Consider the following 115,343-nt stretch of genomic DNA (forward strand, 5'->3'; position numbering starts at 1 on the left):
GAGGGGGAGGGAGGATAATTTGGACAAATTTTCCCCACTTTCCCCCCGTCCCCGTGATTGGTCCGAAGAATAGCAAGCAAAACCATCCTCCAGTCCCGTACATATAATAATGTCCGTCGGAAGCCAACAAAAAACATAAGAATCTCCTAAGGCTATATCCAAAGGATTCCGAAAAACAGTCTTCTATCCGCTTTTACATGAGGACAGGAGAATCCAATTACTATAATATACCATCCAAATCTCACCTTGCAGGCTCTATTATTCGGATACGGCAGGGAAAGCAGAAATCCGCAAACGGGCAGCTCCCATCGGTATCAAGGTTATATTTTCAATCTGCGGGGATTTCGGTGCATCTGTTTCAGGCAACACAGCACACAATCCATACTTATCGATCTTCCACGAAGGAATCCGGCGGCCCTGTGCTTTCACTTCCAAGGGGACATTACCGGGAGTAAACGGGAAATTCACATTTTCTTTCGTATCCACCGTAAAAGCAATGGTTTCTTCGAACGGATAGTGAGTGGTTTCTTTCAAAACGATCTCTTTACCATTCCCCACTTTAGCTTTAACCTGACAAGCTCCGTAAAGAGCGGCCACCAGACCGTTATCCGGAGTAGCCATCACCAAATGTTCGGTATAATAAGGCCATCCCTGTGCGTGATTATGCTGGCAACACCGGCTACTAAAAGGATTCATCGCCAGGAAAGGCCCTCCGTTATCAATCCCGGGATTATGATTTTGAGCATCACTCAACACCTGATTGGGGGAAGTTATATAACGCAAAGCCCTGAAATCAGGCATCACCGCTGCGGGATAAGAATTGAAGGCCACGTTCTCACACTGTTCTGCCCACATCGGATCGCCAGTGATACGCATCATCAATTCGTCGGAAGCCATTTCTTCGACAAACCCACAGGTTTCAGTACCTTGCCGGGGATCGATACATCCCATCCGGGCATTTTCATCAGCCCCGAACATACCACCCGGCACTTGCCCGAAGCAACGGCGAATCAAAGCATGTACATTATAGCTGGCAGCCAAATGGGCCGAATCACCCGACAGCATATAATAAGTGGCCGGTTCACGGAAACACTGTGCTACATTCACATTATGCCAGTTGGGTAAACGACTGTCTATTGTCCAATCGGCCGTACAACGGTGAATCTTCTCCGCCAGTTCCAATAAAAATGAATCACCGGTAATATTATACAACCAATATACACTCCAAAGGTTATCACCTCCCCGGCTATTTTCCCAATAATCCCTCAGGAATTTACTGTCATCGACCGTCAACTGCCATTTGAAATAATTGGTCATCAAATCGATCACCCGCTGATCGCCGGAATATTCATAATAAGACTGCATACACCACAACATAATCATGTTAGCCCACAATTCCCGGCGGCCATCCCGTTCGTTTACCGGTCCGAAATACCCGTCCGGCTGTACACTTTTGAAAACCCCTTCCAGCCAAACTTTCGTCTCGGCAATCATTTTAGGATCGTTCAGGATATAGGCCAGATTACCGTACCCCTTCAACCAATAGGGCACCTCTTCCCAACCGTGTTGTCCGCCAGCAGTCAGCCAAGCATTATCGTTTTTTTCCAGCCAGGCACTGATTTCTCCCAAATGTCCGGTCAGCCCGTCTCTCTGCAATTCCAGGTATTTTCTCAGCCATCCTTCGGGTTGAATACTCCCTACAGGTAATTTAATAAACTGTAAAGGCTTCAAAGGGGCCCGGCTAGCGGTATAATTCACATTGGCCACCTTAGTCGAAGGACGTTCTACTACAGCAATATGCTCTTCGTCAGCCGAACAAAAACCGGTGAATAAAATACCTGTTGCCAATAAAGCACCTGCACAAACCGACAACGATTTTGTGAATAAAGTCATCATTTTAGATTAAAAATTTCTATAGCGTAAAAATAGTTCCAAAATGAGACAAAAGGTAAAAGAATCTAACCATTAAATGTCAATATCAGGTAAAAATCAGGTCCGGAATCAGGCTTCAAACGTTTGGTTTGATCTGAAAATACCATTTTATGACATAATTTTATTAGTATCCTATCCGGATTATTTCTTATTTTGTAACAAAATTACACACTAAATACTTTATATATGAAAAAAAGATTACTCATCGTATGCTGTGCATTGTGCTCTCTGATGGCTTGTAACAGCAAGACCGATACGGGCACGACCTTATCCGGATTAAAGAAAGCAGATTTCGACACGACGGTTTCCGGAAAAAAAGTCGCTTTATACGAACTGAAAAACAAAAATGGTGTAGAGGTAGCGATCACGAACTACGGAGGTCGTATCGTTTCTATTTGGGTACCCGACCGGAACGGCAAGTTCGGTGACATCATGCTGGCCCACAGTTCTATCGCCGATTATATCGCCGACCAAGGTGGTAATTTCGGAGCTCTGATCAGACGCTATGGTAACCGGATCAATCAGGGACGTTTTATCCTGGACGGCCAGGAATACCAATTGCCTCAAAATAATTACGGTCACTGCTTACACGGAGGCGACACCGGATTTCATCACCGGATTTGGGATGCAACCCAACCCAATGCCCAGACATTAGTCCTGAGCTGTGTTTCTCCCGACGGAGAAGCCGGTTTTCCGGGAACGCTGAAAACAACGGTTACTTACAGCTTGTCCGACGACAATGCTCTTCAGATCAACTATGAAGCAGAAACCGACAAACCGACGATCGTCAATCTGACCAATCATGCTTATTTCAACCTATCAGGAGATGGCAAAACCACCATTCTGGATCATCAGTTGACGCTGAATGCCGATTATTATACTCCGGTGGACAGTACGTTTATGACTACCGGCGAAATCGCACCGGTCGAAGGTACTCCGATGGATTTCCGGACAGCAACCGCAATCGGTGCCAGAATCGATAATTACGATTTCGAACAATTGAAAAACGGTCACGGCTACGACCACAACTACGTTTTGAACACCCAAGGCGACATCAGCCAAGTTGCAGCTAAAGTGTACGACCCCAAAAGCGGACGTACTCTGGAAGTATATACCAACGAACCGGGTATTCAATTTTATGCCGGCAATTTCCTCGACGGGACTGTAAAAGGTAAACACGGTATTTACTATCCCTTACGTTCTGCTCTTTGCCTGGAAACACAACACTATCCCGATTCCCCCAACAAAGCCGACTGGCCTTCGGTTGTCGTACGTCCGGGAGAAAAATATCATAGCACCTGTATTTATAAATTCGGTGCAGAATAACCGATAGCTCCTGTTAGTATGACAAGGAGATACCCAAGCAATTTATAAAGTTAAAACGGTGACAACAGTAAAAACGGTAACAAAGGTTGCAAACTGGACTGTCACCGTTTTCTTTTTGATTATTATGACTTCAATATTTATGAAAATAAGCTTCATCTTCATACTTTTCCTCTTCTGTTCTCTCCATAGTTATGGAACAACACCTAAAATTAAAGTTTACTGTAATCCGGTTCTGGCTAAGTCGACTCCGGATCCTACTGTGATTCAAGCTCCCGACGGAATGTTTTATTTATACGCCACCGAGGATATTCACAATATACCGATTTATAAATCTCCCGATCTGGTTAACTGGACTTTTGTCGGAACTGCTTTCACCGATGCGACACGTCCGACTTTCGAACCCAAAGCCGGTTTGTGGGCGCCGGATATCAATCACATCGATGGGAAATACGTGCTATACTATGCGATGTCCCGCTGGGGAGGAGAACATACTTGCGGTATCGGATGCGCCGTTGCCGACTCGCCGGCAGGACCATTTACGGACCAGGGAAAACTCTTCAGGAGTAATGAAATCGGAGTTCAAAACTCTATCGATCCCTTTTATATCGAAGAAAACGGAGAAAAATACCTGTTTTGGGGAAGTTTCCGGGGTATTTATTATATCGAATTAAGCGAAGATGGACTTCATATCCGTCCCGGTGCAAAACCGACGCAGATAGCAGGAACGGCCTACGAAGCCGTATATGTCCATAAAAAAGGCAAGTATTACTATCTGTTCGCTTCCATCGGTTCATGTTGTCAGGGAGAAAAAAGTACCTACACCACGGTCGTCGGCAGGTCGGAAAGCCTGTTCGGCCCTTACATGGACAAAAACGGCAATTCCATGCTCGACAACCACCACGAGGTGGTCATTCATCCCAATGCTAGTTTTGCCGGTACGGGGCACAATGCCGAAATCATGACCGATAAAAAAGGAGACGACTGGATTTTATATCATGCTTATATCCGGGATAAGGCCAAACAAGGGCGGGTAGTGATGCTCGACCGGATACACTGGAAAAAGGGTTGGCCTTACGTGGAAGGAAATATGCCGTCGAATGAAGCCCAGGCTCCCAAATTCTAAATGTATCCTTGTAAAGCTTTTGTACTAATCTAATCACTCTACAGCCATGAAAATTTTATTTTTCATTCTATTCCTGCTTTACACCATGAGTTTGTGGGGACAACACCAAGCTCCCCTATTCCGGGATCCGATTACCGATGGAGCTGCCGACCCGGTACTTATCTGGAACCGGACTGAAAAAAACTGGTGGATGCTTTACACGCAACGCCGGGCAAATTCCGAAACCGCAGACGTCGCCTATTGTTATGGGAATCAGATCGGTATAGCCTCTTCCGACGACCATGGTCAAAGTTGGGTTTACCGGGGCACTCTCGACCTGGATATCGAACCGGGACACAACACATTCTGGGCACCGGATGTCGTGTATCACAACGGTAAATACCATATGTTCGTATCTTATATTCAAGGCGTACGCAATCATTGGAGCGGGAATGCCTGTATCGCCCACTACACTAGTAAAAATTTATGGGACTGGAAATATGCAGGAAAACCACAGATCAACTCCAATATCATCGATCCTACCTTATACCGGACTCCCGACGGTACTTGGAAAATGTGGTACAAAGACCAGAACCGCGGCTCTGTGACAATGATGGCCGAAAGTAAAAATCTAAAAAAATGGATTACCCACGATCAGCCGGCAATTGGAGGGAATGCCCATGAAGGCCCCAAAGTATTCCGTTTCGGCAATTATTACTGGATGATCACCGATGAATGGCAAGGTTTGCGGGTATACCGTTCCACCGACTTAAATACCTGGGAAAAACAAGGATTGCTCCTGGATAAACCAGGCAAGCGTTTCCAGGATACTCCTCAGGGAGCACATGCCGACGTCGTTGTGGCCGGAGATAAAGCTTATATATTCTACTTCACACACCCGGGACGTAAATCACATACCGAAACCCGAAATGATGAATCAGGCAACCTACCGTATCAATACCGGAGAAGTTGTATTCAAGTAGCTCCCTTGACCATCCAGGACGGCCTTCTAATCTGTGACCGCAATAGCGATTTCGACTTCTATCTACCTAACGAAGAAGACTGATGAAAAATCGATCACGGGGACGGGGCAATTGTGCGAAATTTTCGCACAATTGCCCCGTCCCCGTGATCGATTATACATTAAATCTAAAATTCATCATATCTCCATCCTGCACCACATAATCTTTCCCTTCTACCGACATTTTGCCGGCTTCTTTGCATTTCGTTTCGGAACCGTATGCAATGAAATCATCGTATTTGATCACTTCGGCCCGGATAAACCCTTTTTCGAAATCGGTATGGATAATACCGGCCGTCTGAGGTGCTTTCATACCTTTACGGAAAGTCCATGCCCTCACTTCTTTCGGGCCAGCAGTAAAATAGGTCTGAAGATTCAATAAATGATAAGCCGTACGAATCAGCTTGTTGACTCCGGCTTCCTTTAGTCCCAAATCTTCCAGAAACAATTGTTTCTCTTCGTAGGTCTCCAGTTCTGCAATATCAGCCTCAATGCCTGCCCCGATAATCAATACTTCGGCTTTTTCATTTTTCACCGCTTCACGAACAGCATCTACATATTTATTTCCCTTCACAACCGAGGCTTCGTCGACATTGCAAACATACAATACGGGTTTATTGGTCAATAATTGCAGGTCTTTGGCCGCTTCCTGTTGTAAATCGTCCAATACGACGGTACGGGCAGACAATCCTTTCTCCAAGGCAGCTTTATACAGATGAAGTACTTCAACCAAGCGTTTAGCGACCGGATCCCCACCTGTCATAGCTCTTTTCTCCTCTTTCTGTAAGCGATTATCTACTGTTTCCAAATCTTTCAACTGCAATTCAGTATCGATAATTTCCTTATCCCTCACCGGATCTACACTACCGTCCACATGTACGATATTATCGTCATCGAAACAACGTAACACATGAATAATAGCATCCGTCTCACGGATGTTAGAGAGAAACTTATTACCCAATCCTTCGCCCTTACTGGCTCCTTTCACCAGGCCGGCAATATCGACAATTTCAACCACAGCAGGAACCACATTCTGCGGATTCACCAACTCGACCAGTTTATTCAACCGTTCATCGGGAACAGTGATCACCCCGACATTGGGCTCTATCGTACAAAAAGGGAAATTGGCGGATTGCGCCTTCGCATTACTCAAACAATTAAACAAGGTAGACTTTCCAACATTCGGCAGTCCGACAATACCACATTGTAAACCCATAATATATTTTATTTTTATAATTACCTATGATTCCTTCCCTTCCGGGCGTGCAAAGATAATCAATTTTGAAAGATAATTCAATATTAAAATGTGAGGCTTTATTTGTATCTTCGTCCGGATAAACAGTATGCCGCAAGCTTCATGTCAGATATCGATATCCATATAAAAGAATTGGAGTTCCTGAAAAATATTATCCTAAAACACGGGACAAGAACAGAAATCAAGAAAAATAGTTTTTTTATCCAAAGGGGACATTTTTGCCATGAGATAGCCTATATCGTCCGGGGAAGTTTCAAATTTCTCCGCCATGACGCTAAAGGTGCAGAACACATTATGGCTTTTGCTTTCGAGAAAGAAATTATATCCTCCTACCTGCCTTCCCGAAAGGGTTGTGACGCTTTATTGGATGTAAAAGCTTTAGAAGATTCTGTCGTTATCCAGGCCCCTCTGGAAACCTTACGTTCTTTTCTTCAAATATCGGTCGACGGTGAAATTTATGTACGTGCATTCGTCGAATCGTTGGCCTTCGACTTTCTCAAAAAAATAATTTCCCTGCATTGTGATACCCCCGAGGAACGTTATCTCCAATTACAAAAAAGAGTTCCCGATATTTTGAACAGGGTTAATCTCAAAGAAATTGCTTCTTACCTCAGAATCACTCCCGAGACATTAAGCCGGATCAGAACCCGTATTCTCAACGAATCCAGAAAAAATCTTGATTAAAATCAAGATTTTTTCTCTTTCTCCAAGACAAGTTCGTCATTTCACCTATAGAATTTTATTTTTGCTATCTCCTTAAAAACAAACAACTATAAAATAAAATGTGATATGAAAAATTTTACTTTAATCGCTTGTCTGACTTTAGGCCTGATATCCTGTTCCAATACAGGTTACGAGAAAAAAATACCAGGTTCCTGGTGTGAACCCATCCCCGGCAGAGCCCAGGATGTACAAGGAATAAAATTTCAGAAAGACGGGAAAGCCAGTTCGATCAATATGGCCACTCTTCAATACAAAAGCTGGAAGATAAACGGAAAAACACTCATTCTGGAAGGAGAAAGTACCGGCAACCGTCAAACCTTACATTTTTCAGACACCCTGAATATCATACAGCTCGACAAAGACCAGTTGATTTTAAAGAAAGGAGTCGGTTACCAAATTCATTACAAAAGGTACAACTAAGAATGAAGCGCACCTGTTCACTTAACGAACAGTGATGTGAAAGCACCCTTGTTTGAATTCGTAACGGACATAACATTTCTTTTGCTTGCGCAAATCTTGCAAAACCTCTGCCAACACAGACTTTAATTTATCGGTTTCTTCTTTTTCGGCTCCTTTGTAACGGGCATATGCAACATCGAAAGTAGTTCCATAAACATGAGCTGAGTTGGCACTGGCATTCACATTTTTCTTCCGCAACTTTTTCACATTCCCGGTTGTTCTCAACACACTGGTCACGATGATCTTACGGGAAGAGAGGCCTTTACTGGAAAGGGAATCCTGAAAATTCCGGCCAATCGTCTTCAATAATTTCTCTGCCCGGGGAACCAAATAAGGGATAGAATGGGTCAATTCATCTACCTGATAATAACGACAGGAGCCGATTTTATCCAACTTTCCCATTTGCTCTTCCAACAATTCGTCAGAAGTAACCGGTTGTATCCCCCATTGTCGGGCAGCCTTCAGATGCTTATCGTTCAAATCGTTAAATGTACGTTGATAATTCCGGAAATATCGGAATTCTCCTTGTTTTTTCTTTCCACCACAACCACACGTTAAAAATATCAGCAAACCGATGAAAATATACTTCAATATCTGCATATCTGTTGTCCTTTTCAGTGGCAAAGATAACTAATCTGAGAAGTTTTAGCTAATTTTTGAATAGCTGCCAGATCGAATTTTCCTTTTACTTGCAGAAATACAACTTCCTGTTCTTCATCGACAACCGATACAAAAACCTGATGGACTTTATTTTTAACCGTTTGCATATAGAGTTTCACCTCCGATCCATCTTCTTGTACACTGATCAATTCCTCGAGTTTGCTAGCCCGGACAAATGCCCGGATATCTTTACATAGCATTTTACTTTCTTCTCCGCTACAACTCAATATGCGGAAAGAAGAACATTGCCGAATCAATGCATTTATATCGTTCGCTTCTTTCCCGATAAACCAGGAAGCCAAAAGACAACCCAAGCCATCCATTCCGAACGATCCGACATTTTCCGAATCCTGATATTTTTTGCACAATTGTTCGAACTCTTTGTTATTCTGAGCCCAAGAGGGGATTACCCAACCTCCGATTAAAATCAATACGAACAAACTTTTTTTCATCATCCCAAAGTTTAAAATTCGACACACTCTATTTCTTTACTTTTCCGAGGTACTCCATACCTTCCACATTTACTGCTTTAGCCAAACGGGAGATTTTTTTCAAATCGATCACCCCACAAAAGCTCATCAACATAAACTCTTCCTTTCCTCCTACCAATATCACCAATTCGACAATCTCCTTATTCTTTTCCCGGACATACATCCACACCTGTTCTCCTTCTTCCAGAATGCTCATCAATTCCTCATATTCAGGCTTTCGCTTCTGAAGCATCGTCCGTACTTCCTGAAAATACCGGTCTGTTTCCTGTTCTGTTGTCAGCATTTTCATACCGGTCAAATTTCGGATAATACTTTCCGTTTCAGCATCCGTGATCTCTGAAATCATTTGAAACATCCTGGAGCTGATATTGACCTGTGTAAAGACTTTATTTTCTTTCGTCTTGGCCAAAAAATCGCTCACCAGATCCTGGGCCTGGACACTACAGGTTCCTATCAAAAATAATCCAATGCATATCCACTTTTTCATTACCTATTTATTTTATATATCGGTTTATCCATTTCATTTCGTCCATATTCTCTTCCAACAGTTGTTGTCCTCTGTTCATCTTCGAAGATACAAAATTCAAAGCCTGCCGGACTTCGGCCAGTGCCTGTTCGGGAGTCTGACAAGTATCCTTTTGCGGATTCCCTATATCGATCAATACCTGGCTTACCCCTATCAATAACAACAACACCGCAGCCACCCGAAGCCCTTTTCTCCATCCGGCAGGACGTTTATTGTAGATGGAAGCCAAAATTTTCCGGTCGAAATCATTTCCTAACCCGATTTGTCTTTCCCCTTCCTGAAAGATGAACAGCTCCCTATATTCGGCCAATTCTTCCGGCATTTGCCGGCAATGCTTATAAAAATAACGCAGTTCTTCTTCTTCGGGTAAGGTGGTTTCACACTTCCAGTACTTATCCAACAACCCTATGATCCGATCATAATCCATAATTCTCCATGTTTAAAATCCATGTTTTAATTTTTTTCCTGGCCCGGAATAAATTCACTTTCACCTGTTCTTCCGTCACCTGTAAAGTTTTCGCAATATCCCGATAACTCAGTCCTTCCATATCTCTCAATTGGACGACATCCCGCTGTAAACCGGGTAATCCGTCAATCATCCGATATAACAACTTCATCTTTTCGGTACGGATTATATTTTCCAACGGTTGTTCCTGCACTTCCTGTTCATATGCCCCTTCCAACTCCTTGCTCCGATTGTCTTTCAAGACCAATCGGTTTAAAGCCAGATTCCGGGCCATAGTGTAACAATAAGCTGCCAGATTTTCAACCTTTCCTTTTTCATCCCTCCACACCTTCAGCATTACATCCTGAACAATATCTTCGGCCTCTTCTTTGCTTCGCAGAATACACCAAGCCACCCGAAACAACCGATCCTTTAAAGGAAGTACCAGAGATATAAATTCATTTTTATCCATCATTCAAACTCACTTACAATACTAAGACAGTTGAAAAGATCAAAAGTTACATAAAAGACCGAATTTTCGGAAAATAAAAAAGGTACCCCGTTTCCGGGGTACCTGATCGATCAGTCAAAGAGTCAATTAATTATTTCCTCTTTTCTTATATTCTTCCAAACCTTGTTTCAAAAATTCAACGAAAGCATCTTTATCCAGGTTATGTCCTCTTGGAGCAGCCAGTATATGCGGTCTCAGATCATTATCGTTGCCGCCGCGGCTATCCAACAAAATGTAGTTGGGCTGTGCATTGGAATCGAATTTCTTGATCTGGAAGTCAGCATTTTTCTTGCCTAATGTTTTCTTTTTCTTTCCGTCATAATCGGATACATACCATTCACTTTCAGGTAAAGTAGTCTTGTCGTCTACATACAAAGCCACTACGACATAATCGTTTTTCAACATATCCAATACACGCGGATCGGACCATACCGATTGTTCCATTTCGCGGCAATTTACACAACCGTGTCCTGTGAAGTCGATAAAGAGCGGCTTGTTTTGAGCCTGAGCACATTTTAAAGCCTGATCATAATCGAAATAGCCATCCAAACCATGAGCTAAGTGCAAGAAATCGGAATATTTCGGAGCTTCACAAGCGTCAGACTTCTTAGCTGTTCCGGTAGCAACACCACTGACAGAAATCTGCTTTACATTATCCCGTACAATCCGGTTGATATCGAAGTCGATGGTTTCCTGAGGCGGGAAATAACCGGCCAAAGCTTTTAAAGGAGCACCGAACATACCCGGAATCAGATATACCACAAAAGTGAACGTAGCGATGATAAACGCCAGACGGGGAACACCGATGTATTTCAGTTCGCTGTCATGTGCAAATTTGATTTTACCCATCAGGTACAATCCCTGCAAAGTAAAGATCGTTACCCAAATAGCGATATATATTTCACGGTCGAGTAATCCCCAGTGGTAAGTCTGGTCGGCAACCATCAGGAATTTGAATCCTAAAGCAACTTCTATAAAACCGAGTACCACTTTTACAGAGTTCAACCAACCTCCTGATTTCGGCAGGTTGCTTAGTTTTGAAGGGAAGAAAGCAAAGAAACCGAAAGGTAAGGCTACAGCGATAGAAAATCCCAACATACCGATAATCGGACGCAGTACAGATCCTCTGGCAGCCTCAACCAGTACAGTCCCGACAATCGGAGCTGTACAAGAGAAAGATACCAATACCAAAGTGAAAGCCATGAAGAAAGCTCCGACATATCCGCCTTTATCTGCCTGTGCATCCGATTTATTTACAATCCAGGAAGGTAATACAATCTCGAAAGCACCGAAGAAAGAAGCTGCGAAAATCATAAAGATCACAAAGAAAAATACATTAGGCACCCAATTGGTACTTAACCAGTTGATAAAATCAGGACCTAATAACATAGAAATAATCAATCCCAGAGCGGTATAGATAGCGATAATCGACAAAGAGAAGAAGATCGCTTTTGCTTTCGCCTTTGCTTTGTTCGTATCTCCGTGCATAAAGAAAGATACAGTCATCGGAATCATCGGGAAAACGCAAGGCATCACCACAGCAGCCAAACCGGCTACGAAAGCCCCCCAGAAAAATATCCACAAAGACTCGTCTTTAGTCGAATCACTGGAAGAATCGGTTGCAGCAGCAGCTTTTACTTCAGTTTTAGCAGCAGGCTGATCACCGATCTTGATATCGAACGATTCGTCGAATCTCACACATTGTCCTTCGCGGCATACCTGAAATTCGATTTCACCTTTTACAGCAGCAATAGCCGGATCGGTTACTTTAATTTTTTGAGTAATGACATATTCAAGTTCGAACGACCAAACGTCCACACCGAATACATCGTCATGTTCTTTTTTGGGTTCGTTCTCTGTTGCTTTTCCAACCAATTCGATCCCTTTTCCGGCTTCTTCAAAAGTAACAGTTGTAGCCATAGGACCACCTTCGGGCGTATACATCGAATAAATATGCCATCCCGGTTCTAAAGCGGCCTTAAAAACAAGTTCGTATTCATTATTTCCCAGACTCTTCTGAGAATATGACCATTGAGCCGGATTTTCTACCTGTGCCGAAACAGTAAAAATACCCAGCATGAACGTCAACAAAAAAGCAAACAATCCTTTTTTCATAAACTATTAAGTGTATTATTAATTAATTTTCATTCTTGCCTCTACACCGTCTGATGCAAAATCTCCATACAAAAATATTATTAATTTTTTTTCACACTAGACGCAAATACAAGTTTAACATATAATTAATGGGTATGCAAACGTTTTTCAAGTTTCTTTAAGAAGGCCACGGACAATCTCTGTCCGCTGTATTTTCATAAGTTGACAGCCATAGCATATACACCCGGAATCCCTCTTCTCAGCAATATAAAATCCTCCCCCGATCAATCCTCCTTCCCAACCGGACGATCGATCTTTCCACTTTTCACCTTTACTTTTTTCTAATTCTCCAACTCCCGGTTATAGCGGTTATAGAAATGGTATTCGTAGATATAATAGGAAGGGACATCAACTATTTTCAGTGAAATATGATAACGGAAAGCCCATTTCCGCCGCATGGACAGTAATCCTTTTTTCAGGTAGGCACCGACAAAAGGGTGCACTTTTAAGATAATACGTTTGTTTTTCTTCTCATATACAAAAAATTCCAATTCATCTTCAATCTTATCGATCACCAGAATAGCGGCTTCCGCTTTACCGGTACCGTGACATACCGGACACAGTTCGGTCGTATCCACAGTCATAGCGGGGCGTACCCGTTGGCGGGTAATTTGCATCAACCCGAATTTACTCAATGGCAGGATCGTATGCTTTGCCCGGTCGATTTCCATACATTCCTTCATTTTATCGAACAATTTCTGGCGATTTTCCGCCTTTTGCATATCGATAAAATCAATGACGATAATCCCTCCCATATCCCTCAACTGCAATTGCCGAGCCACTTCTTCGGCTGCTGCCAGATTGACTTCAAGGGCATTCGTTTCCTGATCGTCCCCCAGTTTGGTCCGGTTACCGCTATTCACATCGATCACATGGAAAGCCTCCGTATGTTCGATAATCAGATAGGCTCCGTTTTTAAAGGAAACCGTCTTTCCCAAAGAAGATTTGATTTGCTTATCCACACCAAAATGGTCTAAAATCGGTATCTCAGGAGAAACATATTTGACAATATCCTGCTTTTCCGGAGCAATAGTAGTCAGAAAATGCCGGATTTCTTTACTCAGCGTGATATCGTTGACATATACATTTTCGAAAGAGGGATTCAGGATATCCCGGAGTATGGCACTGGTACGATCGATCTCTCCTAAAATCAATTTCGGAGGTTCTATCTCCCGGATGTGTTTAAAAGCCATTTCGAAACGTTCGACCAATTCTTTGAGCTCACTATCGAAAACAGCTACTTTCTTTCCTTCGGCGACAGTCCGGACGATCACGCCATAATTCTTCGGTTTGATACTTTCGATCAAACGTTTCAGTCTTTTCCGTTCTTCCGGAGATTTTATTTTTTGGGAAACCGACACTTTATCGGCAAAAGGCATCAATACCAGATTCCGTCCTGCAATACTCAGTTCGGAAGTCAAGCGGGGTCCTTTGGTAGAAATCGGTTCTTTGGCCACCTGAACGGCCACCCATTGTCCGACTGTCAGAATATCGGCAATTTTCCCATTTTTGGGAATTTCCGGTTCCAGTTTCAACTTCGATACCGGCATTCCTTTTCTAGCTATACATTGTTTGATATAGCTATCCAGCGAATGAAACTGGGGACTCAAATCCAGATAATGTAAAAAAGCATCCTTTTCATACCCTACATTCACGAAAGCAGCATTCAATCCCGGCATGATTTTCTTCACTTTTCCGAGATAAATATCCCCGACAGCAAATTGCATACTGGTCTTTTCCTTTGTCAATTCGATCAGTTTCTTTTCTCTCAACAGGGCAATGACAATTTCATCTGCTTTGACGTCAATAACTAACTCACTACTCACAACTTTTATCTATTTAAGATACCGTATTACATTATCTTTTAACCAAATAAACCTAAAGACGTGTGCCTTTAGGTTTATATCTTTACTCACAAACGCGAAGAATTTTACTTCTTCTTATGACGATTCTTTCTCAGTCTTTTTTTCCGTTTGTGGGTAGCCATCTTATGTCTTTTTCTTTTCTTACCGCTTGGCATAAATTCCTCCTTTCTTATTTTTTAACATTACCCTTTACGTCGTTAACAAAACTCTTGGATGGTTTGAATGAAGGAATAAAATGTTCCGGAATTTTGATAGTTACGTTTTTAGAAATATTACGGGCTGTTTTTTCAGCTCTCTTCTTCACAACGAAACTACCGAAACCTCTTAAATACACGTTTTTACCCTCAACAACGGAATTTTTAATTGACTCCATAAAAGCCTCCACAGTTGCTTGCACAGCTACTTTCTCAATCCCGGTCGTTCTCGAAATTTCGTTAACAATATCCGCTTTTGTCATTTTCTTTAAATATTTAATATTCAATAATTTATTTCTTCTCGTTCAAATTTCAGTCTGCAAATATAAAGCTTTTCTATTAAGAATAAAAAAAACGGGATGATTTTTGTCATTTTTTTCTGAATCAGATTTTTTTCCTTAATTTCGCTTTTCTGAAAAAAATCATGCAGACGATGTATCCCATGTCCGTTTTTTTTCGTAACTTGTGTAAAATTTCAGTTAAGAAATTTACACGTGTATATGGGTTTCGAACAATGATTCACTCATTATCTGCTTCAATTATTTAAATAATTTAATTAGGACGCATTATGGTAAATAAGGTAATTTTAATTGGAAATGTAGGTGCTGATCCGGAAGTCAGATACCTGGAAGGCGGAGTAGCGGTTGCCAATCTCCGTCTGGCAACTACGGAAAGATATAAAAACAAAAACGGCGAAAACATCGATCAGACCGAGTGGCATAACATCGTATTATGGAGAGGATTGGCTGAAATCGTCGAAAAGTATGTCAAAAAAGGAATGCGTCTTTATATCGAAGGACGGATTCGTACCCGTTCCTGGGACGACCAGAATGGAGTAAAAAGATATACGACCGAAATTTATGCCGATAATATGCAAATGTTATCTTCCAGACAAGACGGTGAGGCCACAGGAAATGCTCCCAGATCTTATACGCCGTCGGTTTCAAGTAGCACTTCAACGACCGCTACTCCTCCGATGAATACACCGGACGATAACGACGATCTGCCATTTTAAGGCTGAAAGGCGATAAGCTATAGGCTATAAGCGAAAAGCGAAAGGTGAAAAGCTATAAAAATAAAGTTTTTCAATTATCTTTGTCCCAGTATAGCCTGGAGTTTTAATCTTAAAGCTCTGGCTTTTCAAACTCATAGCAATCAGCTTTTAGCTTATAGCTTATAGCCTTTAGCTTAATTTGTTTAACTAATTCATTTCATTTTGGAAACAGACGCTTATGACGCGGCACAAAGTATATTCCGCGGAACTTTCGATCTTGCAGACATTGTTTTTCTGATTATTCTTCTATTCCTTCTGTTATGTTCAGCATTAGCTTCTGCCTCAGAAGTAGCCTATTTCTCTCTATCTCCCGGAGAATTAGAAAAATTGAAAGAAAAAGGTTACGATAAAGTAGCCAATCTTCACCAAAAGCCGAATCTATTACTATCGACCATTCTGATTACTAATAATTTCGTAAATGTAGGTATAGTCATTCTATCGACTTATCTGGTTAATTCTTTATTCGATTTTTCGGGTAATCCTGTGTTGGGATTTATCATTCAGGTGATAGGGGTCACTTTCATCATCCTTTTATTCGGTGAGATTATACCCAAATTATACGCTAATCGCTCACAGGTAAAAATGGCCATTTTTATGGCAGGTCCTTTGACTTTCCTCACTTATCTTTTCCGTCCTTTATCGACCTTATTGATCCGGTCAACTTCCCTTATCAGCAAACGAATGGCCAAAAAAGACGGCTTATCCATGGATCAGTTATCCAAAGCCCTGGAATTGACCGAAGATGCAGAAATCAACGACGAAAAAGATATTTTAGAGGGAATCGTACGGTTCAGCAATATCGCTGCCATCGATATCATCCGTCCCCGCATCAACATTATAGCCCTGGATATCGAAGATAGTTTCGAAGTAGTCAAAAATGTGGTAATCGAACACGGGTATTCCCGCTTGCCGGTATATCGTGAAAATCTGGACACCATCGAAGGTATTTTGTACGTCAAAGACTTGCTTGCCCATCTGAAAGAGCCTCAGAATTTCGCATGGCAATCGTTGATCCGTCCGGCCTATTTCGTACCGGAGACCAAAAAAATCAATGATTTGCTGGAAGAATTCCAGGTAAAAAAGGTCCATATGGCCATCATCGTCGACGAATACGGAGGAACTTCCGGGATCGTAACCATGGAAGATATTCTGGAAGAAATTGTCGGAGAAATCAACGATGAATATGATGAAAAAGAAGAAACCTATACGAAATTATCCAACAACACCTATATTTTCGAAGCCTGTACTCTATTAAATGATTTTATTAAAATCGTAGATGCAGATCCGGATAGTTTCAAAGATATCGAAGGAGAAGCCGATACCCTGGCCGGTTTGATTCTGGAAATCAAGGGAGAATTGCCCGGAAAGAACGACGTAATCACTTATCAAAGCCATAAATTCACAATTTTGGAAGTCGATAACCGCCGGATAAAAAAAATCAAATACGAAAGAAATTGATACAGGTTTACTGAAAAATAAATACCTCATGTGATGCTAAAAACAGCTTTTATTCTATTCTTACTCCTGGCGTCGGGTTGCAAGGACCAATATACTCCCAAGCCTTACGGATATTTCAGGATCGACTTTCCTGAAAAACAGTGGGTCGCTTCTCCCGACACTCTACCCTATTGTTTCGAGCAATCGGCACAGGCCATCTTGGAAGCCGATCCCGATAAGCAGGCAGAACCAGGGTGGATGAATCTTTCTTATCCGCAATACAACGCCAAACTCCATCTCTCCTATAAAGAGATCAACAACGATACCGCCCTGAATCATTATCTCGAAGACTGTCATCATCTGGCCTATACGCATACGATAAAGGCCGAATCGATCAACGAAAAATATTTCAAGAATCGGGAAATTTTCGGACTCATTTATTATATCGAAGGAAATACCGCTTCTTCCACTCAATTTTTCATCACCGATTCCACCCGTCATTTTCTGCGCGGAGCTTTATATTTCAACCAGCACCCCGATAAAGATTCTTTGGCTCCGGTCATCGATTATTTACGGGAAGACATCGTCACTCTGATGGAAACACTCCGCTTTAAAAACAAATGAAAAAACTTCTATTTCCCGGCCGTATAGGGAACCGGTACTTCCAGTATACGACACAACATCGGTAACAAAGCGGTCATTTGACACTCCTGAGGTAAGTCCTGAGGTACCCCAGCCCCATACAGATAAAGCGGAACCCGGTTTCTCTTGCTATAGCGCGCATAATTGTCTTCCCGTTCCTTTAGGGTTGGAATCCAGGTCGGTACCAGGGAATACAAAATATCTCCGCTCCGTTTCTGAGAAAAAGCATTCTGAAACAAGACTTCCTTACCTGCCGACGACGCATTATGAGTCAAGGAATAAGCAGTCAGTACATGTCCGACCCCCTCGAATTCGATCATAAAATCAGCGATCTTATCCTGCATCTCTTTCAAAGAAATTTTTTTCTGTTCGATCAACTGACGATCCAGGTAAATTTGTTCGGCATCATAATCCAAAATCCATTCCCCTTCTCCATATACCAGGTTCAAGAAAGACTTCAATAAGGCAACGGCTTTAAAAATACTGAAATATCCGGAGGTCAATCTCATCTTGGCCAATTCTTCCGGCAACAATTCACGGGCTTCGGAAAAAGTTAGAAAAACGGTATAATTTCCTTTTCCCACCCGGCTATCCAATTCATTCAAAAGCTTTTCGACATTCCGGTCCAATCGCATCACGACATCCTGAAATTCGCGGGAATATACGCCATAATCCCGGTTCATATAGTCCAGACAGGAAAAATTCAGTGCCAGTAAATCAGCATCGTTATCATGCCCGAGTTGCTCCGTCTTGAGTAATTCAAGCGCTAAATCCGTCACCAGGGTATTAGCATAAGGAGTAGCTTTTAAAATCCGATAGGTATCGAATTTCCGTTTCGCCTGTGCCAAATCGTAATAAAAATTATTTCCCAAACCGATCTTGTTCTTCAAACGCAGGGAGGTTGCATTACCATCCTCATCCCCCAAAGCCATCCACCCCCGGCGAATAAAAAAATCGCTTTCCATTTTGGCATTATAAGCCTGCAGCCACCCCGGCAACGAATCGGCATAATAATCGGAAGAGATCCATTTACCTGACTCTTCACTCAACCAAATAGCCATATTCGCACAGCTTCCTCCACTCAGAACCGCCTCTTCCCCATTGACAGCAACACTATATACTTTCGAAAAAACATTATTCATCTTCATAGCACATCCGAGTGTCAAGGCTTGTAAGCCTTCAGGACTAAGCCCTTTGACTCCATCTTCCCCCAACATCAGGCAGTTATCCGAGATCACATTATTCTGCCGCTTTCCTCTCAAACGATCGTACCAATCGTGAGCGATCACCCCATGTTCGGATGGCAATAAACCCGTATAAATCGTTGCCTGATCCACTCCGGTCTGCGAATACAGATACCGATAATCGGCCATCATCTCTCTACCTTGCCCACAAATTCTCTTCAAGCCTCCTTCTGCCAAATCGTTCTTATAAATAGTTACCCACTCCGGATAAAAATTACTGACTGTAATCCCTACGATCAATTTCGTCTTATTCTCAGCAGCCATCGATACCATTCCCTGCAGTATCAACAAAAATCCCAGTATCCCCTTTTTCATTTATTTTCAAATTAGATATCATAACCCTTGATCGTACAAAGGTATAAAAACAACCCTTAAAATAGTATGTCGTTCCATGAAATCCTATCAAAAACAGAATTGAAACAATTTTCTTATTATCAACTATATTTTAAAAGAAAAAAGATCGAATAAATAATAATTTACAACTTTAAATTGGCGCTATCCCATTTTGTTTATTATATTTACGGCATCAAACCGAATTTTGCAGAACAATGACAGAACAGAGATTTCAACTGGCAGAAAAATTACGAACCTATATTTCGAAATACGGAATTAATGATTTCAACGAAGAACACTTGCAAAAGGTGGGCCTGACCTTAGAAGAACTGAAAGAAAATTTCACCGACCGCAAAGACATTGTCAAAGCCATACTGGAGCATGAACGGAGATGTTTTGAAGAAATCTTCAATGAATACAATTTCGAAGGGTGGAACGCTATCGATATTATGTTGATCGTCAGTGATGAAATCAACAACCGTTTTTTCAATGTATCTCCTTCGTTCACCATTATGTTATCGAAAGCTTTCCCGGATATTTTCGAAGAACATATGCAAATGCGTTCGGATTTTATCTATGAGAAGATTAAAATCAATATCGAGAAAGGCATGGAACAAGGCATGTATAAGAAGGATATTTCAAGCGAGATGATCGCCCGGATGTATATCGCCAAACTAAACGATATTCATAATCCGGATATTTACCCTCCGGAAGGATTTACTTTTGCAACGATATTCAATAATTTGATAGACGGAGTCATCAAAAACATTACCAACGAAGAAGGAAGAAGATATTACAAACAACGCAAACAATTGTATAGTATTCTGAACTTCAGATAATCTCATTTTACTAATCAATACCTAAATGCAATGAAATACCAGATCGATGATATAGACAGAAAAATTCTATCCTATCTTGTAAAAAATGCCAGAGTACCTTTTTTGGAGATTGCCCGTGAATGCGGTATATCCGGCGCAGCTATTCACCAAAGAGTGAAAAAAATGGAAGATGCCGGCATCATCGAAGGTTCACGATTCATTGTAAAGCCACGCGCACTGGGATTCAAGATTTGTGCTTTCATCGGGGTCATTCTGGATAATGCTTCCCAATATAAAAAAGTTGTCAAAGAAATAGAAAAGATCCCCGAAGTAATCGAATGCCATTTCATCACCGGTCACTACTCCTTTTTCCTGAAAATCCGGTGTAACAGCCACCAGCATCTGATGGATATCCTGATCAATACTCTGCAAAATATTCCCGGTATTGCTAAAACCGAATCTTTCATCTCCCTGGATCAGCTCATCGAAAAACAGGTGGATATTTGTACGGAGGAACAATAAAGGCGAAAAGGCTTAAAAGCTAAAGGCTAAAAGCGAGAAGCGAGAAGCTGAAAAGATAAAAAAGCAAAGAAGCTAAAGGTTACCTTCTCGCCTTTAGCTTCTAGCTTTTAGCCTCTAGCTTTTAGCCTCTAGCTTTTAGCCTCTAGCTTTTTACTTTTTACCTTCAGCTTATCGTTTTCCTTATCGCAGTCGACATAAAGGGTCCCCCCTTCGGGAAGGTCGCCTTTGATGATCACTTCGGCTAATTCATCTTCCAGGTATTTCTGGATAGCCCGTTTCAACGGACGTGCTCCATATTGAGGATCATACCCTTTCTCGGTCAGGAATTCTTTTGCAGCATCCGAAACCTGGATGTGGTATCCCAATTCACCTACCCGCTTGAGCAGTCCTTTCAGTTCTATATCTATGATCTTATGGATATCTTCCTTACTCAAAGGATTGAAGACGATCACATCATCGATACGATTCAGAAATTCAGGAGAAAAGGCACTCTTCAACGCTTTCTGCACGACACTCTTGGCATAATCGTTGTCATTCGTCTTATCGGCAGCCATAAATCCGATACCACGTCCGAAATCTTTCAATTGCCGGCTTCCGATATTGGAAGTCATGATCACAATCGTATTTTTAAAATCGACGCGCCGCCCCAAACTATCGGTCAACTGGCCGTCATCCAGCAACTGCAGGAGGATGTTGAATACATCGGGATGTGCTTTTTCAATCTCATCCAATAATACTACCGAATAAGGTTTACGTCTCACTTTCTCCGTCAGCTGTCCGCCTTCTTCGTATCCTACGTATCCGGGAGGTGCCCCGACTAACCGGGAAACAGCAAATTTCTCCATATATTCACTCATATCGATCCGGATCAGCGAATCAGGCGTATCGAACAGATATTGTGCCAATACTTTGGCCAATTGAGTTTTTCCGACACCGGTAGGCCCCAGGAAAATGAACGATCCGATCGGTCGGTTGGGGTCTTTCAATCCGGCCCGGTTCCGGTGTATCGCTTTAACGATCTTTTCAATCGCTTCCTGTTGTCCGACGACACTATCCGCCAATTCTTCACGCATCTGCAACAATTTCATACCCTCGGTCTTAGCGATCCGTTTTACGGGTACTCCGGTCATCATTGCCACTACTTCGGCCACACTCTCTTCATCGACCACCACCCGGTTTTCTTTCAATTCTTTCTGCCAGTTGTCTTTTTCCTGCTCGAGCTGGGCCAGCAATTGGCGTTCTTTATCCCGAAAAGCAGCTGCAACCTCGAAATTCTGTTGTTTGACCGCTTCTTTCTTCTTATTCTTGATTTCTTCCACCGATCTTTCCAACTCTTCGATAACCTGAGGCACATGGATATTGGCGATATGTACCCGTGAACCGGCCTCATCCATCGCATCGATCGCTTTGTCAGGCAACGCCCGGTCGGAAATATAACGCGTCGTCAGCTTGACACAGGCCTTGATCGCCTCATCGGTATAACGGACGTTGTGATGATCCTCGTAGCGGGATTTGATATTGTTCAGGATTTCGACCGTTTCATCGAAAGAAGTCGGTTCGACCAATACTTTCTGGAAGCGTCTTTCCAAAGCACCGTCTTTCTCGATATTCTGCCGGTATTCGTCGAGGGTCGTCGCCCCGATACACTGAATCTCCCCTCTCGACAGCGCAGGTTTCAGCATATTTGCCGCATCCAGGCTACCTCCCGACCCTCCGGCTCCTACAATGGTATGAATCTCGTCGATAAAAAGGATAATATTTTTGTTTTTAGCCAATTCGTTCAGAATGGCTTTCATCCGCTCTTCAAATTGTCCCCGGTATTTCGTACCTGCAACAATAGACGCGATATCCAAAGCTACTACCCGCTTATCGAACAATACCCGTGACACTTTTTTCCGGATGATACGGATCGCCAACCCTTCGGCAATAGCCGATTTACCGACCCCCGGTTCTCCGATCAACACCGGATTATTTTTCTTCCTCCGGCTCAGAATTTGGGCCAATCGTTCGATTTCCCGGTCTCTCCCTACGATCGGATCGAGGGTACCTTCTTCGGCAGCTTTCGTGATATCTATACCGAAATTATCCAATACCGGGGTATCCGATTTAGCAGGCCCGTTCTGACGATAGGGATTGTACATCGATTCTTCGTCACCTGCATCCTCGTCTTCATCGGATTCCTCTCCATAGTCGGATTGCATACGGGTTTTCTCCTTCAGCAGTTGTTCTTTAAACTTCTCGTAATCTACTCCCATAGAATTAAACAATTTTGTGACAAACCCTGCCTGATTTCTCAACATGGCCAACATCAGATGTTCCGACTCTACTTCCTCATCCCCCAGCTTCCAGGCCTCCTCGATGACCCGTTTAACAATACTGTTGGCAGCCAGGGTAAGATCCAGCTCATCGGGCATCTCTTCACTCTTATCCCTTTGCTTATTCAGTTTCTGTTCGATTTTTGCTTTCACCTCATAAAAATCCACTCCCAAAGCGATCAGAACATCGATAGCCCTGGCCTGATCCATCCGCAACATCCCCAGAAACAAATGTTCGGGTGAAACCTTCGTATTCCCCAAACGCTTTGCCTCTTCACAAGCTAAGTCTATTATTTCTTTCAATTTTTTGTTATCGTTTTTTGTCATATCCTCGTTTATTACTTCGTTGATGCAGCAGGGTATTCCCTATTATTTCAGTAATTCGTAAAATTCTTCTTCAGAAATAATCCGGGTACCCAATTTTTCTGCCTTTTTCAATTTACTACCGGCATTTTCGCCAGCCAACAAATAGGCGGTCTTGGCTGAAACAGAATCGCTGACCTTTCCCCCTGCATTCAAAATCAACTCTTTGAAGTATTCGCGGGGCCGGGTCAGTGTACCGGTAATCACAAATGTTTGCCCTGTCAGGCTATCGTTTCCTGTTTCCGTTTCTCCTATTTCTGCTTCTACGCCATAATCGATCAGACGTTTCACCAATTGTCTGTTTTCTTCTTTACCAAAATAGCGCAAAATACTATTAGCCATCTGTTCACCGATATCTTCTACTTCGGTCAATTGCTCAAAATCGGCTTCCATCAGCCTGGTCAGTTCCCGGAAACTTTTAGCCAGATTACGGGAGGCAGTCTCTCCGATATACCGGATTCCCAAAGCATTCAATAAAGCGGGAAAACCGGCCGTTTTCGATTTTTCGATACCGGCGATTAAATTATCTACCGATTTCTCCTGCATCCGATAAACGGATAAAGTATTCAATTTCCGTACCAATTTTTCATTAGAACGGAAAAAACGGACAATGCTATCGGCTTCATCTGCATCGATCCCCTCAACAGCCCGGATTTCAGCAGCAGAAGCCACAGATAATTCATAAATATAATCGAAGCGGGCTGCCAATAAGTCAGCTTTATGCCAATTTATCCCCGGAATATTCAATGCATAGACGACATAATCCAAAGGAATATTTTCAACGGCACCTGCTTCTTTCAAGCGTTCTACGGTCTGATTAAAAGGAGTACGAAAGTAATCCAATATCCGGTTTACCGTCGTTTCATCGCCTATCACCGCTGAAAGCTCTTGTTTCGAAGCAGCGGCATAAGCTTCCAGGCTACCGAAATGACCAGCCAACGTCTCTGCATTTCGGGAAGAAATATTCTTTATTCCGATTTCAAATCCATAAATCACTTTTGCTAAAGGGATACTGGTCATTTCGAAACTCTCGGGGTAAACAATTTTTTCGAGTCCGATCAATTCCTCTCGCTTTGCCGGTAATCCATAAATATCGGCCACATCCCGGATCAGCCTTTTACCCAGTAATAACTCGATCGTTTCTTCTCCCATCCCCTCTATATTCATCGCCTTACGGCTAACGAAATGTTCGATTTTTCCGGCTATCTGAGGTGGACAATGGTCTTCATTCGGGCAATAATGATTGGCTTCACCTTCTATCCGTATCAATTTTGTTCCGCATTCGGGACAATACGTAATGAATTCGACAGCTGCGGCTCCTTCCCTGCGTTTAGCCCGGTCTACCCCCACAATCTTCGGAATAATTTCTCCCCCTTTCTCCACATACACCGTATCATGTTCGTGTAAATCCAGGGAAGAGATGATATCTGCATTATGCAGGGAAGCCCTTTTCACCGTAGTGCCGGCAATATGCACCGGTTCCAGATTGGCTACCGGCGTGACGGCACCTGTCCGCCCTACCTGATAAACCACATCGATCAGGGGCGTCTCCACCTGTTCGGCCTTAAACTTATAAGCAATGGCCCAACGGGGAGATTTTGCCGTATATCCCAGCAAATGCTGCATCCCGATATCATTGACTTTGATCACAATCCCATCGATCGGAACCGGCAAACCCGTCCTTTCTTTATCCCATTTTGTGATAAAGGCCCAAACTTCTTCAAACGAATCGGCCAAGTGAATATAAGGGGGCATATGGAAGCCCCATTCTTTAGCTTTCATCAAGTTTCCGTAATGGGTTTCCGCCGGAGTCACTTCGCCGGGAATATAGTAAAGAAAACAATCCAAATGCCGTTTCGCTACCAGCGAAGAATTCTGTAATTTCAAGGTTCCTGCAGCAGCATTCCGGGGATTGGCGAACAAAGGTTCTCCGGCCTCTGCTTTTTCCTGGTTCAAGCGATTGAATACCGAAAAAGGCATCAGAATCTCCCCCCGGATCTCGAATTCGGGCGGATAATCCCCTCTCAACTTCAAGGGTACAGTGCGAATCGTCCTGACATTAGCCGTGACATCGTCTCCCTTCACGCCGTCTCCCCGGGTAACCGCCTGAGTGAGCTCACCGTTCACATAAGTCAGACTAATCGAAGTCCCGTCGTATTTCAACTCACAAACATACTGTACCCGGTCACCGACTACTTTCCGCACCCGCTGATCGAAATCCCGCAATTCTTCTTCGCTATATGTATTTCCCAAAGAAAGCATCGGATATTTATGAGCGACCTGAGTAAATTCCTGATTGATATCCCTCCCTACCCGTTGGGTCGGGGAATTGGGATCGTACATCTCCGGATACTTTTCTTCCAGTTTTTCCAAATCGTGCATCAACCCGTCGAACTCCCGGTCTGAAATCTCCGGTGCATTTTCGATATAATATTTATAATTATGATATTCAAGCGCTTTCCGCAACTCCAAAATCCGATCTTTCTCTGTTTGCATATCTCTTGTTTTATCCTTTACAAAGGTAAGGAAAATTTTGGCGTACCTCTTTCAAACTTAAATGTAAAAACGCAAAATTTGCAAACGCAAGCCGGTGTTAAAATAAAAAAGGCAATCAGGCTTATTTCTAAAATTTATAATTTAATTTAGATGCTCTAAAAAAATAGGTGATATATGAAGAAAGTTCTGTTTTTTATTCTACTTCTCTGGTGCCCGTTTTCAATCGTTTCGGCACAATTCGTCAATTTCGGTCAGGATAGGCCTTCCCTGCGCTGGAAGCAAATCAAAACCGACGATTTTCAAATTATATACCCGGATTTTTTCGAAGAAAACGCCCAAAAAGCAGCTTCTATTTTCAGTCTTTTATACCACCATGCCAACACACTGCAATTACACCCCAAAAAGATATCCATCATCATGCATGCCGACGGAGGTGTTTCCAATGGGAATGTAGCCCTGGCACCCCGGAAGAGTGAACTTTACACCATGCCTTCCCAAGATCCCACGGATGATTGGCTGGAACATTTGTGTGTACACGAATTCCGGCATGTCGTGCAGCTCGACAAGGTAAACCAGGGACTTACCAAAGACCTGTATTATCTCTTCGGGGAGATTTTTCCTATTGCAGTAGTCGGTGTATATGTACCGATGTGGTTTATGGAAGGAGATGCCGTATGTTTTGAAACTGCTGTCGGCCATCTCGGCCGAGGACGTTCCCCGGAATTTCTGAACGAAATGAAAGCCCAAATCCTGGAAAAAGGGATTTACAATTATTCGAAAGCCGTACTGGGTTCAAACAAAGATTTCGTGCCCAATCGTTACACTATGGGGTACTTCATGACCGCCAACTCCCGGGTCAATTACGGTTCGGATATCTGGGCAAAAGCGCTGGAACGCACCGGAAGACGCCCTTACGGCATTACTCCCTTCGCCACCAGCCTGAAGCTTTCCATGCAGGGCAAGCGGGACAGTCTCTGGCGGGACAGTACATTCCGTTCTCTGTTTATCGATCCCGACAGTGTCCGCCAGGCCAATACCTACCGGGATGCCAAGCGTACCCTTTACCGGGATAATTTTTCCGAATTGCAACAGCGCTGGATGCGGGAGGCCTCTCTCGTATCGTCTCCATTCGATACACTTCCCACCCACAACAAGTATTACACGAATTACTACAATCCCACCCCGATTTCTTCCGGCAAAGTGATTGCTTATAAAAAAGGGCTGCAACAAACGGGAGCTTTCGTTCTCTTGCACAATCAGAACGAAAAACTCCTCCGGCGTACAGGGATTCTGGACGACTATAAATTTGCCTTCAACAACGACCAAATAGTCTGGAGCGAATATTACAATCACATCCGTTGGGATCAGGGCGGACGTATGCGTTTAAGCAGTTACGACCTGAATACCGGTAAATACAAACGCTATAAAAGCCGGAACAACCGTTTTTCTCCTTTCGCGATGGGCCAGGAGTGGGGCTGTGTAGAAGTGGACCATTGCAACCGATCTTATCTGGTCTTGCTCGACTCGACTTTGAGCCGGGAAACCGGGCGTATTCCGGCAGAAGCGAACGAACTATTCATCCATCCGTCTTACCACGAGGGTAAAATCACCACAGTCGTCCAATCCCCCCGAGGCTTGAGTCTGGTATCGATCGATCCGGTCACTCACCGGCGACATACCGTCTGTCCTGCGATCTATTACGAACTGGACCACCCGGTTGCCGGAGACAGTCTATTGATTTACAGAGCCTCTTACAACGGTAACAATGCTTTCTACCGTTGGACCGCACAAGGTCCGGTGAATGTGCTGAACAGTAAGTACGGGCTACAGTTCCCCACCCTCAGTGCGGATAAAAAACAGTTGTATTTTTCTTTCTACACAGCAGATGGCTATAAACCCGGGCATATCGACCTGGCCGGATTACAGGAACAGCCGACGGTCTATCAGCAATTCCGGTTAGCCGACTCGATGAAACAGGAAGAAAAATGGCATTCTGCTTTCCAATACGATTCTATCTATCCTTCCCGGAAATACAATAAATTCACCCACCTTGTCAATATCCACAGCTGGGGACCGGTAGAAGCCGATCTGAACGATATGGACGTCGACTTCGGTGCGGTAGTTTACTCTCAGAATAAGTTGAGCACCTTATCCTTTACTGCCGGTTATATCTTAAAATCGGGTTATGACCACGGGGCCTGGATGCTGAATGCCAGCTACAAAGGCTGGTGGCCGGTATTCGATTTCGACCTGTATAGCGGGAGATACGATTACGAATCTTTCAACGAAGGTTTTTTCCTGCCTACCCGGCAAAAAGAAACTTTTTATGCACAATATAAAGCCTGGCGTTCTTCGGCTGAGGTTACGGTCCGGTTTCCTTTTACCCTGTCTGCCCGCCAATATAACCGGACCTTACAACCTTATGTCCGTTACCGGTTTGTCGGATTACACCATGAAAAATTAAATAAACTCTACACCTGTAAAATAGCAGAAGCGAACACTATATGGATTACACAAGTCGATCCGAACTTTTACCAGGTGAACGAGCCTTCCCGGTTTTATCAATTGCTGGAATACGGACTTTATTTTACCAATCAAACCCGTATGACTACCCAGGAGATCAATCCCCGCTGGGGCCAAACTTTCAGTGCAGGTTACACTCACAGCCCTCTGGAACATATAGACCTGGGCTATCAATGGTGGGGAGACGGACGCCTGTATTTTCCGGGCTTCACCACCAATCATTCCCTGTCGCTGTACGGAGGCTTCCAGCATATGTCGCACAAAGAGCGGAATTATAGCAATAAAATTCTTTACCCCAGAGGGATCACCCTACCTGGCTACGAAATAGCCAGCTTGCGTACCGGTTACCATATGCCGATCGCTTTCCCGGATCTGCCCCTGAGTTCATTGCTCTATCTCAAAACTATAAACGCCGCCGTATTCTACGATTGGGGTAGCAGCCGCAACAAATTCGGCAAAGCTACTTACTCCTCCTATGGAATAGAATTGACCACGGACACCCACTTCTTCCGGTTAACCTATCCGATCCGTCTCGGTATCCGCACCGGCTACGAAACACAACATAAAAAGATGTTCGCCGACCTGATTTTCTCTATCGGACTGAGTATTTAAGATAGATGACAGGTGTCATCTATCATCTTTAATGGCAAGGTATATACAAAGAGTCGTCCCGGGGGATAATCAATACTTCGGACCGGGCGTGTTTACGGTAAAGCCGGACAGTATAGGGATAGTAAAAGGGAAATAAGCGGAACGGACGCATCATCAGGGTTATCCCCGGAGAAAGATCCTGCAAAACCTTTATCAGGCTTTTTTCAAAACTTTTCTCTTCATTCACCACCTCGTAGCGGGCTTCGGAATGCTTTAAGATACGCTCCATAAATGCTAAATTATTGCGGACCATGGCCGCAATATGCTCATCTTTTTCCCGGGGAACGATGATTTCGATCCGACACCCGGGATGATGCCGCTGCAGGAAATTAGCCCAAATCCCTTTTTCTTTATTTTCCTTCAAATAACCTACCGGAATTTTCAGCTGCTGAAAAGTATCGGCAGAAAAATGATCCTGCAAAACAAGTACCGGTTTATTCAAAGCATACACGTACTTCATCAACCGATAGAAAGAATATGATTTCCGCTTCAACAAACAAAGAACACTATCCTCTCCCATGCATGCAGAGAGTAATTTTCCGCTACCGGGTATTTTTTCACATCTATACCGCCATCCATATAACCGCCCGATGTTTTCGGCACATTCACGGATTTCTTCTATCTCCTGTTTATAAAAAGCTACAATTTCGTATTTCATCATCTGGATTTATCTAAAGTACCCTTATTCCCCGACCGTCCCTCGTCCGATCAGGCCGGCTATCCCCATCGATACTAAGGATAAAATAAACACTTATAATTTATGGGACGACTGAGATCCCGGAAATTCCTCATCATACCTACACGACAATATTTTTATAAAGATACAAAAAAATAAACTTCAAGGACTTCATAGCCCCATTTAATTCTCGGTTTAATTTTTTCTTTCCATTCCGATTTCGATTTTTGTGTCGTCAAACCCGATCGCCTGAAACGGTCCGATAAGGCTTTCTTTCACTGACCGACAGAAACGACTGGATCCTCAAACACGAGCCCCGAAGATGAAAACACCGGTTTTTCAATGAAACGGTTATCCCTGACTTCTGAAACCTTGACAACGATTAAAACCAATGTCTTCATCGGACTAATATACTTATTTATATCAATTTTAAATTATCGCTTCCCGCAGAGGAGGTATTGTTTTTGAAGATAATTTCACTAATTTAGATGCATATAAATTAACCAAGGTATGACACCGGACGACATTATAAAATTACTCGACGCCACGTGTATTTGTGGGGCCCGTAAGCTTCACGATCCCATACAACATGCTTTTGCAGCAGATTTAATGAGCGATGTCTTGCGTCTGAATACGGAAGGATTGCTGTTGATAACGGGGATGGCCAATCCACAAGTCATTCGTACGGCAGAAATGGCGGATATTCCGTTTATTCTTTTTGTTCGTGACAAGCAGATCACGGCAGAAATGCAACAGCTGGCCGAGGAAAACGAAATCCTGCTATTGCGTTGCCGTCAAAGTATGTTCAGGGTATGCGGAGAATTGTATAAAGCCGGGCTTCTTCCGGTGTATTAAGAAAACATATGGAATTCAATTTTAATCTGGAAGGAGGAAATTTTTCACGGGCAGGGACCGCTTCCAGTGAGATAAAGAAAATATTGAAACAGCTCAACGTCGATGCCCTTTTAATAAAACGTATCGTCGTTGCGCTTTATGAAGCGGAAGTCAATGTCGTCGCTCATGCTTATGAGGGAGTGATGAACGTCGTGCTGGACGGGAAATCTATCGTCGTCACCATCACCGATAAAGGGCCGGGTATCCCCGATATAGCGAAGGCTATGCAGGAAGGCTTCTCGACCGCTTCGCCCGAAGTCCGGGAAATGGGATTCGGTGCCGGGATGGGATTACCCAATATGAAAAAAAATTGTGACCGGTTGAATATCGAATCTACCGTAAATGTCGGCACCAAAGTGACGATGACCACGTATCTGAGATAAGTCTTAAAATTACGAAAATGGGGAACGAGACATTTTATCATGCATTGAAGATCAACAGTGAGGTTTGCACAGGATGTACGCACTGCATGAATGTATGTCCTACGGCAGCGATCCGCATAAAATACGGTAAAGCGACCATCAACGAAGCCGCTTGTACCGATTGCGGCATGTGCCTGAAGACCTGTCCCCGTCAAGCCATTTATGTGGAACAGGACGATTTCAATCAGATTTTCAAATTCTCTTACCGGATCATCTTGTTACCTTCGGTCTTTATCGGACAATTCCCGGAAGATATCAGCGAAGAACAGATATTTTCAGAGTTGCACAACCTGGGATTCCATTATGTCATGGAAGTGGATAAATCGACCGGTCTGCTGATGGAAGAGACAAAGCATTATCTTCAGCAGCATCCCCGGCAGCGTCCTTTTATCTCCAGTTTCTGCCCGGCTGTCGTACGCTTGATCCAGGTACGTTTTCCTTCCCTGATCGGACATATCGTCCGCTTAAAGCAAGCCATGGATATTGCAGCCATCTATGTCAGGAAAAAATACATCGACAAAGGCATACCTGAAAAAGAGATCGGTGTTTTTTATGTCACCCAGTGTGCCGCTAAAATCGCAGCCATCAAGTGTCCCGTCGGCGAAGAAAGTTCTCCTGTAGACGGGGTGATCAATATGGATTTTATCTATAACAAAATCCTCCTTTCGATCAACCGACATAAATCCCAGGTTCTCCCCCGGGTACCGGAACAATACCATCTGACTCCGCAATCCATCCAATGGACCCTCTCGGGAGGAGAAGCTTCCAACTATCCGGGGCGTTGCCTGGCGATCGACGAAATCCATAATGTCATCGATATCCTCGAAAAACTGGAAAACGACGAACTGACAGATATCGACTTTCTGGAACTGAGGGCATGCGACCATTCCTGTGCCGGAGGGGCACTGGCGATCAACAACCGTTTTCTCACCATCGAAAGACTACAGAAACGGATGGAGAACTATATCAAATACAACTACATCTCTATCAATAAAATGCCCCGGTACAAGGATTTTCTGGTAAAACAAATGCAACTGAGCGGTGAAATTCCACCCCGGTCGATCGAAAAACTGGATGAAGACTTGTCGGTTGCTTTTCAGAAAATGGAAAAAATCACCCGCATTATGAAAGTTTTACCTCAGATAGACTGCGGGGCTTGCGGCACACCCTCCTGTCAGGCTTTGGCTCAGGATGTCGTGCAAGGAAAGGCCAAACTCAACCAATGTATATTCATGCAAAAAATCCTCACCCGGGAAGGGTTGCTTACCCCGGAAGAATCGATGGAATTATCGGCCAAAGTCTGGGGAATCGGAAAATTTGAAAAGAACGAAGAATAAAAATAAACGAACAAAGATATGACAGTCAGAGAATTGGCTACACAACTAAAATTAGAAGTCTGCTGTGGTGCGGCAGGCCTGGACAAAGAGATCAAAGGCGGCTATACCTCCGATCTACTGAGTGATGTGATGGGTAACGCCCGGGAAGGGAATATCTGGATTACGCTTCAGACACACAAAAATATCATGGCCATCGCTTCGCTGAAAGAACTGGCAGCCATTGTCCTGGTCAAAGGTTACCGACCGGAAGAAGATACCGTTTCCGAGAGTGAGGCAGAAGGCATACCCATCTTAAGTACTTCCAGACAGACATTCGAAATGACAGGCGAGATTTACGAACTTCTCCAGAAAAAGGGGCAGTAAAATGGACATTCGGGCCGACCTCCATATTCATACCGTCCTTTCCCCTTGCGGAGATCTGGAAATGAGTCCGGAGAATATTCTGCATTTCGCCCAAGTCCAAGGACTGAATATGATCGGAATCACTGATCACAACTCCACCCGCCAGGCACCGATAATCCGTGATTATGGGAAAACGAAAGGTATATTCGTCCTTACAGGTGCTGAAATCTGTAGTAAAGAAGAAGTGCATGCCCTGACTTTTTTCGAAACCGACGAACAGCTTACTATTTTTCAGCATTACCTGGATGTACATTTACCCGATATTCCGAACGACCCGGAAAAATTCGGCTTCCAGGTTGTCGTCGATCCGGAAGAACAGATCATTTACGAAGAACCCAAACTATTGATTTCTGCCTTGAACCAATCGCTGGAAGAAATTGCACATAAAGTCAGGCAACTCGACGGTATTTTCATTCCGGCCCATATCGACAAACCCTGTTTCAGTATTCTTTCACAATTAGGATTCGTCCCGCCGGATTTACGTTATGATGCCCTGGAGCTCAGTAGTCATACCTCTCTTTCGAAATTCCTGTCCGGCCATCCCGAACTGAAATCCGCCTCTTTCATCCAGTCCTCGGATGCCCACTATCCCGGGGACATCGGAAAAATATATACCCAACTGAAAATAGAAGATTTTTCCTTCAAAAACATCCGGCAATCTATCCGGAATTTAATTACGTAATTTCACTCCTGCAATCGTTGTAATTTTATGAATTTAAATTAAATTTGAGGCCAGAAATAAATATTTAAAGTTTATTATCCCAATAAGTTAAAGAATATACCTATTCATGAAAGATTTGTCCTCTCATATGATGGATATCGTCCAGAATTCTATCCGGGCAGAGGCTTCGTGGATTCAGATCCGGATTTGCGAAGATCCGGAGGCAGATCTCTTTCTTATTGAAATTCAGGATAACGGTTGCGGTATGGATGAGGCGACTTTGGCAAGGGTCAGGGATCCTTTTTTTACCAGCCGGACAGTACGCAAAGTGGGCCTGGGAATTCCCTTGCTCCAGCAAAATGCCGAACGAACCGGAGGAAAAGTTAGTATCGTCTCACAGCCGGGTCAAGGGACTACTCTCACAGCCCGTTTCGGTCATTCCCATCTGGACCGTCCTCCTTTGGGAGATGTAGCAGAGACGCTTACGCTATTGGCAGCCGCCAATCCGGCCATCCATTTCAGCTACGATCATTCGACTCCCAGCGGTACATACCGGTTCGATACCCAAGAGATCATACAGGTGCTGGAAGGTGTACCTTTGGGACATCCCGAAATTCTTCCGGCCATACAAAATTTAATCCGGGAGAATCTCAAAGAAATACATGCCGATCAAAGCATGTCCATCAGGCAATCATAAAATCAATTATCACCTAATAACAGCTATATGGAAAAAATAAAATCACTCGCCGACCTGAAAAAAATCAGGGATAACGTTCAATCGAAAATCGATCTGCGCGAAAAAAGCGAGCATCCTGAAAATCTGATTCAGATCAAAGTCGCCATGGCCACTTGTGGAATAGCAGCAGGTAGTAAGGAAACGATGAATTACTTTCTGAACAATCTTGAAAAAAACGGTATTCAGGCCGTAGTCACTCAAACCGGCTGTATGGGTTACTGCTTTGCAGAGCCCACGGTAGAAATCACCAAACCGGGAAAAGAACCGATCGTATTCGGTCATGTCAACTGTGCTAAAGCAGAAGAGATCATCCAGAAATACCTGAAAAACGACGAATTGGTCGAAGGGATTATCCCGGTTAATTACCAAAGTATCTGATTCTATAACGTGCTAAATATTTTCAACTATTAATCGATAAACAACCCCATCTATGAGTTATAAAATGCATATTCTTGTCTGTGGAGGGACCGGTTGCCGTGCGTCAGCCAGTAAAAATATCATCTGCCGACTGGAAGATTGTCTGAAAGAACGTGCTCTGGAAGACGAAGTACAGGTCATCGCTACCGGCTGTTTCGGTTTCTGTGAGAAAGGTCCTATTGTCAAGATCATGCCTGACAATACCTTTTATGTACAGGTAAAACCGGAAGATGCCGAAGAAATCGTCAACGAACACATCATTAAAGGCCGCAAGGTAGAACGGTTATTATACAAAGAACCGTCTAAAAAAGTGACGGTCAGCGATTCCAAACACATGGAATTTTATAAAAAGCAATTACGCATCGCTTTGCGTAACTGTGGTTTTATCGATCCGGAAAACATCGAAGAATGTATCGGTCGTGACGGTTACAGCGCTTTAGCCAAATGTCTGACAGAGATGACTCCGGAAGCGGTTATCGACGAAATCAAACGATCCGGATTGCGTGGACGGGGTGGCGGCGGTTTCCCTACCGGTCTGAAATGGGAATTTGCCCGCAAATACCAGGCCGATCAAAAATATGTCGTTTGTAACGCCGACGAAGGGGACCCGGGAGCTTTTATGGACCGTTCGATTATGGAAGGGGATCCGCACTCCGTGATCGAAGCCATGGCCATTTGCGGTTACAGCATCGGTGCCAGTAAAGGACTGGTATACATCCGGGCAGAATATCCTCTGGCTATCGAACGGCTTCGTATCGCGATCGAACAAGCTGAAAAATACGGGCTGCTGGGAGAAAATATTCTCGGTACCGATTTTTCTTTCCATATAGAAATCCGTTATGGTGCAGGTGCTTTTGTCTGTGGAGAAGAGACCGCTTTGATCCACTCGATGGAAGGACACCGGGGCGAGCCCACGACCAAACCCCCTTTCCCGGCAGAATCGGGCTATTTGAATAAACCGACGAATGTCAATAACGTCGAAACACTGGCCAATATTCCTGTCATTCTCAACAAAGGGGCCGACTGGTTCGCTTCTATCGGAACAGAACGTTCGAAAGGAACCAAAGTATTTGCATTAGCCGGTAAAATCAATAATGTGGGCCTGATCGAAGTGCCTATGGGTACTACTCTCCGGGAAGTCATTTATGAAATCGGGGGAGGAATCAAAAACGGTAAAAAATTTAAAGCCGTACAAACCGGAGGTCCTTCGGGCGGTTGTCTCACGGAGAAACATCTGGATACTCCGATCGATTTCGACAACTTGCTGGCAGCAGGTTCGATGATGGGATCCGGTGGCATGATCGTCATGGACGAAGACGATTGTATGGTTGCTGTCGCCAAGTTCTATCTGGAATTTATCGTCGAAGAATCTTGTGGAAAATGTTCTCCCTGTCGGATCGGCAACAAACGGTTATTGGAAATCTTAACCCGGATCACCGAAGGGAAAGGCACGATGGAAGATCTCGACAACCTCCGTAACCTGAGCCAAGTGATTAAAGATACGGCTCTTTGCGGCTTGGGACAGACCTCTCCCAATCCGGTACTGTCTACACTGGAACATTTCTATGACGAATATGTCGCTCACATCCGGGATCACAAATGTCCTGCCGGAAAATGTAAGGCGTTGTTATCTTTCCGTATCGACCCGCAACTATGTGTAGGATGTACCCTCTGTTCACGTAATTGTCCGGTAGATGCAATCATCGGCGAACGGAAAGAAGCCCATTTCATCGACACGACTAAATGTATCAAATGCGGTACTTGTAAAGATAAATGCAAATTTAATGCGATAAGTGCCGGATAACCGAAGTATAACAGCCCATAACGAAAAAACATGGAACAAAATATAACTCTGCAAATAGATAATCATATCGTAGAGGTGGCCAAAGGAACGACGATTCTCGAAGCAGCCCGGGGAGTAGGTATTCAAATCCCCTCCTTATGCTATATGAATCTGAAAGACATGTGTATCACCAACCTTCCGGCTTCCTGCCGTATTTGTGTCGTCGAAGTCGAAGGACGGAGAAACCTGGCTCCGGCCTGTGCTACCCGTTGTGAAAACGGCATGAAGGTAAAAACCAGTAGCCTCAGGGTGCTCAATGCCCGGAAAACCGTACTGGAATTAATTCTCTCGGACCACCCCAACGATTGCCTGATCTGTCCGAAATCCGGGAATTGCGAATTACAAAACCTGGCCGTTAAATTAAAAATCCGCGAGATACCCTTTGCCGGTGAGCGGAATATTCTCCCGATAGAGACCTCTCCGTCGATTGTCCGCGATATGAGCAAATGTATTTATTGCCGTCGTTGTGAGATGATGTGTAATGAAGTGCAAACCGTAGGGGCACTCGGTGCTGTAAACCGTGGTTTCATTTCAACGATAGCTCCGGCTTTCGACGAACCTTTATCCAATTCAGCCTGTACCTTCTGTGGTCAGTGTGTCGCCGTATGTCCGGTAGGAGCACTGACCGAAGTCGACCATACGAATCGGCTGATCAGCGATCTGAGTAATCCGAAAAAAACCGTTATCGTACAGACGGCACCGGCAGTACGGGCTGCACTCGGCGAGGAATTCGGTTTAACCCCCGGCACTTCTGTTACCGGAAAGATGGTAGCTGCTTTAAGACAATTGGGCTTCGACAAAGTGTTCGACACCGATTTCGCTGCCGATCTGACCATTATGGAAGAAGGAAGCGAATTACTGGATCGGTTGACCCGTTATCTCAAGGGTGATAAAGACGTATGCCTCCCTATTCTGACTTCTTGTTGTCCGGCCTGGGTCAATTTCTTCGAACATCAGTTCCCCGATATGCTGGATATCCCGTCGACCGCACGTTCACCCCAACAAATGTTCGGTGCTATCGCTAAAAACTATTGGGCAGAAAAGATGAACATTCCCCGGGAAGATTTGATCGTTGTATCTATTATGCCTTGTCTGGCTAAGAAATACGAATGTGCCCGGGAAGAATTCGCAACACAGGGCGATCCCGATGTCAACTACTCTCTTTCTACCCGGGAACTAGCCAGTCTGATCAAACGGGCCAATATCGATTTCAACAGCCTGGCGGACGAAGATTTCGATCATCCTTTGGGAGAATCTACAGGTGCCGGAGTAATCTTCGGAGCTTCGGGTGGTGTGATGGAAGCAGCATTGCGAACAGCTTACGAACTTTATACCGGAAAAACACTCGACAAAGTAGATTTCAAAGAAGTACGGGGTCTGGAGAACATAAAAAAAGCAACTATTAAACTCAACGGAGTAGAACTCCATGTCGGTATTGCTCATGGATTGGGAAATGCCCGTAAACTTTTGAATGAAATCCGGGAAGGAAAATCCGAATTCCATGCGATCGAAATCATGGCTTGTCCCGGTGGTTGTATCGGAGGAGGAGGCCAACCTTTACATCATGGCAATTCGGCTTTATTAAAAGCCCGCAGTCAGGCCATTTATCAGGAAGACGAACATAAACCGCTACGGAAATCTCATGAAAACCCGGATATTATCAAATTATATGAAGAATATCTCGGAAAGCCGTTGAGCGAAAAAGCCCATCATTTATTACATACCCACTATTTTAATAAAGCAACCATTAATTGAAAACTATGAGCGAAATACAATTACCTCAGCATAAAATAGACAAGTTACTCGAAATCTGTGATGCTCATGGAAATCAGCCGGGAGAACTGATCAATGTCTTACATAAAGCACAGCATCTTTTCGGATATCTTCCGGCAGAAGTACAACGGATTGTTGCCGACAAGCTGAATATTCCGGTATCTAAGGTATATGGAGTAGTCACCTTTTATTCATTCTTTACTATGACCCCCAAAGGTGAACATCCGATTTCCGTATGTATGGGAACCGCTTGTTATGTCCGGGGAGCTGAAAAAGTACTGGATGAATTTAAACGGATATTGAATATCAATGTAGGCGAAACGACTCCCGACGGTAAATACTCTTTGTCCAGTCTGCGTTGTGTCGGGGCTTGCGGCCTGGCTCCCGTCGTGTTGATCGGCGAAAAAGTATTCGGACGCGTTGTTCCGGGTGACGTAGAAAAAATACTGAAAGAATTAGATTAGAACCTTTTATGATCGCTTAAAATCCACAGTACTCCGGAAACGGAATCCTGTGGATTTTTACATATTAACACATCCATATACTTATTTTTTTATTTCTTTTTGCTTACATGTTATAGCTTATCATTGTCATCTCCACTTCAATTTGAATTATATCCTGTTTTTCAAACAGATTTATCAATTATAATTTGGTTATTTTATCTAATTTCTTTAATTTTATAGTGGTTGTACTCCTTGCATTCTTCTCTCCTGAATGCTGCTTGTTTTAATTATTTCATTAAAAATTTTTCACCATGAAACGCATGATTTATATCTTAGCGGTAGTTATGGCTGTCGGTTGTCATCGTTCGATGGCCCCCTGGCCTGGTGACGGTGACAAACAAGATGTCGCCATGTATGTCAGAACACGTAGCCTGTCCGGCATTACAGCTTCTCCCTCAGTGTATCAGTTTTTTGTTTACGATCAGGTTCATTCCAGCATGAGCCGGTACAGTGTCAATCCCGAAAAAGAGGACAACAATGTCCTTCACCTGAAGCTTTTTCCCGGCACATATACCGGCTATTGCGTTACGAATGCCGAAGAAACCGAAAATTGGGAATATGCCGATAATCTTCCGCCCGGCGAAATATTCCTGAAATCGGGTAAAACAGAAACCGGAGATCATCTACTCGGGCAAAGTGATTTCACCGTGGCCCAGGACGGCGACAACAGCGCCGTTTTCGACCTCAACCGAAAAGTCGGAATGTTGAGAGTGACCATCGAGAATATTCCCGAATGGTTAACCGATTTACAAATCAATCTGAGTAATATCTCTCAAAAGATGAGTCTGACCGGAGAATATAAAGGCGATTGTTCTATCACTAAAAATATCGGTTTGCCGGACGAGAACGGTACTTCAGTGACGACTTTGCTGGTATTTCCCCCAAAAGAAAAGGCTATTCTGACCCTTTCTTCCAATTCAATGGTATTTGTCACTCCGGAGCATCCCATCGAATCCATATTAGCCAACCGGATAACGGAGATCAAAGCCATTTTCAAAGACCCGGCTGCCACCAGCGAGTTGGATATCACCACCCGACTCGCAGATTGGGATGAAACGATCCTGCAGGAAGCGGATTGGGAAGTCGACAAGCCCCAAGGTCCCTGTACAGGCGTAGGCAATGGAACGAACCTCGTTCTAAACGGAAGCTTTGAAAGCGATTTTATTGACGATCTTCCCGATCACTGGAATGCAGATGTTTCCAGTAAAGAATATACTCCCCGGATAGTCAGCGTCACCTCTCCGACCCAGGAGGGAAGTAAAGCGGTAAGAATAGAAGGTAAAACTTACCTCTATCAGGACATTCCTGTGACGGGTGGTCAATGTTACCAATTGAAGATGTACGTCAATGCACCCGCTCACGAGGTCAAATGGCGCAGCTGGTGTACCTGGATGAAAGGCAGTAAAAACCTGCCTTCGGACGCCCTTCATTCTCCGAGTTACCAATACGAGACTTCGGGCTATATCGATGCCTATGCCGGAAAAGTATTCCGGGCACCGGCGGACGCCACCAAGCTCCGGGTAGAAATCCGTAATTACATGGATCCGGTCGAAGGTAAAGGGCTATACGTCGATGCCATCCGTGTGGAAGCCGTCGATTAGCTTTCCCCCACCATCCGGGCCGGGTCGCCCCAGCGATCGAACTCCTCTGCCGTAACCTCACCCGACCCGATCGCAGCCTGCCGCAAGGTAATTCCTTCGCGGTGGGCTTTCTGCGCTATCGCTGCCGCCTTATAATACCCGATGTACGGATTCAAAGCTGACACATCCTTCCCCCGGTAAACGGGCACTATGCAAGAAATTACGGATCAAAATTCTTTCATCTTCTCCCATACAATTCTTTCTTTTTCAAGAATTTCCGAATGAATAAAACGTACGATTAAATTGGATACAATCAAACATTAAAAAATAAATTTTACATCTTATTTTAACCGGGAATCATTTTTGATAAATCATTCATAATCAATGCAAAAATTATTTTTCACGTTGTACTTTTCGTTTTTTATTTCGAAGAATTTATTATCCGGTTAATCGTACCTTTGACTTTGTGATTATTTTCACCACTTTTTAAGCACTTAGGATATAAAATCTATATGGGAGATGTCATTGACGATAGGCCTTTAATTCTTGTAGCAGAGGATAATGCGAGTAATTATCTGTTGATCGAGATCCTTTTAAAGCATACCTATCGCTTGATTCATGCGCAAAACGGACGAGAAGCCGTAGCGTTTTTCCAAAGCCATCATCCTCAGCTTATTTTGATGGATATCAAGATGCCCGAAATGAATGGGTATGAAGCCACTTCGGAAATTCGTAAATCATCGGCCGATATTCCCATTATCGCCGTAACGGCTTATGCTTTCACCGAAGATGAAAAAAGAATTCTGGAAAACGGTTTCAACGGTTATTTGTCAAAACCGATAAAAGCACAAACTCTATTACAAAAAATAAAAGAATTTCTCAATTAATCTATCCAGATTATCCATTCATACACAGATAAAAACAAAGCTTCCTCCTGATCGGTTATCCGGAAATCACCACACGTCGCTTTTACCTCATTTATCTCATAAAAATACATATAAATACGAGAAGCTTTTCCATTTTTAAGTAATCGTCTACAATTCAAGTTCTTGCAAAATGTGTCCTTTCGTATCCAACACTTTCAATTTCAACATATCTCCTTTCCTGGTTAACATCATGACGGTGGCTTCGTCCAATTCATACCCTCCACCGACCACTATGGGGCAAGGATTACCCAGACTGCCGGCCGGATGGTAAGCATAGACGTGGGTATGTGCATTCAACGATACATCGACAGGATTTTTTTTCAGCAAATCGCCCCATAATTCCCGGCAAGGCGTGTAATCGGTCTCGTTTCCCCAAAGCGGAATATGATGCACCAACACTTTTTTCCCGGCCTGCCGAAAGGCTTTCGAATGCAATTCCCGCCGCAAAAATTCTGTCTGTTCATCTCTAAAGCCACTGAAATCGTTCAATCCGTAATACACCCAATGCTCATCCGTTTTGTCTTCTCCGCAATCGAGCAGAACGAACCGGGTATCTCCCCAATTGAAAGCACCGTAAGTCTTCTCGCCCATATAGTACAACAACCGTCTCAGGTGAAGAGAATACGCATTGCGTATTTCGTGATTGCCTCGCAGATAAAAGACAGGTTTTTCCGTAGCTCCGACCAGGCTATGATAAAACGAGAATGCCTTCACGACCTCATCTTCATCTCCCGGAGCATCGAGCATATCGCCATTGAAGATCACAAAATCATAGTCTATCCCTTTTATCTGTTCGCACAAGGCTGCCATTGTCTGAAACTCCTGATGAATATCATTGAAAACAAGAGCAGTAAAACCGGTTTCCCGCTCGCCGGGCACCCGGAAAGAATAAAACGGCGAAACAGCCGTATTGCCGAAGGTTTTGCTATACGCTGCATATTCCAGGATTTCCCGGGAACAAACCCGGTAATAATAGGTCTTGCCGGCTTCCAGATTTTCCAGGCGGATTTTGTGGATATGATTGTTACAAACGGCCTGTCCGTCGAGCATCGTCCGGGCTTTCTCCAGCTCCAGGGTATCCGTACCGTATTCCACCCAGCTGTATACCGGTACATGAGTCAGCCAGCTGACCGTAATTCCATTTCCCGTCAGGCTTTGTAAACAGGGCTTTGTCCGGAAAATCTGTCCGGCAGGAGTATTTTTCCGGGCATATCCTCCCGCACATAAAAAGAAAAACAAGAATACACAACAAATCGTTCTCATATTTTCTGAATTTATAATTAAACAGGGAACGACAAACCCGTCACCCCCCTTACAAATACCTTACCGGCATCATTCACCGTAAAGCGTTTCCAGCAGCAGATCGAGGTTCAGTGTGGAATTACCACCCGGCAATGGCCACACCACAATGCCCATACTTCCAGCATATTATACTTACCCGGCTTCACATAATCGGAAAACATCCCCTCTTTTCCGTTCACATCCACCACTTTGAAGTCGACGCAGGGCCTTCCTTTGGCCAACTTACAACGCTCGGCCAGCTTTTCTTCCAAAACCTGACTTTGTTTTTCCACTTCGATCCCCGGAGCGATACATTTTTCCGAAAATACACCTTCGTATAAATATCCCGAATATACGCTCCACATCTCGTATACAATTCATTCCGCTCTTCATACAAGGAATCTATCTGTTACCTAAATATTATACAGGTCTTCCGACTGTGATCCTGTGATTCGTACTTTAAACAAATCTTCCCTCCATTGATCCGGATATCCGAATTCTCGACAAACAGGCTAAAGGCTTTACCTCCCCACTCTCCGTCTTTCTTTTCAATGGAAATGTACCCGTAAAACGGTTCTGAAACTTGCCCCTCGAACCCGAACATCCCGTCTTTCACCACCGCCGAACCGATGGTATCCCTACCATTCCGCAAAATAAATACTCACTTTGACAAGGCCGGACACAGAATAGAGGGATTACAAATATATAATATATATAATGAAAAATAAAAAAGAAAGGTGTCGAAATCGACTTGTCGATTCCAACACCTCTTTCTTATAAACAGGCTCGCCCGGATTTACTTACCGTATTCCATAGCAGCCAAACGTTTGTAGCCGTTCAGTTTCCATTTCGCATCGTTTTCCGTTGCCTGGAACAACCGTTCTGCTTCTTCCGGAGTAGCTTTCATCAGGGAGTTGAAACGCACCTCTCCCATCAGGAATTCACGGAATTTTGTATAGTCGGGTTCTTTAGAATCTAACTGGAACGGGTTCTTCCCTTCTATTTCAAGCATCGGATTGTAGCGGTACAACTGCCAGTAACCACATTCTACAGCTTTCTTCTCTTCCTGTTGTGATTTCCCCATGCTGGCTTTCAGACCATGATTGATACAAGGAGCATAAGCGATGATCAAAGAAGGTCCGGGATAAGCCTCTGCTTCCTTGATCGCCTTCATATACTGAGCCTGGTTGGCACCCATGGCCACCTGTGCCACATATACATAACCATAAGACATCGCCATCATACCCAGGTCTTTTTTACGCACCCGTTTACCGCTGGCAGCAAATTTAGCAACAGCACCTGCAGGAGTAGATTTAGACGACTGACCTCCGGTATTGGAATAAACCTCGGTATCTACCACCAGAATATTTACATCTTTACCGCTGGCCAAGACATGGTCGACACCACCGTAACCGATATCATAAGCCCATCCGTCACCTCCGAAAATCCACTGTGATTTCTTCGTAAAGTAGTTTTTCAGGATCAGGAGCTCTTTAGCGGCAGGAGCTGTTTCTTTAGCTAAAGCAGCAGCCATCGCATCGCTGGTAGCCAGGGTCTTGTCGCCGTCTTCGTAAGCTTCGATCCAGGCATTGATAGCCGCCTGAGTATCGGCAGAGAAGCTATTCAGATTTTCTTCAGCCAACCGTTTTACCCGTTCGCGCAGACGATTAGCCCCTTCGGCCATACCGAATCCGAATTCAGCATTGTCTTCGAACAATGAGTTCGCCCAGGCCGGTCCACGTCCGCTCTCATAGTTGGTACAATAAGGAGTAGAAGGAGCAGAACCTCCATAGATAGAGGAACATCCGGTAGCATTGGCCACCATCATCCGTTCTCCGAACAACTGAGAAATCAGTTTGATATAAGGAGTTTCACCACAACCGGCACAAGCACCGGAGAACTCGAACAACGGCTGAGTGAACTGTGAATTTTTCACATTATTCGGTTCAACTATTTTCTTGTATCCTACTTTTTTATCCATATATTCCCAGCGGTTTTCTTCCACCATCTGAGATTCCAGCGGTCTCATCACCAAAGCTTTGGTCTTGGCCGGACATACATCGGCACAGTTACCGCAACCGGTACAGTCGAGCGGAGATACCTGAATCCGGAATTTATAACCGGCCAATTCTTTACCGATAGCCGGTTTAGCCTGAGTACCTGCAGGAGCTGCAGCCAGCTCTTCGTCGCTCATCAGGAACGGACGGATAGCAGCATGAGGACAAACATAAGCACACTGGTTACACTGGATACAGTTTTCTACCTGCCATTCGGGCACGTTTACAGCAATTCCGCGTTTTTCAAATTTAGCGGTTCCGGCAGGGAAAGTACCGTCTTCATAACCGTTGAATGCGCTGACAGGCAGGTCATCCCCTTTCTGTGCATTCATCACATCGACGATATTGCGGATAAATTCCGGACGGTTTTCATCGTGTTTGATCTCGTCATCCGGCAGGTTCTTCCATTCGGCAGGAACAGTTACCTTTATCAGGTTACCTTCTTTACCTCCTGCGTCAACAGCTGCATAGTTCATATTGACAATGGCCTCACCTTTCTTACCGTATGACTTGTCGATAGCGTGTTTCATTTCGCTGACAGCCACTTCATAAGGAATAACATTGGTAATTTTGAAGAATGCACTCTGCATTATGGTATTCGTACGGTTGCCCAACCCTAATTCCTGGCCGGTCTTCGTTCCGTTGATGATATAAAAATTGATCTCGTTTTCTGCCAGATAGCGTTTCATATGGTTCGGCAGGTGTTTTTTAGTCTCTTCCTCATCCCAGATAGAGTTCAACAGGAAAGAGCCACCTTTCTGAAGTCCTTTCAATACATCGTACATATGGATGTATGCAGGTACGTGACAAGCCACGAAATCAGGAGTAGTAATCAAATAAGTAGAACGGATCGGACAATCACCGAAACGCAGGTGAGAAGCCGTAAAACCGCCTGATTTCTTTGAATCGTAAGCAAAATAAGCCTGACAATATTTATTGGTAGCTCCACCGATAATTTTGATCGAATTTTTGTTCGCCCCGACCGTACCATCGGATCCCAGCCCATAAAATTTAGCTTCATAAGTTCCGGCAGGAGTCATTTTAACATCTGCTTCAGCAGGCAGAGAACGGAAGGTAACGTCATCTTCGATACCGATCGTAAACTGGTTTTTCGGTTCGTTACGTTCCATATTTTTGTAAACGGCAATAATCTGAGAAGGAGTAACATCCTTAGATCCCATACCGTAACGTCCACCTACGATCACCGGAGCATTAGCCTGACCATAGAAGATATCTCTCACATCCAGATACAAAGGATCACCGTTAGCTCCCGGTTCTTTGGTACGGTCTAACACTGTAATCCGTTTAACCGTAGCCGGAACAGCTTCCATAAAATATTTAGCAGAGAACGGGCGATACAGGTGAACTGCAATCATACCCACTTTCTGACCGTTTGCATTCTCATAGTCGATCACCTCACGGATAGTCTCGGTAACCGATCCCATAGCGATGATGATATTTTCTGCATCGGCAGCTCCATAGTAATCGAACGGACGATATTTACGACCGGTGATCGCACTGATCTTATCCATATAGTCAGCCACCATATCCGGTACGGCATCATAGAATTTATTCGAAGCTTCACGTCCCTGGAAATAGATATCGGGATTCTGAGCTGTTCCCCGGGTAACCGGATTTTCAGAATTCAGTGCACGATCGCGGAAAGCCTGCAAAGCATCCATATCCACCAATCCTTTGATATCTTCCATCTGCAATTCTTCGATCTTCTGGATTTCGTGAGAAGTACGGAAACCATCGAAGAAGTTCACAAACGGAACCCGTGATTTGATAGCTGTCAGGTGAGAAACGGCAGACAGATCCATTACCTCCTGTACAGAACCTGAAGCCAACATAGCGAATCCGGTCTGACGAGCAGCATATACATCGGCATGATCTCCGAAAATATTCAATGCATGAGCAGCCAAAGCACGCGCACTTACATGAAATACGCAAGGCAACAATTCTCCGGCAATCTTATACATATTCGGAATCATCAGCAACAATCCCTGTGATGCGGTATAGGTAGTAGTCAGGGCACCGGCTTGCAGTGAACCATGAACAGCACCGGCAGCACCGCCTTCAGACTGCATTTCAATGACACGAACGGTTTCCCCGAACATATTCTTTCTTCCTTTAGCCGCCCATTCGTCAACGTTCTCAGCCATCGGTGAAGATGGAGTGATCGGGTAGATACACGATACTTCACTGAACATATACGCAATATGTGCAGCAGCAGCGTTACCATCACAAGTGATAAATTTTTTCTCTTTTGCCATCGTTATAAAATTAAATTTATTTAATTCCAAATTGAACCCCTTTTCCGGTGTCCAATTTATCTTGTTATTACTCTATATTTATTCCAGCCCTCAGCCTATAGCTTTTAACCTTAATAAGTAAACCCCGCCAACCAAAGCGGCATTATATTCCCTTTGCCCCGTTCGATCATGTCTTCCATAACTACCAAAGAGGAATCGAATTTCTGTCCTTCCCCTTCTCCGCAAACCGCAATCCGATACTTACCGTCTACCAAAAAATCGGCACGTTCGGTATAAGTAATACGGCTCATCGGACATAACTGACTCAGAAAAAACGATTTTCTTAACACAGTCGTATCCACATCCTCCAGACAGACTGCATTCAGCAAGTTCGGATTATGGATATACAATTTTTTTGGCTTTTTCCCACAATCATCGTCATTATCCGTATCATACAATAAAGTCAGCAAACGCGCATTTTTCATGTAATTCAGATAATTGAGCACAGTAGCCCTCGACACGCCGATCAGTCCGCTCAACTTGCTGATATTCACATTACAGGTATTATCTTTAGCAGCGATATACAGCAATTGTTTCAACTTCACTAAATATTTCAACTCGATCTGGCTGGCATAGGGAATATCGAATTCCAGTGTCAGATTGATATTTTTCAGCAAATAATCGATGTGTGATTTCTCTTCGAGATAAATCGGATAATAGCCGTATTCCAGATAATTATTAAAATAAGCCAAAGGGCGTACATGTTTCAGGATATCCTCGACGATTTCCTCATGCCGTTCGACCATATCTGCAAAAGAATAAACCGGAAAAGTCTGATTGGTTTCTAATTCCAGAAATTCGCGGAAAGACAACCCACTCAGATTATACATATCGACAATCCCTTTCAGATAGGCATTCGATTTGATCCTGACGATTGATGAAGCCGTAAAAATAATCTGCAAATCGGGGAAAGCATCGTAACAAGCCCTCAATTCTTTATCCCACTCGGGGTATTTATGGGCCTGATCCAACAACAACACTTTCCCTCCTAACTTATAAAAATGCTCTACAAAATGAAACAATCCGTCGTTAACGATAAACAGATTGTTGACATTCACATACAGACAGGTATTATCCTGCGGATGATATTCTTTACTGTAATCCAGCAGAAAATTCGTTTTTCCTACTCCACGGCTTCCTTTTACCGCAATCAGACGGCTATTCCGATCGATCCGGTCCATCAATCCCCGCCGGATAGAAGATACCCGATCCTGTAAAAGAGCTATATGTGTCGATACTAAACTGTTCATTCTTACAATTTTGCCATACAAAGATAGAAGAAAAATAAATATATTGCAATCTGGAGATTGCAATTTTATCAACAAAGTGCTATTTAGACTTATTACAAATATACAAATGAGCAGTAAAAAACGATAAGAATAGCATATTTTATTGTAAGAGTATATTTTGACTTACAATCTGAAAGTAAAAAAGAATTTTTCCACAAAAAATAGAAGTGCCGGAAGTAAAAAACTCCCGGCACTTTTAAAAAAGTATTGAAATTAATTTCTTATTTATCATTCATCGAAATCAGGAATTCCTCGTTCGATTTTGTTTTTTCAAGCCGATCTTTCACAAACTGCATTGCTTCCACAGAGTTCATATCGGTCAGGTAGTTTCTCAGAATCCAGATGCGGTTGAGGGTATATTCCTCGAGCAACAAATCTTCGCGACGAGTGCTGGAAGCAGTAATATCCACAGCCGGATAAATCCGTTTATTGGAAAGCTTACGATCCAATTGCAATTCCATATTACCGGTACCTTTAAATTCTTCGAAAATCACATCGTCCATCTTCGAGCCGGTCTCGGTCAAAGCCGTAGCTAAAATAGTCAGCGATCCACCGCCCTCAATATTCCGGGCAGCTCCGAAGAAGCGTTTCGGTTTATGCAAAGCGTTGGCATCTACACCACCGGAAAGAACTTTACCGGAAGCGGGCGATACCGTATTGTAAGCACGTGCCAAACGGGTGATAGAATCCAGCAGGATCACCACATCATGTCCGCATTCCACCATTCTTTTGGCTTTTTCCAAAACGATATTGGCCACCTTGACGTGTCTTTCTGCCGGTTCGTCGAAAGTAGAAGAAATGACTTCGGCTCTTACGCTCCGTGCCATGTCTGTTACTTCCTCAGGACGTTCATCGATCAACAGGATGATCAGATAAACTTCGGGGTGATTCGCAGCGATCGCGTTGGCAATCTCTTTCAGCAATACGGTTTTACCGGTTTTAGGCTGAGCGACGATCAGACCGCGCTGTCCTTTACCGATCGGAGCGAACATATCTACAACTCGGGTAGAAATGGTAGCTTTTCCATTACCGGTAATATTGAATTTCTCATTCGGAAACAGAGGAGTCAGGTGATCGAAAGGAATACGATCCCGGACTGCATCGGGAGTTTTCCCGTTTATTTTTTCCACCTTGATCAAAGGAAAATACTTCTCTCCTTCTTTCGGCGGCCGTACCGTTCCTTCTACGGTATCTCCGGTTTGCAAACCGAACAACTTGATCTGGCTTTGCGAAACATAGATATCATCGGGAGAGTTAAGGTAATTGTAATCCGAGGAACGCAAAAAGCCATATCCATCGGGCATAATTTCCAATACACCCGAATTCAGAATAATACCTTCGAATTCATAATATTTATCGCGCTTATCGAACCGCATCCGGTTCGGATTAGTATTTCCGTTTCCATTTCCAATCGCAGGTTCCTGACGGTTTTCCTCATACCGGTTTTCCTGTACTTCTACTAATTCCGGTTGTATCGTATCGTTTTCGCGTTCACCTTGGTAATCGTAATTTTCTTTATCGAATTCTTCTTCGATCACATCTCCGAAATCCAGATCTTTTTCTATGATATCCTCATGTACAAAACGATTAGCCCGCTCTTTTGGGGGATTATTCTGAGGCTTCCGGGCAAATTCTTTACGTCCTCCGCTCCATTTTTCTTCGCGGTTATTTTGATTCTGCCGGAAATCTTCGCGGCGGCGTTCTTCTTTTTTAGGTTCTTCCTGTTTTAGAGTTTCCTTTTTTACTTCTTCACGCAGCGGTTTCTCGTTCTTTATCTCTTCGCTTTTCACCTCTTCCTTCTTTACTTCTCCTTTTTTCTTCTCTTCGCGACGGGCGAATTTTTGTACCCCACCTTTAGAGTCACCTACTTTCTCTACTCCGGGACGAACTACCCGGATTCTCGGTTTTTTCTCTCTTTTTTCAACCGGAGCAGCGGCTTCGGGAGCAGCAGGCTCTACAACAGGTTCAGACTGAGCAGCCACTAAAGCCTGCTGATCCAATATTTTATAGATTAGTTCTTGTTTTTTATAAGACTCTACTCTTTTGATATTTAACGTTTTAGCAATCTGCCGCAAATCTGCCAGCAATTTGTCATTTAGTTCCAGAATGTCATACATAGAAATGATGCTATGGATTTTATTGATTTGTAAGTATAATCATCCGCACAGAGTCGGATGGAATTGAAATATATTGCAAAAATAGAAATAAAATCAATATCTCCCAAAAATTATTTCATAAACTTTAGCATGGAGTATAGCAATTGAATCACGATCTCTTATTCGTAATGAACAAAAATAGTTCTAAAATAACCATAAGCTTAGAAAAATCCGGGAGAAATCATTAAATTTGTGCGATAAATAAATTAAAAAATGGAAAGATTATTGATTTTTGGTTTGGGTGGACAAGAAATTCTTTTTATTGCGTTGATTGTGTTGTTACTTTTCGGAGGCCGGAAAATACCTGAATTGATGAAAGGTTTGGGGAAAGGAGTAAAAAGTTTCAAAGACGGCATGAATGGCGTTGAAAATGATTTGAATCCCGATAATAACGATAAAAAGTAATTCTCAACTTTTAAAAGCATGCAGGAAGCAAATGAGAAAGAGATGACTTTCTGGGATCATTTGGATGAACTCAGAAAGGTATTTTTTCGTATTGCCATAGCCGTTATCCTTTTGGCTTGTATAGCTTTTCTGAATAAAGAATTACTTTTCGATATCGTCCTGGCTCCACAGCGGTCGGATTTTATTCTCTATCGTTTTTTCAACCGACTGGCGGCCGATTTTTCCATGCCTTCCCTGCAAGTAGAAGACTTTCATGTAGAGCTGATCAATATCCAGTTGACCTCACAATTCATGATTCATATGAGCACTGCGTTTTATGCCGGTTTGTTGCTCGCTTCTCCTTACATCATTTATTTGTTGTTCGGTTTTATCAGTCCGGCCCTACATGAAGCCGAACGTAAAACCTGCCTGAAAATTATGATTCCGGGGTTTTTCCTATTTATTACCGGCATCTTACTCAATTATTTCGTGATCTTTCCGCTTTCTTTCCGTTTTTTGGCAACCTATCAGGTCAGTGAACTTGTAGTCAATAAAATATCGATCTCTTCCTACATCAGCAGTTTTACCATGCTCTCGTTATTGCTGGGAGCAGCTTTTGAAATCCCTATTATCGCTTATTTTTTGTCTAAATTAGGACTGATCACCGCTCCCATGCTGAAACAATACCGGAAATATGCTTTAGTGGGTATCCTGGTCATAGCAGCGATCATCACCCCAACTTCGGATGTCTTCACTTTATTACTGGTCTCTATACCTCTCTATTTCCTATATGAACTCAGTATTCAAGTGGTAGGCAGAAGCCGGAAGAAAAAATAGAGAGCGGCAGACTCCTCCTGTAAATAAAAAGTCCTGAAGAATCTTCAATTCTCCAGGACTTTTAGTTAAAAGCCATTCAATAATATTCAACTTATTTCTTAGCTACTTTAATTCCATAAGAACAGAATAACAGGTAAGCAGTACAAATAGCGATAATAATAACTGAACCACCTTGTCCGCCGACAGCATCGGCACAGATCCCCATCAATGGAGGAGCGATAGCACCACCGGCAACCCCCGTAATCATCAAACCGGAAATTTCGTTCGCTTTTTCGGGACGTGCCTGAATAGCCATAGAATAAACCACGGCGAAGATACTGGAAGCCGCGAAAGCGATAATACAAACCAAAGTAAGAATTGCAGCCTGGCCGGTAGCGAACCACAACCCACAAACCGCAATCATAGCAATGATCATATTGATCCGGAAATAGCCTCTTTCAGATAATTTGGCCAACAGGAAAGCACCACAAAAAGTACCTATCGTACGTGCAGCAAAATACCAACTTGTACCGTATCCTGCACTTTCGGTAGAAATCCCCGGAACTCGTTCGAGTAACAATTTCGGAGTCAATGTATTCATTCCCACGTCCAAGCCAACGACACACAAAATACCAAAAAATAACAATAAAATTTTATTATCTCCCAGCAATTTTAAAGTTGCAGGAAAAGAGGAGGTTTCTCCTTCGACCTTCTCTCTCTGAATCGGAGTCAGGAACAACCAAGCGGAGGAAATCAAAGTAACCACGGCATAAATCGGGAACATCAGCGCCCAGTTTCCTAAAGCAGCCGAACAATATCCAGCCAAAAGCGGTCCGACAAAGGAAGAAATGGCTTTTACAAACTGCCCTGCCGTCAAACTACTGGTCAACCCTTTTCCCTGTACAACGTTCGCCAATAACGGATTCAAAGATACCTGCAGAATGGTATTACCGATTCCCAATAAGGCAAACGCAACATAACAGGAGGTTTCACTGAAATCAATGAAAGGCAATACCATGCCGGCGAAAGTGAACAGCATACTCAATAATACTGTATTTTTTCGTCCTATCCGGTTCATTAACATGGCTGTAGGTACAGACAAGATAAAAAACCACAAAAATACCATTGACGGCAAAAAGCCGGCTTGTGTTTCGGTCCACTGGAACTGCTCCTTCGCATAAGTTACAGAAATCCCCACCAAATCACAGAATCCCATAATGAAAAAACCGAACATTACGGGCAAGATGTAAATAAACTTGTTCTTTTGTTCCATTCTGTTAAAAATCAAGTGTAGTTTCAAATTTTATCCCCCTATTTCCTATACCGGAATACAGGGATAAGTATTTGGTTTTATAGATTATTCAGTAGTGAAATCTTTTTATTCTCCACCAGGTTCACAATCAATTCCCCGAACAAGGTATTCGTCCAGGCGAACCAATGCCGGGTGAATTTAGTCGGATTATCTTTGTGGAAAGATTCGTGCATAAATCCGGTACCACCGTCTGTATCTCTCAGCATCCGGATACATTGACGTATTTCACCGTCATTGTCCGCAGTAAATGCACGCATAATAATACTCATCGGCCAAATCATATCGTAACCGATATGAGGGCCACCGATTCCTTCGCCTGCTTTTCCTTTGAAAAAGAAAGGATTATCCTGACTCCAGACCAATTTACGGGTATTCCGGTAAACCGGATCTTTCGCAGAGATAGTTTTCAGATAGGGCATCGCCAGCAAACTAGGCACATTGGCATCGTCCATAAAGTAGTTGTTACCGAAGCCATCGATCTCAAAGGGATATACTTTCCCATATTTCGGATGGTTTACGATAGCATATTTATGGATAGCGGCCTGCACTTCGTCGGCCAAAGCCATACACTGTGAAGCAAAAGTACTGTCACCCGACACCTTATTCGAAATCTCGGCCAATTGTTTCAATGAGGCAACGGCAAACATATTCGAAGGAATAAGGAAACCGAAAGTCGTTGCATCATCCGAAGGCCGGAAAGAAGAAACGATCAATCCCACCGGATTGACAGGGTTTCCCCAACCGTCATTATTCAAGGTATCCAGTTGTCGTTCGGTCTTCCGTTGGAATTTATAAGGTCCGTGTCCGTCTTTCCGCTGTTGTTCCTTAAACGTTTGCAGCACCAACGCCATCGATTTTTTCCATTCCTGATCGAAAACACTGGTATCACCGGTCACTTTCCAATATTGATAAGCCAGCCGGATCGGATAGCACAGGGAATCGATTTCCCACTTCCGTTCGTGCACATACGGCTTCATCTCGGTAAGGTCGGTCGCCCATTCGCTCGATTCCGCTCCATGAGTAAAACCGTTGGCATAACGGTCGATCTGGATTAACTTGGTCTGCCGATTAATCACTCCTGCAATCAACAGACGTAATTGTTCATCTTTCTTACACAAAGCTACATATGGCCACACCTGTGCTCCTGAATCCCTCAACCACATGGCATCGATATCTCCTGTAATCACGAAAGTATCGGGTTTACCGTCGATCATCTTAAAATTAACAGTAGTATCCAATGTATTCGGGAAACAATTTTCAAACATCCAGGCCAGTTTCGGATCTTTCAATTTCTTTTTCGTTCCGGCGATCACTTCTTCAACGGCCTTTGAAGTAAAATGACGTTCTTCGGGTTTCGGACGTTGGCATACATAACCGTCGGCAGCTGCAGAAGCACCGCTTCCCTGTCCGTTATTTCCCATCATAGCCTTCAAAGGGGAACCACTCATCGCCGCAGCAGCTATAGCCAAGCCGCTTTTCTTAATAAAATCTCTCCTTGTTACCATATGTAAAAATTATAATTCAAAATACACCAATCAAACGATGGCGAAAGATATTCAAAAAAAAAGTTAGAAATACAATCTTTCTATATTTTTTAAAACATATTTTGTATATTCGTCTCCCTGAACAACCACACCTCTACGGTTCTGATTTCCAAAATTATTCTACACTTATTCTATATTTCGCCCCCGACGTTCACTCATAAACCCGAAGGTTTATTCAAGCGGACAGAAAGCGGTAGAGGTACACCTAAATAAGGTATTCCGTCCTTATCCCATTCGATCTTTTGCAAACGGGGTGTTCTGGAATCCCGGGAACCGGCAGGGTCGTTTTCTACACTTCGGGCGTCGTATAAAAGATAATCCTCTTTCCCGTCAGGTGAAGGGATAAAACTGACATGTCCCGGTCCGTATACCTTATTTTCCGGACACTGTTTAAACACAGGGCGGGTTGATTTCGTCCAGGAATCCGGATCCAGCAAATCGCTGTCGGCATCGGCCATCAACATTCCTACCGCATAAAAACAAGTCCAGGTACCACTGGCAGAATAAAAGATGAAAATCTTATCCCCTTTCCGGCTTTTATAAAACTGAGGGGATTCGTTCACATAAATCGTATATGCCGTTTTACTTCCATCCGGATTGATCCATTGGCGTTCCCATTCGAACTCGGGCTTCGAAAGTAAAACCCGGTCGGATTCCAGGGTCCAGGGATTTTTCATCTTAGCGATATAAATGCATTGGTGTTCGGTACTCACCCGACGGGACTGCCAACCGGACCAGGTCATATACCATTCTCCCCGGTGTTCGAAGACATTCGGATGGATCGCCCAATTGTTATTCTTATCCGTACTGATCCGTCCTTTCAACTCGAATTCACCTTCGAAAGGATCTGCCGAACTATTCTCCAATACGAATAATTGATGATTATCCATATTATCGTCGGAAGCAGCATAATACACATACCATTTGCCTGCAATGGGATGAATTTCAGGTCCCCACAGATGATGAGCATTAGACGGATCTTTCGGTATCCAGATCACTTTATGCTCCGCATGTTCCAAATCCGTAATATCCCGGGTACGCCACAATTCCAACCGATCGACCGCCTCCTGCATGTAATAATACCAACCATCGTAATAATTCGCCCAACATTGAGCACCTTCCGTTTTCAGCGGATTTACAAATGTATTTTCTTGCTGTATATTCTCCTCCTCTTTTTTTTCAGACTTTTTATCCCGGCAAGCTCCTAGCATTACCATAGCCAGAAAAAAAATCAATACATTTTTTATTCTTTTCATCTTTTTACTAATTTTTATTGCAGCTATTGTATATTACAAAGTAATCTATTTTTTTTAAAGGAAAATAGCAATCTCTATTCTTTTTTTTACAAAATCTGACCATGCACACGTTTGTATAAAATACATAATCTACTAAATACCAACAGATTAACTAAATATATCCGACTCTAAAAATCAAAGAATAAATAGAGAACAATTTCCTGCTCTTGCAGAATCCAAAATCAATTGTTTACTTTGTAAAAACAGTTTTAAACCACTAAGATGTACCTATGAAAATCATACTTAGTTTGTTTTTCGTGCTTTTACATTCCGTACTATCTTATGCTTACAATCAATTTTCTTTTGTCAAGTATCAGGTAGAAAACGGACTGTCTCACAATACAGTATGGTATACAATACAGGATCATCAAGGTTTTATGTGGTTCGGTACCAGTGACGGTTTGAACCGTTTCGACGGGAAAAACTTCAAAATTTTCCGCCACATCCCGAAAGACAGTACTTCTTTGGGAAATAATATTGTCCGGACCATTTTCGAAGATGAAAGACAAAATCTTTGGGTAGGTACAAACCGGGGAATATACATTTTCAATTCACAGCAGGAATAGTTTGAATTTTTCGACAATAAAACGGAAGACGGAGTATTAATCAGTAGTAATGTTTACGATATAGAGCAGAGCCACGACGGCTCAATCTGGATAGCTACTTTCGGACAGGGATTGTTTATCTATACTCCCCAGACCAACACTCTGATTCAAAATACACAACATTCTTCTTTTATCAAATCCATTACCTCCTCCGGTTCAGGGGATATGTACATCGGCACCCGGCAGGAAGGAATCATTTGTTTCGCCCCTAACGGAATCTATAAACGTTCCTTTTCTCCCGACCTCCAGACTACGGAGCAAAATAACGAAACCAATGCACTTTATTACTACAACGATACCTTATGGTTCAGTCTCGGCACCAACAGCCTGAACATGCTGGATTTGAAAAGTAATCGAATACATACTTTCCCCACTCAGTTCGGCACGACCAATGTGACCAATATCCGTAGTATTCTTGTGTATTCGGATACCGAATTACTCGTAGGAGCGGACAACGGGCTGTACCTTTTCAACCGGACGACCCACCAGTTTTTACGAATGGACGATCCTTCGAATCCGAAAAGTCTGAGTGATCAGTCTATTTTCAATATCTTCAAAGACCGGGAAGGCGGTATCTGGATTTCCACCAACCTGGGAGGGGTGAATTATCTGCCCCGTAACCTGAAACCTTTCCAATCTTATTTTCCCCGTTATCAATCGGGATCTATCTCCGGTAAAGCCATCAGTGAATTTTGTGAAGATGCACAGGGAAATATCTGGATAGCTACAGAAGACGGTGGTTTGAACTATTTGAACACGAAAACAAACCAGATTAAGAGCTATCTGCCGGGAGCCCGGGGAGCCAGTATCAGCTATCACAATATCCATGCTTTATTCCTCGACGGCCCGAAATTATGGATAGGCACTTTTTCAAGAGGCCTGGACATCCTGGATCTTACCACCGGACGGGTCGTCAATCATCAGCATACGCGCGGAGATATCCGAACCATCAGTGACAACAGTATTTACTCCATATACAAAGACCGGGAAGGTACTATCCTGATCGGAACAGTCTGGGGATTAAACCGTTACAATTCATCCACCGGGGATTTTTCACTCATCACCGATGTCGGAACCACTTCCCACATCTACGACATCCTGGAAGACAGCAGAAACAATCTGTGGATTGCGACTTATAATACCGGCCTTTTCCGCTATCATTACCCGGATAAGAGCTGGACACATTACAACTATAACCCCGACCAAAAAGGATCTGTAACCAGTAACAGTATCATCACCATTTTCGAAGACAGCCGGCAGAACATCTGGTTCGGGACAGAAGGAGCCGGTTTGTGTACATTCGATTACGACACCGAAACTTTTGCTTCTTTCGATCCGGAAAACCAGGTATTGCCTAATCCGGTGGTTTATGCCATCGAAGAAGATAAAGCCGGAAATTTATGGATAGCCGGAAATGCCGGATTATTATCGATCAATCCTCAGACCCGGAAATGGAAACTATATACGCAAGCCGACGGGTTGCAAAGTAACCAGTTCAATTTCCATTCTTCCCTGCATGCTCACGACGACAAGCTCTATTTCGGCGGAATCAACGGATTCAACTGTTTCTATCCCGAAGATTTCCGGGAAAATACTTATATTCCGGAAGTAGTCATCACCCGGTTCAGCCTTTTCAATCAGGAAATAGGGCCCGATACTCCTGACTCCCCTTTATCCCGGTCCATTACTCAAACTTCTGCGATTACGCTGCCCTACGATCAGAATACCTTCAGTTTTACTTTTGCTTCCCTCAGTTATCAGGCTCCGGACAAGAATGAATATGCCTATATGCTGGAAGGAGTCGATAAAGAATGGATCTATACCGATGGTAAAAATGAAGCCTCATACACCAACCTCCAACCGGGAGATTATGTTTTTCGGGTGAAAGGTTCGAACAACGACGGCTTATGGAATACCGAAGGTTCCTCGATCAGTTTACAGATTCTTCCCCCTTTCTGGAAAAGCAGCTGGGCTTATCTGTTTTATACCATTTTAATCTTGTTCCTGGGGATTATGACTTTCAGGTCCTGGTCCAAGCGGGTGAAGAGGCAACACGAAGAATTACTGAAACAATACAGGCAACAACAGGAAAAAGAAACCTATCAAACCAAAATAAACTTTTTCACTCAAGTAGCCCATGAAATCCGTACTCCGTTAAGTTTGATCAAAATGCCTCTGGAAAGTATTATCCAATCCGGCGACGGCAATGAAGAGACGAGGAAATACCTCACTACCATGAATCAAAACACGGACCTTTTACTCAACCTGATCAACCAACTGCTGGATTTCAGGAAAACAGAGACAAATGAATTCAAACTCAAACTGAGAAAATACAATTTAAACGAATTACTTCACAACATAGTAAGTCGTTTTGCCCCGGCAGCCCAGTTAAAAAATATCGCCCTGGATGTCCAATTGCCCGTAACTCCTTATATCGGCTGTGCGGATGAAGAAGCACTGACAAAGATCATCAGCAATCTCTTGAGCAATGCCCTGAAATATGCCCACGATAAGATCGAAGTGACATTACAAACCGAGCAGGAATATTTCGAGATCCGGGTATCCGACAACGGTCCGGGCATTCCCCGTTCGGACAGGAAAAGAATTTTTGAAATCTTCTATCAAACGGACAACAGCCGGGGCGGAACCGGTATCGGCCTGCCCTTAGCCAAATTGCTGGCAGAAAAACATGGCGGCAGGCTTTACCTGGACGAACAGACACAGAAAACTACATTTATTATCCATATTCCTCTGTTGCAAGAAAATACCCAAGAAGACGATCAGGTAAAACTGGAACTGCTGACCTCTCCGGTAAGCGATACGGGCAAAGAACTCCAGACTCTTGAAGGGAAAGGCAGCTATAGTATTCTTTTAACAGAAGACAACACCGAATTGCTGAGCCTGACAGCCGAACAATTGAATAAATATTACCGCATCCTGATGGCCCGGAACGGGAAAGAGGCACTCGCCATTCTAAAGGAAACAAACGTCGATCTGGTAGTCAGCGATATCATGATGCCGGAGATGGACGGTTACAGCCGAAACGATGGCTATTTCGCCCAAAGACAAAGAATTTATCGAACGTCTGGATGCTGAAATTCAAAAGAACCTGCAGGAACCGACTTTCTCTATCGACACACTGGCAGAAATCATGTGTATGAGCCGTTCGAATTTCTATCGGAAAATCAAAGGAATTTCAGGTATGTCGCCCAACGACTACCTGAAGACAATCCGTTTGAAGATGGCTGCCGAATTGCTTTTACAACAAGAATACCGGATCAACGAAATCTACGAATTGGTCGGGTTCAGTTCTTCTTCTTATTTCACGAAATGTTTTAAAGAACAATTCGGAGTTCCCCCGAAAGAATTTTTGAATAATGCTAAAAACAATGCCGGAAATAAATCGTCAGAAATAGTAACATGAACATGAAAATCAGTTGATTTTCTATCGTTGCAATCCTTTTTTACAGTCTTCAGCCCATGTCCGGCAGGATATTCCGGTCAATCTGTTCATCGGCACTTCCGGATACAACGGTCAGGTAGATCCGGAGCAAACCGACAGAGGGAAAAACTTTCACTCTCAAAGTCGAAAGCCGGCATTCCATAGAGGTTCTTATCCGGAAAATAGAACCGAACGGGTTACGAATCGACAATTTCCAGCTCGAAAATGCCGAAATTGTCCGGGGAGGAGAATTGATTTTTAAATATTAGGGCTATATTTGCACTACTAATTAAATCACAAGATCATGAAAAAAGACGTCGCTTTAGGGATTGACATCGGTGGTACCAACACCGCTTTTGGTTTTATCGACAGAGAAGGGAACTACCTTACAGAAGGGAACATCCCGACAGCTAAACATGAAGATATCAACGATTATCTGAAAGAATTATATCTGGAAATCGAAAAAGTACTGGATCCTATCCGCCAGGAAGTCAACTTTGTAGGAATCGGAATCGGAGCACCCAATGGTAATTACTTCAAAGGAGCGATCGAATTTGCACCGAACCTGCCCTGGCACGATGTCATTCCTTTGTGCGATATGATGAAAGAATACTATCCCGAACTGCCGGTTTATCTGAACAACGACGCCAAAGCTGCAGCTATCGGTGAAATGATTTACGGCGGTGCCCAAGGGATGAAAAATTTCATCATGGTCACTTTAGGTACCGGTCTGGGTAGTGGATTCGTAGTCAACGGCGAATTGGTTTACGGACACGACGGCTTTGCCGGAGAACTCGGTCATACCATCGTTTCTCCCAACGGCCGCCAATGTGGTTGCGGACGTAGCGGTTGTCTGGAGACCTATGTATCTGCCACGGGAGTAAAACGCACCGCTTATAAAATGATGGCTAAATATAACTATCCGAGCGAATTGAGATCCATCCCTTTCAATGAAATGAATGCGAAAATCGTAAGCGAAGCTGCACAAAAAGGCGATATGATCGCTATCAATACTTTCAAATATACCGGAAAAATGCTGGGTGAAGCTTTGGCCAACGCCGTTGCCATCACCAGCCCAGAAGCCATCTTCCTGATGGGAGGCCTGGCCAAAGCCGGCGACCTGCTTTTCGAACCGGTAAAAGATCATATGGAAATGAATCTTTTGAAGATTTATAGCAATAAAGTCAAAATCTTACCTTCTAAACTGACTAAGAATGTCGCCATTTACGGAGCTGCTGCTTTAGTCTGGAAAGAGCTGGAAAAATAAACTTCGAATCCTGCGGGTCAGGCTAAAACCTACCCGCAGGATTTTAATAATCAATCGAATAACCATAGCAAGGCAATTATAAGTAACCACTTCAACACCTTTTCCTCCCAATCTGTTTCCCTGCATTTCCCCCTATAACGATAGACAATCTGTATCTCTGTTATTGTTGAATTTTGCTTTTGTCGTTTTATTCCGGCCATATTCCTCAGACTTTGAATTGCAATTACAGTCGTCATTCTACTACTGTAATAATAATACAAAAATATACGACAAGTATAATCGTTATCATAGTGTACGGCCACATAATTTTCCCCTATATCCCCCCTATTCATTCTCAAAAGCTTACAATCAACCATTTTTCTTTCGCAGATAAGCGATCAGGCTTTGGCGTAATTCGTCCATAAATTTAGTCAGCTGTTCTCTCTCCTTCAATTGGTACATCAGCGAATCATAATTAGCCGGGAAATCGAGTCCCAGACAATCGGCCAAAAAACGCACCGTACCGATTTGTGTGACACTTTTACTATCACCTTCCAATTTTCCGGAAGCCAGCAAAGACAACGAAAGTTCCAACAATTCTGTCGGAGTCAATCTCAATTTATACTCCTGTTTCAGAAACGATTCGCGACAATAAAACAATTTTTGCTGACGTTCCAGGGAGGTATGCTGTAAAATCAGATAACGGGCGATCGTTTCCCGGGTAACTGCAGGCAAATCGTTCAGGGCAAGCAGGGCTCCCTGCTCGCGGATTGTCAGATACCGATGGGTCCAGCCAAAATTGTCGTCATAACGATACAATTGATTAAACTGGTTAAAGCGCTCCATAATCACTTTCATCAACACCGGATCTTTACCGGCCCGTTCGACCCAATTCGCTAAAAATGAAGTGCACATAATCTCCCCGATCATCAAATGACTGTTAAAGTCACTTATACTCCGGGCTTCATTAAACCAAACCTGATCTGTTTCCTCTTTATGAATAGTCACATCGGCATGCATAAGATTCTGCAAATAGATCAGTACTAAATTTAAAACTTCCATCTGAGTGTTTCTGAATATTCTCCTGAGATAACTTATGATGCCGTTTACCGGGGTAAACGACATTATCATATCTCCAAAAGAATTTAAATTTATCGTACCGGAAAATTTAGTTTATAAAATCTATAAAGTTCATAGCCCCTACGACACTTTTCAACAATCCCCAGCGATGTCATCCCGAACAAAATCCCGAAAGATACTATACCGGAGTCGATGAACTTTAAGTGCCGAAGCACAACTTTATAAACTTAAAAAACTAAATTAAAACGGCACGTTTTAATCATTTTTCAAGTAATCTTTTTGCCGACTTAGAAAAAACGCTTCCCTCCGAACTGATGGAATAAACACCCTCAGCCTACAACTATACAACAGTTGCAAATTTAATAGAAATATTCCTATTAACAATAAATAATATAAAATTCAATTACAAAATTTCTGATTCTCTCAAAATGATTTACACAACCTAGTGTAATTAGTATATAAAAAGCTTATTAAGTCTTTGAACCTTGCTGGAACTTTTTTACAGCTGTTGAAACGAATGACCGGAACCGGAGGTTTCGTCAAGAGGATAGCGACAGAGACCAGAAACTTTATAAACCGATTTAAACCAACTTCTATTTCAGCCTCATTCCCCGGATAACAAAAGTTTTATCACACATTCTTCCTTAATTTACGGGTAATTGGAAATCTATACCTGGCTACCGATACATCGTTCGTACGATTACTAGCAGATGTCGGTATAAACAGAAAAAGGTCCCGGAAAATTGCACTAATCTCCAGGAACCTTTTCTCAAATTAGGATAACACAAAAAGTTCTTTATTTCATCAGCTCCTTTTTCAACATCGGCATAAAATACCCCCCGACAACGGAACGAGCCTGAAATCCGACCTGTTTAGCATCGGGTGTTTCGTGCCAATCGCTGATAGGCACACGGCTGCCTGTTTCGTTGGCATATTTATACACCGGAGCGATAAATTTCTGCATCGTCACGACATCCGGTGCCATCGTAGCCGTCCACATGATCCAATCGGATTTCGTATACGTACGGCGAGAATCCAAAGGTAATCCGTAAAGATTCTGTTTGGTGAGATAATAAGCGATCTCTTTCTGAGCGACTTCTTTCGGAAAGATATTCAATCCCAGTAATTCATCCCATACCAGGTTGTATTTCTGACTCCAGGTACCGGCTTTATCGAAGATAAATATCCGGCCGGCCGTTCTGATCCCCTCTTCTGACGGAAAGGAAGTGGACTCCGGGATTCAAAATATCTATCCGCTAAATGACACTTTGTTATTTCTGGCTCATCGTATTTCCCGGTTTTCAGATATACTCTATTCTTTATACAATTTACATACCGAAACAGGAAATTCCCGAGAATTATTTGGCGAACCGGAAAACTAAAAATAATACACAATTACAGGAGGAGTGGATAAGACGCAAATATGTGGTGCCTGTAAACATTATGGAAAGTGAGAATAATCTGATTGTTGAAAATGCGATAGGTGGAAAAAATTATTATCTGTTTTGGAATAAGAATAGCCGGCAGGGCATTTTTGCCGAAATCAATTCCGTTGACCCGAATATCGTCCCCATGCTTATTGTTAGAGGAATGTCTCAGGATATATGTGTCGAATGGTGGGAAGTCATGCTAATCAAAGCAAGGTGTGAATACCTTGAGAATCAGGGACAGATTGTTCAAGACCCACTCAAACGACTTAATGAACAATTGAACGAAAACGATAATCCGGTAATTATTTTGAATTATCTGAAAAAAGATAGGTTTTGGGATTCCGGGACAGACCTTTCGTCCCGAAAATAGGACGAAAGGTCCGTCCCGGAATCCCTATTTTAGGACACTATTCAATTCGAAGTACAAATAATCATAATGCACTTTGTCGTCTCCCGAAGCAGAATGGCGTCTATTCTTCAGTAGCTCTTTCAGTTTTACCAATTGCCCGTAATACAAAGTTTTAGAACTGATCCCCAAATCCGATATTTTGGTATTGGCAGACATTTGCCGGGCATGCCGGTGATACTCGTAGCCATAACACGGCAAATGGTCTTCAGTCAATAATTCCAAAGAGAGCCCTTTCGACTTCTCCGCATCCTTCGTGAGTTCCAGTTCTTTTAACAAATATTGCACATAAGCGTATTGCAGGTTACGGTCGTAATAATCCAAGGCTTTCCCTTGTTCGGTCTTATTCCATACCCCCTGATACAAATCGTTCAGGTATTCCTTCTGGGTATAAGGCCGCTCGGAATATTTGGCATTCATGCCCACTTTTCCGAGTGTAGAACTGTTCAATAGATTACGAAGCAGATTTGCCTGCAAATTAGCGACCATATCATTATTCGGTTCGAAAAGGGTCATAATTTCTTTCTTCGCCATCCATTTGGGTTGTTCTTTAAATTCGTCGAAGAAAAATTTCACGACCTCTTTCTGTTTCTCCCTGGACACGGGTACAAATCCTTTCTGCTCATCTCCGGCTACCGGATGGTTGAGATACAGCCCTCCGATGTAGGCCATACAATGTCCCATATACCTTTGGTATTGTTTGGTCAGTTCGTAATATAACTCACTGGTCTGATCATAAGGCCGATTTTCAATTGCACTCCATTCCACCAGATGGTCCATGATATACCGCAGGTTCTTAATCCCATACCGGCTGGCTTTCACCGCATCGTCCCCGAGCGATTCCGACTGGGAAGCGGGATCCAGGGTTCCCAGGATTTGCTGTTCACCATAGGTATACATCGGGTCGCCCGCTTTTTCCTGAATCCATTTATTCAGAGTAGCATATTCGTCGGCCGGTGTTTCGGCATCGTAAATCGGAGCATATCCCAATTTGATCATAAAGATATCGTACACACCCAACAGGGGCGGAATCAAGCGTACATTTTTATCTTCAGGCTGTGCCACATAATTATTCCGGGCGTAATCCATGATAGAAGTCGTCGTTCCGTATTTTGCAGTAAAAGCGGGGGAACGGAGCGAATCCACCGGTATCGAATAAGAAGCCCTCATATTATGCATCAATCCCAGCGTATGTCCGATTTCGTGTGAGGCGACATAGCGCAGGCTCGCTCCCATCGTTTCTTCGTCGAAAACGGCAGCCCGGGCTTTCGGATCGACCTGAGCTGTCTGAACAAACTTCCAGTTGTGCAACAATTTCAACACATCGTGATACATATACACCGATGCCTGAATAATTTCACCTGAACGGGGATCGGTCCAGGACGGTCCCATCGCATTGGCCACCGTCGTCGTCGCATAGCGGAAACAGGAATAACGGATATCGTCGGGATCGAAATCGGGATCATCGGTCGGGAAATCACGGGCAACGATAGCGTTTTTGAAACCGATCGCTTCGAAAGCAGGTTGCCAGTCCTCGATACCCAATTTGATATATTTTTTCCATTTAGCCGGCAGGGCGTTATCCACATAAAAAACAATCGGTTTAGCCGGCTCTACCAATTCCCCTTTTTTATACCGTTCCAGTTCTTCGGGTTTAGGTTCCAAACGCCAGCGATTGACATAAGCGATCTTCTCGCTCTGATCTTTTTCGGTGGAATACAACACTTTCCGATCGGAGAAATACCCCATCCGGGGATCGAGTAAACGAGGCCGCATCGGCTCATCCGGCAGCTGTATCATCGACAAATGGACGATAGCCGTAAAAGGAGTACCGTTGACCGTATAGGCCACCCGGCTTTTTACAGAAATATTCTGCGGGAAAGCCTTGAAATCGAGGATCGACGACAGATCGGCCTTAAAAACCCCTTTCATCTTTTTCATACCGAACAAAGCATCGAAGGGAGAGGCAGGAATAAAAGGACTTACCGGCCGTTCGTCGGCACAAAACAATTTAGTGGCATCGATCACCATCGCACTCGAATCTTTACTGAATGCTTTGATCGGAAAAGCCCGGATGACCGGTTTCAGATTGTTCCGTTCCATAGATATTGCAATCGGTTCGTTTTCATCACATACCGATCTACTGATCACATTATGGAGATAGACTTTTTCCTCATCGCAGCTCCATTCCACCAGCATCGGATCCTGAGGCATCTGTCCGGCCACCACATCCTTATTGTCGCTGATCTCCGCCACCCTACCGGCGAACAACATCGGTTTTCCCATCAACTTCACCGGTATTTCCATATAGAATGTACTTTTCACCATATGTAAGGTGATCAGTCCCTTCTTCGTGCGGGCTTCTTTAGTAATCACCTTATCATAGCTTTTGTCCTCCGTTTTTTCTTTCTTCAAGGCGTCGGCCAAAGCCGGAGTCGTCTCTTGCTTTTTACGTTTCTTCTTAAAATCATTGGCATTGGCCGATAAACATACAGCCAATAAAAGAATCACGAAATAAAAAAATCTGTTTTTCATACTTCTCGTTTTATTAATATTGATCATTTCCTATTGCCTGAATATCCACTCCATACACTTCTTTCAGTTGATTTACCAATAAATGGTATTTATCTTTCAGCCGATCGTACGGAGCGATCAATGCCTCCATTTCCGCAGTTGTATGGGTCGTAACCATATCGATAAATTGATTGATATCCAGCGTTTTGTTAGGAGCCATACAGTAGTTGGTCCCATTATCGGCCGTCCGGTCACGGTCCCAGAATCCATATTTCTTCATATCGATCTCATCGGGTTTGAGCCCGCTATTCCCATCCACCAACTTCAGATTTCCCCCGTAATAATCCTCGCTAATGTTCCAGAAAGCTTCGGGAAGATCCATCATTTCATTATTGTATAAAAAATTCGCCCAGAAAGCAGCCTGTACCTTTCCTCTCAATTCAAGCAGGCTATCGGCCGGAATCTCGCCTATCCCGTTACGGATTCGACCGATTCCCAGAAAACTCAGGCCTGCTGTCGCCGGTTCATCCGGGTACCATACACCATTTTTAAAAACTTGCACAGAATCGGCCAGTAAAATCTTGAAAGGGAAATAATGTTTTTTAAAATCATCGGTATAATATTGAAACAAAACATTGTCCAAATAAGCCAAACCTTCGTTCAAAGCAACCTTATCCGTTTGTTTTATCAATTCCACATCCAATACGGTACTCATATTCCATCGATAATCGACTTCCTCATAATCATATAAAATAAATACACCGTAGTCATGATAAAACCCGTAAATAAAGTGATCCAGGGGTTCTTCACTATCTTCCACCTTGTACTTGGGCTCGTCTTCTTCGCCCTCGATATTCTCCTCTTTATAACAGGAACTCAGGAAAACACCTAACAGAATATATATCAACCATCTAATTTTCATAACAATTATCGTTTTAAGTTAAAGGTTTCATTGTCGAGACTCATATGATCAATTTTCTCCGGTAACATTCTGATTCTCCCGTTGTGGACGGGGATTGTCGACCAGTGTCGGATCATATTCCACTACCGACCGGGGTAAAGGCAAGGTATAGGCCGGATCGTCTTTTTCGAGTACATATTTTTCAACGACATCGGGTTGCTTGATATCGGGTGTAAAGGTATGCTCTATCCGGGGCCGGTCCCAACGCCTCAGGTCGAACCAGCGATGAAATTCGAAGCTGAGTTCCCGCCGTCTTTCTTCCCTTACCCTCCGGATGACGTCTTCTTTAGTCACCGCTTGTACCTCTTCGTACACTTTCAGGCGTTTTTCCCGAATGGTTTTCAGATCCTGTAAAGCTTTGTCTTTATCTCCTTTCCCGGCATAAGCCTCTGCCCGGTTCAGGTAGGCTTCCGCTGTCCGGAAAGCATATCCGTATATGCCGGTAGTTCCCGAAGTTTCCGATTTTTGGGCCGTATAAACAGCTCTCCGTTTATAGAAGAAATGCGTCAATCTCCAGTCGTTATCCCCGTATAATGCCTGAAGATCGTCGGAAATCGGGAAATTACATTTGGCCAGCCAGGCATAATAACTCACCAGATAATAGCCATAAGTAAACAATATCTCAGGATTCTTTTCATTCAGAAAATAATCATCGTCGCTCATTGCCGACAAATCATAGAGCTGAGGTTGTGCAGCGATCACATACGTCGCATATTCGATGGCTTTATCATACTCTTTCTTATACAAGCTCACCCGGGAAGCCAACAAATACGTAGCCGGCAGGTTCCAGCGGAAACAGGTCTTCGTCAGGTTGGAGGCTTTGAAACAAGTAATCGCTTCTTTCAGATCGCTTTCTATCTGCCGATAGATTTCAGCCACACTCTCCCGGACAAACTTCCGGTCTTCCATCCCTACCACATCGTTGACCGGAACTCCGAGATCCGTTTCGGCCGTCGCCTGATTATAAGGTTGTCCATACAAATTCACCAGCATAAAATAACAATAAGCCCGCAAAGCATAAGCTTCTGCCTTCAAGTCTTCTTTCTCGGCCTTCGATCCGCTGATATCCCCGATATTATCCAGCGTAATGTTACAGATCAGGATAGAATGATAATATGTCTCCCAAGCCTTATCTTCACTGATCGCTCCGGAAACCGTCTGCTCCGGATCGGCCTGCCAGGTATAGTAGCCATAACCGCTGGCCCGGGTATCTCCCCCCAGAAAACTACCCTTGATATTTTCTTTCACATCGTCCGTCATGATGTCCAGGTAAGTATGTATCTGGGTTTCATCCCGGATATAGGCCTCACCGAAAAGGAACTCCCGGTAATCTTTGACCGACTTCGGAATAATCAAATCCTGTGATTTCTCTTCCAAAAAATCAGAGCAAGAGGAAAACAATATCAGTAATACCCCTAATAATCTTATATATCGTTTCATAGTCTGCTATTTAAAAAGTGATATCTAATCCCAAAGTATATGAAGAAGTCGGAGGTGTAGAAACTCCTCCCAAAGTCACCTGTTCCGGATCCTGTCCTTTCAATTTTTTATCGGCCAGTAACCAGAGGTTAGTCGCCTCGAAGCGCACACTGATCATTTGGGCCCGGATCTTATGACAGATTCTATCACTGAAATTATACCGCACATACAAGTTTTTTAAGCGCAGATAATTCCCTGAAGCCACCCGTAGATCACTCTTATTGTACATCTCCCAGCCATTATCGGCAATCTTGATTTTCCGGTCGATCCCCAATCCGTACATATCCAGCGGATCGGTCGTCAATACCGGAATATCCGTACGGTTTTCATCACCGGGTTGTTTCCACCGGTTCACAAACGCCTGATTCATATTTTGCTGAGGCTGCGGAAGCCGCTGTCCGGAATCATTATACAAGTTGTTCAGCCGGATCTTAGTCCCCAAACTATAAGAAAAAAATCCTCCGATAGCTAAATTCTTATACGAGATATCCGTACCGAACCCACCGGTAATATCCGGTATACGGGTACCCGAATAGGCGAAAACCTTGGCAAACATCTCCGTTTGGGTGATACCGTCGGTTTCTTCGATATCTTTAAAAGTAGGCAAGCCGTTAGCATCCAACCGATCATATTTATAAGAATAAAAAGTATTCAGGGCTTCTCCCGGAATAACAGCCGATCCATCGAGATATTCCTTGTATCCGTAATCCGTCGTAATCCCGGATTTCGTTACCTTATTGATATTCCGGGCCCCATTGATATTCAGTGCCCAGGTAATATCTTTCGTTTTCACCGGCACTACATTCAACACGATTTCATACCCTTTATTTTCCAGGTTTCCGGCATTCAGCTGCATAGTCGTACTCCCGGTCGTCGAAGCCACTTCTTTGGAAATGATCTGATCTTTCCCTTTCTTCCGGTATACTTCTACACTACCGTTCAATCGGTTATCGAGGAAAGCGAAATCCACCCCGAAGTTCCACGAAGTCGTCTTTTCCCAGCGCAATTGCGGATTGGGCAGCTTCGATAACTTTGAAATATACTGTTTCGAAATCGGATCGAAGGATCCCAGCTGGATCAACAAATTCGGTGTCTGATCGGGTGAGACATTCCCCTGAATACCGTATGATCCCCGGAAAGCAAACATATTCATCCACATCACTTCTTTCAGGAAGGCTTCTTCGTGCAGATTCCATCGGCCCGAGACCGACCAGATCGGTAAAAAACGGTTACTCTTATCCTGTCCGAACTTATTGGAACCGTCGGCCCGGATATTGAAATTGACGATATAGCGGTTCATATAGTCGTAAGTGAATGTTCCATACCATGACATCACATTGGTCAGGGTATTGGTGATCACATTCGGATGACTTTTCACCAGATCACCATATTTCGGCCACTGCACCGGGTCGATCTCTACAAATTTTTCTCCCCGGTCGGGCAAATAACCGTATTCCGTCGATTTCAATCCTTTGTATTTAGACGAACGTGCCTCCGTACCGGCAACCACCGTGATCTGATGATCTTCCAGAAATTGAAAAGAATAATCCACTTGTGCCCTTGCAGTATAAGAAGTATTCCGGGTATCCGTATTCACCAGTTCTCCCCCGTAAGGCAACTTACATTGCTGTTCACGCCAAATGTCACTATCGGGCAATTCCAGTCCGTAATTATAATTTCTGAGCTGAGCAGCCGCGTAAGATTGTTCGTCGAACCATTCTTTTTGATCGGTATTCGACCGATTATAACTCAAGGCGCCGGTTAATCTTAATCCAGGAATAATCTCCCATAGTAAATTAGCATTGAAATTCAACGTCGTCCCCTCGATATTCATCCCCGTATGTTGCATTTCGTTCACCACATTGTATTGTAGCGGGAATTCATAGCCCTGCGTCTTGTTGTAATAAGCCAACGTACCGTCCTCATTATAACAGGGTATCGCACGGGAAGTATTATAGGCATACTGATAAGGAGACAAAGAAGAATGCAGGTAATCCTTATCGTCGGTCGACGCTCTCATCTGCAACTCCATTTTCAGATTGGAAAGCAGATTCACTCCCAGTTTCATCAGGCCGTTGAACTGTTTTACACCGGTACCTCTCACCGTAGCGGGGATATGCTGTAAACCACCTGAAAAATAATAATTTACCTTATCGTTAGCACCTGAAATAGAAACATTATGTTTTTGTGAAAAAGAGGTCCGGTAAATGATATCGAACCAATCGGTATTCACTTCTTCCAGTCTTTTCACTTTCTTCTGAAACTCTTCATAAGTAATGGTCCGGTCGTACAGGTCCAGCAAAGCACCTTCATAAGAAACCCTGGCCGGAGGAGTACCGAACGACAATCCCCTCTGTTCGATTTCCTTGGATACCTCGATCCGGTCCTTCGAATTCATCCGGTAGAGCCCGTCGTATTCCGGTCGTTCATTGACCGATAAATTCATTGAATACCTCACCCGGGGCTTCCCGATTTTTCCTTTCTTAGTGGTAATGACGATAACTCCATTGGCAGCTTTTACCCCATAAATAGCGGTAGCCGAAGCATCTTTCAAAACGTCTATCCGTTCGATATCCTGTGGATTCAGCGAAGAAATCGCATTTCCGATGAGGTTTACGTTATCGAGGCTATTCAATTCTTCGGCACTGATCTGTACGGGATCTTCCAGAATAAATCCATCGACTACCCACAAGGGTTCGCGGTTACCTGAAATCGTCGAAGATCCGCGGATTCTGATTTTCGTTGCAGCTCCGGGAGTCGAGGAAGATCCCATAACATTCATTCCCGGAATTTTTCCCTGCAACATATTATCCAACCCCAAAGCAGCTCCTTCCCGCACCAAATCACCATCGATAGTAAAGACGGAAGAAGAAAGCTTACGTTTCTCGATATTCTGGTAACCGGTCTTCACGATCACTTCCTGCATCAATTCGGCCACACTCTCCATCACGACATAGAGGTTATCTTTATTCGCTTTCACTTCCTGTGTACGCATTCCCACAAAAGAAAACACTAAGATCTCTTCTCCCGAATTCAAACGGATCTCGAATTTTCCCTCTATATCCGTTGCTACTCCGGCTGTTGTATTTTTTACCACCACAGATACTCCGGGTAGCGGTTCTCCTTTAGAATCCACTACTTTTCCTTTCACTGTCCGCATATCGGTCTGCTGGGTTTCCGATTCTTTTTTCGGAGTAATTAAAATATAGTCCTCGACCTGATTGTAACGATAAGGTAACCCCTGAAAGATCGATTGTAAGGCCTCCTCTAACCGGGCTTCGTTCAGGGATACAGAGACTTTCGTCCCGACATTCACCTCCTGAGTATTGTACATAAAGTGCACGCCTGTTTGTTCTTTCAATACTTTCAACACCTCTCCGAGTGTTTTATTCTGCAGCTCTACGGTCACTTTCCCCTGAGCCCACACGGTTGCCTGAGTATGCAAGCTCGATACAAATACGAAAAAACAGCACAACCTGACAATCAGTCGTATGCCGGATGGATTTTTTCTTCTTTTTTTCATAATTTTGTAGTTTAGTAGATTCAAATTTTCGAAACCCGGATCGTTTTATTTTCTAACTGGAACCGTACCCGAGCCAATTCTTCCAGCATCCGCAACACAAAATCCAATTCACGATAACGGGTAGCAGCTCCCGTAAAAGTGATTGCTTTCAACTGCGGATCGGCAAATACAAAGTCTACATCGTACCAACGTCCCAATTGATCGGTGATTTCGCCTAAAGACATGTTTTCAAATTCAAAAGTTCCGTCTACCCAGGCAGCCACAGCCCGGGCATCGACTTCACATTTTTCTATTTCTTCTTCCAGGCAAACGGCTTGTTCGCCCGGTGACAAGACCAACTGTCCTTTTCTATTCGACACTTTGACCTTTCCCCTCAACAAAGTAGTTTTCACCGCACTTTTACCGGTATAAGCAGAAACATTAAAGCGCGTACCCAACACCTCGACGCGATTGTAGAAACTCTCGACAATAAAAGGACGGGCTGTATCTGTTACTACTTCGAAACAAGCTTCCCCTTTCAGCATCAATTTTCTCTCTCCCTTGCCAAAAACCGTGGGATAAGTCAGTTCGGTTTCCGCATTCAGCCACACCCGTGTACCGTCCGACAATACCAGGGAATATTCCCCGCCCCGGGGCACGGTAATTGTATTATAAGCCAATTTTTCCTGTTCCTGGCTTACAGCCTGATAAACGATATGCTCCTGCCCTCCGACTGAAATCCGGGTACCGTCTTCCTCGGTCAATACGCAGGTAGTCTCTTTTTCCAGTGTAACTTCCCGCCCATCCGACAAACGCAACACCGCCTTTCGGCTACCCGGAACGATCTGAGACAAAGCGGTCTCCCGACTTTCCTGTAACTGTTGCAACGAATAATACAATAATCCGCTACCCAATAAAAGGATCAGTATTGCAACTTGTTTCCACCATTCCTTCCATAAGCGACGTCTCTTCCGGGGCGAGGCAGAGAGACGGCAGGATATTTGCTCCCAGGCCTGCTCCTCCTGAATCCCATCCCAACACCCCACCTTACGCCCTTGTCTATAAGTTCTCACCCATTCCCGGAAAGTTTGCCGATTTTCCTGTTTTTCCTCCAACCACCGTTGTAAAAACCGGTATTCTTCTTCCGATAATTCATGTTTACAATAGCGAACCACATAAGAGACTAATTCCTCTTCATTCATTGCTTTCGATTTTAAATTTATCCTGCGCACAGACGATTTATTTAGAAAACGTTTCTATTACCTAAAGCTCAAAAAGATTAAAATGGGTGAATGAAATGAAATTTTTTTTCGAAAAAATAATTTACCCGAAAAGGCAATTTACGGATAACCTATCCCCCAAGGCTTTTCAGCGATACCCCGATCGCTATTTCCGAAGTAAGAAAACAAGCAGAATTTGAAGAGAACTGCGCAATTGTTTCAATGCACGGGCAAAATGAGTCTTTACGGTATTCACAGATAAACCGAGAAAGTCAGCCACTTCTTTGTATTTCATATCTTTTAATACGATCAGCTCGAACACTTTCCGGCATTGTTCGGGAAGACGGGCTATTTCGGCATATAATTTCCGGCACTCTCCCTCAAACTCCTCTTCGGAATACACCGGTTCGTCGATATATTCCTCTTCCAACTGTAAATTATAGCGGTTCTTCAATTTTAACACCTTCGCGCAATTATGCTGGACAGCAGTAAAAAAATAAGCCCTCAACGATCCCTCGAACTGTTTATCTTTATATTTTTCCCAAAACTTCACAAACAAGTCCTGGACGATATCTTCCGACTCACCGAAAGAATCCAGAAAGTTCATAGCAAAAATACAAAGAGGCTTATAATAAAGATCAAAAAGGCTTTTTAGTCCATCCGGATTACCGCAACTAATCAAGGTCAATATTTCCTGTTCATCTTTACACCTCATATAGTACGGCAAAAATAAAAAAATATAGAAAGAACTAATTCTTCAAATAGATGATTTTCTTGGTTTCAAAAAAATCTTCCGAAAAAAAGTCAGGAATGGAATAGATTTTCACTTTAGAACGGAAAGGTGCAATTTCTTCCTCAAAATCTCCTCCTTTTAAATAGATCACTCCATTGTCCAGGGAATGGGCCGAGTCCTTCCGGATCTTTCCCCGAATCAGTTTGACAAAGGCAGGAAAAGCTGTCACAGCCCGGCTGACAATAAAATCCTGTTGTTCCGCAACATTTTCCACGCGGATCTGCTCGGTCCTGACATGCTGTAACCCCAAAGCATCCCGAATCCCTTCCACGACTTTTATCTTTTTGCCGATGGAATCGATCAGATAGAAATTTACCTCAGGAAACAAAATAGCCAAAGGAATCCCCGGGAATCCTCCTCCTGTACCGACATCCATCACCCGAGTCCCGGGAGCAAAACGGATGATCTTTGCGATCGCCAGTGAATGCAACACATGATGTACCCAAAACTCATCCATATCTTTGCGGGAAATCACGTTTATCTTTTCATTCCATTCCCGATACAAACCTTCCAGACGAGCAAAACGTTCCCGTTGCTCCTCCGTCAGTTCCGGAAAATAATCATATATCAAATTCACTGTGCCCATAGTCAAAATAATTAACTTACCTCCGATCCTTTCCCTGTTTTCCTGCGGCATTATTATAAAGCGGCAGCAAGATTACACAAATCACACCGACCACGATATATAACAACGTCATTGTACCGTGGGTCAATAGAGCAAAAGTTTTGGCCATGCTTTCGATATTCGGGGTATGCGGCAAATAAATCATCAAAGCTGCTATAACCATAAAATGCCAGGCCCCGATACCTCCCTGTACAGGAGCCACCATACCATAACTCGAAAGAACGAAAATGGTCAACCCGACCAGTGCCCCCAAATGCGAAGTAAACTGAAAACAGAAGAAGCAGACATAAAACATCAGGAAATACATCAACCAGATAAATAAGGAATAAAAAACGAACAATCCTTTGTGTCGCACATCTTTCACACTAAGCAACCCTTCTTTCAGTCCTTTAAAAAAAGAATGAATCCGTTCTTTAAAACGAGTTTTACGGATCAACCGCCAAAACAACCAACCGACAGCCGCCAAAACAACCAACACCAACAACATCCATGAAGAATGGAACATATTCACCACCTTCTCTTCAATCTCCTGATTATTATCTAAAAAAATACCGACTTGTTTAAACTGGGTAATGACGACAATCAAGGTCAGGAACAATAAAATCATCATATCGATTACCCGTTCGGTCACGACCGTACCCAATAATTTAGAAAAAGGAACTTCCTCATATTTACTGACTACCCCACAACGGGTAAACTCGCCCATCCGCGGGATAGCCAAATTGGCGAAATATCCGATCATCACCCCCATAAAACTATTCCCGAAAGAAATCCTATACCCCATAGATGCGGTCAGCAACTGCCACCGCAGGGCCCGGCTGACGTGACTGGCAATCCCCATAACACAAGCTACTCCGATCCAGAAATAATTCACATCTTCTTTAAGCACTGTCAGCAATTCATCCCAATTCTGATCCCGGTAGACCAACCAGAATAAAAAGGCCGATACGGCCAGAAATAAAAAAAATTTTATCGTATTTTTTACAAGAGGGTGCATACGAAAATCGGTTTATAAAATTGTTTGCAAATGTACAAAAATATGCCCATGCCCAAACCGTTTTCCGCCGAAATTGTATACTTTTGTAACATGAGTATTGTCAGAGCTAAAAAAAGTCTGGGACAGCATTTTCTGCGTGACCAGAATATTGCACGGAAAATTACGGATAGTTTACTTCCTGTCACCCGGGATATACTGGAAATCGGTCCGGGGATGGGTGTACTTACCCGCCATCTTTTCGCCAATCCGGCATTTTCGGTCCGGGCCATCGATATCGATCAGGAATCGATCGATTATCTGCATCAGGAATTACCGGAATATCAGGACCGGATTCTATACGGAGATTTTCTGAAAACAGATATCCGCCAATATTATCAGGAACCTTTCTCTGTGATCGGCAATCTACCTTACAATATCTCATCGCAAATTTTCTTCCGGATCATTGAAAACCGGCATTTGGTCCGTCAGGTGGTCTGTATGATACAAAAAGAAGTGGCCGAACGGATTGCAGCCTCTCCGGGTAGCAAAACATATGGTATTTTAAGTGTCTTTCTTCAAGCATTCTATCACATCGAATATCTATTCACCGTAGGGGAGAAGGTTTTCGATCCGCCTCCTAAAGTCAAATCGGCAGTCATCCGGTTGACCCGGAACGAACGCGTGGAACTGGGATGTGAAGAGAAACTATTCTTCAATGTCGTAAAAACAGGGTTCAATCAACGCCGGAAGACACTCAGGAATTCAATCCGCGGGATCATTCCTCCGGGATTCGACTCTCCCTATCTGAATTTACGGCCTGAACAGCTCGGTATTACCGACTTCCTCCAGTTCTGCCAGGATATCGAGAAAAACAGGAACATTGGCGATAAAGCATAAAACGACGATCTAAAATTTTCAGGATGCAACAATTTGAATTAACCCACGAATTTCTGAGTCAGTTGGAAGAACTGATCGATGCCGGCAACAAGACCGAGGTCAGCAAACAAATTGCCGGGCTTCACCCCGCAGATATAGCAGAAATCCTGGAGGAGCTGAATAATGAAAGGGCACAATTCGTATTCTTGTTGCTGGATAACGAAAAAGCAGGAGACGTACTGGCAGAAATCGACGAAGAGGAAAGAGTACATTTTATCGAATCTTTTCCGGCAGAAACTATCGCCCGTCGCTTTATCGACAATATGGACTCGGATGATGCCGCCGATCTGGTAGCGAGCATGCCTAACGAACAGCAACACGAAGTGTTGTCGCATATGGAGGACCTCGAACAGGCAGGAGATATTGTCGATTTATTGCATTATGACGAGGATACGGCCGGAGGGTTAATGGCCAAAGAGCTGGTGATGGTAAATGAAAACTGGACCGTCCTGACCTGTCTGCGGGAAGTCAGCCGTCAAGCTGAAAATCTGGATGAAATATACAATATATATGTAGTCGACGACGACAACAAGCTAAAAGGACGTTTATCCCTGAAAAAAATCATTACCGCCCCTACCTCGGCAAAAATCAGTAATCTTTACTATCCTGACATTATCTCGGTCAAAACCGACGAACCCGCGGAATCAGTGGCTTTGATTATGCAAAAATACGACCTGGTCGCCATCCCGGTAATCGATCAGGTAGGCCGCTTAGTCGGACGAATCACCATCGACGACGTAGTCGACTTTATCCGTGAAGAGGCAGACAAGGATTACCAGATGATGTCCGGTATCTCGCAGGATGTAGAATCTTCGGATAGCATCTGGGCACAGACCAAAGCCCGGCTCCCCTGGCTGATCATCGCCCTGTTCGGAGGAATGGTATCGGCCTGGATGATTTCCCGCTACGAGGCGGAAATCGCTTTATTTCCGGTTACAGCGATGTTTATTCCGGTCATCACTGCCATGGGAGGGAATGTCGGTATACAGTCGTCTGCCATCGTCGTAAAAGGCTTGGCTTCCAATTCATTGAGCCTGAAACATGGCTTTCAGAATATCGTAAAAGAAATCGGAGGAGCTCTGATCAATGCCACGATTTGTTCCTCTATCATATTCTTGCTGACTTTGTGTTTCGGGATGCAAACTCTGGCCATGCCCATCACGGTAACGCTATCGCTTTTTGTCGTTATCCTCTTCGCATCTATTTTCGGTACGGCCTTCCCGCTTTTATTAAACCGGATGAAAATCGATCCGGCCTTAGCGACAGGTCCGTTTATTACTCTGACCAACGATATCATCGGTCTGAACATTTATCTGATCACCGGCCGCCTGATTTTAACCGGACTCGGATAGTCCTTTTCTCTGCATAATTATTTTTGCCTTTTGCATAATTATAACCTGTAAATATAAGGTTACTAATCATTTATGTGCTATTTTTGTAACGATACTTAAAGTAGAAAACAACGGAATACAAACTTTTAATCTATGAAACCCTCGGTTCCGAATGTCATGTATCTGAAACAGATAAGGGACAGAGTAGTTTCATATAACTGCAAAAAATAAATTATAATCATATGAATCCAATCGTTGAAGTAAACGTTCAGTCAGAAATCGGGAAATTAAACGGAGTCATCATCCATACTCCCGGCGAAGAAGTAGAAAACATGACCCCCGAAAATGCTGAAAGAGCTTTATACAGTGATATTATCAATCTTTCGATTGCCCGGAAAGAATACAAACAAATTTCGGGAGTTTTATCCAAACTGACGAAGACTTATGAAGTCAAAGACCTGTTGTGTAATATTCTGAAAGACGATAAGATCAAACAGGAAGTGCTCGACCGGATCGAGCGGATCGAACCGTTTATCGGTGAAAAATCTCCGAAAGGCAGCCTGAAAGAACAATTACTGGAAGAAAATGCAGAAAATCTTTCCCGCCTATTGATCGAAGGAGTAGAAATGGTCAAGGACAATCTGACGAAGTTTTTGAGTAAAGACTGGTTTGCATTACGTCCCATGCACAATTTCTTTTTCACCCGTGATGCTTCTATGAGTATGTACAACGAAGTGTTGATCGGTCGTATGGCCAATTCCATTCGTGACCGGGAATCGGTGATCATGCAGTCTATTTTCGATTTTACACCCGAATTTAAAACTCAAACGCTGACTATTCCTCCCATTTCCGGTAGTACTCAAAGAGTACGTACCATAGAAGGTGGTGACGTTTTGATTGCCCGCGACGATATTTTAGTTATCGGAAACGGCGCCCGTACCAGCACCCAGGCGATCGATATGCTGATCAACGAGTTTATTCGCCGGAAAAGTGAAAAAGCACAACATATTATTGTGCAGCAACTGCCTCATACACCGGAATCCTTCATCCATCTGGATATGGTATTTACCTTATTAGATCAGGATAAATGTATGGCTTTCGAACCGCTGATTCTGAATCCGGGAAGCTATCAAACCGTCCACATCAAGATCCAGAATGGAAAACTCCAGAGTATCCGCAGTGAAAAGAACTTACTCTCTGCCCTGAAAAAACTGGGTATGGATCTGGAGCCCGTACTTTGTGGTGGTAGCGACGACTGGAATCAGGAACGCGAACAATGGCATAGCGGAGCCAATTTCTTCGCCGTCGGTCCTGGTCAGGTCCTGGGATACGCCCGCAACAATTACACGATGGAAGCCATGAATCATGCAGGATTCGAAATCATCCGGGCCAATGACTTCATCGACGGCAAAGTCAATCCGGGTGCTTACGAAAAATATGTAATTACCATCGACGGCTCCGAACTTCCCCGCGGTGGCGGTGGCGCCCGTTGTATGACCATGCCGATCAACCGGACAAACCTATAAGACTGACGGCTTTTCAAGCCTGATCGGCGAGGCCTCTGATTGGAGAACCTTCGGTTCTGATTAGCGGAACTACCTTCCGGATTCTATTCCGAAGGTTCACCCATCAAAAATTTGTAAACTTTCAAGGATCAGTCCCCTTTCAAACCCTATCTTCCACTCCCCCCTCTCCAACAACTCGAATCTTTTTTATCAACTCTCCCCCTCCTTTGCAACTCAATAACTCAGCAACTCAGCAACTCAGCAACTCAATAACTCAGCAACTCAGCAACTCAATAACTCAGCAACTCTTTTCAACTCTCTTTTTCATCTCCCGAAATTATTTGTAATTTTGTTTCCCGATTATCGACAGCATATTTATTCCCTTAAAATGTCTAAAATAAAATATTATATCGCCAGTTTTCGATTGAGGACTTTACCTCTTTCTTTATCCGGAATCTTTTTAGGAACTCTTTTAGCTGCCTCGGAAGGTTATTTCAACTGGGCTCCTTTTCTATTAGCAGTAGTGACCACCCTTTGTCTTCAAATTTTATCCAACCTGGCCAACGAATTAGGTGACCTACAAAAAGGTACGGATAATGAGGAGCGTTTGGGCCCCATCCGGAGCATTCAGTCGGGAGCCCTGTCCCTGAAAGAATTTAAACGAACGATTTTACTTTTCGTCCTGCTATCCGTTTTATCCGGGACTGCTCTGGTCTCCACCGCTTTTGAAAGTTTGCTGAGCACAGACGGACTGATTATGCTGATGCTGGGAGCCGCTTCGATCGTTGCCGCCATCAAATACACGGTCGGCAAAAATGCTTACGGCTATCATGGTCTGGGAGATGTCTTTGTCTTTTTATTTTTCGGATTACTCAGTGTCTGCGGGGCCTATTTTCTAATGACTCATCGGTTATCGATCAGTATCTTTCTACCTGCCACTGCTGTCGGTCTGTTATCGACAGGTGTATTGAACCTGAATAATATGCGCGATATCGAAAACGACCGGCTTTGTGGTAAACGTACTTTACCGGTGATACTGGGGATCTCCAAAGCCAAAGTATATCATTTCTGCCTGATCATCGGAGCATTCGTTGCAATGAGTAGCTATATGGGCTTATGCGGATTCAGGCCTTTTCATTTTATCTTTTGGTTCACCCTCCCTCTCTTTCTGATCCATTTGAAAAAAGTAGTCCAAGCGGAAGGTCGCGGGTTGGACCCGCAATTGAAAGTATTATCCCTTTCTACTCTGCTGTTTACACTTTTGGCCGGTTGGGGAGCTTTCCATTTTTGACCGACGAAAAAATCATTTTTCTCCGACATACAAGCTGGCGATACCGAAGCTCAGTTTCCGCCGGACCGGATGCTGAAAACCACAGTCCCGCATAATTTGCAGGAACGTTTCGCCCTGAGGAAATTTCATTACCGATTCGGGCAGATAAGTATAGGCTCCTTTATTCCCTGAAATCCATCCCCCGATCGTCGGAAGAATATGACAAAAATAAAAGCGGTACAACTGTTTCATCGGAAAATGCTCCGGCATAGAGAACTCGAGAATAATCACTTTCCCCCCCGTTTTCAATACCCTGTACATTTCCTGTAATCCCAACTCCAGATGCTCGAAATTACGCACACCGAAAGCCACCGTCACCACATCGAACATCCCGGTTGCAAACTCCATATGTTCGCAATCCCCGGTCTTCAACTCAATGGCATCAGCAAGATGCAGATCGCCGACCTTTTTCTTTCCGATCTCCACCATATTTTCCGAGATATCTATTCCCGTCACTTGCTTCACTCCGGCCCGGTGCGCTGCAATAGAAAAATCACCTGTACCACAGGCAACATCCAATAAGCATCCCTTCTCCTGTTCTCCGATGCAGCTCATCGCTTTCCGTCTCCACCCCTTGTCGATATTCATCGACAACAGATGATTCAGCAAATCGTATTTCGGGGCGATATCATTAAAAATATCTTGAACTACTTCTTTCTTAGCCATATTACAAAGCAAAAGGTAATAATAAAAGGTAAAAAATGCGATGAACACTTTTTACCTTTTACTTTTTACTTCTTTAATTAGTTTCAGGTAATTTCCCTTCTAAAGCAGATTTTACGACAGCAACAGCATCTTCCAATCCTTCGGCGAACTTCTCGAAATCTTCCTTGTACAAGAAAATTTTATGTTTCTCATAGCTCGAAACACCATCTTTATCGAATTTCTTTTTACTCTCTGTAATGGTCAGGTAGTAGTCATTGTTACGTGTAGCCTTTACATCAAAGAAATAAGTTCTTTTGCCGGCTTTCACTGCCTTTGAATAAACCTCTTCCCGGTCTTCATTCATGTCAAATCCCTCATTTTTTCCGTATTCTTCCATCATCAAATAAATTTAATATTCAGAAATGTTTATTGAACTCAACTTTTTATCCGGATTATTCCCGGTTACAACCACGCTTTGTCGCCTTTCACGTTTCAAATGTAGAAAAATCCTAAGAAACAAAACTACATTTTAAGTTTTTTTTTCCAGAAGTAATGTTTAATCCTTTCTTTTTATACAGTAACTTTGTATAAACAACTAAAAGTAATATTATGCTATTTACCATCTTCATCATCGTTGCCATTCTCTTAGGTCTGGCTTTAGTAGGCCTGGGTATCAATATATTATTCAGGAAAAACGGGAAATTTCCCGAAACACATATCGGCAAAAACAAAGCCATGAAAGACCGGGGAATTCATTGTGCCAACACCACCGACCGTCTCGACCGGCAAAACTATAAACCTGTCGATCTGCAACCGGAATAAAGCTCAGACCACTTTCCAGCCTTTAGCGTGCAGAAGTTCCATCCGGCACTTCCGTTCACTTCCATTGGGCTGTTCGAACCGGATAGTGGCTTCTCTTCCTTCGGTAAAAGCAGGTAAAGAACTAAAAAGCTGATTCAACGCCTCTGCCTCGAAACCATTACCACCGATATCTACACAGACCAGGTCGTCGCACCCACCCAGGTACAAGGAATGCAGCCGATTCGAAAAACAAAATAAGTACAGCAGATCCGGACAAGCATCCAACTCCAGACTTTGCAAAACATTGTCGCTACAGTCCAGATACACCAGTCCCCGGTTACATCTTGAACGCAGCACCGATAACCGATTCCCGGAACAATTCAAAAGCTTCAGCTTCGGACAACAAACCAATTCGAGCGTGATCAACCGATTATAAGCACAGTTCAGATTTTCCAGCAAGGGACACTTATCCAGCTTCAACTCGGTTAGATGGCATTTGGATACATCCAACTGACTGATAGCTGTACCCACCACCCGCACCCGATAGTATCCGGCCTGTTCATAATGATGCGCTGCCGAATGATCGGATTCACCGTCACCCCAGTCCACCAAAAAAGTAATAGCCGTTATCCCCAACCGAACATCCGTCTCTCCGGGCAATTCGAGCCTCAACTCCACCGCCCCCAATAATTCCTTACCTCCGTTTTCGGAAGTATACCGTTTAAAAATAAGAGGAAGATTTTCCATAGGCAACCGTCTTTACAGCTCCTCCTCATTAAAAATGCGTGGAGCTTTTGATCTGAGTAAACAGGCACCGCCAAGCACCTACTGAACCAAATCGGAAAAGCCCACGCATGGCACGTGAGTATAATCCGATTTTACGTTCAGTTTGAAAATTGGCGGTTTCGTTTACTGTAAAATCGCGTTACTCGTATCTAATGTAGATATACCTTTGTTTTCTACATAATCACAAATATAATCAATTAGCGGAATATTATTCAGGATACACCATATTTTTTTCTTCTATGACCTCCAATACCTCTCTTAAATATTTATCGGCTTCATATTTAGCCATAGGCAAATTATGCAGCAAATAATTCCCGCAATCCCGGGGAGCGGCTCCCGGAACTTCCCCCTCGAAGTCACGGATAAACCGAAATGTTTCCCGCATCAGTTCCACAATATCTTTCGCCTGCAAATCTCCTTTCATCAGGAAATAATTTCCCGTACAGCAACCCATCGGGCCCCAGAAAACGATCCGTTCTCCCCATACCGGATGATTCCTCAGATAAGTAGCCGCTAAATGTTCTATCGTATGCAATTCACCGTACCCTAAGGCAGGTTCACGATTCGGTTCTTTCATCCGGATATCGAAAGTCGTCACCACCTGATCCCCCAGATAATCCTTACGGGAGACATATATTCCCCTCAACAAATGAATATGATCGATTGAAAAGCTCGGTATTTTTTTCATGATTTATGATTTTAGTTGATTATTCAGTAATCTGATTCACCAGCTGCTTCAGGATTTCAAAAGATTTTTCAGGCGCAGCTGTCCAGAAATCCTGATATTGCAAAGCATGATTTTCTACTTGCCCGGGCGTATCGCTGATTATCCGGCAGCTCAAAAAAGGTGTCGCATACATATGACACACCTGTGCGATCGCTCCGCTTTCCATATCGACGGCCAATCCCTCCGGGAAATTCTCTTTTATACCTTCCAAAGCTACCCGGTCGGTAATAAACCGATCCCCACTACAAATCAGTCCTTCACATAACGCAATATCACTTGTAACCGACAATGCCGCACTCAATAACTTGCTGTCCGCCTTGTAACGCGCAGGCATACCTTGTACCTGTCCCATTTCGTTACCTGTCCCACACCACACATCGTGGTATACCACTTCTTTCCCCACGACCATATCCATCACCCTCAGCCGGGCATCAATCCCTCCGGCTACTCCGGTATTCAGTATATAATCGGGCGAAAAATACCGGATCATCTCGACAGTCCCGACAGCTGCACATACCTTACCGATACCACATTGTGTCAAGACGATTTCCTTCTCCCCCAACTGTCCGGTCACATAGCGGTACCCCCGTATTTCCTGTTCTTTTTTCCCGCTCAACAAAGCTTCCACCAAGCGGAATTCCCCCCCCATGGCCACTATAATTCCTATTTTCATACCGTTTAATTTAAAAAGGGATTGTATCTTTTTTCCTCTCCGATGGTAGTTGCCGGCCCATGTCCCGGAATCACTTTTACTTCATCGGGTAAGCACAATAACTTTCTACGAATGCCTTCTATCAGTACCCGCGCATTTCCTCCAGGCAAATCCGAACGGCCGACACTTCCGGCAAATAACACATCTCCGGCAATCAATAATCGATCGGCAGAACTATAATAACAAAGTCCTCCCGGCGAATGCCCGCCTACAGCAATCACTTCCAATTCCGACTCTCCGAAACGAACCCGATCACCGTCTTTCAAAAACTTCCCTACGGCAGGCGGCGGCGTAATCCCCGTAACTCCGAGCATAGCGGCATACTCCACAGCGTTCTCAACCAGAAAATTATCTTCATTCGAAGCCTGAGCACTCAGCCCATACGTATTTTTTATAAAATTATTCCCGAAGATATGATCGATATGCAAATGAGTATCCAACAAAGCCACGGGTTTCAACTTCTTTTGCGACAGAAAATCCTGCAATCTTCGTTCTTCCTCACCGCTAAAACATCCGCAATCGATGATCACGGCTTCCCCCGTCCGGTCATATAAAACCACCGTATTCTCCTGCCACGGATTATTTACAAAAATCTTTATTTCCATATCTTCTCATTTAATTTCTTACAAAGATAATGTAAGCCGGGCAAATTTAATACTTTCGGTTAGCCATATCCTGAAAAAATTCTACAAGCCGGCCCTTCTACTGCATCAATGTATACCGGATACTCAAACCGAAATTGGTATTGGTGGTAGGATAGGAAAGAGAGAGATAAGGAGTATCGACTTTCCGGTCGTAAAATAGCCTTAAATTCAGCCGGTTATTAAACGTATAGTCCGCGGATACTTTGATAGACATCACTTTTTCCCCTGCCGTCAACTGATCTACATTTTCGGTTATTCTTCGGATGATGGTATTGTTTTTCCGGATACTGAAATCGAACTGTACATTGATATCGTTGTTCAACTGCTTACTTTTTAGGAAGATAGGAAGATTTCCAAACCGGTATCCCAGTCCCAAAACGATCTCGTTGCCAGAGGTTTCCGACAACTGAGCGTTTACCAGGCTCAGGCTCACATCCCGGCGACGGTTGATATCCCAATGGGTGGTCAGATTGTTGGCCCACACCATATCCATGCTGATCAGAGGATTGAATTGTTCGTTGATCGAAACCAGATTCACATCGAACAGTGACATCCAATTGTCTTGCAGATCCCGGGCATCTTCGGCATATTTCAGATTAGAGGCAAACGAGCCGATATTGTATTTACAGATATAATTGTGGTTGACACTGATCGATTTGAATACTTTTTTCATAAAGGCGAAATCGATCAAACCGGTATACACCACCCTCCAATTCGAAGTCAGGTTAACCCGCAATTTCTTTATCGGCTCGAACAAAGCCCTCACATAAACCGTACGGGAAGCATTCATCAGGAAAGGATTATTTTGGGTCGAATCGGTGGTTATCCATCCTTTCCCGGCCGCCTTCAACCCGAAATTCTCATCCTGACCGCCGAACAGGAACTTAAACCCGGGAGCGGAACTTCCGTTATAGCTCTGTTGTCCGAGCCAGCGGGCTTCCGGCAGGAAACCGGGTAATGTCGTCCCTTTATCTTCCGAATACCCGACACTCAGCGTCTTGAATCCGGTCAATATCCCTACAAAAAAACGGGCAACCGCATTTCCCACCCCGGCATGCGGAGTTTCCGTTCCGGTCACGAGCAACTTACCTCCTTCCAGAGTCTCGGAAGAATTGATCCGGATCTTGTTCCTACCGACCGACTCATATCCCAATTTGATATTTTTTCCATCGGCAGCCGTCAAGCGGGCTTGTATATCGCCGGTCTTCAACCGATGCCGTACAACGACCGGTTTTCCTTTTTGTACTTTATCCATTCCGGTTTCGAACTTCACGTTCTTCCCTCGCTGTTTCCGGGGCGGCCGTATCATTTCTCTCAAAAACTTAGACTTATTGTAAAGTGATGTCAACGATAAATCTCCGTTCATCTGCAAAGCACTCGCATTCCGGATCACATTCCCCAGATTCGTCGAATCGGCTGTCACCGCAGCTGCCTGCCAATCGTATCGGGTCGAATAGCCTAGCTGCAAAGAGGTCCAGTCCAAAAATGGTAACTTATTGACCGGTACGGTATATTGGACCGAAAAGTCATGATTATAATTTACCGGACGCCCACCGTCGAGGATATTGTTCCATACGGTATCTTTCCATTGCTGATAACGTTCGGGGTCCCTCTGCCGGTCGACGATCCCCTCCGGCTCATCGATACGTGCCTGTGTCGTCGCATGAAAATCGACCACCAGATTCCGGGTCAGATTAAATTTAAAGGCATAATCCCGGGTCCACATAAAATCCTTATCATAAGTAGGTTCGATCAATAAATTCGGATTATCCAGATTCTTCGATTTCACCTCCCGGTAATTCCGGGTAATATCCGGAGTAATCGAAAACATCGAAGGCATATAATAAAAATTAAAGTCTTTGATCAACCGCAAATATTTCGAATTCAATGTCTTGGATTTCGATTTTTTGAAAGGCTCCACTATTGGAGGCATCCCGTTGTAGATATAACTGATCAGTCCCCGGTAATTTTTTTCCAGGTCTCTTTCCAGGTTGACATTACGGGCAAAGGATTTATTATAAGAATAAGTCAGAGACAGATTCGACCAATCGAAAAAATGCGATTTACCGTCTTTACTTTCTATCCCTACGTTCGTAAAATTAAGGCTTTTGCGCATCACATAATCTTCCGCATTACGTTTGATCGAATCGCGCAAATGCCGGTTCGCTGCATTATCCAGGGCTACCTCCAAAGGGATATCCGAATCGAGGGGATCGTATTCCGGTAAAGTCGATTGTCGCGAATAAGCATAATACATCGGAATCCTCAACCGCCACCTTTCCGGAAAGAACTTACCGAATTCGACACTGGTAGAAAAATCGATCGAACGGAAATCCTCCCTTTCGATCTCAGCAGCATGCTGCTCGATACTGCCAAACCCGGGAGTCATCCGGCTACCGGCAAAACTGATCGTCGCCACATCGGCTAATTTTGCCGTAATCCGATTCATGTGCCGAAAGCGGTATTTTGATCTGATACCATTTGATCTCCTCGGTTGATCCATTAGGCAATTCGACACTAGAGGTCGTTATGTTGGTGATAAAATTTTCGCCGACTTTCATTTTCTCCGGCCGGAGTTCCAGGTGATAGCGGAAAAAAGCTTCTGTCTCATTCAGGGTATTGTCTCCGTTGATATCTTCCACATCAGGCAAGGTGGTGGCTGCTGTCGGATAAGATTCGGGCGACATATCGGCTGTCGGTGAGTTACCCTCCGTCCCGTTATACTGTTTATAGCGCTCCAATACAGGTGTTTCCAAAGCATCGTAATCCGATCCCCGGAAGAAATGATAATTATCCCCCGCCGGATCGTTCCAGGCCTCCCGGTATACTTTCGAATTTTCTCCGAAAGTCCGGCGCAAGGTCTCCAGATAAGCTGCGTAAAATATCCGCTCATCTTCATCGTTCATCCCGTCCAGCCCCACATCCTGATACCGCCGGGCCTGGCTGTTATTATCGAATCCATTGGTTATCGACTGTACACCCGGCACTCGTCCCCAGCGGGTGGTATCCACATGACGGATATCCGGTCCGGCAGGCAGTCCATTTTCAAAAGCTTTCCGGCCGTCTTTCAAAATATCCTCCGACACATTACCTAAATCGAAATATACATCTCCGCCTTTGTGCCGATTGTCATATACAAAAGGATCCATCAGCCAGATTTCGATATACTGCACGTTGGCTGTTTCGAAATCACTGGTAGTGATACTCCGCATCATTCCTCCCCACCGTTTCTCCGGATTACGCAGTTTACCGTCCCGGCCGACATCGGTCGTAAAGTTGTAGGGACCTTTTTCCGTCGGATAGTAAGCCACCGAGAGGGCAGGAATAATATTCACATCCCCGACAGCCAGATCCTTATCCGGGAACAATTCCGTCTGCCGGATTTCGCGGACAAAATGGTTAGAACGTTGTTCCTTGTCGGCCCGGATATGGGAAGGAGTCGCCGTCGACATGCGGTAAAAAATAGGATCGACAATATACCAGGCCAATTTTGCCCGGTTGTAGCCGTAATCCAGACTATCCGACTTGCCTTCCGGAAACAGATTATCCTGAGGGGTAGAAGCCAGTTTCCATTGCGTTATCCCTTTCATATCCAACGAAATCTTACTTCCTTCGAAATCGTCCAGGTAAGCGTTTCCACCGGCTCCACGGGCTGTACCCGGCTGAAACCTGGCGAACTCGGTGTCTATCGTCAGGTGGGATTTCGCTTTGGTATGTACAAAAGGTAATTTGTCGATCAGAGTGGTCAGAAAACCGGACTCGGTATTATAAGTAGCGTTCAACCCCCAAATGGTATTCGATAAAGGTTCTTCTCCCAGATTCACTTTATGGGTCAACGGCTTTTCGCTCATATGCATTACCGTTGCTCCGATATTCAGTTTATCGTTGAATTTATAGTCGAGATGTGTCCCGACCAGCGTTTTGGTTTGCATGCCGAACATCGAACGGTTTTCACTTTTAATCGTAATCGGTGTACCGGCTTCCAGCAATGACTGGTTCATAATCTTCAGAGTCCCCATCGTATAATCGACCACATAATCGATATTCTCTGTCAACTCCACCCCACCGGCAAGTACTTTCACCGAGCCCTGAGCGATGTCCTGTCCTCCCAGGGAGATCTCGGAAGAGGACGACGATTTGTAACTTCCTTTCAGATAAAACTTATTCTTCTCGGCATTCTGTTCCGCTTCGCTTTGTGTCTTTTCGTACAAGTCTTTATAAACGTACTGACCAGCGACTCCCGGACGATTGATTTTCTTTTCCAGCCACCCGCCGAATGGTTCCAGTACGGGAAAAACGATCCTCCCTTTATTGGAATAGACCGTTATCCCCTCGATATAATCGAAACGCCCGTCCGGAATCGCGTCCAACTGGGTATTCAGCCGGTCGAGATTCATCACAGACAATAAAATCTTATTATCGATATCTCCGGCCGGCAGATAATTCACCTTCGTTCCGGCCTTATCATTCTGGTACAAAATGTCTAACACAAAATCCTCGGCACTCAGATTATAGGAACCGATATTATAGACATTCTTCATCATCAAATCCCAGGTCGGCATTTTAGGGCTCTGTGTCGTACTTCTCAACATCTTCACCACCAAGGTCGAAGGTGCAGCCGGGGCATTGGAGGTCAGTTCTCCCACTGTATGGATTTCCCCTCTCACCGTATATTCATAAGCGACCGCCAATACCTCATCCGCATTCAAGGCCGCATTCAGGGAGATATATCCCAGTTTTTCATTCAGGATATATTCGGAAGGATCCAGCAAACGGGCATTTTCCAATTTTTCATAATCCTTGCCGGAATTGAAACCGGTACCGATCTGGGATAAAATACCGGAAACCTGATTGATATCCCGGATTCCTGCATAGCGATCCACCATGGTCTGATACAGCCGATTGCTCTGATTATCGGGATATACCTGCCCGGGAACGGCGGGAAACAAACCGGCATCGAACATCGGATTGGACGGATCCCCGACATTATTTTCAGCCAAACCCGTAAATGCAACGATATTCCGGGCCCGGTCGAAACGGGAACTTTTATTGGTTACCCATACTTCAATTTTAGTGATCACCACCCCACTATTCACTACGGGCAAGTTTTGTAAGGCGGCATCGTACTGATCCCGGAAAAAACGCGACAGGAAAAAGTGTTTATTAGCTTCATACCTCAAAGCAGATACTTCAAAATCCTGTTTTTCAGCTCCTTTCTCCAATTGAATCACTTTAGATTCCCCCTTCTGTTGCGAAAAAATACTCGACATGGACAATTTACCGAACTGCAGGTCCGTCCGGAATCCCCAAAGATTCTGTCCACCCGAAATCAGCGTTCCGGTTAAAGGTAAAGAGACATTTCCCGCCTCCACCTTTTTCACGATATCGTCTTCCTTCCCTTCGTAGTTCAGTTTCAGGATATTGTCATAATCGAAAGTAGCCTCTGTATTGTACGACCAATCGAGATTGACCAAATCACCGATATTACCGCCGATATTGAATTGTATCTTCTCGTCGAAATCCAGCGAAGTCGTTTTGCGCATATCGATAGGCAAAGTCGGATTATCGACTTTATTCGTTTTGACCCCCAAGGTCAGTTCTACCGATCCCTGTACCTCGATCCGGATTTTGTTGATACCGAAAATCGGACTCAGAATTTTGTCTAAAAATTGTATATCGGAAACCAGACTCTTGAAATCGTACTTATTCCCTTCCTGAATCTGCCTCCGGTTGTATTCGTACAACGACATTTTCGAACGGGCTTTCAGCAGATCCTGCAAGGTTTCCATAAAAGGGCGGTTGTAATAATACTTTCCGCCGATCAGGCTGGCTACGACATAACGCTTGGTCAGCGGATCATAGATAATGGTATCTTTTATATTGGACGGTTGCCTGAGAAACAATGCCGACGATGGAATAGTCTGCCGGATTTCATTGTCCCGGATCTCCCGGATCGGAAATTGCAGGGTATCGGAAACGGTCCCGGCAACCCGCCCGGAAAAAATAGGCTCCTCCGATTCTCCCGCAGGATAACCGAAAACAAAAACCATCTGAGTTATTATCAAAAATAATAACAAGATATACCGCATACACACACACATTGTTTGCAAACCGATTCACACTAATGATTTGCAACACATTTATTTATAATTGCTTCAGTGCTTGTTTAATCAGCTCCTCGACGCTGGTGACACCTCCACCGGCCACAATTTTATCCAATACTTTATTGGCCTGAGCCTTCACAAACCCAAGCATCACCAAAGCAGCCAAAGCTTCTTCTTTTATGGCCACCGAAGCGCCGAAGTTCATCTCTTCGGCACTACCTGTCACCGCTATTTTATCTTTCAATTCGATAATCACCCGCTGGGCCGTCTTCAGCCCGATTCCCTTCACACTCTTGATTGCATTTACATTCTCTGTCAGGATGGCTCCGGCAATTTCTTTTACCGTCATCGAACTCAACATAACACTAGCCGTATTCGCTCCGATCCCGGAAACCGAAATCAGCTGCCGGAAAACCGTTCTTTCCTCTTTATTGAAAAAGCCGTATAACAAGAGTGCATCTTCCCGGACAATCTGATGAATATATAAGGAAACCTGCTGCAAAGCTACAATCTGAGAATAGGTATTCACCGAAATATTAATATAATACCCCACTCCGCCGCATTCGATCACCGCGTAAGCAGGCGTCGCCTCCACCAGAAGGCCTTTTATATATTCATACATTTTTTAAGTCTTTAATTAAAACCTATGATTTTCCGCACCTCACGGATAGTCTTATCGGCACTGGCACGCGCTTTTTCCGCCCCTTCCCGGGCCACTTTATCCATATATTCTGTATCGGCGGCATAGGCCAGGATTCTCTCCCGGATAGGAGACGTAAAATTCACAATATCCTCGGCTAACTGTTTCTTCAAATCACCATAGCGAATTTCACAGGCATTGTATTTCTCATTGAAATAATCGTAAGTATCTGCAGAAGATACAATCTTCAGCATGGTAAACAGATTAGCGATAGCTTCGGGCTTTTCGCTATTGGGCTGCGTAGGACCGCTATCGGTCACCGCTTTCATCACTTTCTTACGGATAGTAGCGGCATCGTCGATCAGATAAATAGCATTTCCTTCGGATTTTCCCATCTTTCCGGATCCATCCAACCCCGGCACTTTAATCGCATCTCCCCCGAAGGAATAGGACTGTGGCTCCGGGAAAAATTCTACCCCATAGATGGTATTGAAACGCCGTGCAAATTTCCGGGCCATCTCCATATTCTGCTCCTGGTCCTTTCCTACCGGTACTTTATCAGCCCGGTGAATCAGAATATCGGCAGCCATCAAAGTCGGATAAGTCAACAGTCCGGCATTCACATTCTCCGGTTGTTTCCGGGCTTTTTCCTTGAAAGAAGTCACCCGCTGCAATTCTCCCAAATAAGCGTTCATGTTCAGGTAGAGGTATAGTTCCAGTACTTCTTTTACATCACTCTGTACATAGATCGCTGCCTTTTCGGGATCGATCCCACATGCCAAATACTCGGATAAAATCTTCCGTACATTGGCAGTCACGTCGCCCGGATGGGGATGAGTCGTCAAAGAATGCCAATCGGCAATGAAAAAAAAGCATTTATATTCATCCTGTAAACGCAGAAAATTTTTTACCGCTCCGAAATAGTTCCCTAAATGTAAATTTCCCGTGGGTCTGATCCCGCTAACAACAATCTCCATTTGAATCACTTATTAAAAAATAGACAAAACGAACTTATCTCTCTACCCCCTACAATCAACGGATTTTATAAGTTCCATCCTGCAAAGATAAGCTTTTATTCAAAATCGCTGAAACGGTTTTTCATGAAAATTAGAATTTAACAATTATCATACTTCCGAAGCAAAAAAGGAGGTGATTAAAAAAAATTAAAAAAAGTTACTTTTATAAGCTTTTTTTATTACATTTGAAACGCAAAATTGCAACTATTTTATAAAACTAAATTTTTCTACAAACAATGGAAGGATACGAAAGAAAAGAAGGAATGGACAATGATCGGGAAGAGATTTATTCCAAGGCAGTGAGAGCAGGGAAAAGAACCTATTTTTTCGACGTGAAATCAACTCGTAACAATGATTATTACCTGACAATCACAGAAAGTAAGAAGAGATTTGATAACGACGGGAATCAAAATTTCGAGAAGCATAAAATCTTTCTGTACAAAGAAGATTTTGAAAAGTTTGCTGAAGGTTTAGATGAAGTCGTTGCTTATATCCAGGCCGCCATCGGCGGAGAAGCTCCCAAAGCAGCCTACACCGACCCCCAAAAAGAAGAATTCGACGTCGATTTCGATCAGATTTAAAAAATATCACTTTTTATAAAAACCGCTTGTCGTAACAGGCGGTTTTTTTATTCTCCAATGAGATCGCGGACCACTACCGAAGCGATAAAGCACCCGAAGATAGGCGGCATATAAGAGATGGTCCCTACATTGGACTTCTTATTCCGACTCTCTGCCAGGACGATAGCCTCCGGATCGGTAAATTCCGACGAAAAAACCACCTTCACCCCTTTGTAAACCCCCAGTTTATGCAAGCGTTTACGCAACATACGCGCCAGATTGCAATTATAACTTTTCGAAATGTCCGCCACTGCAATTTTCGAAGGATCCAGTTTTCCCCCCGACCCCATCGAACTGACGACAGGCAAGCCCAATTGCAGACTATGATAAATCAGGAATATCTTCGGCGCCAAGGTATCGATAGCATCCACGATATAGTCGTATCGGGCCATTTTCAATACCTCGATCATCCGGTCATCCCGGATAAAATCGTTAATCACATGCAATTTAATCTCCGGATTGATATTCCGGAACCGCCCGGCCATAATCTCCGCCTTGGCTTTTCCCAGATTACAATCCAAAGCCGGCAATTGCCTGTTCTTGTTGGTCAGTTCCACCACATCCCCATCGATAATCGTCATTTCGCCTATCCCGGCCCGGCACAACTGTTCGGCAGCATATGCTCCCACCCCTCCTAAACCGGCGACCAAAACATGAGCCTGCTGCAATTTCTCCAACCTTTCTTTCCCGAGTAACAATTCCGTACGACTCAACCATTCAGGCATAATATAAAATTTCAAAGTATAACATTACAATTTAAACAACCGATCGAAATTCATCCGGACAATATGCTGCAATTCTTCCACAGCGATCCCCCTCCGACGGGCGACTTGCCCATAGACCTCCCCGATCGTAAAATCCGAATTATCCGTTTCGATCAGCAACCGGTCTGCCGGAATTTCAGGTAATACCCGATACACCTGCGACTCTTCGTTCATGGCATGCCTTCCGGCGGAAATATAAAATCCATGCCGCAACAAATCCATCAAGATCTCCCGCCGGTTATTGAATCCGTGCATAATCCATTTCTGATGTGACCGGCATTTCTTATAGGCAGTAATCAATTCCGGGATCGCCCTCACCCCATGAACAATCAACGGCAACCCATACTGTCCTGCAATTTCCGCCTGCCGTTCAAACAGCTTCAACTGCACTTCCACCGGAGCAAGCGCATTCCGGTCCACCCCCGCTTCCCCGACAGCCACAATCTTCCCCTCTGCTGCCGCCAGTTCTATCTTCTGCAACCTTTCCTCCACCCTATCATCGATATACATGGGATGAATTCCCAAAGAAAAGTAAACCGCCCCCTGCCCGGGCATAATCACATTTCCCAGACAAGGATCGACAATATTCACCCCCTCTCCCGGCCGATGTGTATGTACGTTAATCCAATCTTGTGGCATAAGCATCCTTTTACAACCACAAATATACACCATTCCTCCGGATAATCAATCCCCCGCTTTCTGTCAAGCCACACTCCTCCCGCCCCCGAAGGGGCACGTCCTGAGTCTCCCGGGATCCGTCCTAAAGTCACCCCCTAAGTCAATTCTTCTAAAATGGTTTCCGCATCCGCCAATTCTTCTTCCCCCCTTCCCATCTTCCTCAACTCCTCCAGCATCCTTCCGGCCCGCTCCACACATTCCTCCTCCTCCACATAATAATAACAGCAGGCCAGCAATTTCACACTCTCCGCCGAAACGGCCAGGCGATCCAAATTCCGACCAACCACATCCAGCACCTCCTGCAACATCCCCTCATCCCGCGTCACCTCACAGGCATCCAGCAGTGCCAAAAGCAATGCCGGATCCGAAATATCCAGTCTCTGCCTCGCCATCGAACACACGCTCTCCAGAGCATTTTTCACCCTCCGGGCCTCCTCCATCCGTTCCGCCTCCACCCGGCATTCTCCGTACTCCCGGCAAAGCCGCAAAATTTCTTGTACCAACTGTTTCATATTATTAATCAACATCATTAATATCGCGCAATCACCTGATTGTATATCAAGACTTTCACTATTTCCCGATACACTCATACACGAACCCTTGTTCTTTCAGCTCTCCTGCATCATAAATATTCCGCCCATCGATCAGGATACACTGCTTCATCAGTTTCTTCAGTACATTCCAGCCGGGCAAGCGAAATTCCTTCCATTCCGTCAGCAACAAAAGTGCATCTGCATCTACCACGGCATCATACATATCCCTGGCGTATTCCACCCGGTCACCCACTCTGCGCCGGCACTCCGGCATAGCTATAGGATCATACACCCGTACCTTTGCTCCGGCCCGGGTCAGCAAACCGATCATCACCAAAGCCGTAGCTTCACGCATATCGTCCGTCTCAGGCTTGAAAGCCAGACCCCAGATTGCTATGGTTTTTCCCGACAGATCCGGATAATATTTCGCCAACTTATGAAATAAAACCGTTTTCTGGGTCTCGTTCACCTCTTCCACAGCCTCCAATACCCGCATCCGATAACCATTCTTTTCCGCCGTTTTTATCAATGCTTTTACGTCTTTCGGGAAACAGGAACCGCCATACCCACAGCCCGGATAAAGGAACTTACTGCCAATCCGGCTATCCGCCCCGATCCCCTTCCGTACCATATTCACATCAGCACCGACCAGCTCACACAAATTAGCGATATCGTTCATAAAACTGATCCGCGTTGCCAGCATCGAATTGGCCGCATACTTGATCATCTCTGCCGACGGGATATCCGTGAAAATCAAACGGTAGTTATTCATCATAAAAGGCTTGTAAAGCTTCTCCATCAGCCGCCGTGCCTCTTCCGACTCCACACCGACCACCACACGGTCCGGTTTCATGAAATCGTCCACGGCATTCCCCTCCTTCAGAAACTCCGGATTCGAAGCCACATCAAAACTCACTTCTACTCCACGCTTATCCAACTCTTCCTGAATTACCGCCTTTACTTTCCGGGCCGTTCCGACAGGTACCGTACTTTTGGTTACGACCAAAATATATTTATTTATTCCCCGTCCGATTGTATGGGCCACCTCCAGCACATATTTCAGATCGGCACTCCCATCCTCGTCAGGGGGAGTCCCAACGGCACTGAAAACCACTTCCACTTCATCCAACACCTCTGCCAGATCGGTAGTAAACCTCAGACGTCCTGCCTGAAAATTCCGGTGTACCATATCCTCCAGGCCCGGCTCATAAATCGGAATGATCCCTTTTTTCAGGCTCTCTATCTTCTCTTCCATCACATCCACACAAGTCACGTTCACCCCCATCTCAGCAAAACAGGTGCCTGTCACCAGACCGACATAACCCGTGCCTACTATTGCTATATTCATAACACGATTGATTTAAATGAAAAATCCCTTACCGGAAAAACAGTAAGGGAAAACTGGTATATAAACAAAACTATTCAGATCAAAAATGAAGCAACTACTCCAAATGATAATACGACTTAAACCAGGCCACGGTCTCCCTGACGCCTTCCCGGATGTCTTTCGAAGGTTTATACCCCATATCACGCTGTAAAGCCGAAGTATCGGCATTCGTCTGATACACATCTCCCGGCTGCATAGGCAGATATTCTTTCACAGCTTCCTTTTCGCAGGCCGCCTCTACCGCCGCGATAAAATCCATCAGCCGTACCGGCTCCGAATTGCCGATATTGTAGATCCGGTAAGGTGCCGAAGAGCAGGCCGGATCGGGACACTCCGCATTCCAGGCCGGATCGGGTTCGGCCACCCGGTCGATACAACGGATTACACCCTCCGCAATATCGTCGATATACGTAAAATCCCGAAGCATATCCCCCTGATTGAACACTTTAACCGGCCGGTCATGCAAAATGGCATCTGCAAACAGGAAAGGGCTCATATCCGGACGACCCCAGGGACCGTAAACCGTAAAGAAGCGCAAACCCGTCACCGGGATTCCATACAGATGACTATAGGCATGTGCCATCAGCTCATTACTCTTCTTCGAAGCCGCATACAAACTTACCGGATGCGCGATACTATCCTTTTCAGAAAACGGAACCTTCCCGTTCAACCCGTACACACTGCTCGAACTGGCAAACACCAGATGTTCCACCCGGTTCCAGCGACAACGCTCCAACACATTGAAAAATCCGTCGATATTACTCTCAATATAAGCCCGGGGATTCGTAATCGAATACCGCACGCCCGCCTGAGCCGCCAAATGGCAAACCCGGCCGAACCGCTCATTCACGAACAGCATCTCCATAGCCTGACTGTCCTCCAGATTCATACGGATAAACCGGTAGGCCGGCCACTTCCGGCTCTGCACCAGTTTATACCACCCCACCTCTTCCTTCACAATACCGCACTCTGCAAGCCTTCCGTATTTCAACTCCACCTCATAATAATCGTTGATATTATCCAACCCCACCACCTCGTCTCCCCGTTCCAGCAGACGCTGCACGACATAAGACCCGATAAACCCGGCTGCGCCGGTGACCAGTATTTTCATAAAATTTATTTCAGTAATATTATAGAGGAATATCAAATCATTTCCCCTATTTATTCAATTTTTCAGCCAATTCACGTGCCTCAAGAATATTATCCTCTATAGAACAATAAGTCCAACTCCCATATCTACCTATAGAATATATATCATTCTTTTCTAAAATTTCTTTATATTCTTCCACTGTTTCTACACTCTTTTTATTTATGTGAACATAAGCAGGATTCATTAAAACAGCCTCATAGTCTACTAATTTTTGGGTAGTAATAATTCCCATTTTTCTTAAATCACTTAGTATTCGATCCAAATAAAGCCCTTCTTTCAGCATTTCCTGTTTTTGTGAAAAACCAATCTCAACATATAGTGACATCCGGTCTGTATTCATTATATTATCGTAATACCCAATACGATAAAAAATGAATTCCTTTTCAGGCACATATACCCAACTGTTCAGCTTATCATTACCTTTTGAGTCAAAACCTAAATTAAATACTAAAACTTTATTACAAGAAAAAACATCATCAGGATATACTAACTTACAAATGTCTAACAATTGGGGAAATGGTAATGTCGAAACTAAACGGTCATACTTTATTTCCCTCCGGTTAGTAATAGCAACTTTCCGTTCTACATCTACAAATTGCAAAACTTCATTCAAAGACAATTTATCCTGATCTATATTTTTCAATAATGAATAAACATATTCAATTGCTCCTCCCCGGGGATAAGTAAAAAAATGGTTATAGGAAGAATTATCATGAGAACGAAAATTCAATATAATATCTTCCTTATCAGCCTTGGGAAAAAAACGTCCCATAGCATTTACATCCAAAACATCCAAATCACAGGCATAAAGTTTTTCATTATAAGGAATGAGAAATTTTTCTGCAATAGATTTACCCAGATTAGCATAGACCATCTCTTTAAAAGTAGAATAACTATGTTTCCCGGCAGTAAACAAATCATAAAGACATTCGATCAATTCCTCTTTTTCCAATTGATGAATATTTTTTTGAAAAGGAAAATCGATATACTTTCCTTTATAATATATCTGAGTGTGTTTCTCTACCGATAAAAGAGAACTTGCAGAAATATTCTTACAAATATACTTCTCTAACTCAGGGTGCTGAAAATGAAAAAAATGTCCGGAATAATCCCAAACAAATCCATTCCTTTTAATTGTTTTGCAATACCCTCCTGGTTCACTTTCTTTTTCAACTATAAAAAAGTCGTTTTCTATAAAATTAGCATAACTGAGACCCGAAATCCCTGCTCCTATAATCAAATCCATAATTATCTGTATTTAAGAAAACCATTAACCGCCCAATGCATAAAATAATAAATACTTCTCAACAGCCCTAACTTCTCAACTTTATAATAAACCATAAATTGCGGCTTCATAACCTTTTTCTTGTTGCCAGTAGTACTGGTTGAGAATACACGATAAGAAGCCAATACCTCCGGATTTCCATAAGCATAATCAATCCTTTTCAACAGAGTCAACCAAAAAACGAAATCATCACGCATACTTCTCAATGTTTCATCAAAATAAACTTCTCCGGTTTTCTTTTTATCAAACATAGCCGTAAGGCAAGAAATAGAACAAGTTTTCAGCAGTCCCTTATAATTTACTTTTTCCGGTACAATAAAAGGTTTTAGTATTTCCTTACCAACCTCATTAATACGTCTGTATGAAGCATATACTATACCAGCATCTTTTTCCCGTAAAAAACACAATTGTTTTTCCAAAAAAGTACAATCCAATACATCATCTGCATCCAGAAAACAAATATATTGTCCTTGAGAGTGACGTAACCCATTATTACGAGCTGCAGCCGATCCTGCATTAACCTGCCGATATAACTTAATCCGCCCATCTTTTTGACTATATTCTTCAACAATTAGCGGACTATGGTCCTTCGAACCATCATCCACAATTATCATCTCCCAATCATTATAAGTCTGCCCAATCACAGATTCTATCGTTTGGACAATATACTTTTCTCCATTATACATAGGAGTAACAATGGATATTAAATCTTTTACAACCATCAATAATGTATTTTTATAAGAAAATAAAAGAAACTTCTATTAAGATATTCTTATCTGTTATTTCAAATATTAAGAATATCTTTTACCGATACGCCAAGGCAAGTAGCTATTAACATAAGCAATAGTAATCAAATATATCACCAAAACACTCAATGCTTCTACAATTCCATATACAAATGCCTATCCCCTTCCTTCCATATTAAATCAACACTATCATTTCGCATATCCCTTGATTTTATTCCTCTTCAAATAACCATCAATTCATTTCGTAATTCAAGCGGTGTTTTTACATAAGAAATACCCCAAAATTCCTCAACAATCTTTTTCTGTTCAGGAGTTATCAACCGTATATCAGAATCAAAATAACTACATACTTCCTCCAACTCACTTTGATATGTATTTTCATTATCTTCTGTACAAGAGGATAATACATGTTTCTCAACTATTTTATTCTTATAACAAGACTCTACTTTCTGTCTAAAAATATAATGTGGTTTACCTAAATAAATACAATATCCAACATGAGTACCCAGATTATTAGAAATCGTATAATCTGCCAATTCGATTATACTCCGCTGACGGGACAAAAAATTCAAATCAAAACGATGACCAGAAGTTACAATTTTATACCCCTTTTCAATATAGTTGGCTACCAATGTTGTATTTAATGCATCGGTCCAATACAAAGAAATCAATACACTATCATAATCAACTTTTATTCTTTCTATTTCAGCAATAAAATCATTTATATTATAACTTGAATCAGCTCCAATTATCCCATGTGAGGGGAATACCAATAAAACTTTACCTAACTCACTCTTCAATTTCCGGAACTGTTCATCAGTCAGTAATGGACTAGCGTAATGAATATAAGGACCAATAGGTATTATTGTCTTATTTATATTTCCTTCTTTCAAATGCTTAATTCTTCTTGGACCATAAGTTACGATCGAATTTACCGGATAAATCCGATCATCTTTTCTAACTAAATTCCCAAAAAATACTCCATGTTCAATAGAAGCATTCAAACTTCTGCTTACATTCAATCCTGCATATTTTTTTAGAGTATAAGACAATCCATAAAGATTATTATCTATAACCAAATCAGTAGGAGCATAAGGAATTGGCTTTATGAGATTTTTGTAATCAAAAATAGTCAAGTTCTTATTTTCAGCTATAATCTGTTGAAACCGATAACTATTTTTCAAGCTATAAAACTCATTTATCAACGTAAGAACAAATCTGTTTTTTATTGCTAATCTTCTAAGAGAGTGATTCATATTAAAATATAACGGTTTAAATTTCATTGTGATAATATTCGGAAGGAGGATTTTCCAAATCTTCATTAAAAATTGTTCTGTATGGAACCGCACCATGTTTTTCCATTCCGGTCAAAGACTGAATTGAAAAATAGATAAAAGTCAAAAAAATGAATACTTGGGCAACTTGTCTATAACGACGTAACGTCACAAAATGAGCAAAAACAATTACATTGGTATACATTAGATAAAACGCAATTCTTTCAAGTAACAATATACCAACAGAACAGATATACAATACTGACCCTAAAAAATAAATGGTAAGAATTGTATTCGGAACAGATTTTCTATAAACAAAAGCTAATAGTACAGCCATCAGAAAATTATACAAAATACCAAATCCCGGTGTAGCTTCTACGGTATATATATCTACCTTCTCAATATATGCATTATAAAAAGGAATATGAGAAATTATAGCTATAAATACTTGACGCAATATTCCTGTATACTGTAAAAAGAAAAAAGAAACCAATAAAAAAAGCCAAGTATAATATGACAATCTAATATAACGGACAAAATATACAAAAACCAAAATGAATGCAGAAAAATGAAAAGTAGCAGCTAATAAGATACACAGCAGATACCTAATAAATTTTCTATTTTCTATAAAACGAATAGAATAAATAAAAATAGACAACGCAACACCCTGTCTAATTCCATTATTTAAAAAGATCAATAACCCTAACGTAAATGTAAAAAAGATACCCCACTTTAGTATATTATAATAATTTAAAGTCTTAAATATGAAGATAAACGATATCAGAGTAGCAAAAGCAAATACATATATATATCCCGCATAACAATTTAAAAATATACGATTTAAAATAAAATAAGCAGGCTCCCAAAAATATACATTTGCACCATAGAATTGCTTAATACCATAAAAACCAATAACGTAACGTGCATAATCATTACCTACATAAAAACGTAAAGCACAAAAAAATACAACAAATAAAAATGAAAAAATCAACCAAACTTTTCGTTGCAAAGGCAACTCAGTAGTTTCATATTTGTTGGTAAGAAAAAACATTATGAGTAAGCTACCTACATAACAAAAAAAAGAATAAAAATCTAATTCCATTATAATAATATCTTATTCACTTTCATTTTTACCAAAGTCCATGTAAGAAGTGCACTTCCTCCCAATGCAATCACCCCTGCAATTGCAGGTAATAGCATTATATTTATTTCAGATGGAAGTTCTGTATAATTATATAAATAATCGATTATCATTTGATGAAACACATAAATCCCCATACTCAATATTGAAAATTGATAAAAAAATGATTTCAGTCTTCCATTCTTGCTCAATATCTTGTTCACTAATAAAAACAATGATATAACTCCACAAAATTTATACACGCTAGATATGCCAAAACGGATAGCAGCATTGAATGATGCACCAAAACTTGACCATTGTTTAAGAACTTCATAGTAACTTATAAATGAAAACAGACTAATGAATATCAGCAATATAATCCATCGCCATTTCAAAAAATTCGAAAATATCACATTCCTGTAAAAGCAAATATAAAATCCTAAAACAAAATAAAACAAGTATTTAAACGCCATGAAAAATCCCCCAAAAGATACAGAAATATAGCGGGACAAAACACACAATATAAATGAACATAAAACAACAATCCAAAAATTATTTATATACTTAAATAAGACAAAACCTATTATAAAACACCAAAATAACATCGGTAAAAACCACAAATGTCCTACGCCATTGAGTAATTCACCAAAAAATTGCCAGCCAGATTCAAAAACAACCTTATTTAATGCAAACGCATATACAATTCCCCAAACAATAGCGGGAATTATTAATCGACGACATTTTTTTTTCAGTAAAGAAAAGAAAGTATAATCCTTTATCTGTGAAGCAAATAAAAAACCAGAAATAAAAGTAAACATTTCCAACATAATAGCATAAGCCCCCCTCGCAACCCAAACATATATATAAGTAGCCTCGCCAAACTCATAAACGAAAGGAACTTTCCATGCACCTACAAAAAAAGCTGTCGAATGATAAATAATTAACCACAAGATGACAATAAAACGAAGAATAACAATATCATCAAAACATTTTTTATTCATACGATACTTTAAGACGATCCAACATATCACAATAAGCTTTTAACATCTGATCAAACGAAAACTCATTTTCAAAACGTTTTCGAGAATTTTCTCCCATTGTTTTCCAATCATATTTAGACAAATCATTTAAAACATTTACTAAATCAGAAACTGTTGGCTTTATTAAAATACCATTATAAAAAGATGTAACTTGTTCAGGAATACCGGAAATATTAGTACTAATAATAGGTAATCCGGCTCTCATAGCTTCTATAATAGAAATGGGAAGTCCTTCATTATTACTCATTAAAACAAAAATATCCTCATCAGTAATTCTACTATGAATTTCTTCATTCCGTACATTACCGTAAAAAGTCACCTGTTCTTCTAATCCATACTGAACCACTTTATTCTGTAAAACAGCCAAATCAGGTCCTGTTCCAAATAAGGATAAATGAATTTCTTTGCTTTTCTCTCTATCCATAAGATGTAAAGCCTCAATGATCAAATATTGGCCTTTACGTTCACATATAGATCCGGTAGAGCATAAATGATACTTAAAAGCATCTTTCTTTTCTCTCTTTATTATCGGTTTATCATCTATACCATTGTGAAAAAAAACAGTTTTATTAATATCTACTCCGGGATTCTCTAATAAAAAATTTTTTTGTCCGATACGGGCTATAAAAACAAAACAGTCAAGAGAACGAATAATATAATCAATCCTTCTATCCAAATATTTCAGAAAAAGCGTGTTCTTCAATTTAGGATAAGACTTCAGAAACATTTCCCACCGTTTCCCATCCGTATGAAAAAAACAAACTTTTTTAGCCGAAGATTTTATATTTTTCAAATAAGCATAACAAGCATCCTCCTCATGGAATACAACAATGTCTGGTTTCCGGTTGAGTTTTTTATATATCCTGACCAAACGGTTGGCATTACGAATATAGCGCAATAAAAACAGAATAGAAGTGTACCTATTTTTCCTAAGCCATTGCTTCAGTTTGGAACGAAAAGTCAACCCTTTTGAAAAATCCACCTCCGCAGACTTTCCATTAGAAACCAAATAATCATAAGTAAAAATCTCTAATTCATAACCGCGTGCCCTCAGATACTCTTTATTCTTTAATAAACGCCTTAAAGTCCCTGTAGGACCGATTGCCGCATTTATATAGTTTGGAAAAATGACATCAACTTTTTTCATACAAAATAGATTAATTATATCTAACATCCTAAATTTCAAGTATGCTCTAATCTTTCTATCTTAAACATAATTCTCAGACGATAAATTAACTCCCCCAAATAAGAAGCCACGGTTAAAAGAACAAACGAAGTAACAGAGGTCAAATAATCCATAAAATACATCCCGGCCAACAAACTCAAATAAACAGCAGTCGTCACAATAATACTATATAAAACATACTTTGTGTACCCCAATGCCACCATTAGGTTAGAAGAAATAAAACTACTAACTCCAACTATAACAGGAGCTAATAAATACAAACGAATAGGCAATAAATCTATCTCTTCATCAATAAAAAAATGTACAACCTGAGGTAAAAACAGATTCAATACAATAACTAATCCCAAAGTACAAGCAAATAAAACAAGGACTGTTTTTCTAAACAACAATACATTCCTTTCTTTAGCTATTTTAGGAAATAAAACTGTTCCGACAATTCCGGCCGGTTTTAGAATTACATTCATAAACTTAGAGCCCAAATCATACACAACCACATCACTCATCCCTACCCAGGAGCCCAGCAAAATATAATTTAACTTATCTTTTATTGTACAGATTACATCAGTAAAAAAAATGGGGGAAGCATCTTTCAAATAATATTTCATATTAGCATAGGATGGCAAACGGAATACTATTTTTTCCCGTACAAATACCACATACAATGCCAAAATACCTCCAATAAAATAGCCTACAGTAAACAACAAGGGTACATAAACATAATCCTCAGTAGTCGTTATGCACAAAAAAATCAAAACAATAAAAATAGACCGAATAACAATATTCACAATGGTTATATATTTCATCTTCTCAATACCCTGAAAAAAATATTGAGGAAATAATAACTCATTAAAAGTAAGTCCAAACGAAAAAACAAAAAGCCAGAAATGCTGTCGATAAGCCGGTATTAACCCTATTACGATAATATAAATACCCAAACAAAATAACCACAATATCGCCTGAAGCGTTAAAATGGTAGACATAATCTCTGACAACTTCTCCTTATTGTCCCTAAAAACAGATATATGCCGCGCACTCACCCGCTTAAAACCAAAATCGACAAGTATAGAACAATAACTGGCAACAATTTGTGCTGTAATCACCCAACCATACAAATCACTACCCAACACCCTCACTAAATAAGGATAGGTAATTAATGGAGCAAGCATTACAAAGATTTGTAATATAGAGATATAAGTAAAATTCTCAAATAATACAGAATGACGTTTCAATAACTCCCTGTACTTTACAACTCCCATACCTAGTATCAACAAATTATCCTTAAGTAATTATTTTTGTGCCTATCATTCACTTCCAACAAACCTCAATTCAAACGGAGTACCTTTCTCCAAATCCTGGTTCACCTTCCTGCTCAGACATTCATTCAGATACTTCGGATGCAATCCACATCCCGGACGGATAGAACGAAGATTGGAGGTTGTCAGCCTATCTCCTTTCTTCATATCCTCGCAAATAAACAACGAACGGCAACAATCGCGCCCACTGATTGCATTCACATCCGTAGGATATAAAACTTTTCCCCTTACCATTTCAACTTCACGTATGGTTTTTACCATATCGGCAAATTCAGCCGGTTCCATTGAAAATCCGCTATCCGGACCTCCCATTTTACGATCCAGTATCAAATGTTTTTCCACCACTGTTGCACCCAATGCAACCGCTGTTACTGCTATGGTATTAGTCATGGAATGATCCGAAACACCCACCTTTACTCCAAACCGTTGCTTCATATCGGGAACAGTAAGCAAATTCGCCTTTTCCAAAGGAGCCGGATAAGCCGAAGTACATTTCAGGAGAGTAATATCCTGATTGTTCACCTCCCGGCATACTTTTAATGCCAGTTCAATATCTTCCGGGGTAGCTACACCGGTAGAAATAATCATCGGTTTACCTTTGCTTGCTGCATAACGGATCAGATTGATGTCCGTAATTTCAAAACTAGCTATTTTATAAATTGGATTATGAATGCTTTCCAAAAAATCTACGGCAGTAAAATCAAAAGGAGTAGAAAAACATTCCAACCCCAGAGCATATGCATATTCAAACAACTCCGCATGCCATTCCCAAGGTGTATAAGCTTCTTTATATAACTGATACAACGAATATCCATCCCATAAACCTCCTTTTTCGATGAAACAATCTTTATCCGAATCTATTGTAATCGTATCAGCCGTATAAGTCTGCAATTTCACAGCATCCGCACCTGCTTCTTTTGCCGCAGCTATTGTCTTCTTTGCCAGGGATAAGCTACCGTTATGGTTAGCCGATAATTCCGCAACAATAAAAGTTTTATCATTTTCCATCAAATCTCTATTAAAGATGTTATTTTTCTATATCTTTTTCCCAGACATTGCACACGTTGACAATCAACGTATTCATGATTAATCCAGGCATGAAGTAAAGCAGGTACATTAACGCCGGCAGCTTCAGAGAATATATAACCGCCTCCAAAACGAGGATTGACATCTATCACATACAATTTTCCTTCAACATTAAGAAAATCACAATCCATATTTCCTTGATGCTGAAACAAAAAAGACAACTTTTCCGCAAGAATTTCTGCTTCCGGGAAACAAACCATTTCAGCAACATCCGTTTCCCCTCCCCGCATTTCCAATTTCTTCTTAACAACACACAATCGGTATTTCCGGTCCAAATCATTTATAATATCCATACCATATTCGTCAGAAAATAACATTTCCTGATAGACTACATTCAGATCCGGATTTTTAACTGCACCTAAAAATGAAGGAAATGAAGCCTGACCGGTATTATTATAATTCTTCAAATCATCTTCAGAATGGACAACAGCCAATCCTTTAGAACCCATTCCCCAACGATTTTTTATAATCAATGGATAATGTATCCGGCCTGCTTTAAGATCTGTTTGCAGTTTGTCAACTTCTATATAGGTCAATGGCGTATAAATTCCATTGGTGATCAGATACTCATAAAACAAATATTTATCCAGACAAAGCAGGGCTTTATCGTAAGGTAAACCGATCAAATGACAACCTGCATTCTCAAGTAAAACCTCATTTCCAGATAAAACGACAACCTCAATATCACTCAAAGTCAGCACATAATTTATTTCATGCTCACATATGAATGATGTTAAAACATCCATATATTCCTCAGAACCATACAAAGGCATTTTTAAAGAAGTAAACTCTTTGTAAGTCTCAAGAATCAGATCATTATTATCACCTATATAAACTTCAAAATAAACCTTGAACAAATCAATTAAATACCGCTGACGACCCGGACTTAAAACCAAGATTTTCTCCATATCACCAGTTAAAAATTTCAATGAAATTATCAAAATTGCTTCCCTCTCTGAGAGAAATGAATTCATTATTTTTTAGAATTGCTATATGAGGTAAGAATTGTATAAAATTTGCCCCCATTACAAAAGTGTAGCCTCCAACGTTATCTATTTCCAAAAAATCTCCCTGATGAACTTGACGACAAGTTTCTGTTCTTACCAGAACATCAGATTCCATACAGGTAGAACCTGCAAAATCAATTCTCTTCGTTTCAACATTGTCAATAACACGTCCGCTGATTATTTGAAATGGTATTTTCATTGTATGCATAGATGGACGGATATGAAACATATTACCGTCAACCTGTGCAATCCAACGGTTACTCCGTTTCTTTACATCAAAGACTTTTGTTATATAAGCCATTGAAGAAGCAGCCACAGACATTCCCGGCTCTATTACCAAACAGGGCCTATTTTCACAAAACCAACGGTTTGTATGAAGCTTTGCAATTATTACTTCTGCATAATCCTTATAAGAAGGTGTTGCATAACCAAACATACCGGGAGGTACTGGTCCAAAAAATCCGCCTCCAATATTGATGTATTTAATATCTAATTTATAATGATGCTGTATTTCAAATAACTTATCAATGATCTGGACATAATTATTTATTGCCCTATTCTTGGATGAAGTATGGCCATGTAATGAAATTATTTTACAATTAATTTTTGTCAAACGCTCTATAGCCTTATCTATTTCATCCTCCATAAAACCAAAACGACCACTTTCCTCCTCTCCGTAAATTGCAGAACAACCATTTTCATCCTTAATGGAAACATTGACACGTAACCCTATTTCAAACTGATTTTCAGGATATATTTCTTTCAAACGTTCCAAATAATCTATTTCATAATCACTATCAATATTAATAACAGATCCATTTAAAAGTGCAGTAACAAATTCACTTTCCCGTTTAATTGGTCCGTTAAAAATAATCTGATTCCCGGTAAAACCTACTTTCAAAGCTATCTGATATTCCAAAAAAGAAACCACCTCTGCATAACACCCCTGCTCCAGAGCTAACTTGCACAGATACGGTAAATAATTAGTCTTAAATGAATATCCGACTACAATATTCTGATATAGTGATTTAAAAGCAGCCCGAATATCTCTCAGATTATTCAAAAATAAATCTTCATTAACCAAATAAGCCGGAGTCCCTATTTCCAGTTCCAGTTTCTTACATTGTTCAAATGTATACATATTGCTTATAACCTTTCAAATATCTCCAAAATCTTAGTAACCTGATTTTTATAATCAAAATCAGGAATAATTACCTTTTCCCTGGAGGTAAATATTCTATCCATATTCATTTCAAGACTATTGTCCCGCAGATAACCTAAAGGATAAATGATATGTTCATCTTTTAAATAATTGTAATATTCATACTGATTATCTACATAATAACCAGCTGCAACAGGTAATTTACAAGCCAATGCTTCGTTGCAAATTGTACTCGCAGAAAAGATACCCAGATCCGCCTCGTTAAACAATCTGACGATTTCCTCTGCAGACACCCGCCTATATACCTTAACCCTCTTTTGATAAACCGGATCGACAACAACCGTATCACCTGCAATGACGCTTACCTCCAAAGGCTTATCCGTCAGGACCCCCAAAACCCGGTCAGTCAAACCGTAAGGATCAGCCCCTCCCAAAGCCACCACTACCTTATCGATTGTATCACTATTTCGTAAACGGACATTATTTATGAAAGGCTTTCTTAAAAAAGCCCACTCCATACCGCAATAAATCTCTGTAAAAGGTTCGGCTGAATAATCCGCAGGATGACAAGGATCCGGACAAAAAATCACATCACAATAAAAATGACGGGTATGAATATCATCAATACAAATCAGCTTACATCCTTTTTCTTTTATCTGTTTCTGAAATGATGTATCATAATAGTAATTGTCTAAAACAACAATCTCATCGCCGTTCAAAAGAGATAAAAAATTTTCAAACTGGTTTTTCAATCCAACCAAAGGTATATACTCACATACCTTATTCATTTCCTGCAATTGATAGGACGTCGGTGACAAAGTCGTGAAAACACAGTTGAAATTCTCCCGCAGCATATCGGCCAAAGCCAGTGACCGGATAAAATGGCCATAACCGATATCTGCCCCCGCATCAGCCCGGAAATATATCTTTCTTTTACTCATATTCTGTTATCAAAAGTTCTATTTCTGCCCTATACATCTAGCCAGATAAACTGGTGCAGTCAACAGAGACTTGCCAGGGAAGAGGAATAATGTTTCAGCATTTGCACCTGTCAAATCTAATACAACCGGCATCGGTACGGAAAAATCTTCTTATCTGGTATGTAATAATTGATATTTCATTTCTGCTAATTTCCAGTCTGTCAATGTATCCAAATCCTGGACTTCCAATTCCGATAAAATTATTCCACCAGTATTGGCTCCCCAAAAATCTTTATGTTGATAAAAAGGCTCTACTTTCGATATGTAAAACTGTCCGGCATCATGATAAATCATTTCTAAATCCTGAGAACGGCTTTGTATGTACTCCGGCCATACCATCCGGATTCTTCCATCCTCAATTTTTAATCCCCTCTGTACCGGATAGGAATAGGCCACTGCCGTAAAAACCGAGTCAAAATGATTCTCCGTCAATAAATGATAGGCATCTTTCAAAACGCTTGCAGTAACGAACGGAGCTGTGGAATATATACAGCACAAGGTATCGTATTCGATACGCTGTTTTTTATAACATTCCAACACTTCCAGCATGACATCCGCAGTCGTTGCATAATCATTCGCAGTTTCCGCCGAACGCATAAACGGAACCTTTGCGCCGTACTGCCGGGCAACCATTGCTATTTCTTCGTCGTCTGTCGACACCATTACTTCATCGAACAAACCGGATTCCAAAGCGGCTTCTATCGAATAAGCAATAATCGGTTTACCCATAAACGGTTTAATATTCTTCCGGGGAATCCGTTTACTGCCTCCCCGGGCCGGTATGATTGCTATGTTTTTCATCGATTCACAAATTCTTTTACCTTACTGATCACATACTCCTGTTCCTCGTCCGTCAAAGTCGGGAACATCGGCAGACTCAGGCAATGGCGGTAATATTCTTCCACCACCGGCAAATCACCCGGCTTATTACCCCGTTCCCGATAATAAGGCATCAGATGGACAGGAGCATAATGTACCTGGGCATAGATCCCGTTTTCGTGCAGATAATTGTACAATCCCAAACGATCGGGTACCTGAACGACATATAAATGGTAGGCATGGTAAACCCCGGAAGCTATAAAAGGCGTTTTTATCTCCCCGATGTTACGGAAAGCTTCCGTGTATCGGACTGCAATTTCCTGCCGGCGTTTCAGCCCCTCATCAGCACGTTTTAGTTGTGAAATTCCCAAAGCGGCCTGGAAATCCGTCAGCCGGTAATTAAAACCCAACTCCCGCATTTCGTAATACCAACCACCGTGATTTTCACACAGATACGCCGGATCTTTGGTAATGCCATGGGTCCGCAACAAACACAAACGATCGTACAGTGTTTTATTGTTCGTTGTCACCATTCCGCCTTCTCCCGTTGCAATATGTTTTACAGGATGAAAAGAAAATACGGCTACATCGGCATAACGGCCATTTCCACACAATTGCTTTTCGCCCTTACTGTCAGTGAAATATCCGCCCGGAGCATGACAGGCATCCTCCAGTATCCACAATCCATATTCGTCGGCCAGCTTTCTGAATTCTTCCATCTGATGCGGATACCCCGCAAAATCCACCGGAACGATACCCTTGAAAGTGCCCTTCGGATGAGCTGCAAGCAATTCCCGTAATTTCCGGATATCCATCAGATAGGTATCCCGGTCAATATCACAAAACACCACTTCACCTCCGCAATAGCGGATACAGTTGGCACTGGCTGCAAAAGTCATCGGCGTCACGATCACTTTATCCCCCGGTTTAAGTCCCAAACTGCTCGCTGCCAAATGCAATCCGGCCGTAGCATTGTTCACGGCAACAGCATAACGGGCATTGACATAGCGGGCAAACGCCTGTTCAAATTCCGCAATTTTCGGCCCCTGCGTCAGATAATCCGACTTCAGAGTCTCTACGACAACCTGTATATCCTCGTCCGTAATATGCTGATGACCGTATGGAATAAATTTCCGAATCATTTTACTTCAAAATTTGGATCAACAAACTCTTTTATTTTAGCACGCAATGTTTCTACCGTTTCCCACTCCTCATTCTGGTCGGAACTATAATGGAATCCCTGGGGTACAGGAACGGCCTGATGATGTTGCAAATACTCTTCCCTTTGATGTTTGAAAGATACTGAAGGAAGAATGGCATAATACTGTCCTAAATCAATAGTATTCAAGGCATCTGTAACTGTGATCATTTCTTCATGCAGTTTTTCACCCGGACGAATTCCCACTTCCACCAAAGGGATGTTCGGAGCAATCGCTTTAGCCACATCTACAATATGATAGGAAGGAATCTTCGGTATAAAAATTTCTCCACCCAAATGATGTCCGATAGCATACATCACCAAATCCACGCCTGCCTGTAAAGAAATATTGAAACGGGTCATCCGCATATCCGTAATCGGCAGTTCTTTAACGCCATTATCACGCTTATGGATAAAAAATGGAATAACCGATCCCCGGGAACCCATGACATTTCCGTAACGAACCACAGAAAATTTAATGTCTTTCGAGCCACTGATATTGTTAGCAGCTGTAAATAGTTTATCGGAAGTCAATTTCGTTGCTCCGTATAAATTGATCGGCGCACAGGCCTTATCGGTCGATAAAGCCACCACGTGTTTCACTCCGGTTTGCAAAGCTGCGTTAATCACATTCTGAGCTCCGTGAATATTGGTCTTGATACACTCTTCCGGATTGTATTCGGCCGTATCAACCTGCTTGATAGCCGCTGCATGGATAATCACATCGACCCCTTCACAAGCCCGCTTCAACCGTTCCCCATCCCGGACATCTCCGATAAAAAAACGCAATTGAGGATACTTCGATTCCGGATATTTCTGCTTTAGCTCAAACTGTTTCAATTCGTCTCGGGAATAAATAACAATTCGCTTCACCTCCGGATAACGCTTCAGAATGGTTTCCACAAACTTTTTACCGAAAGAACCCGTTCCTCCGGTAATTAACACTGATTTACCATTTAACATTTCAAATTGGAATTATAAGTCACTAAAAACAGTATCCCGGAAAAGGATAAAACTGTTCCAGAATACCGTCAATTTTCTAACAATGATGTATATAAAATAAATTATGATGTAAGGATTAACATGAATGGTATTAAAAAAAGGTGCCTAAAGTTATTCCTCCACAGGCGATGGAGCCGGGGTGTCGGTAGAAGAATCAGAGTCGGCGGTCTCATCGGATTTCTTACAGGAACGGCGACAGACAACCACGTTGTGTAATTCGGCCACCAGCTGGTTGATACGGTCAATGATGTACTTGTAGGCTGCATCACCGTTCACAATAGCAAGGGCGTTAACCATTTCGCACAGCTTTCCGAAAGTCATCTGTGCTGCCTCGCGGGCTACTTTGGCAGCGCCCATTGCGGCTTCGGAGATGGCATCCGAACGGATGAGCATAATCTGTTCGAACTGTTCGTTAGCCGAACGAAGGGTACTCACCCAATACCCGGCAAACAACGTTTGGATATGGGCGGCATTGGCTTCGAGCTTCAGTCCTGCATCAGATTCTTGATCGCTCCGGTTTCCTGACGGTAAGGCATAGCCGGGATGTTCCGGCCATACTTATCGACCAAAACCAGCAGTACCTCACAGATATCCGAACTCATCCACCGAGGCCTCTATACATTTCAAATTCTGTATATCCGTTCCCCCGATAGAGGTAAACCTTCCATACGTTTTTTCATCCTTTATCTTTCCATGATTAAAAAGAATATTGATTACCGGATATGAATCGCATAGAAGAAAAAGCTCACCCCTATGCCGATGAAATACCACAGATGGAAATCTGCGACACCGAAGCGGTCGTACCTGGTCAGCAGAAAAGCGATAGCATCACTACCCACAATGACAGCCAGGGTTCCCATCAATGTCGTCGGAATGAAACGTTCGTATTTTCAGACAAAGTAAAAATAAAAATCATCCAGCCAACGACAGCACCGATCAAAAATGGAGCCAAATGTCTAAGCATAAACACCTATATTAAAGATTTACAATTCGTAAAAATTTACCTTATCACCAGATTTCTCCATCACAAATCCCCTACAAAATCTCCTTCCATCTATCATCTATTATTTATCATCTATCTTTGTCGCTACCGGGAGAATCGAACTCCCGCTCCCGAACCATCGTAGCGGCGTTGCCTTCGGGGGTTTCCCCACCGGATTGGATACCGGTTCACGCCCGGTCTGTTACCCTACGCGTGTAGCAACCCACGGCGACGCCACCGGGAGACTCTTTTACGTCCAAGAATGAAAAGGAGCTCGGTCAGCCGGGAGAAGAAATAAACTGAAAAGAAAACTATCGTTTAGAATGATAGATAAGATTATAAAACACAGAACATATTGAAAATTTGAATTGATCGTACAAATTTGTCGGCAATATGTTTACAAAAAAAACGAACGATTAAATTTGTAATAAAAAATAGCTGGGGAGGTTAATGAATAAATTTTGAAAAGATTGATTAGGTGAAGATTATAAAATAGTCAGAAAAAGAAAAGAGATTCGAAACATAACTGTTTTAATCGTTCGTTTTTTTAACATTCGAACTACTTGATTATCTCTTTGTAAGAACAGGGAACAAAGATACATATTAAATTTGTTGTGTACAAATTGAATCTGGAATTAATCCGGGAAAATCAAATAAAAAAATCCCGGAATCGTGGTCTGTAAAACACCAAAATTCCGGGGAATAGTATGTAGAGAAAAATTATTATTGTTTCCGACACATAATGTTCAGAATCGTCTTATCGGTCTGTTCCATACCGGTGGTACCGATGATTCCGACATTGCGGATCGTTTTTTCAATATCTTCTTCAATAATACCGTCATTGTGAGTTTTGATTCCTTTCATGGATAACAGA

100 protein-coding genes and 5 pseudogenes (1 of these 105 running past the window's edge) are annotated in these 115,343 nt (G+C 42.8%); 37 read left to right on the forward strand and 68 right to left on the reverse strand.

Annotated features, from left to right (window positions below; genetic code table 11):
• Positions 1-396: 396 nt before the first annotated feature.
• Positions 397-1,896, reverse strand: a pseudogene (locus tag AC5RDS_RS07530) (beta-L-arabinofuranosidase domain-containing protein); the annotation flags it as partial.
• 222 nt (positions 1,897-2,118) lie between these two features.
• Between AC5RDS_RS07530 and AC5RDS_RS07535 the strand changes: the two are divergent.
• The 3 genes from AC5RDS_RS07535 (at position 2,119) to AC5RDS_RS07545 (ending at position 5,426) form a co-directional block, all read left to right on the forward strand.
• Positions 2,119-3,258, forward strand: coding sequence for an aldose epimerase family protein (locus AC5RDS_RS07535; RefSeq protein WP_195457538.1), 1,140 nt, complete (start codon positions 2,119-2,121; stop codon positions 3,256-3,258).
• Positions 3,259-3,397: 139 nt separating this feature from the next.
• Positions 3,398-4,381 carry a family 43 glycosylhydrolase gene (locus AC5RDS_RS07540; RefSeq protein ID WP_013610583.1) on the forward strand — a complete coding sequence of 328 codons (984 nt, stop codon included), beginning with the start codon at positions 3,398-3,400 and terminating at the stop codon, positions 4,379-4,381.
• A gap of 46 nt (positions 4,382-4,427) precedes the next feature.
• Positions 4,428-5,426 (forward strand): family 43 glycosylhydrolase, encoded by a 999-nt coding sequence (locus tag AC5RDS_RS07545; protein WP_217778560.1) that lies wholly within the window; start codon positions 4,428-4,430, stop codon positions 5,424-5,426.
• Positions 5,427-5,496: 70 nt separating this feature from the next.
• Here AC5RDS_RS07545 and ychF read toward each other — a convergent pair whose 3' ends face one another.
• On the reverse strand, positions 5,497-6,597 hold the full coding sequence (ychF, locus tag AC5RDS_RS07550) for a redox-regulated ATPase YchF (protein ID WP_013610581.1): 1,101 nt from the start codon (positions 6,595-6,597) through the stop codon (positions 5,497-5,499).
• Between the two features lie 141 nt (positions 6,598-6,738).
• Here ychF and AC5RDS_RS07555 point away from each other — a divergent pair, with 141 nt between their 5' ends.
• Together AC5RDS_RS07555 and AC5RDS_RS07560 are read left to right on the forward strand one after the other, a co-directional pair.
• A complete protein-coding gene (locus AC5RDS_RS07555; protein ID WP_195328672.1) occupies positions 6,739-7,320 on the forward strand; it encodes a Crp/Fnr family transcriptional regulator in 582 nt (193 codons plus the stop codon).
• A gap of 105 nt (positions 7,321-7,425) precedes the next feature.
• Entirely contained in the window at positions 7,426-7,779 is a 354-nt protein-coding gene (locus AC5RDS_RS07560) for a lipocalin-like domain-containing protein (RefSeq protein ID WP_013610579.1), read from the forward strand.
• 21 nt (positions 7,780-7,800) lie between these two features.
• Here the strand turns inward: AC5RDS_RS07560 and AC5RDS_RS07565 are convergent, their stop codons facing one another.
• The 8 genes from AC5RDS_RS07565 to AC5RDS_RS07600 all read right to left on the reverse strand — a co-directional run bounded on the left by AC5RDS_RS07565 (position 7,801) and on the right by AC5RDS_RS07600 (position 14,945).
• The gene (locus tag AC5RDS_RS07565) at positions 7,801-8,418 is read right to left on the reverse strand and encodes a DUF5715 family protein (protein ID WP_013610578.1); all 618 of its coding nucleotides are present in this window, start codon (positions 8,416-8,418) and stop codon (positions 7,801-7,803) included.
• 14 nt (positions 8,419-8,432) lie between these two features.
• Entirely contained in the window at positions 8,433-8,933 is a 501-nt protein-coding gene (locus tag AC5RDS_RS07570; RefSeq protein WP_041556231.1) for a DUF4252 domain-containing protein, read from the reverse strand.
• 25 nt (positions 8,934-8,958) lie between these two features.
• Entirely contained in the window at positions 8,959-9,456 is a 498-nt protein-coding gene (locus AC5RDS_RS07575; RefSeq protein WP_013610576.1) for a DUF4252 domain-containing protein, read from the reverse strand.
• A gap of 7 nt (positions 9,457-9,463) precedes the next feature.
• Entirely contained in the window at positions 9,464-9,922 is a 459-nt protein-coding gene (locus AC5RDS_RS07580) for a PG0215 family putative anti-sigma factor (protein ID WP_013610575.1), read from the reverse strand.
• Positions 9,912-10,415 (reverse strand): GFO_1088 family ECF-type sigma factor, encoded by a 504-nt coding sequence (locus AC5RDS_RS07585; protein WP_013610574.1) that lies wholly within the window; start codon positions 10,413-10,415, stop codon positions 9,912-9,914. The genes AC5RDS_RS07580 and AC5RDS_RS07585 overlap by 11 nt, the downstream gene beginning before the upstream one ends.
• Positions 10,416-10,538: 123 nt before the next feature.
• The gene (locus AC5RDS_RS07590; RefSeq protein WP_013610573.1) at positions 10,539-12,566 is read right to left on the reverse strand and encodes a protein-disulfide reductase DsbD family protein; all 2,028 of its coding nucleotides are present in this window, start codon (positions 12,564-12,566) and stop codon (positions 10,539-10,541) included.
• A gap of 320 nt (positions 12,567-12,886) precedes the next feature.
• The gene (locus AC5RDS_RS07595; RefSeq protein ID WP_013610572.1) at positions 12,887-14,431 is read right to left on the reverse strand and encodes an Rne/Rng family ribonuclease; all 1,545 of its coding nucleotides are present in this window, start codon (positions 14,429-14,431) and stop codon (positions 12,887-12,889) included.
• A 208-nt stretch (positions 14,432-14,639) separates the two neighbouring features.
• Positions 14,640-14,945 carry an HU family DNA-binding protein gene (locus AC5RDS_RS07600; RefSeq protein ID WP_445557737.1) on the reverse strand — a complete coding sequence of 102 codons (306 nt, stop codon included), beginning with the start codon at positions 14,943-14,945 and terminating at the stop codon, positions 14,640-14,642.
• A 284-nt stretch (positions 14,946-15,229) separates the two neighbouring features.
• Here AC5RDS_RS07600 and AC5RDS_RS07605 point away from each other — a divergent pair, with 284 nt between their 5' ends.
• From AC5RDS_RS07605 to gldD, 3 genes are all read left to right on the forward strand, one after another.
• Positions 15,230-15,679 carry a single-stranded DNA-binding protein gene (locus tag AC5RDS_RS07605; RefSeq protein WP_046402769.1) on the forward strand — a complete coding sequence of 150 codons (450 nt, stop codon included), beginning with the start codon at positions 15,230-15,232 and terminating at the stop codon, positions 15,677-15,679.
• Positions 15,680-15,880: 201 nt separating this feature from the next.
• Positions 15,881-17,176 (forward strand): gliding motility-associated protein GldE, encoded by a 1,296-nt coding sequence (gene gldE, locus AC5RDS_RS07610; RefSeq protein ID WP_087381965.1) that lies wholly within the window; start codon positions 15,881-15,883, stop codon positions 17,174-17,176.
• Positions 17,177-17,209: 33 nt separating this feature from the next.
• On the forward strand, positions 17,210-17,779 hold the full coding sequence (gene gldD, locus AC5RDS_RS07615; protein WP_022160937.1) for a gliding motility lipoprotein GldD: 570 nt from the start codon (positions 17,210-17,212) through the stop codon (positions 17,777-17,779).
• Positions 17,780-17,787: 8 nt separating this feature from the next.
• Here gldD and AC5RDS_RS07620 read toward each other — a convergent pair whose 3' ends face one another.
• A complete protein-coding gene (locus AC5RDS_RS07620; protein ID WP_046402933.1) occupies positions 17,788-19,356 on the reverse strand; it encodes an alkaline phosphatase family protein in 1,569 nt (522 codons plus the stop codon).
• Between the two features lie 233 nt (positions 19,357-19,589).
• On the opposite strand from AC5RDS_RS07620, the gene AC5RDS_RS07625 reads away from it, so the two are divergent.
• Complete coding sequence (locus tag AC5RDS_RS07625; protein WP_013610556.1) at positions 19,590-20,213, forward strand: hypothetical protein; 624 nt, start codon at positions 19,590-19,592, stop codon at positions 20,211-20,213.
• Between the two features lie 30 nt (positions 20,214-20,243).
• Positions 20,244-20,714: an Lrp/AsnC ligand binding domain-containing protein gene (locus tag AC5RDS_RS07630; protein ID WP_013610555.1), complete on the forward strand. Its 471-nt coding sequence runs from the start codon at positions 20,244-20,246 to the stop codon at positions 20,712-20,714.
• Positions 20,715-20,842: 128 nt separating this feature from the next.
• Here AC5RDS_RS07630 and AC5RDS_RS07635 read toward each other — a convergent pair whose 3' ends face one another.
• From AC5RDS_RS07635 to ligA, 3 genes and pseudogenes are all read right to left on the reverse strand, one after another.
• Positions 20,843-23,356: an ATP-dependent Clp protease ATP-binding subunit gene (locus AC5RDS_RS07635; protein ID WP_013610554.1), complete on the reverse strand. Its 2,514-nt coding sequence runs from the start codon at positions 23,354-23,356 to the stop codon at positions 20,843-20,845.
• A gap of 42 nt (positions 23,357-23,398) precedes the next feature.
• Positions 23,399-24,193: a helix-hairpin-helix domain-containing protein gene (locus AC5RDS_RS07640; protein ID WP_417118258.1), complete on the reverse strand. Its 795-nt coding sequence runs from the start codon at positions 24,191-24,193 to the stop codon at positions 23,399-23,401.
• Positions 24,191-25,888, reverse strand: a pseudogene (ligA, locus tag AC5RDS_RS07645) (NAD-dependent DNA ligase LigA); the annotation flags it as partial. The gene AC5RDS_RS07640 and the pseudogene ligA, both read right to left, overlap by 3 nt.
• A gap of 174 nt (positions 25,889-26,062) precedes the next feature.
• Between ligA and AC5RDS_RS07650 the strand changes: the two are divergent.
• Positions 26,063-29,023 carry a BamA/TamA family outer membrane protein gene (locus tag AC5RDS_RS07650; RefSeq protein ID WP_046450736.1) on the forward strand — a complete coding sequence of 987 codons (2,961 nt, stop codon included), beginning with the start codon at positions 26,063-26,065 and terminating at the stop codon, positions 29,021-29,023.
• 28 nt (positions 29,024-29,051) lie between these two features.
• On the opposite strand, the gene AC5RDS_RS07655 is transcribed toward AC5RDS_RS07650, so the two are convergent.
• Complete coding sequence (locus AC5RDS_RS07655; protein ID WP_087381968.1) at positions 29,052-29,723, reverse strand: hypothetical protein; 672 nt, start codon at positions 29,721-29,723, stop codon at positions 29,052-29,054.
• A 525-nt stretch (positions 29,724-30,248) separates the two neighbouring features.
• Here AC5RDS_RS07655 and AC5RDS_RS07660 point away from each other — a divergent pair.
• The 11 genes from AC5RDS_RS07660 (at position 30,249) to AC5RDS_RS07710 (ending at position 40,327) form a co-directional block, all read left to right on the forward strand.
• Positions 30,249-30,593, forward strand: coding sequence for a DRTGG domain-containing protein (locus tag AC5RDS_RS07660; protein ID WP_013610548.1), 345 nt, complete (start codon positions 30,249-30,251; stop codon positions 30,591-30,593).
• Positions 30,594-30,601: 8 nt separating this feature from the next.
• On the forward strand, positions 30,602-31,015 hold the full coding sequence (locus AC5RDS_RS07665; protein ID WP_013610547.1) for an ATP-binding protein: 414 nt from the start codon (positions 30,602-30,604) through the stop codon (positions 31,013-31,015).
• A 17-nt stretch (positions 31,016-31,032) separates the two neighbouring features.
• Positions 31,033-32,391 (forward strand): [Fe-Fe] hydrogenase large subunit C-terminal domain-containing protein, encoded by a 1,359-nt coding sequence (locus tag AC5RDS_RS07670; protein WP_013610546.1) that lies wholly within the window; start codon positions 31,033-31,035, stop codon positions 32,389-32,391.
• An 18-nt stretch (positions 32,392-32,409) separates the two neighbouring features.
• Positions 32,410-32,754 carry a DRTGG domain-containing protein gene (locus tag AC5RDS_RS07675; protein WP_046402940.1) on the forward strand — a complete coding sequence of 115 codons (345 nt, stop codon included), beginning with the start codon at positions 32,410-32,412 and terminating at the stop codon, positions 32,752-32,754.
• Between the two features lies 1 nt (position 32,755).
• The gene (locus tag AC5RDS_RS07680; RefSeq protein ID WP_046450735.1) at positions 32,756-33,475 is read left to right on the forward strand and encodes a PHP domain-containing protein; all 720 of its coding nucleotides are present in this window, start codon (positions 32,756-32,758) and stop codon (positions 33,473-33,475) included.
• Between the two features lie 106 nt (positions 33,476-33,581).
• Entirely contained in the window at positions 33,582-34,151 is a 570-nt protein-coding gene (locus AC5RDS_RS07685; protein WP_013610543.1) for an ATP-binding protein, read from the forward strand.
• A 27-nt stretch (positions 34,152-34,178) separates the two neighbouring features.
• The gene (locus tag AC5RDS_RS07690; protein ID WP_013610542.1) at positions 34,179-34,568 is read left to right on the forward strand and encodes a (2Fe-2S) ferredoxin domain-containing protein; all 390 of its coding nucleotides are present in this window, start codon (positions 34,179-34,181) and stop codon (positions 34,566-34,568) included.
• A 52-nt stretch (positions 34,569-34,620) separates the two neighbouring features.
• Positions 34,621-36,411 carry an NADH-quinone oxidoreductase subunit NuoF gene (locus AC5RDS_RS07695; RefSeq protein ID WP_013610541.1) on the forward strand — a complete coding sequence of 597 codons (1,791 nt, stop codon included), beginning with the start codon at positions 34,621-34,623 and terminating at the stop codon, positions 36,409-36,411.
• Between the two features lie 30 nt (positions 36,412-36,441).
• Positions 36,442-38,205 carry an NADH-dependent [FeFe] hydrogenase, group A6 gene (locus AC5RDS_RS07700; protein WP_013610540.1) on the forward strand — a complete coding sequence of 588 codons (1,764 nt, stop codon included), beginning with the start codon at positions 36,442-36,444 and terminating at the stop codon, positions 38,203-38,205.
• Positions 38,206-38,210: 5 nt separating this feature from the next.
• A complete protein-coding gene (locus AC5RDS_RS07705; protein ID WP_013610539.1) occupies positions 38,211-38,687 on the forward strand; it encodes an NADH-quinone oxidoreductase subunit NuoE family protein in 477 nt (158 codons plus the stop codon).
• A 290-nt stretch (positions 38,688-38,977) separates the two neighbouring features.
• Positions 38,978-40,327, forward strand: a complete 1,350-nt coding sequence (locus AC5RDS_RS07710) for a carbohydrate binding domain-containing protein (RefSeq protein ID WP_013610538.1) — start codon at positions 38,978-38,980, stop codon at positions 40,325-40,327.
• On the opposite strand, the gene AC5RDS_RS07715 is transcribed toward AC5RDS_RS07710, so the two are convergent.
• On the reverse strand, positions 40,324-40,491 hold the full coding sequence (locus AC5RDS_RS07715) for a hypothetical protein (protein WP_374938218.1): 168 nt from the start codon (positions 40,489-40,491) through the stop codon (positions 40,324-40,326). The genes AC5RDS_RS07710 and AC5RDS_RS07715 overlap by 4 nt on opposite strands.
• A 357-nt stretch (positions 40,492-40,848) precedes the next feature.
• On the opposite strand from AC5RDS_RS07715, the pseudogene AC5RDS_RS07720 reads away from it, so the two are divergent.
• Positions 40,849-41,193, forward strand: a pseudogene (locus AC5RDS_RS07720) (response regulator); the annotation flags it as partial.
• Between the two features lie 147 nt (positions 41,194-41,340).
• On the opposite strand, the gene AC5RDS_RS07725 reads toward AC5RDS_RS07720, so the two are convergent.
• The 6 genes from AC5RDS_RS07725 to rho all read right to left on the reverse strand — a co-directional run bounded on the left by AC5RDS_RS07725 (position 41,341) and on the right by rho (position 50,291).
• Positions 41,341-42,495, reverse strand: a complete 1,155-nt coding sequence (locus tag AC5RDS_RS07725; protein WP_118107196.1) for a purple acid phosphatase family protein — start codon at positions 42,493-42,495, stop codon at positions 41,341-41,343.
• Positions 42,496-42,602: 107 nt separating this feature from the next.
• A complete protein-coding gene (locus AC5RDS_RS07730) occupies positions 42,603-42,878 on the reverse strand; it encodes a TlpA family protein disulfide reductase (RefSeq protein WP_046402781.1) in 276 nt (91 codons plus the stop codon).
• A 44-nt stretch (positions 42,879-42,922) separates the two neighbouring features.
• Positions 42,923-43,165, reverse strand: a complete 243-nt coding sequence (locus tag AC5RDS_RS07735; RefSeq protein WP_041556217.1) for a DUF4369 domain-containing protein — start codon at positions 43,163-43,165, stop codon at positions 42,923-42,925.
• Positions 43,166-43,309: 144 nt separating this feature from the next.
• Positions 43,310-46,846: a pyruvate:ferredoxin (flavodoxin) oxidoreductase gene (nifJ, locus tag AC5RDS_RS07740; RefSeq protein WP_013610534.1), complete on the reverse strand. Its 3,537-nt coding sequence runs from the start codon at positions 46,844-46,846 to the stop codon at positions 43,310-43,312.
• 110 nt (positions 46,847-46,956) lie between these two features.
• The gene (locus AC5RDS_RS07745) at positions 46,957-48,135 is read right to left on the reverse strand and encodes an ATP-binding protein (RefSeq protein ID WP_013610533.1); all 1,179 of its coding nucleotides are present in this window, start codon (positions 48,133-48,135) and stop codon (positions 46,957-46,959) included.
• Positions 48,136-48,395: 260 nt separating this feature from the next.
• Entirely contained in the window at positions 48,396-50,291 is a 1,896-nt protein-coding gene (gene rho, locus AC5RDS_RS07750; RefSeq protein WP_046402949.1) for a transcription termination factor Rho, read from the reverse strand.
• Positions 50,292-50,543: 252 nt separating this feature from the next.
• Between rho and AC5RDS_RS07755 the strand changes: the two genes are divergently transcribed.
• Positions 50,544-50,735, forward strand: a complete 192-nt coding sequence (locus AC5RDS_RS07755; RefSeq protein ID WP_013610530.1) for a Sec-independent protein translocase subunit TatA/TatB — start codon at positions 50,544-50,546, stop codon at positions 50,733-50,735.
• Positions 50,736-50,753: 18 nt separating this feature from the next.
• Positions 50,754-51,551 carry a twin-arginine translocase subunit TatC gene (gene tatC, locus AC5RDS_RS07760; RefSeq protein WP_046402793.1) on the forward strand — a complete coding sequence of 266 codons (798 nt, stop codon included), beginning with the start codon at positions 50,754-50,756 and terminating at the stop codon, positions 51,549-51,551.
• A gap of 91 nt (positions 51,552-51,642) precedes the next feature.
• Here tatC and AC5RDS_RS07765 read toward each other — a convergent pair whose 3' ends face one another.
• The 3 genes from AC5RDS_RS07765 to AC5RDS_RS07775 all read right to left on the reverse strand — a co-directional run bounded on the left by AC5RDS_RS07765 (position 51,643) and on the right by AC5RDS_RS07775 (position 55,642).
• Positions 51,643-52,803: an MFS transporter gene (locus AC5RDS_RS07765; protein ID WP_046402952.1), complete on the reverse strand. Its 1,161-nt coding sequence runs from the start codon at positions 52,801-52,803 to the stop codon at positions 51,643-51,645.
• A 77-nt stretch (positions 52,804-52,880) separates the two neighbouring features.
• Positions 52,881-54,347, reverse strand: a complete 1,467-nt coding sequence (locus AC5RDS_RS07770; RefSeq protein ID WP_013610527.1) for a glycoside hydrolase family 125 protein — start codon at positions 54,345-54,347, stop codon at positions 52,881-52,883.
• A 194-nt stretch (positions 54,348-54,541) separates the two neighbouring features.
• The gene (locus tag AC5RDS_RS07775; protein WP_013610526.1) at positions 54,542-55,642 is read right to left on the reverse strand and encodes a glycoside hydrolase family 43 protein; all 1,101 of its coding nucleotides are present in this window, start codon (positions 55,640-55,642) and stop codon (positions 54,542-54,544) included.
• A 269-nt stretch (positions 55,643-55,911) separates the two neighbouring features.
• Between AC5RDS_RS07775 and AC5RDS_RS07780 the strand changes: the two genes are divergently transcribed.
• The 4 genes and pseudogenes from AC5RDS_RS07780 (at position 55,912) to AC5RDS_RS07795 (ending at position 59,710) form a co-directional block, all read left to right on the forward strand.
• Positions 55,912-56,247, forward strand: a complete 336-nt coding sequence (locus AC5RDS_RS07780) for a ligand-binding sensor domain-containing protein (RefSeq protein WP_118104044.1) — start codon at positions 55,912-55,914, stop codon at positions 56,245-56,247.
• 39 nt (positions 56,248-56,286) lie between these two features.
• Positions 56,287-56,346: pseudogene (locus AC5RDS_RS07785) on the forward strand (two-component regulator propeller domain-containing protein); the annotation flags it as partial.
• A gap of 105 nt (positions 56,347-56,451) precedes the next feature.
• The gene (locus tag AC5RDS_RS07790) at positions 56,452-59,382 is read left to right on the forward strand and encodes a two-component regulator propeller domain-containing protein (RefSeq protein WP_494222286.1); all 2,931 of its coding nucleotides are present in this window, start codon (positions 56,452-56,454) and stop codon (positions 59,380-59,382) included.
• Entirely contained in the window at positions 59,333-59,710 is a 378-nt protein-coding gene (locus AC5RDS_RS07795; protein ID WP_306450354.1) for a helix-turn-helix domain-containing protein, read from the forward strand. The genes AC5RDS_RS07790 and AC5RDS_RS07795 overlap by 50 nt, the downstream gene beginning before the upstream one ends.
• A gap of 49 nt (positions 59,711-59,759) precedes the next feature.
• Here AC5RDS_RS07795 and AC5RDS_RS07800 read toward each other — a convergent pair whose 3' ends face one another.
• On the reverse strand, positions 59,760-59,891 hold the full coding sequence (locus AC5RDS_RS07800; RefSeq protein WP_259306029.1) for a hypothetical protein: 132 nt from the start codon (positions 59,889-59,891) through the stop codon (positions 59,760-59,762).
• Between the two features lie 141 nt (positions 59,892-60,032).
• Between AC5RDS_RS07800 and AC5RDS_RS07805 the strand changes: the two genes are divergently transcribed.
• Complete coding sequence (locus AC5RDS_RS07805; RefSeq protein ID WP_013610524.1) at positions 60,033-60,995, forward strand: ROK family protein; 963 nt, start codon at positions 60,033-60,035, stop codon at positions 60,993-60,995.
• Between the two features lie 348 nt (positions 60,996-61,343).
• Here the strand turns inward: AC5RDS_RS07805 and AC5RDS_RS07810 are convergent, their stop codons facing one another.
• Both AC5RDS_RS07810 and AC5RDS_RS07815 read right to left on the reverse strand, forming a co-directional pair.
• Positions 61,344-62,036: a hypothetical protein gene (locus tag AC5RDS_RS07810; protein ID WP_195457533.1), complete on the reverse strand. Its 693-nt coding sequence runs from the start codon at positions 62,034-62,036 to the stop codon at positions 61,344-61,346.
• Between the two features lie 814 nt (positions 62,037-62,850).
• Positions 62,851-63,231 (reverse strand): annotated as a pseudogene (locus AC5RDS_RS07815) (DUF1793 domain-containing protein); the annotation flags it as partial.
• An 83-nt stretch (positions 63,232-63,314) separates the two neighbouring features.
• On the opposite strand from AC5RDS_RS07815, the gene AC5RDS_RS07820 reads away from it, so the two are divergent.
• Positions 63,315-63,854: a hypothetical protein gene (locus AC5RDS_RS07820; protein ID WP_013610521.1), complete on the forward strand. Its 540-nt coding sequence runs from the start codon at positions 63,315-63,317 to the stop codon at positions 63,852-63,854.
• 24 nt (positions 63,855-63,878) lie between these two features.
• On the opposite strand, the gene AC5RDS_RS07825 is transcribed toward AC5RDS_RS07820, so the two are convergent.
• The 8 genes from AC5RDS_RS07825 to AC5RDS_RS07860 form a co-directional block, all read right to left on the reverse strand.
• Positions 63,879-66,425, reverse strand: a complete 2,547-nt coding sequence (locus AC5RDS_RS07825; protein ID WP_202194488.1) for a zinc-dependent metalloprotease — start codon at positions 66,423-66,425, stop codon at positions 63,879-63,881.
• Between the two features lie 13 nt (positions 66,426-66,438).
• Entirely contained in the window at positions 66,439-67,326 is an 888-nt protein-coding gene (locus tag AC5RDS_RS07830) for a hypothetical protein (RefSeq protein ID WP_175315318.1), read from the reverse strand.
• A 48-nt stretch (positions 67,327-67,374) separates the two neighbouring features.
• Positions 67,375-68,805 (reverse strand): RagB/SusD family nutrient uptake outer membrane protein, encoded by a 1,431-nt coding sequence (locus AC5RDS_RS07835; RefSeq protein WP_013610518.1) that lies wholly within the window; start codon positions 68,803-68,805, stop codon positions 67,375-67,377.
• Between the two features lie 10 nt (positions 68,806-68,815).
• Positions 68,816-72,367 (reverse strand): SusC/RagA family TonB-linked outer membrane protein, encoded by a 3,552-nt coding sequence (locus AC5RDS_RS07840; RefSeq protein WP_013610517.1) that lies wholly within the window; start codon positions 72,365-72,367, stop codon positions 68,816-68,818.
• A gap of 20 nt (positions 72,368-72,387) precedes the next feature.
• Positions 72,388-73,548 carry a FecR family protein gene (locus AC5RDS_RS07845; RefSeq protein ID WP_013610516.1) on the reverse strand — a complete coding sequence of 387 codons (1,161 nt, stop codon included), beginning with the start codon at positions 73,546-73,548 and terminating at the stop codon, positions 72,388-72,390.
• 184 nt (positions 73,549-73,732) lie between these two features.
• Positions 73,733-74,281, reverse strand: coding sequence for an RNA polymerase sigma factor (locus AC5RDS_RS07850; RefSeq protein WP_013610515.1), 549 nt, complete (start codon positions 74,279-74,281; stop codon positions 73,733-73,735).
• Positions 74,282-74,315: 34 nt separating this feature from the next.
• On the reverse strand, positions 74,316-74,945 hold the full coding sequence (gene rsmG, locus AC5RDS_RS07855) for a 16S rRNA (guanine(527)-N(7))-methyltransferase RsmG (RefSeq protein ID WP_013610514.1): 630 nt from the start codon (positions 74,943-74,945) through the stop codon (positions 74,316-74,318).
• Between the two features lie 16 nt (positions 74,946-74,961).
• Positions 74,962-75,981 carry a lysylphosphatidylglycerol synthase transmembrane domain-containing protein gene (locus AC5RDS_RS07860; RefSeq protein WP_013610513.1) on the reverse strand — a complete coding sequence of 340 codons (1,020 nt, stop codon included), beginning with the start codon at positions 75,979-75,981 and terminating at the stop codon, positions 74,962-74,964.
• A gap of 90 nt (positions 75,982-76,071) precedes the next feature.
• Here AC5RDS_RS07860 and rsmA point away from each other — a divergent pair, with 90 nt between their 5' ends.
• From rsmA to menA, 4 genes are all read left to right on the forward strand, one after another.
• Positions 76,072-76,857, forward strand: coding sequence for a 16S rRNA (adenine(1518)-N(6)/adenine(1519)-N(6))-dimethyltransferase RsmA (rsmA, locus tag AC5RDS_RS07865; protein WP_494222287.1), 786 nt, complete (start codon positions 76,072-76,074; stop codon positions 76,855-76,857).
• A gap of 23 nt (positions 76,858-76,880) precedes the next feature.
• Entirely contained in the window at positions 76,881-78,248 is a 1,368-nt protein-coding gene (gene mgtE / locus AC5RDS_RS07870; RefSeq protein WP_013610511.1) for a magnesium transporter, read from the forward strand.
• A gap of 221 nt (positions 78,249-78,469) precedes the next feature.
• Positions 78,470-79,753 carry an arginine deiminase gene (locus AC5RDS_RS07875; protein ID WP_013610510.1) on the forward strand — a complete coding sequence of 428 codons (1,284 nt, stop codon included), beginning with the start codon at positions 78,470-78,472 and terminating at the stop codon, positions 79,751-79,753.
• A gap of 367 nt (positions 79,754-80,120) precedes the next feature.
• A complete protein-coding gene (gene menA / locus AC5RDS_RS07880; RefSeq protein WP_013610509.1) occupies positions 80,121-81,023 on the forward strand; it encodes a 1,4-dihydroxy-2-naphthoate octaprenyltransferase in 903 nt (300 codons plus the stop codon).
• Between the two features lie 12 nt (positions 81,024-81,035).
• Here the strand turns inward: menA and ubiE are convergent, their stop codons facing one another.
• Complete coding sequence (gene ubiE / locus AC5RDS_RS07885; protein WP_022159623.1) at positions 81,036-81,728, reverse strand: bifunctional demethylmenaquinone methyltransferase/2-methoxy-6-polyprenyl-1,4-benzoquinol methylase UbiE; 693 nt, start codon at positions 81,726-81,728, stop codon at positions 81,036-81,038.
• A 73-nt stretch (positions 81,729-81,801) separates the two neighbouring features.
• A complete protein-coding gene (locus AC5RDS_RS07890; protein WP_013610507.1) occupies positions 81,802-82,104 on the reverse strand; it encodes a DUF3276 family protein in 303 nt (100 codons plus the stop codon).
• A 212-nt stretch (positions 82,105-82,316) separates the two neighbouring features.
• On the opposite strand from AC5RDS_RS07890, the gene AC5RDS_RS07895 reads away from it, so the two are divergent.
• The gene (locus AC5RDS_RS07895; RefSeq protein WP_013610506.1) at positions 82,317-82,529 is read left to right on the forward strand and encodes a hypothetical protein; all 213 of its coding nucleotides are present in this window, start codon (positions 82,317-82,319) and stop codon (positions 82,527-82,529) included.
• A 3-nt stretch (positions 82,530-82,532) separates the two neighbouring features.
• On the opposite strand, the gene AC5RDS_RS07900 is transcribed toward AC5RDS_RS07895, so the two are convergent.
• The 8 genes from AC5RDS_RS07900 to trpS all read right to left on the reverse strand — a co-directional run bounded on the left by AC5RDS_RS07900 (position 82,533) and on the right by trpS (position 93,098).
• A complete protein-coding gene (locus tag AC5RDS_RS07900; protein WP_013610505.1) occupies positions 82,533-83,255 on the reverse strand; it encodes a leucine-rich repeat domain-containing protein in 723 nt (240 codons plus the stop codon).
• A gap of 247 nt (positions 83,256-83,502) precedes the next feature.
• Positions 83,503-83,982, reverse strand: a complete 480-nt coding sequence (locus AC5RDS_RS07905; RefSeq protein ID WP_013610504.1) for an S-ribosylhomocysteine lyase — start codon at positions 83,980-83,982, stop codon at positions 83,503-83,505.
• Positions 83,983-84,001: 19 nt separating this feature from the next.
• Positions 84,002-84,694: a 5'-methylthioadenosine/adenosylhomocysteine nucleosidase gene (locus tag AC5RDS_RS07910; RefSeq protein WP_013610503.1), complete on the reverse strand. Its 693-nt coding sequence runs from the start codon at positions 84,692-84,694 to the stop codon at positions 84,002-84,004.
• A 5-nt stretch (positions 84,695-84,699) separates the two neighbouring features.
• Positions 84,700-85,338, reverse strand: coding sequence for an MBL fold metallo-hydrolase (locus AC5RDS_RS07915; RefSeq protein ID WP_087384252.1), 639 nt, complete (start codon positions 85,336-85,338; stop codon positions 84,700-84,702).
• Between the two features lie 97 nt (positions 85,339-85,435).
• Positions 85,436-87,826 (reverse strand): T9SS outer membrane translocon Sov/SprA, encoded by a 2,391-nt coding sequence (gene sov / locus AC5RDS_RS07920; RefSeq protein WP_272054605.1) that lies wholly within the window; start codon positions 87,824-87,826, stop codon positions 85,436-85,438.
• The gene (gene sov, locus AC5RDS_RS07925; protein ID WP_494222288.1) at positions 87,771-91,427 is read right to left on the reverse strand and encodes a T9SS outer membrane translocon Sov/SprA; all 3,657 of its coding nucleotides are present in this window, start codon (positions 91,425-91,427) and stop codon (positions 87,771-87,773) included. The genes sov (AC5RDS_RS07920) and sov (AC5RDS_RS07925) overlap by 56 nt, the downstream gene beginning before the upstream one ends.
• A 94-nt stretch (positions 91,428-91,521) precedes the next feature.
• Positions 91,522-92,103: a Holliday junction branch migration protein RuvA gene (gene ruvA / locus AC5RDS_RS07930; protein WP_022159617.1), complete on the reverse strand. Its 582-nt coding sequence runs from the start codon at positions 92,101-92,103 to the stop codon at positions 91,522-91,524.
• A gap of 11 nt (positions 92,104-92,114) precedes the next feature.
• Positions 92,115-93,098, reverse strand: a complete 984-nt coding sequence (gene trpS / locus AC5RDS_RS07935) for a tryptophan--tRNA ligase (RefSeq protein ID WP_013610498.1) — start codon at positions 93,096-93,098, stop codon at positions 92,115-92,117.
• 275 nt (positions 93,099-93,373) lie between these two features.
• On the opposite strand from trpS, the gene AC5RDS_RS07940 reads away from it, so the two are divergent.
• The gene (locus AC5RDS_RS07940; RefSeq protein ID WP_013610497.1) at positions 93,374-93,718 is read left to right on the forward strand and encodes a DUF3276 family protein; all 345 of its coding nucleotides are present in this window, start codon (positions 93,374-93,376) and stop codon (positions 93,716-93,718) included.
• Between the two features lie 47 nt (positions 93,719-93,765).
• Here the strand turns inward: AC5RDS_RS07940 and AC5RDS_RS07945 are convergent, their stop codons facing one another.
• The 22 genes from AC5RDS_RS07945 to AC5RDS_RS08050 all read right to left on the reverse strand — a co-directional run.
• The gene (locus AC5RDS_RS07945) at positions 93,766-94,482 is read right to left on the reverse strand and encodes a tRNA threonylcarbamoyladenosine dehydratase (RefSeq protein WP_013610496.1); all 717 of its coding nucleotides are present in this window, start codon (positions 94,480-94,482) and stop codon (positions 93,766-93,768) included.
• Between the two features lie 24 nt (positions 94,483-94,506).
• Positions 94,507-95,160, reverse strand: a complete 654-nt coding sequence (locus AC5RDS_RS07950) for a TatD family hydrolase (RefSeq protein WP_191835227.1) — start codon at positions 95,158-95,160, stop codon at positions 94,507-94,509.
• A gap of 134 nt (positions 95,161-95,294) precedes the next feature.
• Positions 95,295-95,711 carry a hypothetical protein gene (locus tag AC5RDS_RS07955; RefSeq protein WP_272054610.1) on the reverse strand — a complete coding sequence of 139 codons (417 nt, stop codon included), beginning with the start codon at positions 95,709-95,711 and terminating at the stop codon, positions 95,295-95,297.
• A gap of 58 nt (positions 95,712-95,769) precedes the next feature.
• Positions 95,770-97,080 carry a UDP-glucose dehydrogenase family protein gene (locus AC5RDS_RS07960; protein ID WP_306446080.1) on the reverse strand — a complete coding sequence of 437 codons (1,311 nt, stop codon included), beginning with the start codon at positions 97,078-97,080 and terminating at the stop codon, positions 95,770-95,772.
• Between the two features lie 94 nt (positions 97,081-97,174).
• Positions 97,175-98,230 carry an NAD-dependent epimerase gene (locus AC5RDS_RS07965; RefSeq protein ID WP_494222289.1) on the reverse strand — a complete coding sequence of 352 codons (1,056 nt, stop codon included), beginning with the start codon at positions 98,228-98,230 and terminating at the stop codon, positions 97,175-97,177.
• 46 nt (positions 98,231-98,276) lie between these two features.
• Positions 98,277-99,515: a protoporphyrinogen/coproporphyrinogen oxidase gene (locus AC5RDS_RS07970; protein ID WP_013610491.1), complete on the reverse strand. Its 1,239-nt coding sequence runs from the start codon at positions 99,513-99,515 to the stop codon at positions 98,277-98,279.
• Positions 99,516-99,517: 2 nt separating this feature from the next.
• A complete protein-coding gene (locus AC5RDS_RS07975) occupies positions 99,518-100,276 on the reverse strand; it encodes a glycosyltransferase family 2 protein (protein WP_013610490.1) in 759 nt (252 codons plus the stop codon).
• A 245-nt stretch (positions 100,277-100,521) separates the two neighbouring features.
• Entirely contained in the window at positions 100,522-101,556 is a 1,035-nt protein-coding gene (locus AC5RDS_RS07980) for a hypothetical protein (RefSeq protein ID WP_013610489.1), read from the reverse strand.
• A gap of 16 nt (positions 101,557-101,572) precedes the next feature.
• Positions 101,573-102,676 carry an EpsG family protein gene (locus AC5RDS_RS07985; RefSeq protein ID WP_013610488.1) on the reverse strand — a complete coding sequence of 368 codons (1,104 nt, stop codon included), beginning with the start codon at positions 102,674-102,676 and terminating at the stop codon, positions 101,573-101,575.
• Positions 102,676-103,695 (reverse strand): acyltransferase family protein, encoded by a 1,020-nt coding sequence (locus AC5RDS_RS07990; RefSeq protein WP_013610487.1) that lies wholly within the window; start codon positions 103,693-103,695, stop codon positions 102,676-102,678. The genes AC5RDS_RS07985 and AC5RDS_RS07990 overlap by 1 nt, the downstream gene beginning before the upstream one ends.
• A complete protein-coding gene (locus AC5RDS_RS07995; RefSeq protein ID WP_306452118.1) occupies positions 103,688-104,881 on the reverse strand; it encodes a glycosyltransferase family 4 protein in 1,194 nt (397 codons plus the stop codon). The genes AC5RDS_RS07990 and AC5RDS_RS07995 overlap by 8 nt, the downstream gene beginning before the upstream one ends.
• 35 nt (positions 104,882-104,916) lie before the next feature.
• Positions 104,917-106,176, reverse strand: coding sequence for an oligosaccharide flippase family protein (locus AC5RDS_RS08000; protein ID WP_013610485.1), 1,260 nt, complete (start codon positions 106,174-106,176; stop codon positions 104,917-104,919).
• Between the two features lie 45 nt (positions 106,177-106,221).
• Positions 106,222-107,241, reverse strand: a complete 1,020-nt coding sequence (pseI, locus tag AC5RDS_RS08005; protein ID WP_306452119.1) for a pseudaminic acid synthase — start codon at positions 107,239-107,241, stop codon at positions 106,222-106,224.
• Entirely contained in the window at positions 107,241-108,227 is a 987-nt protein-coding gene (locus tag AC5RDS_RS08010) for an ATP-grasp domain-containing protein (protein ID WP_013610483.1), read from the reverse strand. Before AC5RDS_RS08010 ends, pseI begins: the two co-directional genes overlap by 1 nt.
• A 1-nt stretch (position 108,228) precedes the next feature.
• Positions 108,229-109,467, reverse strand: coding sequence for a type III PLP-dependent enzyme domain-containing protein (locus tag AC5RDS_RS08015; RefSeq protein ID WP_013610482.1), 1,239 nt, complete (start codon positions 109,465-109,467; stop codon positions 108,229-108,231).
• A 5-nt stretch (positions 109,468-109,472) separates the two neighbouring features.
• Positions 109,473-110,429 (reverse strand): PseG/SpsG family protein, encoded by a 957-nt coding sequence (locus AC5RDS_RS08020; protein ID WP_013610481.1) that lies wholly within the window; start codon positions 110,427-110,429, stop codon positions 109,473-109,475.
• 150 nt (positions 110,430-110,579) lie between these two features.
• Positions 110,580-111,269, reverse strand: coding sequence for a pseudaminic acid cytidylyltransferase (gene pseF / locus AC5RDS_RS08025; RefSeq protein WP_013610480.1), 690 nt, complete (start codon positions 111,267-111,269; stop codon positions 110,580-110,582).
• Positions 111,266-112,429 (reverse strand): UDP-4-amino-4,6-dideoxy-N-acetyl-beta-L-altrosamine transaminase, encoded by a 1,164-nt coding sequence (gene pseC, locus AC5RDS_RS08030; protein ID WP_306452120.1) that lies wholly within the window; start codon positions 112,427-112,429, stop codon positions 111,266-111,268. Before pseC ends, pseF begins: the two co-directional genes overlap by 4 nt.
• Positions 112,426-113,448 carry a UDP-N-acetylglucosamine 4,6-dehydratase (inverting) gene (gene pseB / locus AC5RDS_RS08035; protein WP_013610478.1) on the reverse strand — a complete coding sequence of 341 codons (1,023 nt, stop codon included), beginning with the start codon at positions 113,446-113,448 and terminating at the stop codon, positions 112,426-112,428. Before pseB ends, pseC begins: the two co-directional genes overlap by 4 nt.
• 150 nt (positions 113,449-113,598) lie before the next feature.
• Positions 113,599-113,940 carry a DUF6261 family protein gene (locus AC5RDS_RS08040; RefSeq protein WP_306452121.1) on the reverse strand — a complete coding sequence of 114 codons (342 nt, stop codon included), beginning with the start codon at positions 113,938-113,940 and terminating at the stop codon, positions 113,599-113,601.
• 260 nt (positions 113,941-114,200) lie between these two features.
• Complete coding sequence (locus tag AC5RDS_RS08045; protein WP_182436132.1) at positions 114,201-114,350, reverse strand: hypothetical protein; 150 nt, start codon at positions 114,348-114,350, stop codon at positions 114,201-114,203.
• A gap of 842 nt (positions 114,351-115,192) precedes the next feature.
• Positions 115,193-115,343, reverse strand: partial view of an L-cysteine desulfidase family protein gene (locus AC5RDS_RS08050; protein ID WP_013610476.1) — the 3' end only. It continues 1,133 nt past the right edge of the window; 151 of the gene's 1,284 nt are visible here — the last part of the coding sequence; its start codon lies off the right edge, out of view — the gene reads right to left on this strand; it ends in the stop codon at positions 115,193-115,195.

The sequence above is a fragment of the Odoribacter sp. genome, from assembly GCF_985060555.1.

Excerpts from the sequence above, each read along its gene's own strand:
- AC5RDS_RS07535 (WP_195457538.1), top strand. The coding sequence starts at position 2,119 with ATGAAAAAAAGATTACTCATCGTATGCTGTGCATTGTGCTCTCTGATG.
- AC5RDS_RS07540 (WP_013610583.1), top strand. The coding sequence starts at position 3,398 with ATGAAAATAAGCTTCATCTTCATACTTTTCCTCTTCTGTTCTCTCCAT.
- AC5RDS_RS07545 (WP_217778560.1), top strand. The coding sequence starts at position 4,428 with ATGAAAATTTTATTTTTCATTCTATTCCTGCTTTACACCATGAGTTTG.
- ychF (WP_013610581.1), bottom strand. The coding sequence starts at position 6,597 with ATGGGTTTACAATGTGGTATTGTCGGACTGCCGAATGTTGGAAAGTCT.
- AC5RDS_RS07555 (WP_195328672.1), top strand. The coding sequence starts at position 6,739 with ATGTCAGATATCGATATCCATATAAAAGAATTGGAGTTCCTGAAAAAT.
- AC5RDS_RS07560 (WP_013610579.1), top strand. The coding sequence starts at position 7,426 with ATGAAAAATTTTACTTTAATCGCTTGTCTGACTTTAGGCCTGATATCC.
- AC5RDS_RS07565 (WP_013610578.1), bottom strand. The coding sequence starts at position 8,418 with ATGCAGATATTGAAGTATATTTTCATCGGTTTGCTGATATTTTTAACG.
- AC5RDS_RS07570 (WP_041556231.1), bottom strand. The coding sequence starts at position 8,933 with ATGATGAAAAAAAGTTTGTTCGTATTGATTTTAATCGGAGGTTGGGTA.
- AC5RDS_RS07575 (WP_013610576.1), bottom strand. The coding sequence starts at position 9,456 with ATGAAAAAGTGGATATGCATTGGATTATTTTTGATAGGAACCTGTAGT.
- AC5RDS_RS07580 (WP_013610575.1), bottom strand. The coding sequence starts at position 9,922 with ATGGATTATGATCGGATCATAGGGTTGTTGGATAAGTACTGGAAGTGT.
- AC5RDS_RS07585 (WP_013610574.1), bottom strand. The coding sequence starts at position 10,415 with ATGATGGATAAAAATGAATTTATATCTCTGGTACTTCCTTTAAAGGAT.
- AC5RDS_RS07590 (WP_013610573.1), bottom strand. The coding sequence starts at position 12,566 with ATGAAAAAAGGATTGTTTGCTTTTTTGTTGACGTTCATGCTGGGTATT.
- gldD (WP_022160937.1), top strand. The coding sequence starts at position 17,210 with ATGCTAAAAACAGCTTTTATTCTATTCTTACTCCTGGCGTCGGGTTGC.
- AC5RDS_RS07620 (WP_046402933.1), bottom strand. The coding sequence starts at position 19,356 with ATGAAAAAGGGGATACTGGGATTTTTGTTGATACTGCAGGGAATGGTA.
- AC5RDS_RS07625 (WP_013610556.1), top strand. The coding sequence starts at position 19,590 with ATGACAGAACAGAGATTTCAACTGGCAGAAAAATTACGAACCTATATT.
- AC5RDS_RS07630 (WP_013610555.1), top strand. The coding sequence starts at position 20,244 with ATGAAATACCAGATCGATGATATAGACAGAAAAATTCTATCCTATCTT.
- AC5RDS_RS07635 (WP_013610554.1), bottom strand. The coding sequence starts at position 23,356 with ATGACAAAAAACGATAACAAAAAATTGAAAGAAATAATAGACTTAGCT.
- AC5RDS_RS07650 (WP_046450736.1), top strand. The coding sequence starts at position 26,063 with ATGAAGAAAGTTCTGTTTTTTATTCTACTTCTCTGGTGCCCGTTTTCA.
- AC5RDS_RS07655 (WP_087381968.1), bottom strand. The coding sequence starts at position 29,723 with ATGATGAAATACGAAATTGTAGCTTTTTATAAACAGGAGATAGAAGAA.
- AC5RDS_RS07660 (WP_013610548.1), top strand. The coding sequence starts at position 30,249 with ATGACACCGGACGACATTATAAAATTACTCGACGCCACGTGTATTTGT.
- AC5RDS_RS07665 (WP_013610547.1), top strand. The coding sequence starts at position 30,602 with ATGGAATTCAATTTTAATCTGGAAGGAGGAAATTTTTCACGGGCAGGG.
- AC5RDS_RS07670 (WP_013610546.1), top strand. The coding sequence starts at position 31,033 with ATGGGGAACGAGACATTTTATCATGCATTGAAGATCAACAGTGAGGTT.
- AC5RDS_RS07675 (WP_046402940.1), top strand. The coding sequence starts at position 32,410 with ATGACAGTCAGAGAATTGGCTACACAACTAAAATTAGAAGTCTGCTGT.
- AC5RDS_RS07680 (WP_046450735.1), top strand. The coding sequence starts at position 32,756 with ATGGACATTCGGGCCGACCTCCATATTCATACCGTCCTTTCCCCTTGC.
- AC5RDS_RS07685 (WP_013610543.1), top strand. The coding sequence starts at position 33,582 with ATGAAAGATTTGTCCTCTCATATGATGGATATCGTCCAGAATTCTATC.
- AC5RDS_RS07690 (WP_013610542.1), top strand. The coding sequence starts at position 34,179 with ATGGAAAAAATAAAATCACTCGCCGACCTGAAAAAAATCAGGGATAAC.
- AC5RDS_RS07695 (WP_013610541.1), top strand. The coding sequence starts at position 34,621 with ATGAGTTATAAAATGCATATTCTTGTCTGTGGAGGGACCGGTTGCCGT.
- AC5RDS_RS07700 (WP_013610540.1), top strand. The coding sequence starts at position 36,442 with ATGGAACAAAATATAACTCTGCAAATAGATAATCATATCGTAGAGGTG.
- AC5RDS_RS07705 (WP_013610539.1), top strand. The coding sequence starts at position 38,211 with ATGAGCGAAATACAATTACCTCAGCATAAAATAGACAAGTTACTCGAA.
- AC5RDS_RS07710 (WP_013610538.1), top strand. The coding sequence starts at position 38,978 with ATGAAACGCATGATTTATATCTTAGCGGTAGTTATGGCTGTCGGTTGT.
- AC5RDS_RS07725 (WP_118107196.1), bottom strand. The coding sequence starts at position 42,495 with ATGAGAACGATTTGTTGTGTATTCTTGTTTTTCTTTTTATGTGCGGGA.
- AC5RDS_RS07730 (WP_046402781.1), bottom strand. The coding sequence starts at position 42,878 with ATGTGGAGCGTATATTCGGGATATTTATACGAAGGTGTATTTTCGGAA.
- nifJ (WP_013610534.1), bottom strand. The coding sequence starts at position 46,846 with ATGGCAAAAGAGAAAAAATTTATCACTTGTGATGGTAACGCTGCTGCT.
- AC5RDS_RS07745 (WP_013610533.1), bottom strand. The coding sequence starts at position 48,135 with ATGAACAGTTTAGTATCGACACATATAGCTCTTTTACAGGATCGGGTA.
- rho (WP_046402949.1), bottom strand. The coding sequence starts at position 50,291 with ATGTATGACATTCTGGAACTAAATGACAAATTGCTGGCAGATTTGCGG.
- AC5RDS_RS07755 (WP_013610530.1), top strand. The coding sequence starts at position 50,544 with ATGGAAAGATTATTGATTTTTGGTTTGGGTGGACAAGAAATTCTTTTT.
- tatC (WP_046402793.1), top strand. The coding sequence starts at position 50,754 with ATGCAGGAAGCAAATGAGAAAGAGATGACTTTCTGGGATCATTTGGAT.
- AC5RDS_RS07765 (WP_046402952.1), bottom strand. The coding sequence starts at position 52,803 with ATGGAACAAAAGAACAAGTTTATTTACATCTTGCCCGTAATGTTCGGT.
- AC5RDS_RS07770 (WP_013610527.1), bottom strand. The coding sequence starts at position 54,347 with ATGGTAACAAGGAGAGATTTTATTAAGAAAAGCGGCTTGGCTATAGCT.
- AC5RDS_RS07775 (WP_013610526.1), bottom strand. The coding sequence starts at position 55,642 with ATGAAAAGAATAAAAAATGTATTGATTTTTTTTCTGGCTATGGTAATG.
- AC5RDS_RS07780 (WP_118104044.1), top strand. The coding sequence starts at position 55,912 with ATGAAAATCATACTTAGTTTGTTTTTCGTGCTTTTACATTCCGTACTA.
- AC5RDS_RS07790 (WP_494222286.1), top strand. The coding sequence starts at position 56,452 with ATGTACATCGGCACCCGGCAGGAAGGAATCATTTGTTTCGCCCCTAAC.
- AC5RDS_RS07795 (WP_306450354.1), top strand. The coding sequence starts at position 59,333 with ATGGCTATTTCGCCCAAAGACAAAGAATTTATCGAACGTCTGGATGCT.
- AC5RDS_RS07800 (WP_259306029.1), bottom strand. The coding sequence starts at position 59,891 with ATGGAATGCCGGCTTTCGACTTTGAGAGTGAAAGTTTTTCCCTCTGTC.
- AC5RDS_RS07805 (WP_013610524.1), top strand. The coding sequence starts at position 60,033 with ATGAAAAAAGACGTCGCTTTAGGGATTGACATCGGTGGTACCAACACC.
- AC5RDS_RS07810 (WP_195457533.1), bottom strand. The coding sequence starts at position 62,036 with ATGGAAGTTTTAAATTTAGTACTGATCTATTTGCAGAATCTTATGCAT.
- AC5RDS_RS07820 (WP_013610521.1), top strand. The coding sequence starts at position 63,315 with ATGACACTTTGTTATTTCTGGCTCATCGTATTTCCCGGTTTTCAGATA.
- AC5RDS_RS07825 (WP_202194488.1), bottom strand. The coding sequence starts at position 66,425 with ATGAAAAACAGATTTTTTTATTTCGTGATTCTTTTATTGGCTGTATGT.
- AC5RDS_RS07830 (WP_175315318.1), bottom strand. The coding sequence starts at position 67,326 with ATGAAAATTAGATGGTTGATATATATTCTGTTAGGTGTTTTCCTGAGT.
- AC5RDS_RS07835 (WP_013610518.1), bottom strand. The coding sequence starts at position 68,805 with ATGAAACGATATATAAGATTATTAGGGGTATTACTGATATTGTTTTCC.
- AC5RDS_RS07840 (WP_013610517.1), bottom strand. The coding sequence starts at position 72,367 with ATGAAAAAAAGAAGAAAAAATCCATCCGGCATACGACTGATTGTCAGG.
- AC5RDS_RS07845 (WP_013610516.1), bottom strand. The coding sequence starts at position 73,548 with ATGAATGAAGAGGAATTAGTCTCTTATGTGGTTCGCTATTGTAAACAT.
- AC5RDS_RS07850 (WP_013610515.1), bottom strand. The coding sequence starts at position 74,281 with ATGAGGTGTAAAGATGAACAGGAAATATTGACCTTGATTAGTTGCGGT.
- rsmG (WP_013610514.1), bottom strand. The coding sequence starts at position 74,945 with ATGGGCACAGTGAATTTGATATATGATTATTTTCCGGAACTGACGGAG.
- AC5RDS_RS07860 (WP_013610513.1), bottom strand. The coding sequence starts at position 75,981 with ATGCACCCTCTTGTAAAAAATACGATAAAATTTTTTTTATTTCTGGCC.
- rsmA (WP_494222287.1), top strand. The coding sequence starts at position 76,072 with ATGAGTATTGTCAGAGCTAAAAAAAGTCTGGGACAGCATTTTCTGCGT.
- mgtE (WP_013610511.1), top strand. The coding sequence starts at position 76,881 with ATGCAACAATTTGAATTAACCCACGAATTTCTGAGTCAGTTGGAAGAA.
- AC5RDS_RS07875 (WP_013610510.1), top strand. The coding sequence starts at position 78,470 with ATGAATCCAATCGTTGAAGTAAACGTTCAGTCAGAAATCGGGAAATTA.
- menA (WP_013610509.1), top strand. The coding sequence starts at position 80,121 with ATGTCTAAAATAAAATATTATATCGCCAGTTTTCGATTGAGGACTTTA.
- ubiE (WP_022159623.1), bottom strand. The coding sequence starts at position 81,728 with ATGGCTAAGAAAGAAGTAGTTCAAGATATTTTTAATGATATCGCCCCG.
- AC5RDS_RS07890 (WP_013610507.1), bottom strand. The coding sequence starts at position 82,104 with ATGGAAGAATACGGAAAAAATGAGGGATTTGACATGAATGAAGACCGG.
- AC5RDS_RS07895 (WP_013610506.1), top strand. The coding sequence starts at position 82,317 with ATGCTATTTACCATCTTCATCATCGTTGCCATTCTCTTAGGTCTGGCT.
- AC5RDS_RS07900 (WP_013610505.1), bottom strand. The coding sequence starts at position 83,255 with ATGGAAAATCTTCCTCTTATTTTTAAACGGTATACTTCCGAAAACGGA.
- AC5RDS_RS07905 (WP_013610504.1), bottom strand. The coding sequence starts at position 83,982 with ATGAAAAAAATACCGAGCTTTTCAATCGATCATATTCATTTGTTGAGG.
- AC5RDS_RS07910 (WP_013610503.1), bottom strand. The coding sequence starts at position 84,694 with ATGAAAATAGGAATTATAGTGGCCATGGGGGGGGAATTCCGCTTGGTG.
- AC5RDS_RS07915 (WP_087384252.1), bottom strand. The coding sequence starts at position 85,338 with ATGGAAATAAAGATTTTTGTAAATAATCCGTGGCAGGAGAATACGGTG.
- sov (WP_272054605.1), bottom strand. The coding sequence starts at position 87,826 with ATGAATCGGATTACGGCAAAATTAGCCGATGTGGCGACGATCAGTTTT.
- sov (WP_494222288.1), bottom strand. The coding sequence starts at position 91,427 with ATGGTTTTTGTTTTCGGTTATCCTGCGGGAGAATCGGAGGAGCCTATT.
- ruvA (WP_022159617.1), bottom strand. The coding sequence starts at position 92,103 with ATGTATGAATATATAAAAGGCCTTCTGGTGGAGGCGACGCCTGCTTAC.
- trpS (WP_013610498.1), bottom strand. The coding sequence starts at position 93,098 with ATGGAGATTGTTGTTAGCGGGATCAGACCCACGGGAAATTTACATTTA.
- AC5RDS_RS07940 (WP_013610497.1), top strand. The coding sequence starts at position 93,374 with ATGGAAGGATACGAAAGAAAAGAAGGAATGGACAATGATCGGGAAGAG.
- AC5RDS_RS07945 (WP_013610496.1), bottom strand. The coding sequence starts at position 94,482 with ATGCCTGAATGGTTGAGTCGTACGGAATTGTTACTCGGGAAAGAAAGG.
- AC5RDS_RS07950 (WP_191835227.1), bottom strand. The coding sequence starts at position 95,160 with ATGCCACAAGATTGGATTAACGTACATACACATCGGCCGGGAGAGGGG.
- AC5RDS_RS07955 (WP_272054610.1), bottom strand. The coding sequence starts at position 95,711 with ATGAAACAGTTGGTACAAGAAATTTTGCGGCTTTGCCGGGAGTACGGA.
- AC5RDS_RS07960 (WP_306446080.1), bottom strand. The coding sequence starts at position 97,080 with ATGAATATAGCAATAGTAGGCACGGGTTATGTCGGTCTGGTGACAGGC.
- AC5RDS_RS07965 (WP_494222289.1), bottom strand. The coding sequence starts at position 98,230 with ATGAAAATACTGGTCACCGGCGCAGCCGGGTTTATCGGGTCTTATGTC.
- AC5RDS_RS07970 (WP_013610491.1), bottom strand. The coding sequence starts at position 99,515 with ATGGATTTGATTATAGGAGCAGGGATTTCGGGTCTCAGTTATGCTAAT.
- AC5RDS_RS07975 (WP_013610490.1), bottom strand. The coding sequence starts at position 100,276 with ATGGTTGTAAAAGATTTAATATCCATTGTTACTCCTATGTATAATGGA.
- AC5RDS_RS07980 (WP_013610489.1), bottom strand. The coding sequence starts at position 101,556 with ATGAATCACTCTCTTAGAAGATTAGCAATAAAAAACAGATTTGTTCTT.
- AC5RDS_RS07985 (WP_013610488.1), bottom strand. The coding sequence starts at position 102,676 with ATGGAATTAGATTTTTATTCTTTTTTTTGTTATGTAGGTAGCTTACTC.
- AC5RDS_RS07990 (WP_013610487.1), bottom strand. The coding sequence starts at position 103,695 with ATGAATAAAAAATGTTTTGATGATATTGTTATTCTTCGTTTTATTGTC.
- AC5RDS_RS07995 (WP_306452118.1), bottom strand. The coding sequence starts at position 104,881 with ATGAAAAAAGTTGATGTCATTTTTCCAAACTATATAAATGCGGCAATC.
- AC5RDS_RS08000 (WP_013610485.1), bottom strand. The coding sequence starts at position 106,176 with ATGGGAGTTGTAAAGTACAGGGAGTTATTGAAACGTCATTCTGTATTA.
- pseI (WP_306452119.1), bottom strand. The coding sequence starts at position 107,241 with ATGGAAAATGATAAAACTTTTATTGTTGCGGAATTATCGGCTAACCAT.
- AC5RDS_RS08010 (WP_013610483.1), bottom strand. The coding sequence starts at position 108,227 with ATGGAGAAAATCTTGGTTTTAAGTCCGGGTCGTCAGCGGTATTTAATT.
- AC5RDS_RS08015 (WP_013610482.1), bottom strand. The coding sequence starts at position 109,467 with ATGTATACATTTGAACAATGTAAGAAACTGGAACTGGAAATAGGGACT.
- AC5RDS_RS08020 (WP_013610481.1), bottom strand. The coding sequence starts at position 110,429 with ATGAGTAAAAGAAAGATATATTTCCGGGCTGATGCGGGGGCAGATATC.
- pseF (WP_013610480.1), bottom strand. The coding sequence starts at position 111,269 with ATGAAAAACATAGCAATCATACCGGCCCGGGGAGGCAGTAAACGGATT.
- pseC (WP_306452120.1), bottom strand. The coding sequence starts at position 112,429 with ATGATTCGGAAATTTATTCCATACGGTCATCAGCATATTACGGACGAG.
- pseB (WP_013610478.1), bottom strand. The coding sequence starts at position 113,448 with ATGTTAAATGGTAAATCAGTGTTAATTACCGGAGGAACGGGTTCTTTC.